Source organism: Mycoplana dimorpha, assembly GCF_003046475.1.
Taxonomy (GTDB): Bacteria; Pseudomonadota; Alphaproteobacteria; order Rhizobiales; family Rhizobiaceae; genus Mycoplana; species Mycoplana dimorpha.
This window is the reverse complement of sequence record NZ_PZZZ01000010.1, coordinates 1-114834: the sequence shown is the minus strand read 5'-3', so window position 1 is coordinate 114834 and position 114834 is coordinate 1. Positions and strand designations below refer to the sequence as shown.

Sequence of the window (114834 nt, the reverse complement as noted above, 5' to 3'; positions counted from 1 at the left end):
CCGGGCGTCCCCTCAGCGCTTGAGCGAACTGGCGCGGAGCGACGCCTCCAGCGCCAGGCGGACCCAGTCCGCCATGAGGTCCGGATCGTCGAAGGCGTCGTCCGGAATGCTCCAGTACGGCATTTTCAATGGCGTGCCCTTGCGTCCCTCGTAGGTCCACTGCCGGCAGCCGGACAGCTCGAATTCCGGTATCGTCACCTCGTCGGCCTTGAGCAGGATTTCGCCGTCCACCTCGAGCGCGACGATCAGATCGCCGACATAGATGCCCTTGCCGCCGAACATGCGCTTGATGGTCACCGGCCCGAGCGCCTGGAACATCTCCTCGATCGCGGCATTGTCCATCACGCTATTCCTTCAGCATCCCGCCAGCGTTCGCGACGGCTTCGGGCGTGTCGACGTCAAGGTGCGCCGCCGGGCCGATCTCGACGTCGATGATGTCGAGGCCCGCCGTCTCGATGATCTGGCGTGCACCCACGTCGCCCTCGAGCCTCCCGACCGCCGCGAAGGTCGAGCGCGGCAGGATCACCGGGTTGCCGCGCTTGCCGTTCGAGACCGCACGCACCACGGCGTTGCCGCCTGCGGCCGTAAAGGCAGCCATCAGCCGGCGCAGGTCCTCCGGCTCGACGCGGGGCATGTCCGCGAGATGGACCAGCACGCCGCTGCAGTCCGCGCCGGCGGCATCGAGCCCTGCGATGAGCGAGGTCGACATGCCTTCCCGGTAAAGCGGGTTGCGGACGATCGCCACCGGAAGGCCGGCGACCGCCGCCTCGATTTCCGACGCGCGGTGGCCGGTCACCACGACTACCTTGGCCGGCGCCGCCGCCAGCGCCGCCATCACCGACTTGCGCACCAGCGGAACGCCGTCGAACTCGGCCAGCAGCTTGTGCCGTCCATCCGCGCCCATCCGCCTTGCCTGTCCGGCAGCCAATACGATCGCGACGACGGCACCGGCCGAATCGGCGGCGGCCTTGTGCTCGCCCTTCATCTCGCGCGGCTGCGGCCGCGTCGGTATCTCCATAAGCAGGCCGCCGACCCCCATGCCGGTCACATCGTAGGCTCCCGGCGCCTCGCCGGCGAGTATGCGGGCGAGCACCCAGTCAAAGCCGTTTTCCTTTGGGCTGCGGGCGCAGCCTGGCGCACCGATAACCGGCGTTTCTCCGATGCGGCCGAGCACCAAGAGATTCCCGGGGTCGACGGGCATTCCGACCTGTTCGACGTGCCCGCCGGCCTTGCGGATCGCGGCGGGGATCACGTCCCCCGCGTCGGAGACGGCGGAGGCACCAAAGACGACGACTAGTTCGTTTTCACGAGCCGCCGGCGCCAGCACCGCAGCGAGCGATTCCGTCTTGTGTGCCACCCGCGTTTCGCCAATGAGCGTGCTTCCCGACGGCGCCAGCCGGTGCTCCAGGAGAAGACGGGTCTTGTCCATGACCGACGGCTTCAGCGACGGCAGGACGGTGGCGACCAGCGCCACGCGACGGGCGCGGAAAGGTTTCACCAACAGGGCGTCGGCGCCGGCGAGAACGGCTGCCGCCCGCTCAACTGCCTCCCCCGGCACCGCCAGCGGGATGATCTTGATCGTCGCCACCATGTCGCCCGGCTGCACGCTCGCATGGTCCGGCAGGGTCGCGAGCGTGATCGCCGGATCGATCCGATTGAAGCGGTCGATCGTGGCGCGGTCGGCGCGGAACAGGCCGGCGACGGCAGCATGCAGGTTGACGCGACCCGTGGCCGGCGTGGAGAAGGTCAGGTGATCCGGCCCGATTGCCTCGGCAAGGCGCGCCGCCGCGGCGTTCTCGTCGATGTCCCCCGGCTCCATCCGCGCGGCGATGACGCTCTCGATGCCGGAAGCCACGAGCTGGCGGCAGTCGTCCTCGGAAAGCCGCCGTCCCTTTGAAAAGGACACGCCCTCGCCGCGGACGCCGTGTGCGAGGATCGCGCCTGCCGCATCGTGCGATGCCAGTTCGCCGAAGATCATGCTGCCGCCTCCATGCGCAGGTCCCGTCGACGGAAAGCCTGGATGATCTCGGCCAGGATGGCGACAGCGATCTCCGCCGGGCTCGCCGCGCCGATGTCGAGGCCGATAGGCGCCGAAATGCGGGCGAGCGCGTCCGCGCCGACCCCCTGCGCCTCGAGCCGCTCCAGCCGCCTTGCATGCGTCTTCCGGCTGCCGAGGGCGCCGACGTAGAAGCAGCCGGCCTCCAGCGCGGCACGGATCGGAAAATCGTCGATCTTCGGATCGTGCGTGACCGCAACGAGCGCGCAATAGGCGTCGAGGGGGCGCTGCTTCAGGACGTCCTCCGGCCAATCGGCAACGAGATCGACGCCGGCAAAGCGCTCATCGGTGGCAAAAGCGGTGCGCGGATCGACGATCGTCAGGTCGAAGCCCGCCACCCTGGCAAGCGCTGCGAGCGCCTGGCTGATGTGTACCGCCCCGATGACGACGATACGCGCCGGCGGCAGATGGACATTGAGGAAGAAGCTGCGGCCGTCGACCTCGGCCACGCCGGACCTGCCGGACCGGAACGCGGCGGCGATCGCCTCGCCGAGCGCGCCGGCAACTGCGTCCCCCTCGCGCACGACCCGGTCGCGCCCGTCCGCCAGGTCCGTCAGGTGCACCACGGCGCGGCGGGCGTGCCGGTCGGCGTTCAGCTTGCGCAGATTATGAGGGTCCATCAGCCAAGCCGCTCCACATAGACGCGGATCCGCCCGCCACAGGACAGGCCGACCCGCCAGGCCGTTTCGTCGGCGACGCCGAATTCGAGCATCTTCGGCTCGCCGCTTTCGATAACATCCAGCGCCTCGGTGATGACCGCCCCTTCGACGCAGCCGCCCGACACCGAGCCGTGGAAATTGCCGTCCTTGTCGATCACCAGATGGCTGCCGGTCGGACGTGGCGCCGAGCCCCAGGTCTCGACAACCGTGGCGATCGCCACATCCCGTCCATCGTCCATCCAACGTTCCGCCACCGTCAGCGGATCGAGCATATCCACCGGGCTTTCCATCGCGACCTCCTTCATCCCGACGCGGCGAGAAACCGCCGCGGATCGGCTCCGGCGGCGCTCTTGCCGGACAACGCCGCGACGAGATCCGATATAGCTTCAAGATTGTGCACGGCCCGCAATTCGTCAACGTGGCCCAGCATCGCCCGCACGCCGCGTGCCCGCGCCTCGAAGCCGTCGAAGCGCAAGAGCGGATTGAGCCAGACAAGACGGCGGCAGGACCGATGCAGGCGGTCGATCTCCACCTGCAACGTGTCGATCCCCTCGCGCTCCAGACCGTCGGTGATGAGCAGGACGATCGCGCCCTGCCCCAGTACCCGCCGCGACCAGAGCCGGTTGAACTCCTTCAGCGTCTCGCCGATGCGGGTGCCGCCCGACCAGTCCTCGACCGCGCGCGAACAATCCTCGATCGCCTCGTCGGGGTCGCGGTGACGCATCTGGCGCGTCACATTGGTCAGCCGCGTCCCGAACAGGAACGTGTGGACGCGCCGGCGCCGCTCGGTCAGCGCGTGCAGGAAGTGGAGAAAGATGCGGGTGTACTGGCTCATCGACCCGGAAATATCGGCCAGCACAACGAGCGGCGGGTGCACCAGCTTCGGCTCGCGGTGGCGCGGCAGGATGAGCGCGCCGCCTGTGCGCATTGCCTGGCGCATCGTCGCCCGCGCGTCGATCATCGCCTTGCCGGTGCTACGACGGAAGCGGCGCGTCCTGACTTCGTCCATCGGCAGAACCAGACCTGCGATCGCGCGCTTCGCCGCGCGCAGCTCGATCGCCGTCATCTGGGCGAAGTCGGTCTTGCGCAACACCTCGCTGACGGAGGCAGTGAATCGGGCGTCGATCTCGATCTCCGGCTCGTCCCGCGGTGGCGCGGTGTCCCGCCGGCTGGCGAACAAGGCATCCGAGACACGTGTTTCACCGGCCCTCTTTCTGTCCTTCTCCGCGTCGCGGCGCACGACCGGCGACATCATGGCGATCATCTTCTGCACGAGATCGCGTGAGCGCCAGAACAGCCTAAACGCCTCGTCGAAGATGGGCTGATCCTCGTGCCGGGTGACGAGCGTGCAGTGAAGGGCGGTGTAGAACTCGTCACGGTCGCCGATCCCCACCGCCTGCACCGCCTCGATCGCATCCGCCACCGCGGCGGGCCCGATGCGCAGGCCTGCCTTGCGCAGCGCGCGGGCGAAATGGACGATGTTGTCGGCGAAGCGGCCGTCGCCCGGCGACACGGAAGGCCCAAGCGGCTCGTCCGATGCCGCCGTCGCCATGTCAGACCGCCGTGCGCAGCTCGGACTTGACCTCGTCCAGAAGCTTGCGTCCTTCGCCGCCCTCGATGCGGGCGATGTCGTCCTGGTATTTCAGGAGCGTTCCCAAAGTGTCGGATACCGTTTCCGGATCGAGCCCCGTGCGATCCAGTTCGGTCAGCGCGGTCGCCCAGTCGATCGTTTCTGCGACGCCCGGATTCTTGAACAGGTCGAGGGTCCTGAGCCGTTGCACATAGGCGACGATCTGCTGCGATAGTGTTTCGTTGCAGCCGGGTACCTTGCGCCTGATGATCTCCAGTTCCTGCTCGGCCTTCGGGTAATCGACCCAATGGTAGAGACAGCGGCGCTTCAGGGCGTCGTGCACCTCGCGGGTGCGGTTGGTCGTGATGATGACGATCGGCGGCTCGGCGGCCCGTATCGTCCCAAGCTCCGGCACCGTCACCTGGAAATCGGACAGCACCTCGAGCAGGAACGCCTCGAAGGCCTCGTCGGTGCGGTCCAGTTCATCGATCAGGAAGACCGGTGCGCGGCCGTCCGGTGACGACAGGGCCTGCAGAACGGGGCGGCGGATAAGATAACGGTCGGAGAAGATGTCGGATTCGATGCGGTCGCGATCCGTCGTCCCGGCCGCCTCCGCCAGCCGTATTTCCAGCATCTGCGCCGGATAGTTCCATTCGTAGACGGCGGATGCAATGTCGAGCCCCTCGTAGCATTGGAGCCGGATCAACGGCCGGTCGAGCGCGTGGGCGAGCACCTTGGCGATCTCGGTCTTGCCGACACCGGCCTCGCCCTCGAGAAACAGCGGGCGCTTCATCTTCAGGGAGAGAAACAGCACCGTCGCCAGCGACCGCCCGGCCAAGTAGTTGCCGGCCGCGAGCATCTCGAGGGTCTGGTCGATCGACTGGGGGATCGCCCCCTTCCGGTAGGCTGCCATGCTTCCTCCACTTCGGAGGAGAACTTATAGCGTCCGGTAGTCGCGGTCCATATAGATGAGCGCCGGTTTTTCCGGACCGTAGGCCAGCCCCAGCACCTCGCCGAAGAGGATCATGTGGGTCGCCATCACCTTCATCTCGATCAGGCGGCAGTCGAAGGACGCCAGCGCACCGACAAGTATCGGCGCCCCCGTCACGAGCTCGGTCCAGTCGCCCTCGGAGAAGCGATCGCCGGGAATGGACGGATCACGGCCGGAAAAGACGTTGGCAAGTTCGACCTGGTCGGCGGCGAGTGCGTTCAGCGCGAAATGGCCGCTCTTGCGGAAAATGTCGTTGCGCGGATTGGAGACGTTCAGGCAGGCGAGCACTATGGCCGGGCTGTCCGACACCGAGCATGCCGCCGTGATGGTCACCCCGCGCCGCTCCCCCTCGTAGGCCGTCGTCACGATCTGGACGTGCCCGGCGTAGCGGCTCATGGCGTCGCGATAGAGCGGCGGCTCCGGCATCAGGCGATCCAACAAAGGCTATCTCCCTTCTTCGAAAGGGGGATACATGGGAAATATGAAGAAAAATGTAAGTCTGAAAACGGCATTTTCCAAGGTTTTCCGCCACCTACTACCAAGGGCTACGGCAGCGGCGGCCGCAGATGACGCATCTTTTGCTTTGACCGCAGGCATCGCTGCCGTGCAAGATCGCGGAAAAATGCAGGGTTCCCGAATGCCTCGCCGTCTGACGATCTGCCTCCTCACCCTCATTGCGCTTGCGGCCCACGCAGCGGCGGCCGGCCCGAAGATCGCGGTGGTAGCGCCGCAGACCGGATCGCTCGCCATTCTCGGCGACCAGGTGCGCGCCGGCGCGAAGGCGGCTGCCGGGAACAACGGGGCCACCCTCGTCGAGATCGACGAGAGCTGCGACGAGCACGGCGACGAGGCGATCGCACGCAGCATACTTGCGGCGGAGGCCTCTGCCGCGATCGGCTTCCTCTGCAGCGAGGACCTCGAAGCGGCCCTGCCGGCGCTCGGCGAGGCGGGGATTGCCGCCATTACCCTGTCCGCCCGCTCCGGCGTGTTGATGGAAGATGCCTTGAAGCGGAACTGGCCGCTCTTCCGGCTCGCACCGGCGCCCGGCATGGAAGCGCAGAAGGCGGTCGAGGTGATCGCAGCCGATTGGGCGGCGGAGCCTTTCGCCCTGATCGACGACGGCCTGATCCACGCGCGCGAACTGGTCGAAGCGGTCCGGCTGAAGCTGGAGGAGAAAGGCATGAAGCCGGTCTTCGTCGACACCTACCGGCCCGCCCAGGAGCAGCAGATCGCGCTTGTGCGCCGGCTCGCAAAGGTCGGCGCCACCCGTGTCTTCGTCGGCGGCGAGCGGAGCGACGTCGCGGTGATCGTCCGAGACGCGCAGGCGGAGCGACTGCCGCTGACGTTTCTCGGCGGGGAGGCGCTGATGGCGGCAGATACCACGGTGGCGCTGCCCGACGGCACGCAGGCGATCGTCCTGCCCACCGATGGCATCACTGCCGCAAGCGTGGCGCTCGCCGCGGAATTAAAGAAGGACGGCATTGCCACCGAAGGTTACGTCTTGCCGGCGCACGCCGCCGTGACGCTGCTCGGCAAGGCGACGGCAGAGGCAGAATCGGCGCGGCTGCCGCTCGCCGACGTGATCGTCCGTGACACGTTCGACACCGTGCTCGGTCCGATCGGCTTCTCGGCCGCCCACGAACTGCGCGAAAATCCCTATGTGCTGATGCAGTGGAAGGGCGATCGGTTCGTTCCATCCACCTTCGGGAGCGACTGATGAAGCCCGGCTCGCGCAACCTGATCACCGACGTTGCCGGGATCGCCGTCGGCAACGCCGCCGACGAGCGGCTGAAGTCCGGCGTCACCGTCGTTGTCTGCGAAAAGCCGGCGGTCGCCGCCGTCCAGGTGCTCGGAGGGGCGCCGGGCACGCGGGAGACCGACCTGCTGGAGGCGCACAACATCGTCCAGACAATCGACGCACTGTGCCTCTCCGGAGGCTCCGCCTTCGGTCTAGATGCGGCATCCGGCGTCCAGGCGGCGCTGCGCGAACAGGGCCGCGGATTTGCCGTCGGTCCCTTCCGGATCCCGATCGTCCCGGCGGCTATCCTCTTCGACCTCGCCAATGGCGGCGACAAGGACTGGGGCCGCTATCCGCCCTATCGCGAACTCGGCTACGCCGCCACGCAGGCGGCCGGCCACGACTTCGCCACCGGAACGGCCGGTGCCGGCACCGGAGCGACCACCGCGACCTTCAAGGGCGGGCTCGGCTCGGCTTCCACCGTTCTTGACAACGGGATCACCGTCGGCGCGCTGGTCGCCGTCAACGCGCTCGGCTCCGCCACGATCGGTTCCACCCGGCACTTCTGGGCCGCTCCGCTGGAGGAACAAGATGAATTCGGCGGCCTCGGCCTGCCGCCGGCCATTCCGGCCGATGCGCGACATATCCGCACCAAGCTCGGTGCACCCGCCGATGGACCGACAAACACCACGATCGCCGTGATCGCGACGGACGCCATCCTGACCAAGGCCGAAGCCAAGCGGCTTGCCGTCTCCGCCCATGACGGTTTCGCCCGCGCGTTGTGGCCGGCCCATACCCCGCTCGACGGAGACCTCGTGTTTGCCGTTGCGACAGGCGCAACCGGCAGGGCCGTGATGCTCGAGGAATTCGTCCCGCTCTGCGCCGCCGCCGCCGCGACCATGGCCCGCGCGATCGCCCGCGGCGTCCATGATGCCGAACCGAAGGCCGGCGACCCCTTGCCGACCTGGCGGGAGAACTGATCCGCCGCGACCGAACCGTCGACATCCATGAATGGAGCTTCGCCGCGACGATCCGCCGTTGTGGCGCTGTGCCGCCGGTGGTATGGGCAGGCAAAGACACCTTCCCTCGGAGAACGCCATGCCCCGCCCCGTCCGGATCGCCCCGTCCATCCTTGCCGCCGACTATGCCAAGCTTGGCCAGGAGGTGCGCGACGTCGTTGCCGCCGGCGCCGACTGGATCCACCTCGACATCATGGATGGCCATTTCGTGCCGAACATCTCGTTCGGTCCGGACGTCATCAAGGCGCTGCGGCCGCACACCGACGCCTTCTTCGACTGCCACCTGATGATCGCCCCGGCCGATCCGTACTTGGAGGCGTTCGCCAAGGCGGGCTGCGACGGCATCACGGTCCACGCCGAGGCGGGCCCGCACCTCGACCGTTCCATCCAGGCGATCAAGGCGCTGGGCAAGAAGGCGGGCGTGTCGATCAATCCGGCAACGCCCGAAACCGTGGTGGAATACCTCCTCGACAAGCTCGATCTGATCCTGGTCATGAGCGTCAATCCAGGCTTCGGCGGCCAGGCATACATCGCGGCGATGGACGACAAGATCGCCCGCGTCCGCAAGCTGATCGGCAATCGTCCGATCGAACTGCAGGTCGACGGCGGCATCACGGCCGACACGATCGCCGCTCCGGCGGCAGCGGGCGCAAACGTCTTCGTTGCCGGCTCGGCGATCTTCCGTGGCGGCCACGTTGACGCCTATCGCAAAACCGTCGACACTCTGCGCGCGAACGCGGAAGGGGCGCGCGGTTGAGTCGAACCGGGACGATCGCCGTCATGCTGGCCGGGGCCCTGCTGGTGCCGGGTCCCGCTGCTGCCGGCGACTTTGCCCAGTTCCGGCCGATCGGTTTTTCGTCCGACGGCGCCGTCTTCGCCTATGAGGAGTTCGGCATCCAGGATGGATCCGGCTCGGCCTACTCGAACATCTATTTCGTCGACACGGTGAAGGATACCTTCCTTCCCGGCACGCCCATTCGCGTTCAGGCGCAGGAAAACGACTCCAGCTTGCGTCGCGTGCGGGCCGAAAGCGCGGCCAAGGCAAACCCGCTCGTTGCTCGCTACAGCCTGAACGATCACCCGGGCTACCTCGTTGCGTTCAATCCCGTCAGCGAAATCGGTCCGGAGCCTCACCTGCTCCGCTACGACGCCTTTCCCGCCGATCCGCCGGTCGGGCAGCCCTACGCCCTGCGACTGGCCGAGATCCCGGCCCCGGTGCCGGAGTCCTGCAAGTCATTCCTCGAGAAAGGCGTCGGTTTCCGGCTGGAGTTCAGCGAAAAAGCCGGCAAGCCGGCAAACGAAACAGCTTACGCGGACCAGAGAATACCAGAGAGCCGCGGTTGCCCGACCGGCTACCGCATCGCCGGAGTCGTGACCTATCAAGGAGCGCCACGGCCCCTTCACATGGCGCTCGTGATGGTGCTGCGCCTCGGTTTCGAAGGGCCTGACGGGCGTTGGCTCGCCGTGCCGCTGACACCCTGACGATGATTGCGGCACGGCAACACCTTCTGCGCAAACCCGCCAGCAGCCCCGCGGACCGCCCCGCTCGGATCGTCCCGCCCCTGTTGCCCCTCTCAGCCGGAGCGCTTGGCTGGGGCATTCTGATGGCGCTCTCGATGCTGCCGTCGCTGTACCTGCGCAACCGGTTTGCGACCGTTCACGTCGAAGCGCTGACGGTGCTCTATTTCGCAGGCGGCCTGCTTGCCTGGCCATTCATCATTCCGGCCATCCGGCTCGTGGCCCGCAACGCCAGCGCGGAGGCGCGCTTTGCCGCCTGTTTCGTACTGCTCGCGTCGGGCACGATCGCGATGACGGCGTTCTTGTTCGCCATGGAGTACTGGCTGTTCTACGCGCAATGGCACCAGCCGCTTCTGTCGCGCATGGGTCTCAAGCAGTTAATCGGCACCGTGGCATCCGGCGTCTACCAGTTTGCCGTCATGGGACTGGGGCTCTATCTTCCGATCGGCCTGCCGGTTCTCGCGGGCGTGAGCCTCTGGCTTGCAAAAGCGATGCGTTGAGCTTTTTGGCCATTCTTGATAGAGGGGCGCCACCACTCCTCCCAGAGAAAGCTGAAAGCCGATGATCCCCCGCTATTCCCGCCCGGAAATGGTCGCCATCTGGTCGCCCGAGACGAAATTCCGCATCTGGTTCGAGATCGAGGCCCACGCCTGCGACGCCCTGGCCGAGCTCGGCGTCATCCCCAAGGAGGCGGCGAAGACGATCTGGGACAAGGGCGGCAAGGCCACCTTCGACGTCGCCCGTATCGACGAGATCGAGGCCGTGACCAAGCATGACGTCATCGCCTTCCTGACCCATCTCGCCGAGATCGTCGGACCCGATGCCCGTTTTGTCCACCAGGGCATGACCTCCTCCGACGTGCTCGACACGACCCTTAATATCCAGCTCGTCCGCGCCGCAGACATCATGCTCGCCGGCGTCGATCGCGTTCTCGCTGCATTGAAGACGCGCGCGTTCGAGCACAAGGACACAGTCCGGATCGGCCGCAGCCACGGCATCCACGCCGAGCCCACGACGATGGGGCTGACGTTTGCCCGCTTCTACGCCGAGATGGACCGCAATCGCGCGCGCCTCGTCGCGGCCCGCAAGGAAATCGCCACCGGCGCGATCTCCGGCGCCGTCGGCACCTTCGCCAACATCGACCCGCGGGTCGAGGAACACGTCTGCACAGCACTCGGCCTCGTTCCGGAGCCCGTCTCCACCCAGGTCATCCCGCGCGACCGTCACGCGATGTTCTTTGCCACGCTCGGTGTCATCGCCTCCTCGATCGAGAACGTCGCCATCGAGATCCGCCACATGCAGCGCACCGAGGTGCTGGAAGCCGAGGAGTTCTTCTCGCCCGGCCAGAAGGGTTCGTCGGCCATGCCGCACAAGCGCAACCCGGTGCTGACGGAAAACCTGACCGGACTGGCCCGCCTCGTGCGCATGTCGGTCGTCCCGGCCCTGGAGAACGTCGCCCTCTGGCACGAACGCGACATCAGCCATTCGAGCGTCGAACGCGCCATCGGTCCGGACACCACGGTGACCCTCGACTTCGCATTGCATCGGCTCGCCGGCGTCATCGAGAAGCTCGTCGTCTATCCGGAGAACATGGAGAAGAATCTCAACAAGTTCCGGGGCCTCGTTCACTCGCAGCGCGTGCTGCTCGCCCTCACCCAGGCAGGCGTGTCGCGTGAGGACAGCTACCGCCTCGTCCAGCGCAATGCGATGAAGGTCTGGGAGGAAGGCAAGGATTTCCTCGAGGAGCTGCTCGCCGACCAGGAGGTGCGCGCGGCCTTGTCGGAGGAGGACATCCGCGAGAAGTTCGACCTCGGCTACCACACCAAGCACGTCGACACGATCTTCAAGCGCGTATTCGGCAACGCCTGACGACCGCGAGACTGCCGAACGACAAAGGGCGCGGCCAAGGCCGCGCCCTTTTCAATTTGGGTTGCGCTCCATCCTGCTGAGGAATGGCTCCGTTGCTTCAGGCCCGAAGCTGCTCGATCGCGACGGCCAGAAGTTCCATCATCTGCGCCCGGATGTCGTCTTCGCTCTTGGCGACGCCGGCGGCGTCGAAATCGGCCTTGATCTTGCGGACCACGTCCTCATGCCCGACTTCCTCGAAATCGGCGGCGATGACTTCCTTGGCATAGGCATCACGGTCGTCCCTGCCGAGCAGGTCGGCGGCCCAGTAACCGACGAGCTTGTTGCGGCGGGCCTCTGCCTTGAAGCGAAGCTCCTGATCCATCGCGAACTTTGCTTCGAAGGCTTTTTCGCGATCCTGCATGGTGGTCATGTGCCGACTCCCCTATATATTCAAAAGTGGCCCCGATGGGCTCTCCGGTCCATAAAACAAAAGCGTGTCGAAAGTGCAATGGAACTTTTGCCGGGGCGCGCACGGAGCGGACCAGCGCTCCAAATACGGGGACCGGACCGAGAGGCCGATTGTGAAACGGCTGCAATTCGTTTATGGACCCCGGAAAGATTTGATACCTGCGCCACTCGAAGGGCGCCAACTACAGAGATAATTTCCATGAACCGTCGCCGCCGTATTTACGAGGGCAAGGCCAAGATTCTCTACGAGGGTCCGGAGCCGGGCACTCTGATCCAGTTCTTCAAAGACGACGCCACCGCCTTCAACAAGAAGAAGCATGACGTCATCGACGGCAAGGGCGTGCTCAACAACCGCATCTCGGAATATCTCTTCACGCATCTGAACAAGATGGGGATTCCGACCCATTTCATCCGCCGGCTCAACATGCGCGAGCAACTGATCAAGGAGGTCGAGATCATCCCGCTCGAGGTGGTGGTGCGCAACGTCGCCGCCGGCTCGCTCGCCAAGCGCCTCGGCATCGAGGAGGGCACCCTTCTGCCGCGCTCGATCATCGAGTTCTACTTCAAGGCCGACAACCTGGACGATCCGCTCGTCTCCGAAGAGCACATCACCGCCTTCGGCTGGGCGAGCCCGCAGGAGCTCGACGACATCATGGCGCTCGCCATCCGCGTCAACGATTTTCTCTCCGGCCTTTTCCTCGGCGTCGGCATCCAGCTGGTCGACTTCAAGATCGAATGTGGCCGCCTGTATGAGGGCGACATGATGCGCATTATCATCGCCGACGAGATCTCGCCCGACAGCTGCCGCCTCTGGGACGTCAGCACCCAGGAGAAGATGGACAAGGATCGCTTCCGCCGCGACATGGGCGGACTGCTCGAAGCCTACCAGGAAGTCGCCCGTCGTCTCGGCATCATCAACGAGAACGAGCCGATCCGCGGCACCGGACCGGTCCTGGTCAAGTAATCAATGGCGGGTCTGTCCCGCCGGGCCGCATGGCCACGTGAATAGCGCGTTTTAAGAGGAACACATGATCAAGGCACGCGTAACGGTGACGCTGAAGAATGGCGTACTCGACCCGCAGGGCAAGGCGATCGAAGGCGCGCTCGGCGCACTCGGTTTCGAAGGACTCGGCCATGTCCGCCAGGGCAAGGTTTTCGATCTCGAGCTGCAGACCGCCGACAAGGCCAAGGCCGAGGCGGACCTGAAGGACATGTGCGAGAAACTTCTGGCGAACACGGTGATTGAGAACTACACTATCGCACTCGCCTAATGGTTGAAGGAGGCGGCGGTGGCGGAAATCACGAACGAGTTGATGTTCGAACTGCTGAAGAAAATTCAGGCTGACACCAACACCCTGAAGCAGGGACAGTCCGAGATCCGGGCGGAGCTAAACGCCCTTCGAGGTACGATGATCTCTGTTCAGCAGGATATTCATAACATCTATGGCATCCTGAGCCGTCACGAAACTCGCCTCGACCGTATTGAAAACCGCCTCGAATTGCGTGAACTCGCCGAGGCCCAGGCAAAGTTTGAGCCACACCCATGAAAGCAGCCGTTGTTCAACTCCCAGGCCTCAACCGCGACCGCGACATGATCGCGGCGCTGACCAAGATCGGCGGCAAGGCGCCTGTCACGGTCTGGCAGACGGAAACCGAGATCCCCGACAGCGTCGATCTGATCGTCATCCCCGGCGGCTTCTCCTACGGCGACTACCTGCGCTGCGGGGCGATCGCCGCGCGCATGCCGGTGATGCAGGCGATCAAGGCCAAGGCCGAGGCCGGCGTGAAGGTTCTCGGCGTCTGCAACGGCTTCCAGATCCTGCTCGAGGCCGGCCTGCTGCCGGGCGCCCTGATGCGCAACGCCTCGCTGAAGTTCGTCTGCAAGGAGATCAAGCTTGAGGTGGCGAACGCGGAAACGGACTTTACCCGCGCCTATAGCCAGGGACAGATCCTCCGCTGCCCGGTCGCCCATCACGACGGCAATTTCTTCGCCGATGCCGAGACGCTGGCCAGGATCGAGGGCAACGGCCAGGTTGTGTTCCGTTATGCGGAAGGCACCAACCCGAACGGCTCGCTGAATGACATCGCCGGTGTCATCAACGAAAAGGGCAACGTGCTCGGCATGATGCCGCACCCGGAAAATCTGATCGAGGCGGCCCACGGCGGCTCAGATGGTCGCGGGCTATTCGCCTCGGCCCTCGAAGTAATCGCCGCTTAACCTTCGCTTCGTATCAGGGGCGCCTGTCCCGTCCAAAAGGCTTGTCATGCGCCCCTTCGCCCTTTCCAAGGCCATCCGCCCGCTTGCGCTCGCGGCAACCGCCAGTCTGGTCGCCGCCTGCCAATCCAGCGCCCCGGCGCCGCAGGCCAGCACCGCAGCGCTGCCGACCATGGAGCGCATCGCGCTCGGCGCGAACGCCTGCTGGTTCAAGTCCGGCGACGCGGCGTTCCAGGCATATCGCCTCGCTCCGGAACTGAACTCGTTCTCGGGCAAACCGCGCATCCTTGTCGTGCCGCGGCGATCGCCGGAGGCACGCCCGCTGCTGGTAGTCCAGGCCGAGGGCCATCCCGCCAGACTGAGTGCCTTCGGGCCGCTGATGGACGAGCCCGTCTCCGGCCGCATCGCCGCCGACGTCAAGCGCTGGGCCGCCGGCGGTGCAGGCTGCCGCTAAGCCCGTCCGTTTCAAGAGCGGCCGCGGTTTCAGACCGGACAAGCGTAATATCGCTTGAACCTGGATTACTCTTACACGTCCCAGCCGCGCCGGGGCGATCGACGGCAACCGCGCGGGTGGGTTTGTCCGACGCCGGCGACCGTCACGCGCGTCTATCCCGACCAAGCCGCCCACTGTCCGATCCTTCACACGAGACCGCCCCGTGACGATCCAGATACTGCACAATCCCCGCTGCTCCACCTCACGCAACGCGCTGGCCAAGATCCGCGAGTCCGGCCACGAACCGGAGATCATCGAATACCTGAAGAACCCGCCGACGCGGGAGGAGCTTGTCGCCATCCTGATGGCCATGGGCACATCGCCGCGGCATGTCCTGCGGGCCAAGGAACCGCTCGCCCAAGAACTTGGCCTGCTCGACCCGGCAAAGACCGACCGCGAGTTGCTCGACGCGATGCTGGAACATCCGATCCTCATCGAACGGCCGATCGTGATCACCGGAAAGGGCGCCCGTCTTTGCCGCCCGCTGGACAAACTGGCGGAGATCCTCTGAGCCAGGCGCCACCTGCCTGTTGAGGTGGGCATTTTCCTGTCGCACCCTGCTGCCGCTTGCGCTAAAGAGACCGCAAAGCCCTCACCACACGGACAAGACGAGAGACGATGACCATCTCCAACAGCCGCCCGATCACCCCGGAGCTCATTGCCGCGCATGGCCTGAAGCCGGATGAATACGAGCGCATCCTGTCGCTGATCGGACGCGAACCGACCTTCACCGAGCTCGGCATCTTCTCGGCGATGTGGAATGAGCACTGCTCGTACAAGTCGTCCAAGCGCTGGCTGCGCACGCTCCCGACCACGGGGCCGCGCGTCATCCAGGGCCCGGGCGAGAACGCCGGCGTGGTCGACATCGATGACGGCGATTGCGTGGTGTTCAAGATGGAGAGCCACAACCATCCGTCCTACATCGAACCCTACCAGGGCGCGGCAACCGGCGTCGGCGGCATCCTGCGCGACGTCTTCACCATGGGGGCCCGGCCGATCGCCGCGATGAACGCGCTGCGCTTCGGCGCGCCGGATCACCCGAAGACCCGCCATCTCGTCTCGGGCGTCGTCGCCGGCGTTGGCGGCTACGGCAACTCCTTTGGCGTGCCGACCGTCGGCGGCGAGGTCGAGTTCGACCCGCGCTACAACGGCAACATCCTCGTCAACGCCTTCGCCGCCGGCCTCGCCAGGACCGATGGCATCTTCTATTCCAAGGCCGAGGGCGTCGGCCTTCCGGTCGTCTATCTTGGCGCCAAGACCGGCCGCGACGGCGTCGGCGGCGCGACCATGGCGTCGGCCGAATTCGACGAGTCGATCGAGGAGAAGCGTCCGACCGTGCAGGTCGGCGACCCCTTCACCGAGAAGTGCCTGTTGGAGGCCTGCCTCGAGTTGATGCAGACCGGCGCGGTCATCGCCATCCAGGACATGGGTGCAGCCGGCCTCACCTGCTCGGCCGTCGAAATGGGCGCCAAGGGCGACCTCGGCATCGAGCTGAACCTCGACCTCGTGCCGGTTCGCGAAGAACGGATGACCGCCTACGAGATGATGCTTTCGGAAAGCCAGGAGCGCATGCTCATGGTGCTTCGTCCCGAAAAGGAGAAGGAAGCGGAAGCCATCTTCCACAAGTGGGGCCTCGATTTCGCGATCGTCGGCCACACCACGGACGACCTTCGGTTCCGCGTACTTCACCAGGGCGAGGAAGTCGCAAACCTGCCGATCAAGGAACTGGGCGACGAGGCGCCGGAATACGACCGGCCCTGGCGCGAGCCGGGCAAGCCCGCTCCCCTGCCCGCCTCGCTGGTCGCCGAGCCGAACGATTATGGCCTGGCGCTCCTCAAGCTGGTCGGCTCGCCGAACCAGTCGAGCCGGCGCTGGGTCTACGAGCAGTATGACACCCTGATCCAGGGCAACTCGCTGCAGATCCCCGGCGGCGATGCCGGCGTCGTCCGCGTCGAGGGTCATCCCACCAAGGCGCTCGCCTTCTCCTCCGACGTCACACCGCGCTATGTCGAGGCAGATCCGTTCGAGGGCGGCAAGCAGGCAGTGGCCGAATGCTGGCGCAACATCACGGCCACTGGCGCCGAGCCGCTGGCTGCAACCGACAACCTGAATTTCGGCAATCCCGAGAAGCCGGACATCATGGGCCAGTTCGTCAAGGCCATCGAAGGCATCGGCGCAGCCTGCCGAGCGCTCGACTTCCCGATCGTTTCCGGCAACGTGTCGCTCTACAACGAGACCAACGGCCTGGCGATCCTGCCGACCCCGACCATTGCCGGCGTCGGGCTGCTGCCGGACTGGGCGGCGATGGCTCGGATCGGTACTGCCAACGAAGGCGATCAGGTCGTTCTGATCGGCGGCGACGGCAGCCATCTCGGCCAGTCTGTCTACCTGCGCGACGTTCTCGGGATCGTCGACGGCCCGGCACCGGTGGTCGATCTTGCGGATGAGCGCCGCAACGGCGATTTCGTCCGCTCGGCAATCCGCAACGGCCAGATCAGCGCGTGCCACGACATCTCCTCGGGCGGTCTCGCCGTGGCGCTTGCCGAAATGGTCATGGCGTCCGGCAAGGGCATGTCGATCAGCCTTGCGGATTGCACCGGCCCGGCCCATGCTCTCCTGTTCGGCGAGGATCAGGCCCGCTATGTCGTCATCGTGCCGGCCGACCTCGCCAATTTCGTCTGCGCCAGCGCCGAAGGTGCGGCTGTGCCCTTCCGTCGCCTCGGCACGGTCGGCGGAACCGGCCTCGTGGTCGACGACCTGTTGGCCTTGTCGATTGAGCAATTGCGCGGCGCCCATGAATCGTGGTTCCCTGCCTTCATGGACGGGAGCTCGAATGCAGCGGCTGCCGCCGAATAAATGATAAGGGAGTGCATCACATGCCCATGGCACCAGGTGATATCGAAGACTTGATCAAGGCCGGCATTCCAGGGGCCAAGGTCACGATCCGCGATCTGGCGGGCGATGGGGATCACTACGCCGCCGAAGTCGTCGCGGAAGCCTTTCGCGGCAAGACCCGGGTGCAGCAGCACCAGATGGTCTACAACGCCTTGAAGGGCAATATGGGCGAGGCTCTCCACGCCCTCGCCTTGCAGACTTCTGCGCCCGAGTAAGGGCCGCAGTAACCTCAAGTAGACCAGCCGGCTCAGGTACGGCAGGGTCGCACGGGGCGCCGCCACCAGCTCCGGATCGGCCCTCTCTCCGGTCCATCATCAGATTTGATGAAACATATCGACGCGGGGTGATGGAAATGTGCCCCGCACATTGCTATCTAAGAGCAGCATTGCGGTCCGGGCCTTGAACCCGGATGGAAGAGGATTCGACATGGGTATTCAGGATTTCATCGCCAACGAGGTCAAGACCAACGACGTCGTGCTCTTCATGAAGGGCACTCCGCAGTTTCCGCAGTGCGGGTTCTCCGGACAGGTCGTGCAGATCCTCGATTATGTCGGCGTGGACTACAAGGGCATCAACGTGCTCGATGACGCCGACCTGCGCCAGGGCATCAAGGATTATTCCAACTGGCCGACCATTCCGCAGCTCTACATCAAGGGCGAGTTCGTCGGCGGCTGCGACATCGTCCGCGAAATGTTCCAGTCCGGTGAGTTGAAGTCCCACCTTGAAGGACAGGGCATCGCGGTGAAGGGCGCCGCATAAGGCTTTCGAGCCTTACAAATTTTCAGATCGATCAAGGCGCCGCACAAACGGCGCCTTCTCTCTTTTATGGATTTTTTTGTCATGACCGCGCTTTCAATCGAGTCGGCCCGACGCCTCAAGGGCATGGGCAAAACAGAATTCATCGCCCTCATGGCGATGCTGATGGCCCTGAATGCGCTAGCCATCGACATCATGCTGCCGGGCCTGCAGGAGATCGGCGCCAGCCTCGGCGTCGACAACGAGAACCACCGCCAGTACGTGATCTCCGCCTATCTGATCGGGTTTGCCTTCGCGCAACTGCTCTACGGCCCCATTTCCGATCGTTTTGGCCGCCGCCTGCCGATGTTCGCGGGACTCGGCATCTATATCGTTTCGGCATTCGCCGCCATTTTCGCTCCGAGCTTCGCGATGCTGCTGGCGCTGCGCTTCGTTCAGGGCATCGGCTCATCGGCCATGCGCGTCATCACCGTTTCGATCGTCCGCGATGTGTTCGGCGGCCGGGCGATGGCGGAGGTCATGTCGCTGATCATGATGGTATTCATGGTGATTCCGGTCCTCGCACCGGGTATCGGCCAGACCGTCATGGTATTCGGCGACTGGCACCTGATCTTCATCTTCATGGCCGTCATCGCCGCCATGGTCGCCGTATGGATGTACCTGCGGCTGCCCGAAACGCTGTCACCCGAGGATGTCCGGCCCTTCACCGTCTCGTCCGTGCTGGCGGGCTTTCGCATCGTTCTGACCAACCGCGTCGCGCTCTGCTACACGCTGGCCAGCACCTTCATCTTCGGCGCGCTGTTCGGCTTCATCAACTCGGCGCAACAGATCTATGTCGGCATCTATGGACTGGGCGTCTGGTTCCCCGTCGCCTTTGCCGCCGTCGCCGCCTTCATGGGCTTCTCCTCCTTCGTCAATGCGAAGCTGGTGGGCCAGTTCGGCATGCGGCGGCTGTCCCATGGCGCGCTGGTCGGGTTCCTGACGGTAAATACGCTGTGGCTGGCGCTGACGCTGTCCTGGCCCGGGCATCTGCCCTTCCCGATCTTCATCGTTCTGTTCGCGCTCGCCATGTTCCAGTTCGGCTGGATCGGCTCGAACTTCAACTCGCTCGCAATGGAACCGCTGGGCCACGTGGCCGGCACCGCATCGTCGGTTCTCGGCTTCATGGGCACCGCCGGCGGCGCGCTTATCGGCGGCGTGATCGGCCAGGCCTTCAACGACACTGCCTTGCCGCTCGTGCTCGGCTTTTTCGTCGTGTCGGTCATCGGCCTGGCCTTCGTCCTCGTCGCGGAACGCGGCCGGCTTTTCCAGTCTCACGCCCAGCCGTCCTGATCGGCTGGACGGAGCGAAAAAGGCCCGGTATTTCCTCCGGGCCTTTCACACTTCGATCGATGCCTCTTCAGCCGCCGAGAATCTCGCGGCGGAACATTTCCCAGCTGTCGCGGTCGGGGGCAACAAGCAGCCCCCCTTCGACATGGCGCGGTTCGTAGGGCGTGCCGTCGTGGCGGGCAACAAAGGCGCCGGCTTCCTGGCTGATCAGCGTGCCGGCGAGATGGTCCCACGGCATCAGTTTATTGTACATCAGGTAGTGCAGGTGGCCGGCAGCGAAGGTGCGATACTCGTGGGCCGCGCAGCGGTAGTTCGAGCAGAAGGCAACCTTGGCGAGATTGGACATCACGCGTGTCCGCATCTCCGCCGGCAGGAAGCCCGTCGAGGCCATGCCGGTCATATCCGCAAGCGGAACCGGGGCGGCTGCCTTGAGACGGACGGCCGGTCGGTTGCCGCCGGTCTGCCAGGCTCCCGCCCCCTTCTCGGCCAGCACGAAGTCGTCGCCCATCGGATCGCAGATCACGCCCGCGATCGTTTCGCCGCCTGCCACCACCGCAGCCATGACGCCGAACAGCGGCACGCCGGCGGCGAAATTGAACGTTCCGTCGATGGGATCGACAACGACGGCCAGATCGGCCTCCGCCAGTTTCGACAGCAGCGCCGGCTCTGCGGCGACGCTCTCCTCGCCGACAAACAGGGCACCCGGCAGCACCGCCTCCATGCCCGCCTTGATGAACCGCTCGGCCGCCTCGTCGGCCTCGGTCACCAGGTCGATGGCGCTGGTCTTGGTCCTGACCTCGCCGTCGGCGAGCGCGCGGAAGCGCGGTCGGATCTCGGCCTCCGCTGCCGTGCTGAGAAGGAGCGCGAGCGCGTTGATGTCAAATTGTACCGTCATCCGGGGTTGCCACTGCAAGAGAGGAGAAATCGAAGAGCTTCGTATCGAGAAGGTGGGACGGGTTGACGTGCGCCAGCGCCCGCAGCATCGCGTCCTTCCGGCCGGGCATGCGGGCCTCGATGTCGGCCAGCATCGCCTTCATTGCGTTGCGCTGCAGGCCGTCCTGCGAGCCGCACAGGTCACAGGGAATGATCGGGAACTGCATGGCGGCTGCGAACTTCGCCAGGTCGTCCTCGGCCGCATAGGCGAGCGGACGCAGCACCGTCAGGTCGCCGTCGTCGTTGAGCAGCTTCGGCGGCATGGTCGCAAGCCGTCCGCCGTGGAAGAAATTCATGAAGAAGGTCTCCAGGATGTCCTCGCGGTGATGGCCGAGGACGAGCGCGTCGCAGCCCTCTTCCCGCGCAATGCGGTAGAGGTTGCCACGCCGCAGCCGTGAGCAGAGGGAGCAGTAGGTCGCCCCCTGCGGCACCTTCTCCTTCACGATCGAATAGGTGTCGCGATATTCGATGCGGTGCCTGACGCCGATCGACGCCAGGTAGTCGGGAAGGACGTGCTTGGGGAAGTTCGGCTGGCCTTGGTCGAGGTTGCAGGCGATCAGTTCGACCGGCAGCAGGCCGCGCCATTGCAGATCCATCAGCAGCGCCAGCAGGCCGTAGCTATCCTTGCCGCCGGAAATGCCAACCAACCAGCGCTTCTGCCCCTTCAGCATGGCGAAGTCGTCCATGGCCTGCCGCACCTGCCGGAGCAGGCGCTTGCGCAGCTTGTTGAAGGAAACGCTGGAGGGCGCGTCGGCGAACAGCGGGTGCCGGCCGTCATCCGGCCCGTTGTCTTCCGTTTCGGCACATGCGAGGGTCATGCGATCTGTCCAATTGCGATCCGGGCATGCAATGCCCCGATCAAGCCCGACAATCAAGCCCCGAACACCGACCACCCGGTGCGCGCGGCCAGCATTTCGAGCGCAAGAGAGCCAAGCAGCGAATTGCCGTTTTCGTTGAGGCCGGGCGACCAGACCGCGACCGAGGCTTTACCCGGCGCCACGGCGAGAATGCCGCCGCCGACGCCGCTCTTGCCCGGCAGGCCGACGCGGTAGGCGAATTCGCCGGAACCGTCGTAGTGGCCGCAAGTCAGCATCAGGGCGTTGATACGCCGCGCCCGCATATGCGAGACGACACGGTGGCCGATCAGCGGATTGGTGCCGCTGTTGGCGAGGAACAGCCCCGCCCTGGCGAGCTGCCGGCAACTCATCGCCAGCGCGCACTGGTGAAAATAGACGCCGAGCACCAGTTCCGCCGGATGATCGAGCCTGCCGAACGAGCGCATGAAATTGGCCAACGCGACGTTGCGGAAGCCGGTCGCCTGTTCGGAGCGTGCCACCGCCTGGTCGACGACGATATCGTCCTCGTCGGCCAGATAGCGCACGAACCGCACGATCTCGCCGATCGCCTCCTTCGGCGTATGGCCGGCGAGCACCAGGTCGGTGATGGCGATGGCGCCGGCATTGATGAATGGATTACGGGGTATGCCGCCCTCATGCTCGAGCTGGACAATGGAGTTGAACGCCGAACCCGACGGTTCGCGACCAACGCGCTTCCAGATCGCCTCGCCGTACTTGCCGAGCGCCAGTGTCAGCGTGAAGACCTTGGAAATGCTCTGGATGGAGAAGGGCTCTTCCGCGTCGCCGGCAAGATGCATCCCACCGTCGACGGTTGCGACCGCCATGCCGAATTTCTTCGGATCGACGTGTGCAAGCTGCGAAATGTAGTCCGCGACCCTGCCCTCGCCGCGCCGCGTCGAAAGCGTCGCATGGATGTCGTCGACGATGGCTTGCAGGTCCGTCATGCCGCCCCTTGTTCTAAGGAAAAGATTCCGCCTGTCACTTGCCACTAAGGCAGATCGCCCGAAAGCGCATGCACCCTTACATTAGTTCTTGTTTCGGTGCGTGTCTCACCAGGGAACTCGCACACTTCCAGGTAGCGTGCTTTTTTATTTCTCCCAAAGAAAAAGCCGCCAATTTCTCGGCGGCTTTTCCAATCTGGACGATGGCGTCGCGAATTAACGCGAGTAGAATTCGACGACCAGGTTCGGCTCCATGACGACCGGGTACGGTACGTCGGAGAGGCCCGGAACGCGGGCGAAGGTCGCAACCATCTTGTTGTGGTCGACTTCGATGTAGTCCGGGACGTCGCGCTCGGCGAGCTGGACCGATTCCAGAACCGAAACGAGCTGCTTGGACTTCTCGCGAACCTCGATGACGTCACCGGCCTTGCAGCGGTAGGAACCGATGTTGACGCGGACGCCGTTGACCTTGACGTGGCCGTGGTTGACGAACTGGCGAGCGGCAAAGACGGTCGGCACGAACTTGGCGCGGTAGACGATCGCGTCGAGGCGCGATTCGAGCAGGCCGATCAGGTTTTCGCCGGTGTCGCCCTTGCGGCGGTTGGCTTCCTCGTAGGTCGCGCGGAACTGCTTCTCGCGCAGGTCGCCGTAGTAGCCCTTCAGCTTCTGCTTGGCGCGCAGCTGCACGCCGAAGTCCGAGAGCTTCGACTTGCGGCGCTGGCCGTGCTGGCCGGGGCCGTATTCGCGGCGGTTGACCGGGGACTTCGGGCGACCCCAGATGTTTTCGCCCATGCGGCGATCGATCTTGTACTTGGATGAAGCGCGCTTGCTCATCGCATTTCCTTTCAAACAGTTCCACCGGCCTGTTAGCAGACCGGATCAAGGAAACACGCCCTCCTCTGAATGCCGTTTTGGGCCTTCTGACAGGTTCCTTGCGATACGCGACCGCAAGAAGCCACGGGACATGTCAAATGAAACACCGGACATCTCTGCCCGGCGTTGGGGCGGTAGCTAGACCACCTCAACAAAATTGTCAACGTGGTCGTAGATCTCCGAGAGACTATTCCGCCGCCGGCCGCAGCGTTTCGGTCAGGTCCGGGCCGTTGGCGTCACCCGGCTGGGTTTCGCAGCCGAGATCGGGGAAGGCCACGATGCGCAAGCCGGCAAGGTCGCTGTGCACGACGATCAGGCCCTGCTCCTCGAAATAGCCGAGAAGCCGGCGGGCGCGGCGGGCCGAGTGGGTCCCATAGGCACGGGCGATCATCACGTCGGACGGGCAAGGCAGGCCCCGCACCGCAGCCTGCGCGACGAGCAGGAACACACCCTGCAAGTCCTCGGTGACGGCGCGGGAGAGCTCGAGCGCCGTCGCCCACAGCTCCGTGCCGGCGGTCTCCGCGTCGACGCCGGAGCGCGCCACCGCCATCTTGCGGCGGAAGGCCGGCAGCGACAGCGGCGCACCGGGTACTCGACGGATACGGCAGCGCACGAGGAAATCCTGAAACAGTTCCGCATCGGCGCGGAAGGCGGCGCCGGGATTGTCGAGGATTTCGGCGAGCACCTGGTCCTGCAGCGCCTCGCGCTCCTCGGCGGGGATCTCGGGAGCAGCGGGTCGGGCCGGCTCCAGGCTCGCAGGTTCGGGACGGGCGCGGGACAATTCGGCGAGGATGTCGGTGGTGGGCCGCGGCTGAGGTGCAACGCGGCGGACGATCGGCCGGGTAAACTCCTCCGGGTCGGGCGTGAAGATCAGGTCCTCGACGTCCTGCGGCGCCTCCGGCAGCGGCATCAGCTTCGGGCTGGTCGAGCGGGCGGATGTTTCCACCGGGCCGATCGTCACCGGCAGCGGGCGGCGCGAGAGGGCGGGACCGAGCGCCACAAACGAGCCGCGCTTCAGATCGCGGAACATCTCCGCCTGCCGCCGGTCCATGCCGAGCAGGTCGGCCGCACGCGCCATGTCGATGTCGAGGAAGGTGCGGCCCATCAGGAAGTTCGACGCTTCGGCGGCGACGTTCTTGGCGAGCTTCGCCAGCCGCTGCGTGGCGATGACCCCGGCGAGGCCCCGCTTGCGGCCGCGGCACATCAGGTTCGTCATCGCCCCGAGCGAGACCTTGCGTGCCTCCTCCGACACGTCGCCCGCCACCGAGGGCGCAAACATCTGCGCCTCGTCGACGACGACTAGCACCGGATACCAGTAGTCGCGGTCGGCATCGAACATGGCGTTCAGGAAAATGCCGGCCGCACGCATTTGCTGCTCGACCTCGAGGCCCTCGAGCGACAGCACGCAGGAGACGCGGTGCTGGCGGATGCGAGTGGCGATGCCGATCAGTTCGGCATCGGTTCGCTCGCCCTCGACCACGACGTGGCCGAACTTGTCGGACAGCGTGACGAAGTCACCTTCCGGATCGATGATGCATTGCTGAACCCAGGGGGCGGATTGCTCGAGCAGGCGACGGAGGAGGTGCGACTTGCCGGAGCCGGAATTGCCCTGCACCAGAAGGCGCGTCGCCAGCAGTTCCTCGATATCGAGCGTGGCCGGCGCGCCGCCCTGCGCCGTTCCCATGTCGATGCCGACCTTCATCCAATCCTCGTTTTCAAATCCAACCGATCCGTCGCCCCGCCGCGACCGGAACGACGGTCTGGCCTAGCATGAATTCACCGCAGGCGGCACATCGTTTGCCGAAACCCACAGCTTTGCGCATCGCCGAGCCCGGCTGCCCCCTCTGGCATGCGACTTGGTCCCAAAGACCTAGGCTGGTGCGGCCCCCTTCGCCCCGGCCCTGGCCCACCGATAGCGCATGTCGGGTTCCCGCTCCTCGTTGCGGGAGCCGTCGGTCTCTTTAACAGCCACAAAGCCATGCTTTTCATAAAAGCGCCGCGCAACGGCATTGCATTGAAAGGTCCAGAGCGACAATTCCGAAAAGCGGGCCATCGCGATTTCCAGCAGGCGCGTGCCGATCCCCCTGCCCTGCATCGAGGGGGCAACATAGAGTTGCTCGACCAGTCCCTGATTGAAGGCAACCACGCCCACGAGATTGTCGCCGTCGAAGGCGCCGTGGATCTCGCATTCGTTGAACAAATGCTCGCGCCAGTATCGCAGATCCTCCTCCGGGCTGTGCAGCCCGGTGAGGTGCGGCAAGCGCTGGTCGAACGACGCGCGATGCACCTGCGCCGCGGCGGCCATGTCGACTGCTGCCAGACGGCGCAGACGGATCGGATCAACACTCCGGTTCACCTGCAAGCCAAAGCCTTGCATCAGCCGCCGTGTCGCGAAGTCCGGATTTCCCGAGGTGAAGATCGCGATGTCCTCGCCGGGCGCCAGCACCTGCAGCGGCGGCACCAGCCGGCGGGTCTGCCGGGCGATCGCTTCGGCGGGGTCGAGCCAGTCGACCGGCCATGGCGCCAGCCGGCGGAACAGGTTCGCCATGAAGGGGTAATGCGTGCAGGCAAGCACGACGATGTCCGTCTTGCGGCCATCCTTCTCGATGAAGCATCGGCCGATTTCCGCCTGCACCGCATCGTCCGACAGCGTCTCGCCGCGAATATAGGCCTCCGCCATTCGGGCCAGATTCTCCGAGCCGACGAGATGGACGTCGCACCGGGTGGCGAAGGACTGGATGAGATCCCGGGTATAGGCACGCTTCACGGTGCCCGGCGTTGCCAGCACGGAAACCAGGCCTGAGCGGGTTCGTTCTGCCGCCGGCTTGATCGCCGGCACCGTCCCGACGAAGCGCATGCCCGGAAACGCCGCCCTCAGGTCGGCGCCGACGAGCGTGAAGGCGGTGTTGCAGCCGATGACGCAGACCTCGGGGTCGTGATGGGCGAGCAGTCGGTCGAAGAGGGTGATCACCCGTTCCTTCAGGGCCGCTTCCTCCCAACCGCCGTAGGGAAAGCCGGCGTCGTCGGCGACATAGATGAAGTGGCGCTCCGGCATCAGCACGCGTGCCTCGCGCAACACCGTCAGGCCGCCGATGCCACTGTCGAATATCAGGACCGGCCTGGAATCACTCGTCGCCACGTGGGACCTTCGGTCTTCTGTTCCGGGTGCGGTTCGGCGCAGGCGCGCCGGCACCGCGCGGCGTCTCGCGGGTGAAACGGTCGAGACAGGAGACGATGCCGCGCAAGACCTGGATTTCCGAGCCGGTGAAGGATGGACGGGTTAGGGCTGCGCGCAGGTTTTCGATCAGTTTCGGCTTTTTGGCTGCGGGGCGGAAGTAGCCGCGCGCATCGAGCGCTTCTTCCACATGGTCGAACAAGCCCTGCAACTCGTGCTTCTCCGCCGGACGTTGAGGCAGGGCGGAGAAGGCCGTCTCCTCTACCGAAGTCATGCCGGTCTTCAGCCATTCGTAGCTCATCAGCAGCACGGCCTGGGCGAGGTTCAGCGAGGCAAAGGCGGGGTTGACGGGAAAGGTGACGAGTTCGTCGGCGAGCGCGATCTCCTCGTTGGTCAGCCCGGTCCGCTCGCGGCCGAAAAGGATACCGGTTGCCTGGCCTGCCCGGAACCGCGTGCGAAGATCGTTGGCAGCCACAGCCGGCGAGCGGACCTCCTTGTAACCGTAGCGATCGCGCGCGGTCGTCGCATAGACGAAATTGAGGTCGGCGATGGCCTCCTCCAGCGACGGGAAGACCCGCGCTGCCGCGATCACATGGTCTGCCCTGCTTGCCGCCGAGATTGCCTTTTCGCTCGGCCAACCGTCGCGGGGATTGACGAGGCGCAGTTCGGCGAGGCCGAAATTGGCCATGGCGCGCGCCACCATGCCGATGTTCTCGCCGAGCTGCGGATGGACCAGAATGATCGCCGGGCCTTCCGCTATCAGTTGTCGTTCGCTGTTCGTACCCGCCATTCGCTCAACCGCCGTGCTGCCAAACCGACCCAGGCACGATCGTCGCCTGCGCGCCTCCGGTCGGTGCATCGGTCCCTGCCATATCCGGCGTCAAAAGAAAAGAAAGCCGGTTCGGATTTCCGGCCGGATCATTCGGAACCGGAGTCGGCCGCAGCCGGGGGATTCGCGCCCATTTTGGCGATTTCCTCCATTTCCGCCTTCAGCGAGCCGGGATCGCCATCCTGCGGGCGGAGTATATCGTCGATGACCGCCTTGCCATTTTCCTCGATCACCGCGAAATCGACTTCCGCCGGCTTCCAGTCCGGTGCCCGCTCTCCGAAACAATGGGTGTTGTCGAACGTCGTCCTGACGGTGGTCACGCCGTCCACTGGTGGCGCCGGTTCGATCTTGAGATCGTTGATCGGACAGCCATCCTGCCCCATGGCGATGACATCGTAATCGAACGGCGATCCGCCGTCGTCATAGGCAGGATACCGGGCCGCCTCCCGATATTTGGCAACGAAGTCCCTGCTGTAGAGCCGCTCCAGGAACCGGGCATCGAAGTAGTCGACATAGTCGGGCGGGTTGTCGTCGCCGTCTTCCACGTCGGCCCAGTTCTGCGTCACCACCGCCATGATCTCGCGCACCGGCGCCGTCGCATCTGATGCGGATGCGAGCGTGGGCAGGATGACGAATGCGGCGGCAAGGCTGGAACGTATCATGAAGCTCTCCCGAGGATCGCATGTGGACCGGCGCCTCCCGCCACCCGGACCAGACGCACTTTGCGCCCGACTAGCGCGCCTAAAACAGCGCGCGCGAATGCAGGCGATTCGATGCCTCCAGCATAGGCGACGGCTGCCGAAAATAAAGCGTCTACGCCGATGGTCGGCTTTGCCTTGCCGCGCCGCGGTGGTATAGCCGCAGCAATCCCTCCTTTACGAAACGGGGCATTCCACCCCTCTAGGCTACGAGGTTACTCCATGAAAAAGATCAAGGTCGCCAATCCGGTCGTCGAACTCGACGGCGACGAGATGACCCGCATCATCTGGCAGTTCATCAAGGACAAGCTGATCCATCCGTACCTGGACATCGACCTGAAATATTTCGATCTCGGGATGGAGAACCGCGACGCCACCGACGACCAGGTGACGATCGATGCGGCCAACGCGATCAAGCAGTACGGCGTCGGCGTCAAGTGCGCGACGATCACGCCGGACGAAGCCCGTGTCGAGGAATTCAAGCTGAAGAAGATGTGGAAGTCGCCCAACGGCACGATCCGCAACATTCTCGGCGGCGTCATCTTCCGCGAGCCGATCATTTGCAAGAACGTGCCGCGCCTCGTTCCGGGCTGGACCAAGCCGATCATCGTCGGCCGCCACGCCTTTGGCGACCAGTACCGCGCCACCGACTTCAAGTTCCCCGGCAAGGGCAAGCTGACGATGAAGTTCGTCGGCGAGGACGGCAAGGAGATCGAGTACGACGTCTTCGACGCACCGTCCGCAGGCGTCGCCATGGGCATGTACAACCTCGACGACTCGATCACCGAGTTCGCCCGCGCCTCCTTCAACTACGGCCTGCAGCGCAATGTTCCGGTCTACCTTTCGACCAAGAATACCATCCTCAAGGTCTATGACGGCCGCTTCAAGGACATCTTCCAGGAGGTCTTCGACGCAGAATTCGCCGACAAGTTCAAGGAAGCGAAGCTCTGGTACGAACACCGCCTGATCGACGACATGGTCGCCTCGGCGCTGAAGTGGTCCGGTGGCTATGTCTGGGCCTGCAAGAACTATGATGGCGACGTGCAGTCCGATATCGTCGCACAAGGCTTCGGCTCACTCGGCCTCATGACCTCCGTACTGATGACGCCGGACGGCAAGACGGTCGAGGCCGAGGCCGCGCACGGTACCGTCACCCGCCACTATCGCCAGCATCAGAAGGGCGAGGAGACCTCGACCAACTCGATCGCCTCGATCTTCGCCTGGACCCGCGGTCTCGCCCATCGCGCCAAGCTCGACGACAATGCCGAACTGGCGAAGTTCGCCTCGACGCTGGAGAAGGTCTGCGTCGACACCGTCGAAGCGGGCTTCATGACGAAGGACCTCGCGCTGCTGATCGGTCCCGACCAGCCGTGGCTCTCCACCACCGGCTTCCTCGACAAGATCGACGAGAACCTGCAGAAGGCGATGGCGGCCTGAGCGGCCGGCACAGCTTTATGATCACCTGGGACCCGGCCTCGCGCCGGGTCTTTTTTTGCCGGCTTGCGGCGAAAAGCGGCCCATCGAAAAAAGGCCGGGCTTGGCGCCGGGCGCCGGAACGCTTTACAGGACGGCCCCTGCCTCGGCGTGGCCGGGCTCCGGGCCGCGCATCCGGCCGGCGACCTGCATCAGGCTTTCGGCCGGTCCGGCCAGGTTCACCCGGTCGCGCCCCTCGGCCTTGGCGCGATAGAGCGCATGATCGGCGGCTGCGACCATCCGGTCGAGATCGCCGCCGGACAGGACGACGGAGGCGATCCCGGCGCTTATCGTGATCGAGATGGTCTCGCCAAAGTGACCGATTGACAGCCGGGCAACATCCCGCCTGATTCGATCTGCGACGGCAAGCCCATGCTCCAGATCGAGCGCCGGCGCAAACACGGCGAACTCCTCGCCGCCGAACCGGCCGAAAATCATGTCGTCATCGATCAGCGCGCTCACTGCCGAGGTGAAGCGCCGCAGCACCTGGTCCCCGGCCATGTGCCCGTAGGTGTCGTTTATCGACTTGAAATGGTCCAGGTCGAACAGCATCAGCACGCCGCTGTCGGGGCGACGCAAGAGGCGCGCGCTGACGTCGTCCATAAAGGCCCCGCGGTTGAGTATCCCGGTCAGGGCGTCCGAGCGCGCGGCGTAACGGAAGACGAACTCGCTGCGCTCCTTGATGAGCACCAGCATGGCGACCGCAACGATCAGCGTGTGCAGGAAGATCTCGAGGGCGAATATGGCAAACCAGGGCGATACCGAGGGCGCGGCCCCGTCGGTGACGGGCGCAACCAGTGCAAACGGGATGCGCAGCAGATAGATCACTCCATGGCTCGCAAGCAGCACCGCGATGATGCGCCGTGACGGCAGCGCCTCGCGCCTGCGGCCGCTGAGCAACTCTGTCGCAATGCCGAGCGAATAACCCGAGACCACCAAAGACATCAGGATGACCCGCAGGCTCATGTCGGCCGCGAACGTATCCGAGAACAGATAGGCGAGGCTCCAGGCCGCCGGACCTGCTGCGAGGGCAATCCGGGAGACGTGCCGATCCTCGAAGGCGCGAAAACCGGCCCAGGTCAACGAATATGCAAGAGCGGCAAGGAAATTTCCGAGCCCTATCGAAAGCTCCGGGGCGATCGTCTCACGCGTCGCCAGCAGCGCACTCGACGCAGTTCCGATCCACATGGCAATGCACCAGAAGCGTGCCGCGGCGGGGCCCCGCTCTGTCAACCAGTACTGCGTCAGGAACACAGCCACGACCAGTGTCGACAGCAGCGTGCAGATCAGCAGGGTCGGAACGCTGATGAGAACTTCAAGCAAAGAATCAACTCCCTCGGCGCGCTAGACCTAGCACCGAAGGTTGAATACTTCGCAAAAGAAAAAGCCAGATAATTACGCAGCCGGGTGGCAACAGCGCGACGTTCGGAATCACCCCGGCCTTAATCGGGACCCCGCCCCACGTGAGTCGATCTGGAACGTACGTGATGCCCCGAGGCAAGTCGCCCGGAGACGCTGCTGCGCACCTCGGGAGCCAGGAGAACGACGTGTCGGACACACGGCGGGATAGCCCGCCGCGCGTCCCACCGATCGTGGAGGCTTTTCCGAACTCAGCCGGCGATCGCCGCGGCGACCTGCTCGATTGCCTCGCCGGCGCGCTGCCCGTCCGGACCGCCGGCCTGGGCCATATCCGGGCGTCCGCCGCCGCCCTTGCCGCCGAGCGCGGCCGAGGCGACACGCACGAGATCGACGGCGCTGAAACGGCCGGTGAGGTCATCGGTGACCGCCACGACAGCGCTTGCCTTGTCGTCGGCCGACACTCCGACAAAGGCGACGACGCCGGAACCGAGGCCCTTCTTGCCCTCGTCAGCCAGTCCCTTGAGGTCCTTCGGCTCGACGCCGGTCACGATCTTGCCGAGGAATTTCACGCCGGCGATCTCGCGGACCGCATCCGCTCCGTTTCCGCCACCGCCGCCAAGGGCGAGCTTCTTCTTGGCTTCCGTCAGCTCGCGCTCCAGCTTGCGGCGCTCGTCAAGGAGCGCCTCGACGCGCGACTGGACCTCGGCCGGCTGCACCTTGAGGCTGGCGGCGATCGACTTGACCCGTTCGTCCTGCTCGGCGAGATAGGCGCGCGCCGCCTCGCCGGTGAGCGCCTCGAGGCGTCGGACCCCGGCGGCAACGGCACTCTCGCCAACGATGCGCACCAGGCCGATCTCGCCGGTCGCCCTCACATGGGTGCCGCCGCACAGTTCGACCGAATAGGGCTTTCCGGCCTTGCCGCCGCGAATGCCCGTGCCCATCGACACGACGCGTACCTCGTCGCCATACTTTTCGCCGAAGAGCGCCATGGCGCCCTCGGCAATCGCGTCGTCCACGCTCATCAGGCGCGTCGTCACCGGCGTATTCTGCACGATGATCTCGTTCGCCATCTCCTCGACGACCTTCAACTCATCCGCCGTCATCGGCTTCGGGTGAGAGACGTCGAAGCGCAGCCGCTCGGGGGCAACCAGCGAGCCCTTCTGGGTGACGTGGGTGCCGAGCACCTCGCGCAGCGCCTCGTGCAGAAGATGCGTGGCGGAATGGTTCGAGCGCAGCCGTGCCCGGCGCGCGTGATCGACGTCCAGCGCCACGGCGTCGCCGACCTTGATCGTTCCCGCCTCGACGACGGCGCTGTGCACGAACAGGCCGTCGGCCTTCTTCTGGGTGTCGGAGACCGACAGGCGGGCATGATCGGTGCTGATGACGCCGGTGTCGCCCATCTGGCCGCCGGACTCGCCGTAGAACGGCGTCTGGTTCAGCACGATCTGGACCCTTTCGCCGGCAGATGCCGCCTCGACGGCAGCACCGTCGCGCACGATCGCCTGCACGACGCCTTCCGCGCTTTCGGTGTCGTAGCCGAGGAAATCGGTGGCGCCGTGCTTTTCACGCAGCTCGAACCAGATGGTTTCAGCCGCCGTGTCGCCGGAACCGGCCCAGCTCTTGCGGGCCTCGGCCTTCTGGCGCTCCATCGCATCGCTGAAGCCGGACAGATCGACGCCGATGCCGCGGTTGCGCAGCGCATCCTGGGTCAGGTCAAGCGGGAAGCCGTAGGTGTCGTAAAGCTTGAACGCCGTCTCGCCGTCGAGAATGTCGCCCTTGTCGAGGTCGGCGGAGGCGTCCGAAAGGAGCGACAGGCCGCGCTCGAGGGTCTTGCGGAACCTGGTTTCCTCAAGCTTCAGCGTCTCGGAGATCAGCGCCTCGGCGCGCACCAGTTCCGGATAGGCACGCCCCATCTGCTGCACCAGCGACGGCAGCAGCTTCCACATCAACGGCTCACGCGCGCCAAGCAACTGCGCATGGCGCATGGCGCGGCGCATGATGCGGCGCAGCACGTAGCCGCGCCCCTCGTTCGACGGCAGCACGCCGTCGGCAATCAGGAAGGCGGACGAGCGCAGATGGTCGGCGATGACGCGATGGCTGGCGCGGTGCTCAGGGTTGTCGGCGGCGACACCCGTCGCCTCGACCGACGCCTCGATCAGCGCCCGGAAGAGGTCGATGTCATAGTTGTCGTGCTTGCCCTGCAGCAGCGCTGCGATGCGCTCCAGCCCCATGCCGGTGTCGATCGACGGGCGCGGAAGGTCGATGCGCTGCTCCTTCGTCACCTGCTCGAACTGCATGAAGACGAGGTTCCAGATCTCGATGAAGCGGTCGCCGTCCTCTTCCGGCGAGCCGGGCGGGCCGCCCCAGATATGATCGCCGTGATCGTAGAAGATCTCCGAGCACGGCCCGCAGGGGCCGGTATCGCCCATGGCCCAGAAGTTGTCGCTGGTCGGAATGCGGATGATGCGGCTGTCAGGCAGGCCGGCGATCTTCTTCCACAGGTCGAAGGCCTGGTCGTCGGTATGATAGACGGTGACGAGCAGGCGGTCCTTGTCGATCCCGAACTCCTTGGTGATCAGCCCCCAGGCGAGCTCGATGGCGCGATCCTTGAAGTAATCGCCGAACGAGAAGTTGCCGAGCATCTCGAAGAAGGTGTGATGGCGCGCGGTGTAGCCGACATTGTCGAGGTCGTTATGCTTGCCGCCGGCGCGGACGCACTTCTGCGCCGTCGTCGCCGTCGAATAGGGACGCTGCTCCAGGCCGGTGAAGACGTTCTTGAACTGCACCATGCCGGCATTTGTGAACATCAGGGTCGGATCGTTGCGCGGCACCAGCGGGCTGGACGGCACGACTTCGTGTCCGTTCCTGCGGAAATAGTCGAGAAAGGCCGACCGGATCTCATTCACGCCGCTCATATTGGGTCCTTCATTCCTTAGGGCTCCGGGGCCACGCCCCTGCCTCATCAATTCTCAACCGCACCGGCGCGGAGGAGGGCGCACGGAGCAAGCCTGTTCCGAACGGCCGTCCGGCGAACGGACGTTGCGTGCCCGGTGCGGATGCGGGCCAGGTCCACTTCGTCCTCGCGCGGCCTTGGGCAGCCTGCAGCACCATCCGCCGACCGCCCCGGGATTATCCGAAAACTGAAGGCTTTTATCGTCCGCCCCTTCCCCTGTCCAGACAGGAAAACCGGCCCCGCAAGGCGAGGGCCGGTTCGTCGTCCCGGTCATCGTAGCGCAGCAGCGCTTACATCTCGGCGAGGTTGTCGCCGTCGTCAGGCTCGGGCTTGCCGTCGAGCAACTTGTCGGCGATCAGGCCGGCATTCTGGCGGAGCGCCATCTCGATCTCGCGAGCGGCATCGGGATTGTCGCGCAGGAACTGCTTTGCATTCTCGCGTCCCTGTCCGAGACGCTGGCTGTTGTAGGAGAACCAGGAGCCCGACTTCTCGACGATGCCGGCCTTGACGCCGAGATCGATCAGTTCGCCGGTCTTGGAGACACCCTCGCCATACATGATGTCGAACTCGACCTCCTTGAAGGGCGGCGCCATCTTGTTCTTGACGACCTTGATCTTGGTCTGGTTGCCGATGACCTCGTCGCGCTCCTTGACCGCGCCGATGCGGCGGATGTCGAGGCGGACCGAGGCATAGAACTTCAGCGCATTGCCGCCGGTCGTCGTTTCCGGCGAGCCGAACATGACGCCGATCTTCATGCGGATCTGGTTGATGAAGATGACCATGGTGTTCGAGCGCGAGATCGAAGCCGTCAGCTTGCGCAGCGCCTGGCTCATCAGGCGGGCCTGCAGGCCCGGCAGGCTGTCGCCCATCTCGCCCTCGATTTCGGCGCGCGGCGTGAGCGCTGCGACCGAGTCGATCACCAGCACGTCGATCGCACCGGAGCGCACCAGCGCATCGGTGATCTCCAGCGCCTGCTCACCGTTGTCCGGCTGCGATATCAAAAGGTTCTCAAGGTCGACGCCGAGCTTGCGGGCATAGACGGGATCGAGCGCGTGCTCGGCATCGACGAAGCCGCAGATGCCGCCCTTCTTCTGCGCCTCGGCGATCGTCTGCAGCGCCAGCGTCGTCTTGCCCGAGCTTTCCGGCCCGTAGATCTCGATGATTCGTCCCTTCGGCAAACCGCCGATCCCGAGCGCAATGTCGAGACCGAGCGAGCCGGTCGGAATGGTTTCGATCTCGACGACACTGTCCTTCGCGCCGAGCTTCATGATCGAGCCCTTGCCGAAGGACCTCTCGATCTGAGAAAGTGCCGCTTCGAGTGCCTTGCTTTTGTCCACCGATTTGTCCTCTACGAGCCGCAATGTGTTTTGTGCCATTTGCTCCACCTTTAGGTTATTGGTGCCAGACAGGCAATGAAGCCGCCGATGGAAGTTTTGTACCCTTTTTGTTCTCATTTGGCAACAGCACACCATGCAATTGATCGATTTCGATTTTCGCGGCCGCGTTCTGCTTTCGTTTCTCTCGTTTGCCCAAGCATTGTAACATCCCGGCGCCGAGCGGCGCGAGCGGAAAGACGGCACGAATCGGATGATCGGGAAGGATAGTAGATGACCGCCAGCAGCATCCTCGTGCTCGGGGGCGCCCATGTCGACCGCCGCGGCCGCATCCATGGCGAGACCGCGCCCGGCGCCAGCAATCCCGGCACCTGGTTCGTCGAGGCCGGCGGCGGCGCCTTCAACGCGGCCCGCAATCTCGCCCGGCTCGGCTATTCGGTGCGTCTCATCGCCCCACGCGGTGGCGACAGCGACGGCGAGATCGTCGCGGCTGCGGCCGAAGCCGCCGGGATCGAGGACACGCCCTTCATCTTCCTCGACCGGACGACGCCGAGCTACACGGCGATCATCGAAGGCGACGGAAACCTGGTGATCGCGCTTGCCGACATGGAGCTGTACCGGCTGTTTTCGCCCCGCCGCCTGCAGCAGCGGGCCGTCCGCGACGCCATTGCTCGCGCCGATGCGCTCCTGACCGACGCGAACCTGCCGGCCGAAACGGTTACCGCGATCGCCGATGCCGCCCGCGCGGCCGGGAAGCCGCTTTCGGGGATCGCGATTTCGCCCGCCAAGGTGACACGCTTCGAAGATGCCCTGCCCTCGCTCGCCTGCCTGTTCATGAACGAGGCGGAGGCGAGGGTGCTGACGCAGGCGCGGCCCGACGACCCGCGGCAATGGCCGGACCTGTTGCGTCGCGCCGGCCTTGCCTCGGCGGTCGTGACGCGCGGGGGTGAGGCGGCGATAGCCTTCGACGCGACCGGCGCTGCCATGCTGGCGCCGCCGCGGCTCGAGGTGCTTGGCGACGTGACCGGGGCCGGCGACGCGCTGGCGTCCGGCTTCATCTCGGCCCGCCTGGACGGCCAGACGCTCGCGACGGCACTTCGTCAGGGCGTAGCTGCCGCCCTCATCGCGGTGCGATCGCCGTTGGCGGTGGCAGAAGAGTTGGAGCCGGCGCTTCTGGCGCGCGTCATGGCTCTTGTGCCTAAAGCAGAAATGCTGGCATGAGGCCGATTTGACGGACGTCGAAGCACGGCCCATCCTAAAAGCAAACAAATCCGAGGACCCGACGATGACGAGATCCGCCTCCCCGCTCCTGCCCATCGCCTATTCCGACGAGGTTACGGCAGCAAAGGCGCGCGGCGCCCCGCTCGTCGCACTCGAATCCACCATCATCACCCACGGAATGCCTTATCCCGGCAATCTGGAGATGGCGCGCAGCGTCGAGCGGATCATCCGCGAGGAAGGCGCGGTGCCGGCAACGATCGCGGTGATCGACGGCGTGCTGCATATCGGTCTTGACGATGCCGAACTGGAAGCGCTCGCCCAGACGGAAGGGGCGATGAAAGTATCGCGCGCCGATCTGGCCTTCGCAATCGCCGAGCGCCGGACGGGCGCGACCACGGTTGCGGCAACGATGATCGGCGCCGCCCTGGCCGGCATTCGCGTGTTCGCTACAGGCGGCATCGGCGGTGTCCACCGCAAGGCCGAGGAAACATTCGACATTTCCGCCGACCTCGAGGAACTGGCGCGTACCGCCGTCATCGTGGTCTGTGCCGGCGCCAAGGCGATCCTCGACATTCCGAAGACGCTTGAAGTGCTGGAGACGCGCGGCGTTCCCGTCGTCACCTATGACAGCCCGAACTTCCCAGCCTTCTGGTCGCGCGATTCGGGCCTGCCGAGCCCGCTGATGCTGAACAGCCCGGCGGCCATCGCCAACTTCCAGGCCGTGCGCGAACGGCTCGGGATCGACGGCGGCATGCTCGTCGCCAATCCGGTTCCGGCAGAAAACGAAATTCCCCGCCGCGAGATGGAAATCTACATCGAACGCGCGCTGGACAATGCCGAGCGCGACGAGATCACCGGCAAGGAGGTGACCCCTTATCTGCTGAATACGATATTCCGGCTGACCGACGGACGCAGCCTTGCGACAAACATCGCCCTCGTCGAGAACAATGCCCGGCTGGCAGCGGAGATCGCAGTGGCGATGGCCGTGTGAGAGGCCCCGCCTCCGGCCGCAGGCAGTCCTGCATGTCTCCCGAGACCGAATAGCGGCTTCGAGAGACATCGCTAGACATTCTAGCAAATGGCGCGCGGCTCCCGGTTTAGGCCACCCTTTCCTACCCCTTCATCCGCCCCTCCCAAGCGCACGAAGCCCCCCCCCCGGATCATACTGTACTCTTGGCGCTCCCCGTGCCTTTTCTCCGCCCAAGGAGAAGAGGAAAGGAGAGGGTTAAGATAAGCGGCGAAAGTCGCGTTGAAGCGCTATGCGCGTACTGCGCCATCCGCATTTACCAGATCCGCCTTGGTCGGGCTGCAGTTGCGCGCCTCGCGGAACCGTCCGGCCGCGAGGCGTCCGCGCCACGTTCATCAGACCACTTCCACGTCGATCACGCCCGGAGCCGAGCGCAAGGCGGCAGCGATTTCCGGCGAGATCCGGTAGCGTTCGCTCAGTTCCACCTCGATCTCGCGCTGGCCGTTGTCCTTGATGACGATGAACGAGACCAGCCCGTCGCCCTTGGCGTTGAGGTGGGCGGCAATCGAGCGCAGCGGGCCGGAATCACGGACGAAGACGCGCAGCGCCTTCTGCTGCTGCAGCGCTTCCTCCTCGAGCGAGCGCAACGTCTGGATCCGCAGCCCGATCCCCTCCGGCCGCTCCTCGGCCTGCACCGTCATCACCAGCGACTTGCCGGGTTCCAGCAGGTCGCGGTACTGCTGCAGCATTTCTGAAAACAGCACCGCCTCGAACTGGCCGGACGCATCCGAGAACGCGACGATCCCCATCTTGTTGCCGGTACGGGTCTTGCGCTCCTGCTTCGACGTCACGGTTCCCGCGAGCCGCCCGGCGGTCGCGCCCTGCTTCACCGCAACGGCGAAATCGGCAAAGTTCTGCACGCGCATCTTGGCGAGCATCGCATTGTAGGTGTCGAGCGGGTGGGCGGAGAGATAGAAGCCGAGCACCTGGAACTCGCGGTGCAGCTTCTCCGAGGCCAACCACGGCGCATAGGAGGGGAAGGAAATCACCTCCGGCCCGGTGGCTGCCCCTGCCCCGAACATGTCGCTCTGGCCGCTGGTCTTGTTTTCCTGGGCGCGCTGGGCATAGCCGAGCAGCCGGTCGAGGCCGGCGATCAGGGCGGCGCGGTCGTGGCCGAAGCAGTCGAAGGCGCCGGCGCAGATCAGGCTTTCGAAAACCCGGCGATTGACCTGCTTCGGGTCGATACGCAGGCAGAAATCCTCAAGGCTCTCGAACGGCCGGTCGCCGCGGACCTCGACGATGTGCTGCACCGCTCCCTCACCGACGCCCTTGATGGCGGCAAGCGCATAGTAGATGTGGTTCTCGCCCGTCTCGAAATGGGCATAGGACGTCTGAATGGACGGGGGCACGACGGTGATGCCGAGGCGGGCGGCATCCTGGCGGAAGTCGTTCAGCTTGTCGGAGTTCGCCATGTCGTAGGTCATCGACGCGGCGAGGAACTCGACCGGGAAATGCGCCTTCAGGTAGGCGGTCTGGTAGGAGACGATCGCGTAGGCCGCCGCGTGCGACTTGTTGAAGCCGTAGTTGGCAAACTTGGCGAGCAGGTCGAAGATCAGGTCCGACTGCGGCTTGGAGACGCCGTTCTTCACCGCGCCGTCGACGAAGCGGGCGCGCTGCTTGTCCATCTCCTCCTTGATCTTCTTGCCCATGGCGCGGCGCAAAAGGTCCGCTTCGCCGAGCGAATAGCCCGACAGCACCTGGGCGATCTGCATCACCTGTTCCTGATAGACGATGACGCCCTGCGTTTCCTTCAGGAGGTGGTCGATCATCGGATGGATCGACTCGATCTCCTCCTCGCCGTGCTTGCGGGCGTTATAGACCGGGATGTTCTCCATCGGGCCCGGCCGATAGAGGGCGACCAGCGCGATGATGTCCTCGATGCAGTCGGGGCGCATGCCGATCAGCGCCTTGCGCATGCCGGCACTTTCCACCTGGAACACGCCGACCGTCTCGCCGCGCGAGAGCATCGCATAGGTCAATTCGTCGTCGAGCGGCAGGCTTTCGAGCTGGACCTCGATCCCGCGCTTGCGGATGAAATCCACCGCCGTCTTCAGGACCGTCAGTGTCTTCAGGCCGAGGAAGTCGAATTTCACCAGCCCGGCCTGCTCCACCCACTTCATGTTGAATTGGGTGACCGGCATGTCGGAGCGCGGATCGCGGTACATCGGCACCAGCTTCGACAGCGGCCGATCACCGATGACGATGCCGGCGGCGTGCGTCGAGGCATGGCGATAAAGCCCCTCGATCTTCTGGGCGATATCGAGGAGGCGGGCAACGACGGGCTCGTTTTCCGCCTCCTCGCGCAGCTTCGGCTCCTCCTCGATCGCCTTCGACAGCGGCGTCGGGTTGGCGGGGTTGTTCGGCACGAGCTTGCAGATCTTGTCGACCTGGCCATAGGGCATTTCCAGGACGCGGCCGACGTCGCGGAGCGCCGCGCGGGCCTGCAACGATCCAAAGGTGATGATCTGCGCTACCTGCTCGCGCCCGTACTTGCGCTGCACGTAACGGATCACCTCCTCGCGGCGGTCCTGGCAGAAGTCGATGTCGAAGTCCGGCATCGAGACGCGTTCCGGATTGAGAAAGCGCTCGAACAGCAGCGAAAAGCGCAAGGGATCCACGTCGGTGATCGTCAGTGCATAGGCAACAAGCGAACCCGCCCCGGAGCCGCGGCCCGGGCCGACCGGAATGTCCTGCTGCTTGGCCCACTTGATGAAGTCGGCAACGATCAGGAAGTAGCCCGGGAACTTCATCCGCTCGATGACGCCGAGCTCGAAGTCCAGCCGCTCGCGATAATCCTGCTCGCTGTAGCCCGGCGATAGTCCGAGCAAGGCCATCCGCCGCTCCAGCCCCTCCACGGCCTGGCGACGGAGCTCGCCGGCCTCAGCCCTTTCTGCTTCCTCAGGATCAGCGGTCGCGCCGGTGAAGCGCGGCAGGATCGGCGCGCGCGTCTTCAACACGAAGGAGCAGCGCCGGGCAATCTCCACCGTATTGTCGAGCGCTTCAGGCAAGTCGGCAAACAGCGCCAGCATGGCCGCACGGCTCTTCAGATAATGGTCCGGCGTCAGGCGGAAGCGGCTGTCGTCCGACACCATGGCGTTGTGCGCCACCGCCATCAGCGCATCATGGGCCTCGTAGTCGTCCGGCGCCGGGAAAAAGGGCTCGTTCGTTGCAACGAGCGGCACATCGTGGGCATAGGCGAGGTCCACCATCCGCCGCTCGTGCCGGCGGTCGTATTTGGCGTGGCGCTGCAGTTCGAGATAGAGGCGGTCACCGAACAGCCGCTTCAGGTCCAGAAGTCGGGCCTCGGCCACCGCCTGCTGCCCGGCGGCGACGGCCATGTCGACGGGACCGGTCGAAGCTCCCGTCAGCGCAATCAGGCCGTCGGTGCCCTCCTCGAGCCACGAGCGCAGCACATGGACGGAGTGCCCGCTTCCCTCGCCCTCCAGATAGGCACGGCTGACCAGGTCCACGAGGCGCACATAGCCAGCATCCGTCGCGGCGAGCAGCACGATCGAGGGCCGCTTGGCCGGCACCTGGGAAGCCGTGCGACGCTCCCCCTCGCCCTCGTCCTCCATGTCGATCGAAAGCTGGCAGCCGATCAGCGGCTGAATGCCCTCTCCGACCGCCTTCTGGGAGAATTCGAGCGCCGCGAAGAGGTTGTTCGTATCCGTGATGGCGATCGCCGGCTGGCTGTCGGAAACGGCCTTGCCGAGAATCTTCTTGATCGGCAGCGCACCTTCGAGCAGCGAATAGGCCGAATGGACGCGCAGGTGCACGAACCCGACGTCCTTCTCCGATCCCCCGTTCGCCGTCGCCACTGCCGTGTCCGCCATGTCTCGCCACCTCGCTTCAGGAGCGGAAAGGATAAGCGGATTCTTCGGCCGAAAGTCCAGCCGGACGTGCGCCGCGTCACCGTTATCCCCGCCGGCTGACACTACTCGGGGCGGCCGTGTGGCACCTGCCAGCTACATGCCGAGAGCGAGCACCGAAAGGCTGGCAACGAACATCGTGATGGAGGCAAAAGCAGCAAGATCACGCATGAATTCAGTCATTGTGGGCTCCTTTCCGGTTATGTTTTTATTTTGTTCTATTTTTGTTCTCTCGTCAAGCATGGTTCTACCCTTGGCGCCCAGGGGGCCGCGACGGTGCTCTGGACCACCTTGGGCGAATTGCCTATCCTCACGCAACCTTACAGCAGGAACCCGTCCCATGAAGGCTGCGCTGCTCTTTTCGATCGCCACGATGCTGCCCTCGGGCGCGATGGCGATGGATTTCCCTGCCGATCGGATCGTCGCCGCTGCGACCGGAGACTGGAACAGGGACGGCAGAACGGATCTTGTGGTGATCGCCGCGCCGGGCGAAGGCGAGGATGAAGATAACGGCGTCTATATCTATCTCGCCGACCCGAACGAATCGCGCCTGAAGCCGAAGGTTGCGGCCCCGAACAAATTGTGGGGGAGCCTCGCCATGTTCGGCCAGGAACCGGCTGTCGCGGCCTTGCCGAACGGATCCATCCAGTTGACCTCGCAGAACAGTGCCGTGGGACGGGATCGCTGGAGCCAGAACCTCACCCTCGCCTGGCGCAATGCGCAGTTCGTCGTCGCCGGCTACCGCTATGCGTCCCGCGACACGCTCGCCCCCGGCAACAGCACCGATTGCGACCTCAACGTTCTCACCGGCAAGGGCATGGCGAATGGCAAGCCGATCGCGGTGCCGGCGGTGCAGATTGCATTCGAGGGGTGGGACGATGAAATCGGCCGAAAGGCGTGCGGCCTTGCATCACGGTGACGTTGTCATAGGCGCCGACCCAGGCGCACGATCGGCCGCCCAGTGCAAAGTATCTGATCACGCTCAGCCGAGTTCGCGCACCTTTCCGTCCTCGATCGTCACACGGCGATCCATCAGCGCGGCGAGATCGTGATTGTGGGTGGCGATCAGGGCTGCGAGTCCGGACTGGCGCACCAGCGCCTGCAGCGCCTCGAACACATAGCCCGCCGTCTCCGGGTCGAGGTTGCCGGTCGGCTCGTCGGCAAGAAGAACCAGGGGCGCGTTGGCGACGGCGCGGGCAATGGCGACGCGCTGCTGCTCGCCGCCGGAAAGCTCCGACGGCCGATGCTCGGCCCGCGGGCCGATGCGCATGTAATCCAGCAGTTGCGCCGCCCGGACGCGGGCCTCCGCCTTCGGCAGGCCGGCGATCAACTGCGGCATCATGATGTTCTCGAGCGCCGAGAACTCCGGCAGGAGATGGTGGAACTGATAGACGAAGCCGATCTCGTTGCGGCGAATGGCGGTTCGCTGCTCGTCGTTCAGGTGCGCGCAGGACTGCCCGTTGATGACCACTTCGCCGGCGTCCGGCCGCTCCAGCAGGCCGGCGACATGCAGCAGCGTCGACTTGCCGGTCCCGGACGGCGCGACAAGGGCCACGATCTCACCGCTTCGAAGGGTGAAGTCGGCGCCCTTGAGGATCGCCAGCAGCGTTTCGCCCTGGCCGTAATGGCGCTCGACGCCGGAAAGCTGCAAAGCCACGCGCGCAGTCATCGGTCGTTTCCTATTCGTACCGCAGGGCCTGGACGGGGTCGAGCCTGGAAGCCCGCCACGCCGGAAAGATCGTTGCCAGGAACGACAGCGTCAGCGCCATGAGGACGATCGACACCGTCTCGCCGAGGTTCATGTCGGCCGGCAGCTGGCTGAGGAAATAGAGCTCGGGGTCGAACAGCGTCTGGCCCGAGAGCCAGGAGAAGAACTGTCGGATCGATTCCACATTGATACACACGACCACACCGAGAATGACGCCGGCAATCGTGCCGACCGTACCGATGGCCGCTCCCGTCATGAAGAAGATCCGCATGATCGATCCCGAGGTTGCCCCCATCGTCCGCAGGATCGCGATGTCGCTGCCCTTGTCCTTCACCAGCATGATCAGGCCGGAGATGATATTGAGCGCAGCGACCAGCACGATCAGCGTAAGGATCATGAACATCACGTTGCGCTCGACCTCGAGGGCGGAGAAGAACGTGCGGTTTCGCTGCCGCCAGTCGGTAACATAGATCTGCCGCTCTGCCGCCGCCTCGATCGGTTGCCGCAACGCGTCCACCGCGTCGGGATTGTCGACGAACAGCTCGATCGACTGCACCAGCCCCTCCGCATTGAAGTAGAGCTGTGCCTCCTCGAGCGGCATATAGATGATCGAGGCGTCGTATTCCGACATGCCGATCTCGAAGATCGCCGAAACGGTATAGGTCTTGACGCGCGGATTGACGCCGAGCGGCGTCACGTCGCCTTCCGGGGCGACCAGCGTGATCGTGTCACCGGCGTTTATGCCGAGTTGCTCGGCCATGCGCGCACCGATCGCCAGCCCCTCGCCGGAGGCAAACCCGACCAGGTCGCCGGCCTTGATGTGATCGGACACCGTCTTCAGCTTCGCGAGGTCCTCGGCGCGGATGCCGCGGACCAGCGCGCCGGTTCCGGCCCCACCCTTGCCGGATGCCAGCGTCTGCCCCTCGACCAGCGGGATCGCCAGCTTGACGCCCTGCACCTTGGAGAAACGGTCGGCCAGTTGGGCGTAGTCGTCCAGCGGGCGGTCGATCGGCTGCACGATCATGTGACCGTTGATGCCGAGGATGCGCGAAATCAGTTCGGTGCGGAAGCCGTTCATCACCGCCATGACGATGATCAGCGTCGCCACACCCAGCATGATGCCGATAAAGGAGAAGCCGGCAATGACGGAGATGAACGCCTCCCGGCGGCGGGAGCGAAGATAGCGCCACGCCACCATCCGCTCGAAGCCCGAGAAGGGCCGGCTTGCGGGCGCCGCTTTCGCCTTGATAACAGTGCTCTCGCCCGTCCCGTCCGCCATGATACCTCCGGATCCGTCTCCAGCCGCGTGTCCGCCCGGCTTAGTCCCTCGCCGTGAGCCGGGCGATCGCCGCCTCGACGGTGAGCGTTTCGCGCTCGCCGGTCTTGCGGTCCTTCACCTCGACCTCGCCGGCGGCGACCGAACGCGGCCCGACGATGACCTGGAACGGCGCACCGATCAGGTCGGCGGTGGCGAACTTCGTGCCGGCCCGTTCGTCCTTGTCATCGAGGAGCACGTCGACACCGGCCCTCGAAAGCGCAGTGTAGAGCGATTCGCATGCAGCGTCGCAGGCCGCGTCGCCAACCTTCATGTTGATGACGACGACCTCGAACGGCGCAACGGACCTCGGCCAGATGATCCCGTTCTCGTCGTGCGACGCTTCGATGATCGCCGGCACGAGCCGCGTCGGCCCGATGCCGTAGGAGCCCATGTGGACGGTGTGCTCCTTGCCATCCGGCCCCTGAACCTTGGCGCCCATCGCCTCGGAGTACTTGGTCCCGAAATAGAAGATGTGGCCGACCTCGATGCCGCGGGCCGAAACGCGCTCGGCTTCGGGGATAGCGTTGAACGCAGCCTCGTCGTGCATTTCGGAGGTCGCGGCATAGCGCGAGGTCCACTTGTCGAAGATCGCCTTCAGGCCGGCGACGTCGTCGAAGTTCGTATCCTCGCCCGGAATGTCGAAGTCGAGGAACTCCTTGTGGCAGAACACTTCGGATTCACCGGTGTCGGCGAGGATGATGAACTCATGGCTGAGATTGCCGCCGATCGGACCGGTGTCGGCGCGCATCGGGATGGCGCGCAGGCCCAGGCGCGTGAAGGTGCGCAGGTAAGCGGCGAACATCCGGTTATAGGCGTGCTCGGCGCCTTCGCGGGTCAGGTCGAACGAGTAGGCGTCCTTCATCAGGAATTCGCGCGAGCGCATGGTGCCAAAGCGCGGACGGATCTCGTCGCGGAACTTCAGCTGGATATGGTAGAGGTTGAGCGGCAGATCCTTGTAGGACTTGACGTAGGAGCGGAACACGTCGGTGATCATCTCCTCGTTGGTCGGGCCGTAGAGCATCGGCCGGTCCTGGCGGTCCTTGATGCGCAGCATCTCCTTGCCATAGGCATCGTAGCGGCCGCTTTCCTGCCAGAGCTCGGCCGACTGCAGCGTCGGCATCAAGAGCTCGATCGCGCCGGAACGGTTCTGCTCCTCGCGGATGATAGCGTTGACCTTGTCGAGTACGCGCTTGCCCAGCGGCAGCCATGTATAGATACCCGCGGACTGCTGCTTGATCATCCCGGTGCGCAGCATGAGGCGATGCGAGACGATTTCCGCTTCCTTGGGATTTTCCTTCAGAATCGGCATGAAGTAGCGGGAGAGGCGCATTGGCGGTTTCCAAAAGACAGGTTTCGCCTAACTGGGAATCGGGGCGAAATGGCGTTGATTGTGGTGCGTTCATAAACGCTTCGCAGATGGAAGGAAACCCGCACCACACCGCTTTCACCGAACAGTGGCCTGCCGGCAGCCGGCTTCAACCGCAAAAATGAGAGGTAAAAACATGGTACGGGGTGAATTGAGAAAATTCGCTTGAGTGTCATGATCATGCAAAAAATCAGATGACAATGCTCAACCTTTGGGCTAGCTTCGGCCCACAAAACAGGCAGGGAGCACAATTCCTGCCATTTTCGCGGTCAAGTCTTGGGAGGATCAGATCTTTGGCGCGCGCAGACGCTGCCACCGGCAACGGACAAAGATCACGCGAAACCTAGAACAAGGCTTTTTGCCTTGTTTTTTTTTGCTCTCTACAACCGTAGCCTCGTCTACGGTGCTTTCGTAACAGTTCCGTGACAGCAACCTGCGGCAAAGATGCGCATGCCGGCTTTCCACTGTTACGACGGCTTGCGCCGGCACCGCCCTCCGCTCAGTCGAACTTGGGGTACATCCGCGGCAGGGCATCGATGCCGTAGCCGTATTTGACCGACAGCACATACCAGCCGGCGTGAATGATCGCCGCCAGGATCGTGGTCGCCAGCATCACCCTGCCCGCCCGGAACCGGGCCGGGGCACTTTCCACCGATCCCGGCACGATCTCATTTTCCTCCGCCTGGGTACGCAGGCCGAACGGAAGTACGACAAACAGCGACAGCCACCAGATGATGAAGTAGACGGCGGCTAAGGAGAAAAGCTGCATAGGTCCGATCCTGAAAACGCTGCGCCGAATGAGCGACCGATGGTGCCGGCCCTCGCCCTCCGGCGGAACGCGCATCGGCCCTGTGTTTTCTCTTACCGCTGCAACGAGCGCGTTTCAAACCTGTTCGGAGCGGCGTGCTGTCACACCTGCTCGAGTTCGATCAGCGTTCCATAAAAATCCTTCGGATGGAGGAACAGGACCGGTTTTCCATGCGCTCCGATCTTCGGATTGCCGTCGCCGAGGACGCGGGCGCCACCAGCGACCAGTCGGTCGCGGGCGGCAGTGATGTCGGCCACCTCGTAGCAGATATGGTGCATGCCGCCGCCCGGGTTCTTCCCCAGGAATGCGGCGATCGGCGATGCATCGCCCAGCGGCTCCAGCAACTCGACCTTGGTGTTCGGAAGGTCGACGAACACCACGGTCACACCATGTTCGGGCAGAGCCTGCGGCGCTGTCACTTTCGCGCCGAGGACGTCACGGTAGGTGGCGGTTGCGGCGGAAAGATCGGGGACCGCGATGGCGATGTGATTGACGCGTCCAAGCACCTGACGTTCCTTTCAATCCAAGCCGGCCGGACCGCGGGCGCCCTGTCGCGTGACGCCCGCCGATCGATCAGGCCTTGGTCACGAAGACCGTAACGACCGGCTTCTTGCCCCAGACCTCGTTGGCCATCGCGCGGACGGCGCGCCGCACCGCCTCTCGGACGGTCTCCAGATCCTTGCGCCGCGCCCGCGGGATGCTTTCGACTGCGGACAGCACGGCATCGTAGAGCGTATCGTCCATGGCCTCGCCCTCATCGTCGAACTTCGGCAGTCCATACGGCACGATGTCGGGATCGCCGCGGAAATCGTAACGGGCGTCCAGGAGGATATTGACGGCGACGTGACCGACGAAGGACAGCTTGCGGCGGTCGCCGATGCCCATCTCGTCGTAGTCACCGATCAGGTTGCCATCCTTGTAGATGCGGCCGAACGGCGCCTCGTCGATCACCTCCGCCGGCCCCGGCGCCAGGCGCAGCATCAGCCCGTCGCGGACGCGCGGCACCGTAGCGATGCCGGATTGTTCGGCAAGTTCGGCATGGGCGACCAGGTGCGCCGCCTCGCCATGCACCGGCACCACCATTTGCGGGCGCGTCCAGGCGTACATCTGCTGCAACTCGCTGCGGCGCGGATGGCCGGACACATGCACCAGCGCCTCGGCGTCGGTCACGACATGAATGCCCTGGTCGATCAATCCGTTCTTGATGTCGTTGATCCCCTTCTCGTTGCCCGGTATGGCGCGCGAGGAGAAGATGATCGTGTCACCGGCGGTGAAGGTGACGTTGCGCATCTCGTCACGGGAGATCTTGGCGAGCGCCGCGCGCGGCTCGCCCTGGCTGCCGGTCAAGATCACCACGACCTTGTCGCGCGGCACGTAGCTGAACTCGTCCTCGTCGATGAACGGCTTGACGCCCTCCATCAAGCCGATGTCCCGCGCCACCGCGACGACGCGTTTCATCGAACTGCCGAGCAGGAGCACCTCACGACCCGCGGCCTCGGCAGCCTTCGCCACGGACCGGATGCGGCCGACATTCGAGGAGAACGTGGTGATGCCCACCCGGCCCTCGGAGCTCTGGATGATCTTCGTCAGGCTCTCGGAGACTTGCTCCTCGGACGGCGAAACGCCGTCGCGCAGCGCGTTCGTGCTGTCGCAGACCAGCGCCAGCACGCCCTCGTCGCCAAGCTGGCGCAGGCGATGCTCGTCGGTCAGGGGGCCGAGCGAGGGATCAAGGTCGATCTTCCAGTCGCCGGTGTGGACCACCGTTCCGAGCGGCGTCTTGATCGCCAGCGCCATCGGCTCTGGAATGGAGTGGTTCATGCCGATCGCCTCGATCTCGAACGGACCGAGATTGATGCGATCACCCTGCTTGAAGATCGTCACCGGAATTTCGGTGCGGCTGCGCTCGTAGTCGCGCTTGGCCTCGAGCATGCCGGCGGTGAACGGCGAAGCGTAGACCGGCACGTTCAGCCCGGGCCAGAGATCGTTCAGGGCGCCGTAGTGATCCTCATGCGCATGGGTGATCACGATGCCCTTGAGGTTCCTGCGCTCCTCGGCAAGGAAGCGGATGTCCGGCAGGACGAGATCGACGCCGGGCAGGTCCGGGCCGGGAAAGGTGACGCCGCAGTCGACCATGATCCATTTGCGGTTCCCCGGTGTGCCATAGCCGTAGAGCGCGAGATTCATGCCGATCTCGCCGACGCCGCCGAGCGGCAGGAACACCAGGTCTTCTTGATTTGCCATCTTGTGAAAAGTCCGATTACTCAAAAAATACATCGCCGGCTGCGATGAGACGCACGCCGCCATCGTCATTGACGAGTTTCAGCAGACCAGTATCATCAATTCCGGCAAAGCGCCCGGAAATTGATTGGGTCGGCAGATTGACCGTTATGGTTTCACCGATCCCGCCGGCAACCTTCCGCCAGCGGGCCATGATCTCGCCGATGCCGTTGGCGCTGTCCCAGAGCCGCAGCGTGTCCGCCATCTCCCGGTATAGGTGGGCGAACAGTTCGGCCGGGGCCACCGTGCAACCGTAGTCGGAAAGCTTGCCGATCGGGTACAGGCCACCCTCGGGCGCAACGGCGACGTTGATGCCGCAGCCGATGACGATCGCCTGTCGCCCGTCGGCCAGCATCTCGCTTTCCACCAGGATGCCGCAGATCTTCTTGCGTTCGATCAGGATGTCGTTCGGCCACTTGATCAGGACCGGTGGCGAAGCGAGCGGCATGACCGAGGCGATCGCGGCCTGCACGGCGACTGCGGCCGCCAGCGGAAGCGAACCGAGCCGCTCGACCGGCGCCGGATCGATCAGCAGCAGCGACGCATAGAGATTTCCCGGCTCCGACGTCCACGGGCGCCCGCGTCGTCCCCTGCCCCCGGTCTGGCGCGCGGCCGTGACCCACAGACCGGAAAGCGCGCCCTTGCGGGCGCGCTCGAAACACTCCGTGTTCGTGGAGACGGTTTCGACCAGCGCCTCGTGCCGGAAATCATCCAGCGTCAGCCGGCCTGTTCCCGCCCCGCCCGTCAAAAGAAGGTCCGCGCGGCCGCTTCGGCGGCTTCGCCGATCGGTCCTCCGATAAGCACATAGGCGGTGATGAACAGGCCGGACAGGCCGAACACCAACTTCAGTTCGCCCGGGGTCCTTGCGAACTCGTCAGTCGCCGCGTCGAACCACATGACCTTGACGATGCGCAGGTAATAGTAGGCGCCCACGACGGAGGACAGCATGCCGATGATGGCAAGCGCATAGAGATGCGCCTCGATCGCCGCCATGAACACGAAGTACTTGGCGAAGAACCCGGCCAGCGGCGGAATGCCGGCGAGCGAGAACATCATCACCGTCAGCACGCTCGCCATGAACGGGTTCGTGGTCGACAGGCCGGCGAGGTCGTCAACCCCTTCGACATTGCCACCCTCGCGGCGCCGCATCGCCAGGATGCAGGCGAAGGTGCCGAGCGTCATGACCATGTAGATCAGCATGTAGAGCACCACGCCGCGCACGCCGGCCATCGACCCGGCCGCAAGCCCGACGAGCGCGTAGCCCATGTGGCCGATTGAAGAGTAGGCCATCAGGCGCTTGATGTTGCGCTGCCCGATGGCCGCAAACGAGCCGAGCAGCATCGAGGCGATCGAAATGAAGACGATGACCTGCTGCCAGTCGGCGACGACTGGTTCGAAAGCATCGATGACGATGCGCACCAGCATGGTGATCGCCGCCACCTTGGGGGCGGCCGCAAAGAAGGCGGTCACCGGCGTCGGTGCGCCTTCATAGACGTCCGGGGTCCACATGTGGAACGGCACGGCGGAGATCTTGAATGCCAGGCCGGCCAGCACGAACACCAGGCCGAACACAAGTCCGAGCGAGCGGCCCTCGGCCGAAAGGGCGGCAGCGATTTCCTGATAGCCGATCTGTCCCGTGAAGCCGTAGACCAGCGACATGCCGTAGAGCATCATGCCCGACGATAGCGAGCCGAGCACGAAGTACTTCAGACCTGCCTCCGTGGAACGGACGCTATCACGATTGAATGCAGCAACCACGTAGAGCGCGAGCGACTGCAGTTCCAATGCAAGGTAAAGGGCGATCAGGCTGTTGGCCGACGCCATCAGCATCATGCCGACCGTCGACAGCACGATCAGGACCGGGAACTCGAAACGGTCGATCCGGTCCGAACGGGCGTGCCCGACGGTGAGCACCATCGCCGTGATCGAACCGATCAGGATCAGCACCTTCATGAAGCGGGCGAACGGGTCGGAGACGAAGGCGCCGCCATAGGCCATGCCGTCGCCGCCACGCATCACCAGCCACAGGCCGGCGATGATCAGCAGCGCAACCGCCAGACCGGTGACCGTCGTGGTCGACCGCTCGCCGGAGAACACGCCGATCATCAAGAGCGCAAGCGCGCCGACGGCCAGGATGATCTCGGGAGTCGAGAGCTGAAGGCTGGCAAGAATAAGTTCAGCAGTCATGTCAGAGACCCCGTCGTCAGTTCGCCGAGAGCGCAATGGATTGCGCTGCTTCGAGGGCTGCAGTGTAATTGTTCAGGAGGGCATCCACGGAGGCAGACGTCACTTCGAAGACCGGCATCGGATAGACGCCGAAGAAGATCGTCGCCGCGATCAGCGGGTAGAGGATCGCCTTCTCGCGTCCCGACAGGTCGAGCAGCGCCTTCAGCTTCTCCTTCTCGAGCGGGCCGAAGATCACGCGGCGATACAGCCACAGCGCATAGGCTGCCGAGAGGATCACGCCGGTCGCGGCAAACAGCGCAACCCAGGTGTTGACGCGGAAGACGCCGAGCACGGTCAGCACTTCACCCACGAAGCCGGAGGTTCCCGGCAGGCCGACGTTCGCCATGGTGAAGATCATGAAGGCCACGGCGTATTTGGGCATGTTGCTGACCAGGCCGCCATAGGCGGCGATGTCACGGGTGTGTAGGCGGTCGTAGACGACACCGACGCAGAGGAAGAGCGCACCGGAGACGATGCCGTGCGACAGCATCTGGAACAGCGCGCCCTGCACGCCCTGCGCGTTCGCCGCGAAGATGCCCATGGTGACATAGCCCATATGCGCGACCGACGAATAGGCGATCAGCTTCTTGATGTCCTCCTGCACCAGCGCCACCAGCGAGGTGTAGATGATCGCCACGACAGACAGCGTGAAGACGAAAGGCGCGAAGAAGTCGGACGCCAAGGGGAACATCGGCAGCGAGAAGCGGATGAAGCCGTAGCCGCCGAGCTTCAGCAGGATGCCGGCCAGGATGACCGAACCGGCGGTCGGCGCCTGGACGTGCGCGTCCGGCAACCAGGTGTGGACTGGCCACATCGGCATCTTCACAGCAAACGAGGCAAAGAAGGCAAGCCACAGCCATGTCTGCATCTGGGCCGGGAAGCTGTAGGCAAGCAGTTCCGGAATGCTGGTCGTACCGGCTTGCCAGTACATCGCCATGATCGCGAGCAGCATGAGCAGCGAGCCGAGCAGCGTGTACAGGAAGAACTTGTAGGCCGCGTAGACACGATCCCTGCCACCCCAAACGCCGATGATGATGAACATCGGGATCAGGCCGGCTTCAAAGAACACGTAGAACAGGACGATGTCGAGCGAGACGAACACGCCGACCATGAAGACTTCCAGGATCAGGAAGGCGATCATGTATTCCTTCAGGCGCTTCTCGACCGAAGTCCAGCTCGCGAGGATGCAGAACGGCATCAGGAACGTCGTCAGGATGACGAACAGCATGGAAATGCCGTCGACGCCGAGATGATAGCTGATGCCGGTGCCGAGCCAGTCGTGCCGTTCCTGCATCTGGAAGCCGGGATTCGAATAGTCGAAGCCCGCCCAGATGAACAGCGACAGGATGAAGGTGAATACCGTCGTCAGCAGCGAGACGTTCAGGATGTTCCGCCGTCCATACGGGCTGTCCTCGCGCGTCAGCAGCAGCAACGCCACGCCGACCAGCGGCAGGAAGGTGACCGCGGAAAGAATCGGCCAATCGGTCATCAGATGGAACTCCCGAGCATCATCCAGGTAACGAGTGCCGCAATTCCGAGCAGCATCGCAAAGGCATAGTGGTAGAGGTATCCGGTCTGCAGGCGGACGACGCGATCGGTCACGTCGAGCACCCGCGCAGCCAGGCCGTTCGGGCCGAGACGGTCGATGACCGCGCCATCACCGCCCTTCCAGAACAGGCGTCCGAGCCAGAGTGCCGGACGGACGAACAGGAAATCGTACAGCTCGTCGAAGTACCACTTGTTCAGAAGGAACTGGTAGAGTCCGCGGTGCTGCTCTGCGAGGTACTTCGGCAGGTCCGGCCGGCGGATATACATGTACCAGGCCGTGAACAGGCCGAGCGCCATCGCCACGAACGGGCTCCATTTCACCCACAGCGGCACATGGTGGAACTCCTCGATCAGCTTGTTCTCCACGCCGGTGAAGATGGCGCCCTGCCAGAACTCCTCATAGTGGTGACCGTAGAAGTATTCGACGGCAATGAACCCGGAGAAGATCGCGCCGACCGCCAGAATATAGAGCGGCACCAGCATTACCGCCGGCGATTCATGCACATGGTGCATGACGTCCGAGGAAGCGCGCGGCCGACCGAAGAAAGTCATGAATGCCAGGCGCCAGGAATAGAAGCTGGTGAACAGCGCAGCGACGACCAGCAGGATGAAGGCGAAGTTGCTGACCGCACTGTGCGAGGCGAACGCCGATTCGATGATCGCGTCCTTCGAGAAGAACCCTGCAAAGCCGATCATCGTGCCCGGGATGCCGACGCCGGTCAGCGCCAGCGTGCCGATCGTCATCATCCAGAAGGTCACCGGAATGTGGGTGCGAAGGCCGCCCATGTAGCGCATGTCCTGTTCGCCGTCGACGGCATGGATCACCGAGCCGGCGCCGAGGAACAGCAGCGCCTTGAAGAAGGCGTGGGTGAACAGGTGGAAGATCGCCGCGCCGTAGGCGCCGATGCCGAGCGCCACGAACATGTAGCCGAGCTGCGAGCAGGTCGAATAGGCGATGACGCGCTTGATGTCGTTCTGCACGAGACCGACGGTGGCGGCAAAGAAGGCTGTGATCGCGCCGACGATGGTGACGACGGTCAGCGCGTCAGGCGACAGTTCGTACAGCGGCGACATGCGGGCGACCAGGAAGACGCCGGCGGTGACCATGGTTGCGGCATGGATGAGGGCCGAAACCGGCGTCGGGCCTTCCATGGCGTCGGGAAGCCAGGTGTGCAGCAGGAACTGCGCCGACTTGCCCATCGCGCCCATGAAGAGCAGCAGGCAGGCGCCCGTCAGGGCATCGGCCTTGTCGAGCGGCATGCCGAACAGGGTGATGATCGGAGCGGCCGCATCCGCAGTCCCCTCGGCCGGCAGGTAGGTGGCTGCCGTGGCGAAGATCGTCTCGAAGTTGATCGAGCCGAACAGCACGAAGACGGCGGCGATACCGAGCAGGAAGCCGAAGTCGCCGACGCGGTTGACGATGAACGCCTTCATCGCGGCAGCATTTGCCGAGGCCTTCTTGTACCAGAAGCCGATCAGCAGGTACGAGGCAAGGCCCACGCCCTCCCAGCCGAAGAACAGCTGCAGGAGGTTGTCCGCCGTGATCAGCATCAGCATCGCAAAGGTGAAGAGCGACAGGTAGGCGAAGAAGCGCGGCCGATGCGGGTCATGGTGCATGTAGCCGATCGAATAGATATGCACGAGCATCGACACGGTGTTGACGACCACGAACATGACAGCCGTCAGGGTGTCGACGCGGAACGCCCACTCGACGTCGAAGCTGCCGGACTGGATCCAGTGCAGCACCGGCACCTTGATCAATTCCTCTTCGCCCAGCGCGACCTGGAAGAACACCAGCCACGACAGCGCGCAGGCGATCACCAGGAAGCCGCTGGTGACATATTCGGACGCCTTGGCGCCGATGGTGTTGCCGCCGAGACCCGCGATCAAAAAGCCGATCAGCGGAAGGAAGACGATTGCCTTGATGATGGTATCCATGACCCGATCAGCCCTTCATCACGTTGACGTCTTCCACGGCGATGGAGCCGCGGTTGCGATAGAAGACGACGAGAATTGCAAGCCCGATTGCCGCTTCCGCAGCTGCGACCGTGAGGATGAACAGCGCAAAGACCTGCCCGACGATATCGTTCAGGAAGGCCGAGAAAGCGACCATGTTGATGTTGACCGAGAGCAGGATCAGTTCGATCGACATCAGAATGATGATGACGTTCTTCCGGTTCAGGAAGATGCCGAAGACGCCAAGCGTGAAGAGAATGGCGCTGACCGTCAGATAGTGGGAGATACCGATTTCCATGATGCGAATTCCTTAAAGTCCCGCCCGCCTCAGATACCCTGGCCCGGCTTCACCGTGACCACCTCGACGGCGGTTTCCGGCGTGCGTGCGACCTGTGTCGGGATGTCCTGGCGCTTGATATTGGGGCGATGGCGCAGCGTCAGCACGATCGCGCCGATCATCGCCACCAGCAGGATCAGGCCGGCGATCTGGAAGAAATAGACGTAGTTCGTGTAGAGCACGTCGCCCAGCGCCGCCGTGTTGGTGCGCTCGGTCAGCGGCGGGATCGGCATGGCCGAATTGCTGGCGACTTCCGGCGACAGGGTGGCGCCGCCGACCACGACGATCAGTTCGATTGCGAGCACAACGCCAACCAGCACGCCAACCGGAGCGTGCTCGATCACTCCGGAACGCAGCGCGGCGAAATCGACATCCAGCATCATCACCACGAACAGGAACAGCACCGCCACCGCGCCGACGTAGACCACCAGCAGGATCATCGCCAGGAACTCGGCGCCGGTCAGCAGGAACAGCCCCGCCGAGTTGAAGAAGGTGAGGATCAGGAACAGCACGGAGTAGACCGGGTTCCTGGCGGCGATCACCATGAACGCGGACGCCACCGCCACGAAGGCGAAGAGATAGAAAAAGAGAGCCTGCAGACCCATGTCGGTGCCTTTTCGTCTTCCCCGGAGAGGACCGCCTGGTGCCGCCCTTCCGTCGACGCCTGGCGGCCCAACGCCACCAGGCACATGCTTAACCTATCGGCCGGCCGACGCATCAGCGCGGCCGGTCACCATCCCCCGCATCAGCGGTAGGGCGAATCCATCGCGATGTTGCGAGCGATCTCCCGCTCCCAGCGGTCGCCGTTGTCGAGCAGCTTCTGCTTGTCGTAGTAGAGCTCTTCGCGGGTTTCCGTGGCGAATTCGAAGTTCGGCCCCTCGACGATGGCGTCTACCGGGCAGGCTTCCTGGCAGAAGCCGCAATAGATGCACTTCACCATGTCGATGTCGTAGCGCACCGTGCGGCGGGTGCCGTCGTTGCGGCGCGGGCCTGCCTCGATGGTGATCGCCTGGGCCGGACAGATCGCCTCACACAGCTTGCAGGCGATGCAGCGTTCCTCGCCGTTCGGATAGCGGCGCAGCGCATGCTCGCCCCGGAAGCGCGGCGAAACCGGCCCCTTCTCGAAGGGATAGTTCAAGGTCGCCTTCGGCCGGAAGAAATACCGCATCGACAGGAAGAACGCGCCGACGAACTCCTTCAGGAACAGCGAGTTCACGGCTTGCGAAAGACTAGCCATTATTGAGCTCCAATGCTGCTGAAACCAACGGGGGACGCCGTCATGCGGACCAGCCGGTGAGCTTCAGCACGAATGCAACGATGACGACCATGGCCAGCGAGATGGGCAGGAACACCTTCCAGCCGAGACGCATGAGCTGGTCGTAGCGATAGCGCGGCACGAACGCCTTGACCATCGCGAACATGAAGAAGACGAAGCAGGCCTTCAGCAGGAACCAGACGATGCCCGGTACCCAGTTGATGAGCCAGAAGTCGACCGGAGGCAGCCAGCCGCCGAGGAACAGGATCGTCGTCAGCGCACACATCAGCACGATCGCCGCATACTCGCCGAGCATCAGCATCATGTACGGGGCGGAGCTGTATTCCACCATGTAGCCGGCGACGAGTTCGGATTCTGCTTCCGGCAGGTCGAAGGGCGGCCGGTTCGTCTCGGCGAGCGCCGAGATGAAGAAGATCACGAACATCGGGAACAGCGCCAGCCAGTGCCAGTCCAGGAAGGAGGCCGGCAGGCCGAGCATGGTGCCGATGCCGTCGCGTTGCGAGTTCACGATGTCGGTCAGGTTCAGCGAACCGACGGCGAGAAGGACGGTGACGATGACGAAGCCGATCGACACCTCGTAGGAGACCATCTGCGCGGCGGAGCGCAGGGCGCCGAGGAACGGATACTTCGAGTTCGACGCCCAGCCGCTCATGATCACGCCATAGACCTCGAGCGACGAGATCGCGAACACGTAGAGGATGCCGACGTTGATGTTGGCGATCACCCAGCTGTCGGCCACCGGCACGACGGCCCAGGTGGCGAGTGCCAGCGTCACCGAGACGAGCGGCGCGATCAGGAAGATCGCCTTGTTCGCCCCCGACGGGATGATCGGCTCCTTGAAGACGAATTTCAAAAGGTCGGCGAAGGACTGGAACAGACCGAAGGGACCGACGACGTTGGGGCCGCGGCGCAGCTGCACCGCCGCCCAGATCTTGCGGTCGGCGAGCAGCAGGAAGGCGATCAGGATCAGCAGACCGACCAGCAGCAGCAGCGACTGTCCGATCATGATGATCGCGGGCCACACATAGCTCGAAATGAAAGCGTCCATAATGCCTATTCCCTTACGCCTATTCCGCCGCGGCTTTGAAGTTATTTCGGGCGAGTGCCGAGCACTCGGCCATGACCGCGGAGGCGCGCGCTACCGGGTTCGTCAAATAGAAGTCTTTGACCGGAGACGCAAACCCGGAAGTGGCCATCTTCCCGCCTTTTTTAGCCAGCGCGCCCAGATCGCCGCCCTCGCTCGCGGCAATCTCGTTGATGTCCGCGAAATGCGGATGTTGCGCGTAGAGCCTGGCGCGCAGCTGCGCCAGCGAATCGAAGGGCAGCTTCTTGCCGAGCACGTCGGAGAGGGCCCGCAGGATCGCCCAGTCCTCGCGGGCCTCGCCCGGCGCGAAGCCGGCACGGTTGCCCATCTGGACGCGGCCTTCGGTGTTGACCCAGGTGCCCGACTTTTCGGTGTATGCCGCGCCCGGCAGGATGACGTCGGCGACATGGGCGGCGTTGTCGCCGTGCGAACCGATATAGACGGTGAACGCGGTCTTCTTCGAAAAATCCATCTCGTCGGCGCCGAGCAGGAAGAGGACCTCGGTTTCCGTCAGCATCTCGGCGGCAGCCTTGCCCCCCTCGGCCGGCACGAAGCCGAGGTCGAGACCGCCGACGCGCGCGGCTGCGGTGTGCAGGACGGCAAGACCGTTCCACTCGGCGGTGACCGCGCCGACGGCTCCGGCCAGCTTGGCAACGTTGCCCAGCACTGCCAGCCCATCGGCACGCGTCAGCGCACCTTGGCCGATGATGATCAGCGGGTTCTTGGCCTGCTTCAACGTGGCGAAGAAGCTGCCCTTGCCGTCGACGAGCTCGGCAAGCGTCTCAGGGCCGGCGCCCAGATATTCGTAGTCGTAGCGCAGGTCCGACCGTTCGCCGATCAGGGCGATCGGGAAGCCGCCCATGCGCCAGCGCTTGCGGATGCGGGCGTTCAGAACGGCCGCCTCGATGCGCGGGTTGGCGCCGATGATCAGCAGCGCATCGGCCTGTTCGATCCCGGCGATCGTCGGGTTGAAGACATAGCTGGCGCGGCCAAAGGACGGATGCAGAGCCGTACCGTCCTGACGGCAGTCGATGTTCGGCGAACCGAGCGAAGTCATCAGTTCGCGCAGCGCATAGATTTCCTCGACGGAGGCGAGATCGCCGGCGATCGCGCCGATACGGTCGCCGGTCTTGCCGGCGACAGCGGCCTTGATCGCGCCGAAGGCCTCAGCCCAGGTCGCAGCCTGCAGGCGGCCGTCCTTGCGGACATAGGGGCGATCGAGGCGCTGCGTCTTCAGGCCATCCCAGATGTAGCGGGTCTTGTCGGAGATCCACTCCTCGTTGATGTCCTCGTTGACACGCGGCAGGACGCGCATCACCTCGCGGCCGCGGGTGTCAACGCGGATCGCCGAGCCGAGCGCGTCCATCACGTCGATCGATTCCGTCTTGTTCAGCTCCCACGGGCGGGCGGTGAAGGCGAAGGGCTTGGAGGTCAGGGCGCCGACCGGGCAGAGATCGACGACGTTGCCCTGCAGCTCCGAGGTCATCGCCTGCTCGAGATAGGTCGTGATCTCCGCATCCTCGCCGCGGCCGATCAGGCCAAGCTCGCTGATGCCGGCGACTTCCGTGGTGAAACGGACGCAGCGCGTGCAGTGGATGCAGCGGTTCATGATCGTCTTGACGAGCGGACCGATGTACTTGTCCTCGACGGCGCGCTTGTTTTCCTGGTAGCGCGAACTGTCGATGCCGAAGGCCATCGCCTGGTCCTGCAGGTCGCACTCGCCGCCCTGATCGCAGATCGGGCAGTCGAGCGGATGGTTGATCAGCAGGAATTCCATCACGCCTTCGCGGGCCTTCTTGACCATCGGCGTGGTGGTGAAGACTTCGGGCGCTTCGCCGTTCGGCCCCGGACGCAGATCGCGCACACTCATGGCGCAGGAGGCCGCCGGCTTCGGCGGACCGCCCTTCACCTCGACCAGGCACATGCGGCAGTTGCCGGCGACCGAAAGCCGCTCGTGGAAACAGAAGCGCGGGACCTCGGCGCCGGCTGCCTCGCACGCCTGCAGCAGCGTGAAATGATCCGGAACCTCGATCTCTTGTCCGTCGACTTTCAGTATTGCCATATCCGTCATCCCGCTTTCCACGCAGACCCTGCGCGTCGTCAGCTTCACGCCCTGCAGTACCGCGCGCCTCAAGACGCGCCGATCTCTGCAGCATTCCGGTTGCCGCACGGGCCCGAACCGTCAACGGTCCGGGCAGTCGTGCAACAGCAGGCGTTCGGGCTGTATGCCGCTCCCGCCTGTCAAAAGTCCATCCCCGCCGGCTTCGACGGAGCTTCAACTCCCGTCCTTCGCCAGCCTTTCCGCCAGTTCCACCCGGCCGTTGCGAGCGATGCGCCCGTCGTGGCCAGATCCGGCTTCGATGCCCTACCCATTCGAAGCGGAGCACCCTGCACCGGCAAGGCGGAATACCCGCCGTTGCGCCGCAGGGGATTCTGCTTCAGCAACCCCGAAGACCCGAACGGATCGACACCGGCCGCCATCGCCGGCCGGACGAGGATGCTCCCGCCTCCTGTCCTGCCGCCGTCATCACCTACTCCGCGGCCTCCAGGACAGCGCCATGCGCCATCGCCCGATGGGTATACTGGTCGATCCGCTTTTCGATTTCCGGCCGGAAATTGCGGATCAGGCCCTGCACAGGCCACGCCGCCGCGTCGCCAAGCGCGCAAATCGTGTGGCCCTCGATCTGCTTGGAAACGTCGAACAGCATGTCGATCTCGCGCTTCTGGGCGTGGCCCTTGGCCATGCGCTCCAGCACGCGCCACATCCAGCCGGTACCCTCGCGGCACGGCGTGCACTGGCCGCAGCTCTCGTGCTTGAAGAAGGCCGAGATGCGGGCGATCGCCTTGATGATGTCGGTCGACTTGTCCATGACGATCGCGGCAGCGGTGCCGAACGAGGACTTCACCTCGCGCAGCCCGTCGAAATCCATCGGGCAGTCGATGATGTCCTCGGCCTTGACGACCGGGCAGGACGCGCCGCCGGGAATGACGGCGAGGAGGTTGTCCCAGCCGCCGCGGATGCCGCCGGCGTGCTTGTCGACCAGTTCGCGGAAGGTGATGCCCATCGCCTCTTCGACCGTGCACGGCCGGTTGACGTGGCCGGAGAGCATGAACAGCTTCGTGCCGACGTTGTTCGGGCGACCGATCGACGAGAACCAGGACGCGCCGCGACGCAGGATGGTCGGGGCGACGGCGATTGATTCGACGTTGTTGACGGTCGTCGGGCAGCCGTAAAGGCCCATGTTCGCCGGGAATGGCGGCTTCAGGCGCGGCTGGCCCTTCTTGCCCTCGAGGCTTTCCAGCAGTGCCGTCTCCTCGCCGCAGATGTAGGCGCCGGCGCCGTGATGGACATAGATGTCCATGTCCCAGCCGTGCTTGTTGTTCTTGCCGAGCAGGCCGGCGTCATAGCACTCGTCGATCGCGGCCTGCAGCGCCTCACGTTCGCGCATGTATTCGCCGCGAATGTAGATGTAGGCGGTGTGGGCCCCCATGGCGAAGCTCGCGATCACGCAGCCTTCGATCAGCGTATGCGGATCGTTGCGCATGATGTCGCGGTCCTTGCAGGTACCAGGCTCTGACTCGTCGGCGTTGACGACGAGATAGTGCGGACGGCCGTCGCTCTCCTTCGGCATGAAGGACCACTTCAGGCCGGTCGGGAAGCCGGCGCCGCCGCGTCCGCGAAGGCCAGAGGCCTTCATCTCATTGATGATCCAGTCCCGGCCCTTTTCGAGAATCTGCTTGGTGCCGTCCCAATGGCCGCGCGCCATCGCGCCCTTCAGCGACTTGTCCTTCAGGCCATAGAGATTGGTGAAGATGCGATCTTGATCCTTAAGCATGTTTCACCTTTCAACGCGGCTTCTTGCCGCCGGTCGGGCGGCTCTTGTCGTCGGGCGACTTCGCGCCGGCCTCGTCGCGTGCATTGCCCTTAACCTTTGTATTTGCCGCAGCCTCCGCCTTGGCCGTCGCCGGAGTCTTCAGCGAAGGATCGGTTTCCGCAGCAGCGGTCTTCGCCCGGGCTGCCTTCGACGGGGGAATGCTGGCTGCTTCGTCCGGCGTCTTCTTCGAACGCGGCGCGGAAGGCTTTGCCGGCTCCGCGTCGGCGCCGTTCAGCGTCGTCGGACCACCTTCCGGGGCCGACAGGATACGATCGATCTGCGGGCCTCTCTTGACCTTGGCGCCACGGCCGGCCTGGAACTGATCGATGATTTCCTCGAGCCGCGCCGGCGTCAGGTCCTCGTAGGCGTCCTTGAAAATCATCACCATCGGCGCGTTGACGCAGGCGCCCTGGCATTCGACCTCTTCCCAGGACAGCGTGCCGTCTTCATTGGTCTGCAGGGGCTCGGCATGGATCCTGCGCTTGCAGACATCCATCAGCTCCTCGGCACCGCGCAGCATGCACGGCGTGGTGCCGCAGACCTGCACGTGGGCGCGCGTCCCGACCGGCTTCAGCTGGAACTGGGTGTAGAAGGTCGCCACTTCGAGGGCCCGGATGTAGGCCATGCCGAGCATGTCGGCGATCGCCTCGATCGCGGCTTTGGTGACCCAGCCGTCTTGCTCCTGCGCACGCATCAGCAGCGGAATCACCGCAGACTGCTCGCGGCCCTTCGGATACTTGTTGATCGTTGCCTCCGCCCATGCCGCATTCTCCGGGGAGAAGGCGAAGCTTGCGGGCTGGACGGCCTCATCGGCCAATCGACGAACAGACATTCTTTGGCGCCCTATTCAGTTGATCAGCCCGCAGCGCGTCGTCGTCACGGTGACGAACTGACAGGCGTAGGCCGACTTCTCTTTCTGCATGAACACGATGTAGCGGCTGCTGGCTTGCGCGGTGCCCTTGATCTCGTAGCCTTCGGCCAGGAGTTGCGCCATCGTCCTGGCCTGCGCCGGGGCGATATCGCTGCCGCTACCGGCTTCCTGCGCCTGGGCGATGGAGATGGTCGCGATCAACGCGGCAAGGACAAGACTCAGACGACGCATCAGCGATCCACCTCACCAAAGACGATATCAAGCGAGCCCAGCACGGCGGAGACGTCGGCGAGCTGGTGTCCGCGACACATGAAATCCATGGCCTGCAGGTGGGCATAGCCGGGGGCGCGAATCTTGCAGCGATACGGCTTGTTGGTGCCGTCGGCGACGAGATAGACGCCGAACTCGCCCTTCGGCGCCTCGACCGCCGCGTAGACCTCGCCGGCCGGCACGTGATAGCCCTCGGTGTAGAGCTTGAAGTGATGGATCAAGGCCTCCATCGAGCGCTTCATCTGGCCCCGCTTCGGCGGCACGATCTTGCCGTCGATCGAGGACACCGGCCCGACCCTGGCGTCGCCGAGCAGACGATCGACGCACTGGCGCATGATCCGCGCCGACTGGCGCATCTCGATCATGCGGATCAGGTACCGGTCGTAACAGTCGCCGTTCTTGCCGATCGGGATGTCGAACTCCAAGTCCGAATAGCATTCGTATGGCTGCGCGCGGCGCAGGTCCCAGGCGGCACCCGAGCCGCGTACCATCACGCCGGAGAACCCCCAGGCCCAGGCATCCTCGAGCGAGATGACGCCGATGTCGACGTTGCGCTGCTTGAAGATGCGGTTGCCGGTCAGGAGTTCGTCGATGTCGTCGACGGTCTTGAGGAATGGATCGATCCACCTGCCGATGTCCTCGACCAACTGGTCCGGCAGGTCCTGGTGCACGCCGCCGGGACGGAAGTAGGCAGCGTGCATGCGCGCACCGCTGGCACGCTCATAGAACACCATCAGCTTCTCGCGCTCCTCGAAGCCCCAGAGCGGCGGCGTCAGCGCACCGACGTCCATCGCCTGCGTGGTGACGTTGAGAAGATGCGACAGGATTCGACCAATCTCCGAGTAGAGCACGCGGATCAACTGGCCGCGGATCGGCACCTCGACGCCGAGCAGACGCTCGACGGCAAGCGCGAAGGCGTGCTCCTGGTTCATCGGCGCCACATAGTCGAGCCGATCGAAATAGGGAACGGCCTGCAGATAGGTCTTCGTCTCGATCAGCTTCTCGGTGCCGCGGTGCAGAAGACCGATATGCGGATCGACGCGCTCGACGATCTCGCCGTCCAGCTCCAGAACAAGGCGCAAAACCCCGTGCGCCGCAGGATGTTGCGGGCCGAAGTTGATGTTAAAGTTGCGGACGTTGTGTTCGGTCATGCCGCTTGCTCCAATGGGCGCCGCATCCTGCCGGATGCGCAGCCAAAATCAGTTCGTCTTCGCCTTCTCATCGCCCGGCAGCACGTAGTCGGTGCCTTCCCAGGGCGAGAGGAAGTCGAAGTTGCGGAATTCCTGCCGAAGCTGCACCGGTTCGTAAACGACGCGCTTGACCTCGTCGTCGTAGCGAACCTCGACGAAGCCGGTGGTCGGAAAATCCTTGCGCAGCGGATAGCCCTCGAAACCATAGTCCGTCAGGATGCGGCGCAGGTCCGGGTGTCCGGTGAACAGGATGCCGTACATGTCGTAGGCCTCGCGCTCGAACCAGTCGGCGCCCGGATAGACGCCGCAGGCCGACGGCACCGGCTGCTGCTCGCTCGTCGCCACCTTGATGCGGATGCGCATGTTCTGACGCGGCGACAGCAGGTGATAGACCACGTCGAAGCGCGCCTCGCGCGCCGGCCAGTCGACACCGCAGATGTCCACCAGGTTGACAAAGCCGCACTGGACGTCGTCGCGCAGGAAGGTCAGAAGCGCGATGACGTTGTCGTGCGTCGTCGTGACGGTCAGCTCGCCATAGGCAAGCTTCGTTTCGGAAATCAGGTTTCCGCGCACTTCGCCAAGATAGGAAGCAAGCTCCTGAAGGGCTTCGCTCATTTTGTCTGTCCCCTGCCCTTAGCGCTCGATCGTACCGGTGCGGCGGATCTTCTTCTGCAGCAGAAGCACGCCGTAAAGCAGCGCTTCGGCCGTCGGAGGACAGCCCGGCACGTAGATGTCGACCGGCACGACGCGGTCGCAGCCGCGCACCACCGAATAGGAGTAGTGATAATAGCCGCCGCCATTGGCGCACGAGCCCATCGAGATCACGTAGCGCGGCTCGGGCATCTGGTCGTAGACCTTGCGCAGCGCCGGCGCCATCTTGTTGGTCAGCGTGCCGGCAACGATCATCACGTCCGACTGGCGCGGCGATGCGCGCGGCGCGAAGCCGAAGCGCTCGACGTCGTAGCGCGGCATCGACATCTGCATCATCTCGACCGCGCAGCAGGCGAGGCCGAAGGTCATCCACATCAGCGAGCCGGTCCGGGCCCAGTTGATCAACTCGTCTGTGGACGTGACCAGGAAGCCCTTGTCGGCCAACTCATTGTTGATCTCACCGAAGAACGCATCGTCGCTGCCGACCGGCTTGCCGGTGGCGGGGTCGATGATTCCCTTGGCGCGCGGGGCGACGAGCGTGGTGCCCGAGGTCAATTCCATTCCAGCGCTCCCTTCTTCCATTCATAAATGAAGCCGACGGTGAGCACGAACAGAAAGACCATCATCGACCAGAACCCGAACCAGCCGAGATCGTGGAAGGAGACTGCCCAGGGAAACAGAAACGCCACTTCGAGGTCGAAGATGATGAAGAGGATCGCCACTAGGTAATAGCGGATGTCGAATTTCATGCGCGCGTCGTCGAAGGCGTTGAAACCGCATTCATATGCCGAAAGCTTCTCCGAATCGGGCGCCTTGTAGGCGACGGCAAACGGCGCGATCAGCAGCGCGAGGCCGATCACGAGCGCAATGCCGATGAAGATGGCGATCGGGATATAGGAGCCGAGAAGTTCAGTCATTACCGTCCGTCCTGCCTGCGTGGGCGCCGGAACGACGCCGCAAGGTCGATGACCTGCAAGCCGAGAGTATGTTGCAACGGCACGTCGTTAGCGCAGTGAGCGCCCCCGCGCAAGGCTTAGGTCGGGCATTCGCCGATCCGTGAGCACATTTCGCCCGTCATTGCGTTTACGACAAAATGGCGACTTCGGACGCCCGCCAGACGCGCCCTCCCAGCAAGCCGCCGCCAGCCAATGCCGCCGCGTTCAGGCAACCGTCAGCATCCGCACTGATAATCGATTCGCTTAGAGGACAGATGGATAGCGACGGTGCGGATTCGACGCGCGAGCCTCGGCACCACCCTGCTGATCGCCGGCCTCGTCGCCGTGCTGTTCACCATTCTGCTCATCCCCCATCGCACCGGCATCTGGACCGATCCCGCGGTCTCGACGCAAGTCGCACCAGAAGAAGTTGATCGTGGATTGATCAAGTGAATGGCGCGAGTGACGGGGCTCGAACCCGCGACCTCCGGCGTGACAGGCCGGCACTCTAACCGACTGAGCTACACCCGCGCATTTCGGCCATGCGGCCACGATCCCTGCAAAACATTCCGGACAAGTGGATGGCGCGAGTGACGGGGCTCGAACCCGCGACCTCCGGCGTGACAGGCCGGCACTCTAACCGACTGAGCTACACCCGCATTTCCCTTAAACCGTCCGAATGCCGAGGCATCCTGTCGAAGCGGCCTGAGCCGTTCGATGAGCGGCTAACTAAGGGGTTCCCTTTTGGGTGTCAAGCAGGTTTGAAGACAAAACAATGACGCGCCGCGAATTGTTGGAAATCGCTGTGCGGGCAAGCCCCCTCGCCCCTCGCTCCCCAGCGCGGTTACTCGCCCGATAAGCGGCAACAGATGCACGGCAAGGCGAACGGGGCTGCCCGAAGACGGTTATCCAGAACCACCTGGCAGTTACCTGAAGCCGCAAGATGTGAGGCCATAGAAGGAGCCGACCGGGACTGCCACCTTGGCGGTCCATGCGACTTTCGCGGATGGCTGTGAAAAAATTCAGAAAAACATCACGAGGGGCCTTGCGGTTTTGTCTGTATCCGCATAGATCACGGCCACCAACGCGGCGGGCGATTAGCTCAGTTGGTAGAGCGCCTCGTTTACACCGAGGATGTCGGGAGTTCGAGTCTCTCATCGCCCACCATTTTTCTCCCCTTTAGTTCGGCAATGCCGCCCTGCAGATGCAGGGATTTGATGCGGTCGTCCCAGCCACCAATCGCTTGCCATCCGCTCTCGCGGCGGCAACGAGAAGCCAAGCGGCTTGGCCTCAAGGCAAGGGCGAACGACGCATCCTCTCGTGCGAGTGGCTTGAAGCTGTTTCAACGCAGCCGGCGCTTTCGGCAGGGCTCCCGAGACGCTAACGACAAGTCAGATCGTTTTCGCGACCGAGGTTTCGGACGATTTCGCCAATCCCGCATTCAGGATCTATAGTGCCGTGTCCCCGCAGGAGCCGGCACGCTCAGGAGCGTTCAGATGACAACCGACTCAATCTTTACAAACGCCAGGCTTGCCGATGGTCGGCTGGTGGACATCGTCGTCGCGAACGGTGTGATCCGCACGATCGATGCCGCGGGCTCCGCAGCCGGTTCGGCCGGGTCGCAGGATCTGGGCGGGCGCCTGGTGGTGCCGGGCTTCGTCGAGGGCCATATCCATCTCGATACCAGCTTCTACGGCGACGAGTGGAAGCCGCACCGCCCCTGCACGAATGGCTTCGACGTGCGGGAAAGGGTCGCCTTCCAGGCCGAAAACATGGCGAACGCGGCACCGATGGCCGTCCGGGCTCGCAACCAGCTGGAACTCTGTCTTGCGAACGGCGCGACGCACATGCGCAGCCATGTGATGGTGGACGGATCGGTCGGGCTCAAGTCGCTCGAGACCATCCTTGCGGTGCGGGAGGAATATCGCGACTGCATCGACATCCAACTCGTTGCCTTTCCGCAAAGCGGCATCCTGTCCAGTCCGGGCACGCCTGAACTGCTGGACGAGGCCATCGCGCTTGGTGCCGACCTTGTCGGCGGCCTCGATCCGGCGAGCTTCGACCGGGACGTCGAGCGGCATCTGGACGTGGTGTTCGGCGTGGCCGAAAAGCGCGGCGTCGGCGTCGACATCCACCTGCACGACATGGGCACGCTCGGCATCTTCGAGATCGAGCAGATCTGCGCGCGGACGCAGGCGCTCGGCATGGGGGGCCAGGTAGCGATCAGCCACGCCTACGGTCTCGGCGACGTGCCGGAGGCCCTTGCCGGGCGCACCGGCGCCCTCCTCGCCCGCTCGGGCGTCGCGATCATGACCAACGCGCCGGGCGACCACGCTTTCCCGCCGGTCGCCCTCCTCCGGGCCGAGGGCGTGACGGTCTTTTCCGGCAGCGACAACATTCGCGATTCGTGGTGGCCGTTCGGCGACGGCGACATGCTGAGCCGTGCCTCGATGATCGCCTACCGCTCCGGCTTCTACACCGATGACATGCTGGCCGCCGCCTTCGACGTCGTCACCGAAGCCGGCGCCAGGGCGCTCGGGATCGCGGATTACGGATTGCGCCCGGGGGCGCGGGCGGATTTCGTCGTCCTCGATGCGCCGCATGTGCCGCAGGCGGTGGTCGATGTGCCGAAGCCCCGCGATGTCTACAAGAACGGCCGCCTGGTGGCATCCGGCGGAAAGGTGCTTCCGCGCTGAACGCCCCGAAGCCGCCGAATCGTCCTGCGCCCGCACACCGAATGAACGATGGGCAAATCGGCCGCCGGACTCGGTGCTGAGACGGAAAAGCCAGAACAGGTACCAGCGACTCAAAATGCAGAAGGGGCGCGCCCGATCGGCCGCGCCCCTTCCTTCACCATTTATATGATGCGCTTCAGCCGACCAGCTTGGCGGCGAGCTTCGCCACATGTGCACCCTGGAAGCGGGCAGCATCCAGTTCCACGGCCGAAGGCTGGCGCGAGCCGTCGCCATCGGTGATCGTGGATGCGCCGTAGGGCGAGCCGCCCTTGACCTCGTCGACGCCCATCTGCCCCTGGAAGGCATAGGGAAGGCCTGCGACCACCATGCCATGATGCAGGAAGGTCGGGATGAAGCTGAGGAGGGTCGATTCCTGGCCGCCGTGCTGGGTCGCCGACGACGTGAAGACCGATCCGACCTTGCCGACCAGCTTGCCGTTGAACCACAACCCGCCGGTCTGATCCCAGAAATTGCGCATCTGCGATGCGACGGTGCCGAATCGGGTGCCGGCGCCGACGATGATGGCGTCGTACTCCTCCAGTTCGTCGATCGTCGCGATCGGCGCCTGCTGGTCGAGCTTGAAATGCGAGGCCTTGGCGACCTCTTCCGGGACCAGTTCCGGAACGCGCTTCACCACCACTCCGGCACCGGCGGATTTCGCGCCCTCGGCGACTGCATTCGCCATGGTTTCGATGTGCCCGTAGGCGGAATAGTAAAGCACCAGAACTCTTGCCATGCGTATTCTCCTGTCGCGTCATGTCCGACGGTCTTTCCGCTTGATTGCGGCCAGCGCGAAGATGTAGCACTTGGCGCCGGCATGCCAGAACCGGGCGCCGCGACAGACTGTTCACCAGGGGTTGACGGCGGTGTAGAACCGTCAACGTAGCGAGGATCCTCCGATGAGTTCCGCAAAGGTCATCACCGCCGCCATGCTCGCGATTGGGGACGAGCTCCTGTCCGGGCGCACGAAGGACCGCAACATCGGCCACCTGGCCGATATGCTGTTCATCGCCGGCATCGACCTGAGGGAGGTCCGCATCGTCGGCGACGAGGAGGACATGATCGTCGAGGCGCTGAACGCGCTGCGACAGCGATACGATTACGTCTTTACCTCCGGCGGCATCGGTCCGACGCATGACGACATCACCGCCGATGCGGTTGCCAAAGCGTTCGGCGTCGCCTGCACCCACGATCCGGCCGCCATGGAACTGATGGGGGCGATGTACGCCCGGCGCGGCATGGAGTTCAACGAGGCCCGCCAGCGGATGGCCCGGATGCCGGTCGGTTCACGGCACATTCCCAACAGCGTCTCCACCGCACCGGGTTTTTCCATCGGCAACGTGCATGTGATGGCCGGCGTGCCGCAGGTGTTCGTGGCCATGCTCGACGTGCTGCTGCCTACGCTCGAGACCGGCTCACCGGTGCTGTCGCGCGCCGTCGTTTCGCCGTTCGGCGAAGGCGACATTGGTACGCCGCTCACCGCGATCCAGAAGGCCCATCCGGAGACCTCGATCGGCTCCTACCCGCGCTTCGACGGCACCCGCTTTTCCACCGAGATCGTCATCCGCAGCCGCGAGCCCGCCCCTGCCGAAGCCGCCGAGAAGGCCATCCTCGCCATGATCGCCGAAATTGCCTCGGCCAAGGCGGCGGGTTGATCCGAATCAAGGCCGGCTTGCCGCAGAGCGCCCAAATTGAAGCGATCCGCCGCCGACATCGCATAGTTGCAACACGCGGGCGGACTCTGCATGGCTCTTGAATCCGACGCGGTTTGAGGAAAGGATCATGCAGCTCAATGCGTTACCGGTTTGCGGCGGGCGTCGCATCCCGGCCGCTACCTGGCAACGGAGACTGTCATGACATACAGGACCATCACCGCCGTGCTCAGCACCGAAGAGGATGCCGCCAAGGTCTCCCAGCATGCGCTCGCGCTGGCCGAGCGGCACGGCGCCCATCTCATCGGCGTGCATGCGGAAACGCCGATCGTCGTGACGATTGCCGCACCGATGGAATTTCCGGATCCCAACGCAATCATGGAGCAGCAGGCGCAGGCCCACTCCGTGTCGCGTGCCATCGAGCGCACCTTCCGCACGATGGCACAACGTGCCGGCGTCTCCCACGAGTGGCGGCTGTTCACCGGCAGCGCCGGCTATAGCGCGAGCGGCGTGATCGACAGCGCCCGCGGCAGCGACCTGGTGGTTGCGGTCCAGCTCGATCCCGCCGGTGAAGGCCCTTCCCGCGCCGACATCGAGGACCTGCTGTACGAAAGCGGCCGGCCGCTCTATCTGATCTCCGATGCCGTCGCCGGCCCCGAGGCGCCCGAGCGCGTGCTTATCGCCTGGAACGGCACACGCGAATCGGCCCGCGCCGTGTTCGATGCCCTGCCGCTGCTGCAGGAGGCCAAGGAGATCGAGATCTTCACCGTCGACAGTCGCGACAGCGCCTCCCAGCATGCCGCCTTCTCCGGCACCGAGATCGCAGCCACGCTTTCGCGCCACGGCCTCAGGACCACCGTGAACTCCGCTACATCGGGCGGCGACACGGTCGCCCACGTCATCAATCGCCGCGTCAGCGCCACCGGTGCCAACCTCCTGGTCATGGGGGCGTTCAGCCATTCCTGGCTGCGGCACCGCCTGTTCGGTGGCGTCACCAGCGCCATGATGAAGGATCTGCGGGTTCCGGCAATCATGTCGCGGTGATCGCGCTCCTCCCGCAGGAGGCCGCCCGGCCCGCTTCAACGCGTCGGGCGCTTCGTTGTGGATCGTCGCCGGGCGGCGCGCCAGGCGCGTTTTCAATCGCCGGACAACTTGCTTTAAGGCTGATTGCGTGAAAATGGATACGCGCAATCTGCATCAGGTTTTTGTTCCTAATGCACGTCTCGGCCCCAAAAGCGCTGCACGTTTTCGGGCACATGCATTAGAAGGACGGATCATCTCGCGTTTTCCGCCGGCCACCGGCGATTAGGAGCCCGCCATGTCGCTTCCCGACAAAGCCTTTCCCGTTTCCTGGGACCAGTTCCACCGCGACGCCCGGGCGCTCGCCTGGCGTCTTGCCGACAATGATCGCGAGTGGAAGGCGATCGTCTGCATCACGCGCGGCGGACTGGTGCCGGCGGCCATCGTGTCGCGCGAGCTGAACATCCGGCTGATCGAGACCGTCTGCGTCGCCTCCTATCACGATTACCTGTCGCAGGGCGAAATGCAGGTCCTCAAGGGCATCACGCCGGAACTGCTCCAGAACGAGGGTGAAGGCATCCTGATCGTCGACGACCTGACGGATACCGGCAAGACCGCCGCCCAGGTCCGCGCGATGCTGCCCAAGGCGCATTTCGCCGCCGTTTATGCCAAGCCCAAGGGCCGGCCGCTGGTCGACACCTTCATTACCGAAGTGAGCCAGGACACTTGGATCTACTTCCCCTGGGACCTGGGCTTCACCTACCAGGAGCCGATCGCCAAGGGCAGCCGCGGCTAAAGGCCGTCCTAACCACCGCAAGGTTTGGAAGCGCTGGCGCCGCAAGCGCCTGCGCATCCGCACGACACTACGCTGGGAACTCGGCGGTGCCTGAATGGGGCCGATCCGCGGCAATCACATCCCGGACCACTTGGCAACTCCCGATTTTAGCAGCGCCGCAATCCACCCTTATTTCTGCCCCATTATTTGTTGGGCTTTTCACAACTCTCTCGTGCGCGCCAGCGCCTTGCGACTGCAACTGCCTGATTTTCCAGTACTTGGCCGATGTCCCCATTTTCCACAGCGGCCACACACAACATGTAGCGTCCACAAATCCGTCACAAACCACCCCTTGACGGAATCGGCTGCCATGGCGTTAATGGTCGCTAAGTTGCAACGGCGACTGGGCCGGAGTGTTTTAAGTCCGGTTCTCAAATCTGGAAATCGTGATTTGTGACCATGCGTCAGGGTGGATGAGCCGCCAAGCCGCAGGGGCCTTTTTGCGCACGTTTTCTTGATTGCCGAAGCGGCCCATGGGGCTGGCATAAAGCAGCTGTTGATACTATATTTAGTGTTTGCAGCCGCGCCCGGCACAAGATACAGGGTCCTCGATAGATCGGGTTTCCCGCACATTGAAGAGAATCGGGGCTGGCTGCGACAGATCGTGGCCGGACGGGACAATTGCGCCCTGCGTTTGCGCAGGCACGCGGCGAGAGAAGGACAACGGACCATGCGCATAGAACGTCGCTTCACCAAGCAGGGCCAGTCGGCTTATGCCGACATCGAATTCCGCAAGGCCACCAGCGAGATCAAGAATCCCGACGGCTCGATCGTGTTCCGTCTCGCCGACATCGACGTTCCTGCCCAGTTCAGCCAGGTCGCCGCCGACATCCTGGCCCAGAAGTATTTCCGCAAGGCGGGCGTGCCGGCGCGGCTGAAGAAGGTCGAGGAGAACGACGTTCCCTCCTTCCTGTGGCGATCGGTCCCAGACACCGAAGCGATGAAGGACCTGCCGAAGGACGAGCAGTTCGGTTCGGAAACGGACGCCCGTCAGGTATTCGACCGGCTCGCCGGCACCTGGACCTACTGGGGCTGGAAGGGCGGCTATTTCGACAGCGAGGAAGACGCGGCGGCGTTCAGGGACGAGCTCGCCTACATGCTTGCCACCCAGCGCGTCGCGCCGAACAGCCCTCAGTGGTTCAACACCGGCCTGCACTGGGCCTATGGCATCGACGGCCCCGGCCAGGGCCACTTCTATGTCGATCCCTTCACCGGCAAGCTGACCAAGTCCAAGTCGGCCTACGAGCATCCGCAGCCGCACGCCTGCTTCATCCAGTCGGTCGAGGACGATCTCGTCAACGAGAACGGCATCATGGACCTGTGGGTGCGCGAGGCGCGCCTGTTCAAGTACGGCTCCGGCACCGGTTCCAACTTCTCGCACCTGCGCGGCGAAGGCGAAAAGCTTTCCGGCGGCGGCCGCTCCTCCGGCCTGATGAGCTTCCTCAAGATCGGCGACCGGGCCGCTGGCGCCATCAAGTCCGGCGGCACGACGCGACGCGCCGCCAAGATGGTCGTCGTCGACATCGACCATCCCGACATCGAGGAATACATCAACTGGAAGGTCAAGGAAGAGCAGAAGGTCGCAGCCCTCGTCACCGGCTCGAAGATCGTCGCTTCGCACCTCAAGGCGATCATGAAGGCCTGCATCAATTGCTCGGCGGACGGCGACCAGTGCTTCGACCCGAACGAGAATCCGGCCCTGAAGCGCGAGATCCGTGCCGCCAAGAAGAGCCAGGTTCCGGAAAACTACATCAAGCGCGTCATCCAGTTCGCCAAGCAGGGCTACAAGGACATCGAGTTCAAGACCTATGACACGGACTGGGATTCGGAAGCCTACCTGACGGTCTCCGGCCAGAACTCCAACAACTCCGTCTCGATCAAGGACGACTTCCTGCGCGCCGTGGAGAATGACGGCGACTGGCACCTGACCGCCCGCAAGGACGGCCGCGTGATGAAGACGCTGAAGGCACGCGACCTCTGGGAATCGATCTCCTATGCCGCCTGGGCCTCGGCCGATCCGGGCCTGCATTTCAACACGACGATGAATGACTGGCACACCTGCCCGGCCGCCGGCCCGATCCGCGCGTCCAACCCGTGCTCGGAATACATGTTCCTCGATGACACGGCCTGCAATCTCGCCTCGCTGAACCTGCTGCAGTTCAAGGATGCGGCAACGAAGCGAATCAACATCGCCGACTACGAGCACACCGTCCGTCTCTGGACGATCGTGCTTGAAATCTCGGTAATGATGGCGCAGTTCCCGTCCCGGCAGATCGCCGAACTCTCCTACGAGTACCGCACGCTCGGACTCGGCTATGCCAATATCGGCGGCCTGCTGATGTCCTCCGGCATTCCCTATGATTCGGACGAGGGTCGCGCCATCTGCGGCGCGCTGACGGCGATCATGACCGGCGTCTCCTACGCCACGTCTGCCGAGATGGCCGGCGAGCTCGGCCCCTTCCCGGGCTTTGCGCCGAACCGCGACAACATGCTGCGGGTCATGCGCAACCACCGCCGCGCCGCCTATGGCGAGACGTCCGGCTACGAGGCGCTGTCGGTCAACCCGGTCGCGCTGATCCACGATGATTGCACGGACCAGGACCTCGTCGTCCACGCGATGAGCGCCTGGGACAAGGCGGTCGAGCTCGGCGAAAAGAACGGCTACCGCAACGCGCAGGTCTCGGTGATCGCCCCGACGGGCACGATCGGCCTCGTCATGGATTGCGACACCACCGGCATCGAGCCCGACTTCGCGCTGGTGAAGTTCAAGAAGCTCGCCGGTGGCGGCTACTTCAAGATCATCAACCGCGCCGTTCCCGAAGCGCTCCGCACCCTCGGCTATTCCGAGGCCCAGATCGCCGAGATCGAGGCCTATGCGGTCGGCCACGGCAACCTCAACCAGGCGCCCGGCGTCAATCCCGGCTCGCTGAAGGCCAAGGGTTTTTCGGACGAGAAGATCGCCGCCGTCAACGCCGCCCTGAAGAGCGCCTTCGACATCAAGTTCGTGTTCAACCAGTGGACGCTCGGCGCCGACTTCCTCAAGGACACCCTGAAGGTGTCCGACGAGCAGCTCGCCGACATGAGCTTCAACCTGCTCGAGCACCTCGGCTTTGCGAAGAAGGACATCGAGGCGGCCAACATCCACGTCTGCGGCGCGATGACGCTGGAAGGCGCACCGTTCCTCAAAAACGAGCACCTGCCGGTGTTCGACTGCGCCAACCCGTGCGGCAAGATCGGCAAGCGCTATCTCTCGGTCGAGAGCCACATCCGCATGATGGCGGCCGCCCAGCCGTTCATCTCGGGCGCCATCTCCAAGACGATCAACATGCCGAACGAGGCGACCGTCGAGGACTGCAAGAACGCCTACATGCTGTCCTGGAAGCTGGCGCTGAAGGCCAACGCGCTCTACCGCGACGGCTCGAAGCTGTCGCAGCCGCTCAACGCTTCGCTGATCGAGGACGAGGCGGACGAGGATGCGGTCGAGGAACTGCTGCAGGCGCCGGCGGCCGCCGCAGCGGTGACGGTCACCGAAAAGATCATCGAGCGCGTGATCGAGAAGGTCACCCGCGAGCGCGAAAAGCTGCCGAACCGCCGCCAGGGCTACACCCAGAAGGCGATCATCGGCGGACACAAGGTGTATCTGCGCACCGGCGAGTTCGGCGACGGCCGCCTCGGCGAGATCTTCATCGACATGCACAAGGAAGGTGCCGCCTTCCGCGCCATGATGAACAATTTCGCCATCGCCATCTCGCTCGGCCTGCAATATGGCGTGCCGCTCGAGGAATATGTCGAGGCGTTCACCTTCACCAAGTTCGAGCCGGCCGGCATCGTCATCGGCAACGACGCGATCAAGAACGCCACCTCGATCCTCGACTACGTGTTCCGCGAACTGGCCGTCTCCTATCTCGGCCGCAACGACCTCGCCCATGTCGATACGTCGGACTTCTCCAACACCGCGCTCGGCAAGGGCATCCAGGAAGGCAAGACCAACCTGATCTCCACCGGCTGGACCCGCGGCTACAAGCCGACCATCGTCCCGGGCAGCGGCGGCGAACGCCAGCTTTCCGAGCCGAAGGGCGCTTCGACCGCGGCACCGGCCAAGGCCGCCGCTTCCGGCAACGTCACCGCCTTTGCCGGCAGTGCTGCCCGCAAGCTGGAGCCGACGGTTGCGATCTCCACCTCCGAAATCGTCGCCTTCAAGCGCGACTACGAGGAACGTGCGGCCGAACTGGCCGAGGAGGTCGCCGAAGAGGCCGCCAGCGAAGCGCAGCCGGCCGTGACCGCCCTCTTCTCCGACAAGGCTGCCGCCGACGCCGCCAGCGCCAAGGCCGACGCCAAGAAGGTGGAGAACGAGCGCCGCATCCGCTCGATCGCGCAGGGCTATACCGGCAGCATGTGCTCGGAGTGCCAGAACTTCACGATGGTGCGCAATGGCACCTGCGAGAAGTGCGACACGTGCGGCGCAACCAGCGGCTGCAGCTGAGGGTTGGTGGAGTTTGCGGTGTCATCGGAAGCATAGTTTGGTCAGAAAGTACCAAAGTCTGCCTCCAACACCACTAATCCAGCGAGGATTGCCCCAATAGTCCTCGCTGTCTGGGCGAACGGCACTCCTTCAGGCGAGCCACTGCGCCGCCGATAGGAATCCGGGCATCGAGAGGTGCCCGGAAAATGCTCCTCAGAACAAATCGTGAAACAAACGGAATAGTTGGAATCAATTTCAAACCACCACTTATTTAAACGGGCCAAGCTCTATGAAGGATGAAATCGAAAAGTCGCGTGTTAAGCCATACCGCGTCCTCTGCATCGATGGCGGCGGCATGCGCGGCATTTACACCGCCGCTCTACTGGACAAGCTTACGGGCTACTACGCCCGTCTCCGGAACGTAGAAGCTCTGGACTTCGGCAAAGGCTTCGACCTCATTGCAGGGACCAGCACAGGGGCGATCCTCGGATGCGCCGCTGCCATCGGCCGACCGATGTCCTCGATTGTTGCATTGTACGAACAACATGGCGCTGCAATCTTCCCCCATCGCATTAAGGACGGTTTCTTAAGCCCGCTCTGGCGGGCCGTGACAAAGGGCGGGCGAATTGTCCGTGCGGGCGACGCAGCATTGCAGTCGGCTTTGCGAAACGAGCTGCAAGACATCACGATGAAGCAGGTTCTGGACAAGCGCGGGATCGGCCTTTCTATTCCTGCTGTATCCATGGAAAAGCATCGAGCGTGGGTGTTCAAAAAGACGCCCAGGAGTGGCATCCGCGACGACAATTATCGTTTGGCCGACGTCTGCCTCGCCTCAAGCGCGGCACCCATCTACCGATCACTCGCGGCGGTGCTGGAACCAGATGGCGGTTTAGACAACTTCCGAGTATTTGCGGATGGCGGCCTTTGGGCGAACAACCCGGTCCTCGTCGCCATGATCGACGCCCTATCCTGCGCTGAGCCGACACAGCCAATTGAGATCTTTTCGATCGGAAACGTTTCACGTCCGGCTGGATCGCAGATCCAACCCAAGAACGTTCATCGGTCGATGCTATCCTGGAAGCTCGGAGCTGAGATCGGCCCGCTATCCATCGATGTGCAGGAGTTCGCCTACGACCACATGGCGCGCTTTTTCGCCGATCACTTCACCAAGTTGGGTCGTCCTGTGACACACGTCCGAGTACCACAGCAGGAAGCCGCCGCGACCATGCTCCAGTACCTCAGCCTGGACGAAGCCCGCCCAAAGGCTCTGAAAGCCCTGATCACACACGGCCATGACGATGCGGACATGGTGAAATGCCTGTGCGACAGTCCCGGCCATCTGGAGGGCCGGATGATCCACACTCTTCTTAAAGACGTCCCCCCGATGCCGAAGACAGGCGTCCCGACGGAGGTGTTTCAATGAAAAACTGCCATGCTCAGGTGCTGAAGTACCAGCGAACTGAGGTCAAACTTTCCGACGATGACCGCCAGGACATCAAGGACAAGGCCGACACGAACCGCAAGCGCCTCAAGGACGGACTTGCGGCGAACGGCGATCCCAAGCCCATCGGCATGCACACCCAAGGATCGTATTCTATGAAGACAATGATCCAAGAGGAAGACGGCGACTACGACATCGATGACGGCGTCTACTTCCAAAAGGACGATCTGGTCGGGCCACAGGGCGGCGAAATGTCAGCCCTCGCTGTCCGCAAAATGGTCTGCAACGCCTTGCAGGACAAGCGCTTCAAAACGCCTCCGGCGGTCCGAAAGAACTGCGTCCGCGTCTATTACGACGATGGCTACCATGTCGACGTTCCCTCGTATCGGAAGATTAAGGTGAAGGATCCGATCTCGGGTGATATGAAGGCAGCCTGGGAGCTTGCGAGTTCAGACTGGAAGCGTTCCGACGCCCGGGCGGTCACCAACTGGTTCCGAACTGCCAACGAGACGAAATGCTCGGACGCCAGCAAGGACGGCAACAGCGGTCAATTCGTGCGCATGACACGACTGATGAAAAAGTTCGCCAGGAGCCGGGCTTCATGGAAATCGCAGACGACCTCGGGCTTCGCAATCTCACGCCTCGTGGAGTACTGCTACTTGGAAGACGAGCAGCGCGATGACCAGGCGTTCCATCGCCTGATGAAGGAGATCCATTACCGCCTCGGGTACGACGACACCATCGAGCATCCGACGCTAAACGGCGAAAATATCGTGGATTCAGGCGATGCGAAGGTTGCCTTCTTCCGGGACTGCCTCGAAACCAATCTCAAGCATCTTGAGGTTCTCGGCGATCCGGACTGCACCCATGATCAGGCGATGAAGGCCTGGGACAAGGTTTTCAACACCGATTGGTTCAAGGATCAGCCCGATCCGCACGCGGAGAGAAAGCTCGATGGTCGCATGAGCAGCGGCCCCTTCATCAAACAAGGGGAAGCGAGGTATGCGGCTTCCAAGGAGCGGTTCGCATAAGCATGGTGTACCCCGCCGTGGACATAGATGCATGGTTCGAGACACTCGAAGGCGCGTTCGAGGGCAAGCTTCCCGACGATCATTCACTGATACGCACATTTGGCGGACAGGGGTGGCGTATGCGAACAATGGGCGTCGGGCTTGTGGTTCTCGCTGATAGAGACTTCCCCTACTCTAAGCCGCAGGCGTTCGTTGAAGCCTACGACAGGAAGCGTCCTCAGCCACACATAGAACCGATCGCCAAAATCGGCGAGCTTGGACGTGTCTGCCTAACCACGCCGACGACGCCGAATGACCCGCTCTTCTCCGTTCAGGCCGCAGTTCGCGATGCGCGCCTCCTTCTGCGCGCGAACGAGAAAGGCGAAGAGGATGAGGATTTCCGCAACGATTTCGGATCGTATTGGAGCCACTATCTGCCTGAGGGCGCTAAAGCCGCCCGCCTTTGGGGACTGTCACGCCAGGTGAGCGGAATTGGAGCATTCGCCCACGCCAGTGACGGAACCTACTATTGCTTTCCGGACAAAGTCAGCCTCAGGCGGTATTCGAGCCACTTGTGGAACGCCGTCGTCCGCGACCCTCACCAATTTCCAATCGTCGAGTTGCGGAAGTTTCCCCGCCCGGAAAGGTTTCCAACCGATACCGAGACACTGCTTGCATTCCTGAAGCGCTACACCGTCGACGGACTGCACGCTGTCGGACAATTGCTTCGGGCGCGTCCCCGACGCCTCCCGATCGTCTTCTCGGGCACCGCTCCCAATGGTCGTGTTTTCAAGATAGCTGTTGCACTCGTCATCCGGCAGGACGCTAAGAGGCGACCGCTTGTGAAAGCGCATATACATGCAAAGCTGGACGACGAGGAAGTTGTCCGCCTCTACGATGCTTTTCCGCTGGATACTCGACATCTCGACGCGGCCCTGACAAGGCTCAGCAATCGCGATCTGACAACCATGCACTGCAAGGTCGTCTTCGTCGGCTGCGGTGCACTAGGCTCTGGCATCGCAATGATGCTGGCAAAGGCGGGCGTCACCCGCTTCGTTCTCGTCGATCCGGAAATTCTCGGATGGGAAAACATTCGCAGGCACGAACTCGGTGCCGAATTTGTCGGCGAGCCAAAGGCGGTGGCGCTCAAGCGCCGCATTGAGCGGGCCATACCGGATGTAGAGGATGTGCAGGCAGTTACGGGTTCCTTCCAGCAGGCGATAGAAGCCAATCCGGGTCTGCTTGAAGATGCAAACCTCGTCATCGCCGCTACGGGCGACTGGGGATGCGACGCCTATCTCGATAGGGCTGTGTCTGTACGCGAGGTGCCGCTTCCCACCATCTACACCTGGACGGAAGGCTTCGCGCTCGCAACGCATGCCGTTCTTATTTCCGGGAAAGGCGGGCACTTCGTGGAAGGTTTTGATGTGTCTGGTTCCTTCAAGGGAAAGGCTTCCGATGCCCAGCGCGATACCCCGCCAGAGTGCGGCAACACGACTTCCCCCTTCGGAGCAGTTGAAGCCGCCCAATCGCAAGCGCTTGCCGCAAAGCTGGCTCTCGAGCTTCTTGGCGGACGGCACGATGGCGAGGATGTCTGGCGCACGCGAACCTGCGAGCAATCGACGCTTGAGGATGCGAATGGCACGTGGACGGAATACTGGCTCGAAAGTCGTGGCGAGCCGTCGGAATTCGGTCAGATATCCGAGGCGGCTTGGGAGTTCTGATGTCGCCACTCATCGTCCAGTTCGATGACCTCGCAGTCGAGATATTGCCGGAAGCCATGTCGTTGATCCTCCATCATCGCCAGCGACGTTTCTATTACCGGGAGTCCGGCGGGCAGATGTTTGCGCGACTGTCGCCAAACCGCTGGTGCATCGAAGTGGTGACGGGTCCTCGTTGCGGTGATCGGCGCGGTCGCTTCCAATTCTGGCCGGATCGACGGGCAGAGCAAGACGAGATCAACAGGTTCTACGATCAAGGCCTGGAGTTCGTCGGGGATTGGCATACACATCCGGAGGATTTTCCCCGACCATCGCGGAATGACATCGACAGCGTGGACAACATAGTCCGAAAGTCCGTTCACAGTCTTCCAGGCATCCTCATGTGCATCGTCGGGCGCAAGGATCCACCTGACGGTTTGTGGCTTTCCTTTCACAGTCATGGCGGAGACATGCTTGCGCCTAAATCAGTGAGATGCGTCTGGTAGGCCGCCATAGTAAAGCCCTCAACGAGCTTGGCATCCCTCGCGATCTACTACTCGCAGCAGACCTGGCGGACATAAGTGTTTCCAAACGTCACCAACGAGTCGGAGGGTATGGCTCCTTTGTCCTTGAGGGCCGACGAAATCGCCCGCGCCTCGCCCTCCGAAAACGTTTCTTTGAGAGTGACCGCAAACCAGCCGTTGGCGGCTAAATGGGCGGCAAGAGCGATCGGTGACGAGCGAACATACTTGGACGCCTCATCAAGGTCGTCGAAGCTCTTCACCTGGATGAAACGTTGGCCAAACTTGCGCTGTTCGAACTCCTCCACCCACACCCAGGAGTAGTGCATAAATCCTCGACTTCCACCCGCCGAGACTTCATACCAATCACCAACTTTCCGAGCGATATCAACGGGCGTGCCGTTCTTGAGCTGAACACGTGACTTCGCATCGGCGTCGCTACCCGCCTTCACCGGAGCGCGCCCCTTAGGATGCTGTACGATTCCACTTCGGGCTTGCGGAATACTGAGTGAAACCACGTTCACTGGACGCGAAAAAGCCTTCGGAGCGGCAGCAACCTGCTCGCTGGCTCGTGCCGCGCCATCGACCGTTGTGACGCGATAGCGTGCCATCTCGCTTCCAGAAAGATATCTGATGTCGTTACTGTCGTAGCTTAGGGACAGCTGCAAAAGCCCCGGATCGACACCCATTTCGTTCATGTACCCGATTACTTCCGCAGTGATTTGCTGAACCATTGACACCGCATCGTGAACCTGGAGGCCTGTGGTGTCGTTAAACGACGATTTGTGCACCCCAATGGATCCAGGCTCCGCGGCGCGCGAAACACCACCTAGAAAACTCAAAGAGCAGGCGGAGGCACACTCAGCGTTCCGAATCTGCATAGTCGACAGATTGAAGGACCGAATAAGACGGCCCAGTTCCATGGCTTTCGCGACATTTCCACCTGGGCTGTTGAACGTTACTGCGGCTGGGCGGCGAGCCGTGACAGCGCGTGTGAATTCTACAAGGCTGTCGGTAGCTTCAAAGCGGCCGTGCACCACTAAGTAGGAGACGCCGTCAGGTGTTGATTGCGATTGGTATTCGAGGTCGGCATGGGATGCGCGGCTCGATAACGCGAGCAGAGCCATCGCGAACAATACGCCTCTAATGCACAAAGACTGGTTCATGCGCCCCCCAATGTGGAGGTGAGCCATAATTCCCCACGCCTTGCAAGGGGGTATTAAGGGACACTCAATCAATCAAAGTATTCTCTGTCGCCCTCGCTGGCTTTGTGTCGTGTTTAGCCGAAACGCGCCTGCCAGCCTAAAGCTACCCGCCGATATCGACCAACTCCTTGAACTTGCCGCCTGCGTCACGACGAACGTAACGCTCGTCCGGTTCATGTAGCAAAATGCCAACCAGGTTCCACACCTCGGGATAGGCGCGATCCCGGAGAATCGGCTGCTGGTGTCCGTGGACGGGGTCACGCGCGCTCACACCTCGGCATTCGAATGATTACCATCATGCGCTGCAACCCTGAAAGATCCTTGCGGATCGGACGTGATCCAAACCCTGGCGAACCATTTATTGGTTCGATTAGTCCCCAAATAGGTTCAGTGTCCGTCATCGATTTCATCCTTTCAGGTAGGCAGCAACGCGTGCTTGGAGCCCCTTCTCCTGAACCCGGACGCAGCCAAAAAACTGTCATTCACCTAGCGGGAATCCGACCCGAGTTAGGAAGGCGGCCTGATACCGGATGTGGAGGAGCCTGCATGCTGGCAAACGTATGCGCGTTCATCACTATGATGATGGGATTGTGGCCCAATATCCGCGTCTCACCCAGTCGAAATCCGTCCCGTCCCCGAACAGAGCGATCCGCCCGGATGGAGTTGCCACATTCAGCGCTTTCGCGGCCTCTCGGAGATCGTACCAAATCAGTTCTGCATCCGCCCGGCGCTAGGTATCTTCTGCATGATTAAAGGAACGCCGAACCCACCGCTCGCGTCTAGGGGTGTCGAGCCAAATCTGAACGATGAGGTCGAGCCGAGGACCGCTGCGCAGACCGCTGCTAGCCACGCGAAAAAGGTCTGTCCGCATCTGAATGGCAGGAAAGGCTCGGGGTAATCAACAATAGGCGGAGCCATTATACGCACATCATCTAGGACGCTGGCCGTTAGCTCTGCCCACCCCTCTGCTATGTCCCCGACCGAGCCTTCGCGGTCGCGCTCCACGATCCACTCGAAACTTGTCTGAAGGGCATCCCTCAATCGGTCGGGCAACTCTGTTTCGGGTTTCAGCATGAAGCATTCTTTCATTGTTTTATTTCGTCCGCCTAAGCCTGCCGGTGGAGCACAACGTCCCGCTCAAGTGCAGTTCATGTGTCGCGAGCGGCAGAATTGAGCGACTGGTCGGCAAAGACCCGCTTCGGGTTGGCGTTCTTCTCTTAAGCAGGTCAGTTTCTATCGCCGCTGCACATTTCAATGTGGAAAAGCTTCGGCAATTGTGCCCATCCGGCTACACAAAAAGGTTGAATCAAACAACATTCTGCACGGTCAAATAGGATACAGACACCCAAGCAACGGTGCGTTCAAATAATAGCAATCGCCTCCGGAGAGTCGCCGCAAACTGCATGCGCGTAGGGTCGCCCCGATAGGTAAGCGCCCGATGCCACCGCCGCCAAATGAGTGAAGACCCACCGAAAAGCCAACCCGCAGAATCCATCACGAAAATGAAGGTTCAAACAATGAAGCACCTGATCATTGCCTCCATCGCCCTCATGGCCTCACCAGCATTTGCCGGAATTTCGCTCGTTGACGGCGACACCATCAAAATCGATGGGCAAACTATTCGCATTGTCGAGATTGATACGCCGGAGACCTTCCAGCCCCGGTGCGAACAAGAGCTGATTAAGGGACTCGCGGCCAAAGAGCGGTTGCGTGCATTGCTGCAAAGCGGCCCGGTTACATTCAAGCCGACCGGCACTGACCGCTATAAGCGGACGCTGGCAAAGGTTTATGCGGGCAAGGTCAATGTCGGCAAGGCGCTGATCGCCGAGGGCCATGCCCTGCCATATCAGCCGGGCATCGAGGCCAAACTTGCGCGATTGAAAGTCTGGTGCGGCGATGCGGCAAGCTTGGATGACAGTTTCGGTGGAGTTGCCAACCCTATGCCGCTTGTACAGCAGGCGCAGGCGCAGGCGCAATCGGAAGAACGCACACCCAAAAACAGCAAAGTCTATTACCGCAATTGCGCTGCAGCGCGGGCAGCAGGCGCGGCCCCTATCCGTGCGGGCGAGCCCGGCTATTCGCGCAAACTCGACCGCGATGGCGACGGGGTTGCCTGCGAATAATTCTAGCGCAAACGCGAATGCTAGCCCGAGAGCGCCGTCTACGGCGCTGCCCTCGACTCTTCATCAAGTTGTGCCATGATCTCCTTTGGGCAACTGGGGGATACCAATTGAAATTCGTGGTTTTTGAGCGGCTCGGTACAGCCGCGGTGGTAGCTTTTGCCTTATCAAGCTGCACCACGACGCAGGCGGAACTCCGAAAAAATCCCAATGGCATCAGTAAGGCCGCTCTCTGCAGGACACTTGTTGAAAACCGAGATCCGTACTTCCGGCAGGAAATTGCCGGTGAACTTGGCCGACGAAGTATCAATCCCTACGACTGCTATGGGATGGTACAGCAGCAAAACCAAGCCGCTGCTGCGCTCGTGGCTGTTGCTCTCGTCGGTACAGCCGTCGCGGTGTGCGCAAACAACAACTGCGGTGGAGGATCCTACTATTCTCCGCCAACCTACCGAGGAAATTGCCGATACGACTGGCAGTACGACGCGGCTGGAAACCGTTGCGGTAGACGAAGCGCCTACTCGCGGCCGGGAGGTTGGTGATGTGCATCATACAGTTACTACTGCCATCTGACTGGAAGACACGGCAAACGATGGTTCTGCTCCGAAGAGGAGGCGATCCCCGCAGGATGCCGCGCTCCATTGTGGGGGTGCAGGTGACGCAGCCGCGCTCTCTTGGGCATCTGCCTGTTCGCCTGAAATTAGTATCAACACATTCGGCTTGTGAATCGACATGGCAAAACGCTTCGAAGCATTGAACCGCCTCATCGACAGTGTTCGTGAATCAAATCACGATTTCCGGATAACGACGGATCCGTTTCCTCCGCTTGACTCAGAGAAGCTGGCGAAGACCATGGAGCTCGCCAAAAAGGGAGCTAACAACGGCGCGGAGGACAAGCCAGTCCAGTCAGCGAAGGCGCTCGACGATGTCGAGAAAGAGATCTTAAACAAGGTCGAGACTGAGCGTGACGACTCCTATCAGATCCTCGAGGATCAGCTCCATACATATGCCACGAGAATGCAGAACCTCGATTTCGACGGACATTTCGGCCGGATCAGGCAGGCCAATATTTCGAGCCTGACAGACTTCAAGGCGGATGTCGCAGGGGGACGGGACGAGCTTTTCGGGCTCCGGCGAAACCTCAAGGAGGCGGACGAGGAACTGGCCAACTTCAAAAAGGATAACGGCCTGAAGCGCGTTGCGCAGACGAAGTCGGAGCTGGCAACCTTCATAAAATGGCTGATTATCGTTGCCCTCCTGATTGCTGAGACCATCGTCAACGGGATTTATCTGGCGCAGGGAAGCGACCAGGGCCTCGTCGGCGGGGTCGGCCTAGCGTTCGGCTTCGCCTTTGCGAACGTCGGCGGCACCGTCCTGCTGGCATTGGCATTTGTGCCAAACATCGTCCACCGATCCTGGTTCCGGAAGCTGTGGGGGTTGATCGGGATCGTTCTGTGGCTCTGCCTGGCGATCGGCCTCAACATTGCGATGGCTCATTATCGAGAGGCTGCGGCGGCTACGGCGACTGACATCGGCGCGACGGTGATGACCCGCCTGAAGACCGACCCGTTGGCCCTGCGGGACATCGACTCATGGATCCTGTTTGGAACCGGTTTCATCTTCTCCGCCGTCGCGCTTTTCGACGTCTTAAGCATCCGCGACATCTATCCCGGCTACGGAGGCGTGCATACTCGCTACGTGAAGGCGCGCGACAACTACGTTTATCATAAGCTGGATCTGATCGATCAGTTGAAAGACATCCGGGACGATCACAACACCAAGGTGGACACGATCATCCGGGACTTGACGATCCGCCGTCGGGAATGTGCGTCGATCATCGAGAACCGCGCGCGGATCGTAAGGCTGTTCAATGACCAGCAGGACCGGCTCGAGGAATGCGCTAGAAAGCTTCTCACTATCTATCGCGAGGCAAACAGGCAGGCGAGGACGAAGCCAGAGCCGAAGCACTTCTCCACGCAATACAAGCTGGAGAGAAGAAAGCCGGTCATCGATACCGGGGACGATTGGAACGACAAGGAACTGGCTGCGCGGATCAAAGCGGCCGAAGACGAACTGGCGGAGCAGATGCGGCAAATCGGACAGGAATTCGAGAGTGCCGTGACCGCCTACCATCAGCTCGACAATCTGTTCCCGGAGAACATCAATGTCCAGACGACGGCGTAAGAGAAACAGTGACGTATCCGTCGGGGCGGTGATTGGGGCTATCCTGCTAGTCCTGATCATCATTGGCTCTGTGGGAGCATTCTTCTACCTGCGCGAGAGAGCCAAGCAGGTCGCAACGCTGGACTCCGAACTCTGCCCTGCGGATGGCCCGACGTCCATCACGGCCGTTCTGCTCGACATCACGGATCCGATCTCGGACATCACCAAGGTCGATCTCAAGCGCCAGTTCCAGAAGACCGTGGCACATATTGAAAAGGGTGGTCTAATCGAAGTCTATACCCTGACAGATAGAGAAGGCTCCCTCACTCGCACCTACAGAGGCTGCAATCCCGGCGATGGAGAAAGCGCCGACGAACTGATCTCGAACCGCAAGCGTATCCAGGCGCGTTGGGAAGAGGCTTTCGACAAACCTCTGAAGGAAATCGAAAAGCAGATCGGTGAGGGATCCGAAGGCAAGCAGTCGCCCATCATGGCGGGCGTCCAGCGCATCGTGATCGAGAGCTTTTCGGACAGCAAGCTCGACGACAGTATGAAGACGCTGATCGTCGCCTCAGACATGGTCGAGCACACGCGGGCATTTTCCATCTACAAGTCAGGTACGGACTACGCCACATTCGAAAAGAGCGGGGCGAGAGACAAGTTTCGAACCCCTCTCGACGGCATTGGCGTCAAGGTGCTCGCTTTTCAGAGGGAAAATACGAAAACCCTGCAGGAGTTGCCCGAGTTCTGGCTGCAATGGGTGAGCGCCAACGGTGGCGAATGGATAGGCTTTGAACGACTGGCGGGGTTGGAGTGATGCAGTCTGGCATGGATATCAGGCGTTTCGTCAGGAACAATGGCCCCATCGTAGTGTTCGCATCGATGACTTTCATCGGCTCCTTGATCATTTGGTTCGGCAAGCTTTACGGGGTCGACACCGTGACCATTACGCTGATTCCGTTGGCGATGATGGCGATCTATTTCACCATATCGTTCATCGCCGCGGGTCTCAGCCTCCATAATGAGCAGGCTGGTGATAACCTCTACTACATGGGGTTTCTGTTCACCCTCACTAGCCTTGGCGTGTCCCTCTACCAGTTCACCGGCCAGGCCTCGATAGAGGACGTGGTCAGAAACTTCGGCGTCGCTATTTCCTCGACGATCGCCGGCATCTCGCTTCGCATTCTCTTCAATCAGATGCGTCGAGATCCGACCGACATCGAAAGGACGGTCCGGTACGACCTCGCGGAGATGACCCGACGCGTACGTACCGAACTCGACACCTCCGCAATGGAGTTTTCGAGCTATCGCCGTACCAGTCATCAGATGCTTGTCGAGGGCTTCGAAGAGATCGCCCGCCAGGCGGAGAAAAGCGGTGAAGCTGTCCGCACATCCATCGAAGCCATGGCCCTGCAGGCGACGAGATCCATTCAGGACGCCTCCGACAAGCTGACGTCGACCTTGGACAGCACGCATCAGCAGATCATCGACTACGCTGCCCGCAACGCCGAGACGGTGGCGCAGATGAGCGAGAAGCTTCAAAGCTCGGTAGTCAAGATCGAAGAACGAACGAACAAACTGGCAGATGCGGTCGACGGCGTGATCGAGAGGTTCAAGGCTTCCAGATCGCCGGACGAGATCCTCAAGATCGAAGTCACCCCGGTCGTAGAATCGCTGCAGGCCATCGTGGTGGAACATACGAAGGCCATCGACGAGAACGCTATCGCGACAAGAGAAACCGTCAAGAAAGTCCTTGCGGCCATCAGCCCGTTCAAACAGACGAACACCACGCTCGGCGCACTGGCGGCAAAGTTGGAAGCGGCCAACGCCGCCTCCGAGCAGTCGACGCAGACCATCGCGGCCATGCTCCAACGATGGGAGGCCATCGCGTCTGCGACCGAAACCGGTAACGTCGCGGTTTCCGAACTCATCGGACGCGTCGAAGGGGTTATCACAGAAACGAAGTCCGCGACCAACGCGCATCTCAAGAATGCGGAAAAGCTCGACGAGGTGATCTCGTCGGTAAAGGCGAATACGGCCAGCATGAAGACCGTCGCAGAGAACCTGTCGACAGTCTCCACTACGTCAAACGCGCATACGAAGCGTCTCAATGAAATGATGGCGGTCGTCGAACGAGCAGCGGAATCCGCGGATAAGGCCGCCGCAGCCGTTGACTCGATGTCCATCCGTTTGTTGGAAGAGCGGTCTCAAATCATCTTAGGTGCCTTGTCCGGCGTGCCGGCGGGTGAATTCTCGTCGCTTTCGACAACTTCTAACTCCGAGGCCGACCCTGCAAGCACGAACGGTGCCAAGGCGGAAGCCGTCGAGCGGTCCTCTGAAGACGACAAGCCGAAGAAGAGCGGCTGGTTCAGCCGATGAGCACGGCCGAGACTGCGACAAAGGTCGAGACTAAAGGCTACAACAGAGGCCTCATACTCGGTTTCACCATGGCGGAATCCATGCTGCTTTTGGTGTTTTGCCTCTTGCTCATGACCGGAGCCATCATCGCCAACGAACGGTTGAAGGCGAACAACGCAGTCAAAGAGGTGGCGCGACTGGAGGATACTCTCAAGAAGAAGGAAAAAGACCTTAAGGTTCTGGAGACCAAGTTGACCGCCCTTTCAGGACAGATATCTCTCGTAGATAAGCGCAAGCTGGAGGAAGACTGGCGAGAACTGGTGGAGGCCCGTGAGGCGGTCAAGGCACTGAAGGAACAGGGAGTCGAAAGGGACAAAATCGATGAGCTCGCCAAAGGCGTTGCCGTATTGATGCAGAAGTCGATCGACGTGTCGGATCCTGAGAGGCTCAAGGAGAGGATTGACGCTCTGTTGGCGGCCGAGAACGCCCTTAACGATCAGCGTCGGCTAGAGGAGGAACTGAAGGCCGCTCTCGCCCGCGGGAAAGACCTCGAAGTCCTCCTGGCAAATGCCGAAAGCGAACTCGAGAAGACACAGCAGACCTCGAAGCCGCATGAATGGCCGCCTATCATCAGCCTGAGCGAGGCCAGCGGCTATTTCTTCCGGTCGGGAAGCGCAGAACTGACCGAGAAATTTACCTCCGACTTGAACGGCTCGATATCGGCGCAGATCGCGGACAATCTCAAACGTTATGGCGTCGACATCGTCGAGGTGATCGGCCATACCGACGAACAGCCGCTGTCGCGGCTCAACTCGAACATGGACAAGCTCGCCATCGAGGTTCTTGCCCTGAAGAAACCTGTCACCGCGATGGGGCCGGCCGACAACGCTGGTCTGGGACTTGCTAGGGCGATTTCCGTAGCGAACGTCCTTCGCGGCAACGGTGCGCTTGAGGGCGTAACGATCCTCCCGCTATCCGCGGCCCAGCTCGTAATGCCTGGGGATAAGTTAACCACCGGGCAAGCGGGTAATGTCGAAACCCGACGGCGGATTGAGATTAGGATCAGAAGAAGAGACAATTCCGTACTCGCTAGCGAATAGCCCATCTCCACTCTAAGGATGCAGTTCGTGCAAGTGACCAAAGGAACAGCTGTCCGCATTATCGATGCGCTTGCTCTCGCCATAGACAAGAAACGGGCGTCAGCGAAAACTTTTGACGGGAGACCTGCTGATCCCGGCAGGTTCGGCAACTGGCAGGATGCCAAATACTCCACAACGCAAGACACGCCTCGCACGAGAGCGTTGCTCTTAGCTTATGCGATGTTCTCAGGCGGAAAGCTGCCCAAGGAAGGCATTCGGATCGACGATCATTGGTTCCATCCGGACATATGGGTGATGAAAGCAATGCTCAACAAAGGCTACATGATCGAAAACGCCCAGGGTTCACATTTCGAGCTAACGGAGACCGGGTGGTCATTCATTGCGGAGACAGTCGAGGGATTGGCGTCACACGCCAATTTTCGTTGAATCTTTTTTTACAGCGGCGCATGCAAGGCGAGCATGCCCAGGCTGGCGGAGAAAACCCGCGCTGGCCATGCCTAGATCATCGACAACGTCGGCTCTTACGGCCATAATGTGGTGAAGATCGTACTACCAAGAACCGGCGCTGTGAGCCTTGATCGCAGATGGACGCCATTTCCCGACCCGCCAATCTCGTCCTAGACAACCAAGTAGTTGCGGAGGGCCTCACGAAGCCACGACTCGCCGATTATGCGCTCACGTCCATTGGCGTGCTGGTCCTTCGCGCCCCTTCTTTCGCTAGGTGTAGACAGCGGGAGGGAAGCAATTCGGCGACCTTACCCGTTCAGACTGGCGAGTTGAACCTGGCCGCGCATCTCGCCGCGGCCACATGAAGGAGTGCCGCTGATGACCTCAGCGACACCACATCGTGCGGTTTAGTCTTCCATTTCAAGCACGCGATATTCACCGTTACTGTGGTCGTAGATCTCGACCTCAACCGCGCCCCCGAACTCGCGGATCGACTGAACTTCTACCTCTCGATACTCACCAGCCTCAACATCGTAGATCTCGATGTCCCGACCGGATCGCACCAAGTTCCCCTTGCCAATTTCGACGGAGCCACCTGTCGCTGTGTCAATCCCGTCCCACGCAAAGGCCGGTGCGAAGCAAGTGAGCATAAGAGAGGCGGTCAAAAGAGACCGCATAGATGCTCTTAATGGCAATGATAGGTCCCATTTGAGTGGTTCGTGTGACAGCCGTTGCTGTCGGTGCCCCCGCTATGCGCCCAAGCAGATGACGCAATCGATGAAGCAACTGCAAGCGCCAGAATAACTTTTCTCAAGATGTCCTCCTTCAAGAATGCAACCGCAATGTGCATCATGCGCAATCGTTGTCAATGTCCTTAGGCCGATTGTCCGCTTGGGCGGCGGCTCACCTGTCGACTTTGAGGATGGGATTACTATCTAAACGGTGCATGAGAGATTCTGTCCTATCCAAGAACTGCGTGCATAGAGGCTCAATCCAAAATCGCGAGCGGCCAGCCAGTCAGCTGGGGCCGCCGCCCCGCTATCCCACGTCAGCAGCAATGCTCTTCTGCAGGCTTGCGGTTGTCGCCTTGAGGACGGTTCGCATGGGGACCTGATGCCGAGTCCGTTGAAGAACACCTGAGTGCGCGTTCGACGGTCACCAGGGCCGCGATCAGCGCGGTTACTGCCCTCGCCCAATGCCTGTAGACTGCGGCTCGACCACCGCCTGGACAGCGGCAGTGCAAAAAGCGGCTCCATCGCCGTTGCCACCCACACGAAGCATCTCGATTGCCGCGAGGAACGAAGGCGGGCGAGATAGCCGCCGTTGCTTCCATAGATCAAACAGGAGAACGGCCAGGACTATACTTGCGCATCGTTTTTGATAACTCGCCGAAAGGAGCGTGCGCCTGCCGACGATGCGCAGCACCGCCGGAGCGAGCCGTTGTGGATCGGCTATCTGTTCGGCTCGGAACGCGGCGGCCGTTCAGAATCGTCGGCTGGTCGCGACGGAATAACCCAGCCCGGCTTGTCTATCATTTCCTCGCGTTCCTAGATGGCGACCTCAGGTGCAAAGGTACCAAAGGGGCGCACGGCTTACAACAACCCCCTGTCCATTGCTTTACTTGTTTGCGTTCGCTTTCCTCTTGGTCTTCTGTGCTCGTCGTTGGCCAAGGCCTATCTGCTTCGCCAAGGAAGAGCGAGCTTCCGCGTAGTTTGGCGCGACCATGGGGTGGTCCGGAGGGAGTTTCCACTTCGTCCGATAATCTTCAGGCGCAAGCCCGTGTTGAGATTGCAGGTGCCGCATTAGCGACTTGAAGGGCTTGCCAAGGCAGATAACGGCGTCAGGCGAAACCGACTTTCTGAGCGATACCGCAGGCTTTTGAACTTCCTCCACCACCGTAGTCGTTTGGGCCACGGTTGACGCTCACGTGCTCCCCTGATTGTCCGCGTTTATAAGTTAGCTCTGTCCGGGTTTTGGTCCTGTCGGGACCTGGTTTCAAACTCATAAGGGGTCAAGCCGTCGGCGTCCCGCTCTCCCAGCCCTTTGAAGGAAGCATGCCGGAGATTTACATTGTGCGTCCATGCGCGCTGCACTCGATTCTGGGGAGGCCCGGTTTCACGACGTACACTCCCATCCGCCTCTCACACCGCCCCTTGACGGCCATCTCGCCGAGCCCGAGGCTTGATGAGGCGAATTCGGAGCACTCCAGCAACCTACGAGCTCCACGTCGAGCATTTCGGATGCTGACGGAGTTCGTTTGCCACTTTTCAACGACCGCGTCAGCTTTGCCTTGTAAGCGGCTCGCCGTCTGTTGTCGGCAGCGGTTGCAACATCATCCTCCCGCCATTCATCGCCCCAGGTCGAGGAGTTCCTCGACCTGCCGCGGATCGAAAACGTGGAAGGTAATTTCCTTGCGCGCCCACGCAGTCTCACAACGTCAACGATCCGGTTGACCTGCACCATGGCTCGAAAACAACGTAACGCGTCGGAAACATCCAAACGCCCCCCCGGTTAAGGCTGTCAATTGGATTGCGGCGCACCACAGGTGGAGTTCGCAGATTGGGACCTTCATGATCCTTTCCCTTTCAGACATCAAAAAATCCTACCAGACGGCCGAAGGCCGAACCCCTGTACTCGGGGGAGTGAGCTTCGTGTTGGCCAGGGGCGAGAGCCTTGCGCTCACAGGGGAGTCCGGGAGCGGGAAAAGCACTGTCCTCCACTTGGCCGGCGGATTGGACAAGCCGGATAGCGGCACCATTCTGGTGAACGGGCGAGACATCACCAAACTCGACGACGTTGGCCGCGCGGACTTCCGACGGACCGACGTCGGAGTGATCTTCCAGCAATTCAATCTCATTCCCAGTCTCGACGTAAGAGCGAACGTCTCGTTCCATGCGAAACTGGCCCGGCGTTTCGATCCGCTTTGGGAAGGTGAACTTGTCGAAGCGCTCGGCATCGACCAATTGCTTCGGCGCTATCCTGAGCAGCTCTCGGGCGGACAACAGCAACGGGTGGCGATCGGACGGACATTGGCGGCGAGGCCGCCCCTCGTGCTCGCAGACGAGCCGACGGGTAATCTCGATGAGCGCACGGCTGACACCGTCCTCGACATCATGTTGCGGCTGACGAAATCGGCAGGCATCGCTCTTCTTCTGGTCACCCATTCCCGTCGACTAGCCGACAGGCTGGACCGCCGGATTACGTTGACGAGCGGGAAGATCGCCGCATGAGCTGGGTCGCTTTCGGGGCGCTGCTTTCCCACTGGCGTTACAAACCGCTTCAGTTGGCAACGCTGATTGTCGGGGTGGCACTTGCAACGGCCTTGTGGTCCGGGGTCCAGGCGATCAATGCCGAAGCGAGAGCGAGCTACGGACGCGCGGCGGCCGTGCTGGAGCAAAACCAACTCGAACAACTGGTTGCCAAGGATGGCGGGCGAATATCGTCGCAGACATATACCAAGCTGCGCCGGGCGGGCTGGAACGTGTCGCCTGTCATCGAAGGCGACCACAGGTTTGGGCAGACCCGCGTCAGGCTAATCGGCATCGATCCGTTGAGCATGCCATCCGAGGCGCAGGCGGTGTCGGTTTCGAGCGCGTCCGACCTTGTCGATTTCGTTGGTGGTCCAGGGCAGTTGATAGTGTCTGCGGCAACCGCAGCCCGTCTCAAGGACACCACGAGCATTCCGGTCAGGATAGCCGCCGATCTTCCGGAGGGCGCGGCGTTCATAGACATTGGGGTCGCGGACCGCCTGCTGAACCGCAACGGCGAACTGAGCAGGATCGTCGTCGCGCGGTCGCAGAGGCCAGGTCTTGAACCCATCGAGGCGATTGCGCCCGAACTTGCGCTTAAAGATGCCGGGGAACAACCCAATGTCGCTCGGCTCACCGACAGTTTCCACCTCAACCTTACCGCCTTCGGCTTCCTTGCCTTTGTTGTCGGCCTCTTCATCGTCTACTCGGCCACCGGCCTTTCCTTCGAGCAGCGTCGCGGCACTTTCCGTACCTTCAGGTCGCTCGGGGTTTCTCTTCATGCGCTGACGGCAATGCTGCTTGTCGAGACGATATTTTTTGCTCTTCTCTCGGGGGCAATCGGCGTGGTTCTCGGCTACTTCGTGGCGTCAGCTCTTCTGCCTGGTGTCGCCGCAACACTGCGTGGTCTCTACGGCGCAAGTGTACCAGGGGCGCTCTCTCTTAGGCCGGAGTGGTGGCTGGCAGGTCTGGCGATCGCGTTGATTGGCACGGTGTTGTCTTCCGCTCAACATCTCTGGAGAGTCTGGAAGATGCCCATACTAGCGGCGGCGCAGCATAGGGCGTGGGCAATGGCCTCGCTGAAAGGCCTAATCGGTCAGGCAAGCATTGGTGCCATACTGCTGCTGACATCCGGTCTGCTGATCGTAGTTGGTAAAGGTCTCTATGCTGGTTTCGCTGTTTTGGCCACTCTGCTGATGGGCACGGCGCTGATCCTCCCACCGATGCTGGCGGCCGTAATGATCATGGGGCAGAAAGCGTCAAAACATGTTCTTATCCACTGGTTCTGGGCCGACACCCGTCAGCAATTGCCAGGCCTTTCCCTTGCGCTCATGGCACTGTTGCTTGCCCTGTCGGCCAACATCGGCGTCGGCACGATGGTGTCCAGTTTCCGTCAAACATTCCTCGGCTGGCTCGATCAGCGCCTGGCCGCAGAGGTCTATGTGACGGCGCGAGATGAGTTTGAAGCCGGAACGGCTACGGCAATGGTTTCCGGGCCACGTGACGGCTACCCTGCCGATCTGGAGTACCGAAGGCGAGGTGTTCGGCCAGCAGATGCAGATTTATGGCGTTGCCGACGATGCAACCTATCGCGATCACTGGCCGCTGATCCTTGGGTCGCCAACGACATGGGATGCGGTTGCCAGCGGTCGCGGCGCGTTGATCAACGAGCAGCTTTGGCGGGCGGGCAAAGTGGCGCTCGGGGGGCAAATTGAACTACCCGGCGGCTGGGAAGCCCAGGTCGTCGGTGTCTTCTCCGATTATGGCAATCCGTCAGGTCAAGTCATCATCGGTCTCGATGCTCTGGTTCGACACTACCCCGATGTTTCAAAGTTGCGCTACGGTTTGCGTATGGAACCAGAACAGGTGCCCGCCTTCAAAAGGCGTCTCGTCGAAGAGTTCGGCCTCCCTGAAGACAACATCATCGACCAGGCTTCGCTCAAGCAACAGTCCACCGCGATCTTTGAACAGACCTTTGCTGTAACGGGAACGCTCAACGTGCTCACCCTAGCCGTCGCGGGGTTTGCGATGTTCTCAAGCCTGCTGACGTTGTCGTCACTGCGTCTGCCGCAGCTTGCTCCCGTGTGGGCGATGGGGCTCCGCCGCCGCGACCTTGCGCTCGTCGAGGTCGTGCGGACGCTTGCTCTCTGGCTCGCCACCTTCATTGCATCGGTCCCGGTTGGATTGGCGCTTGCCTGGGTCCTGCTGGCGATCATCAATGTCGAGGCATTCGGATGGCGGCTGCCGCTAATCCTATTCCCAGTGGATTGGCTCAGGCTCGGCGTCGTCGCATTTGTGGCGGCCGTGATTTCGGTTGCGATCCCGATACGCCGACTGGCAAGGACCGATTCCGGCGATCTCCTGAAGGTGTTCGCAAATGAACGCTAGAACGATCCTTTTCACGATCCTGGCCGTGGCCCTGCTCTCGCCAATCGCAGTCGTTGCACAGGGCTTTGCGGGCCTTGGATCGAATGCCGAAGGTTTCGCGGTGCCCCAAAGGGGAACGAAGCTCGAGTTTCCTCGCGATCATGGACCGCACCCCGACTTTCGTATCGAGTGGTGGTATATCACCGCCAACCTGCAGACGGCTGATGGTCGACAGATGGGCGCGCAGTGGACGCTATTCCGCTCGGCGCTTGCTCCTGGGGAGCGCCAAGGCTGGTCTAGCCCGCAGGTCTGGATTGGGCATGCCGCCCTCACAACCGAAAGCCGCCACTATGTTGCCGAGCGGTTGGCCAGAGGCGGGATTGGGCAGGCAGGAGCCAACGTTGAGCCATTTAATGCATGGATCGACGATTGGCAGATGAAAGGCGGCGGCACTGCGGCGCACGATGAATTGGACAACCTCGACCTCAGCGCCAATGGTCCGGACTTCACGTATCGACTGACGCTCCGAGCCAAAGGACCGTTGGTGCTTCAGGGGGATCATGGATACTCCGTGAAATCCTCAGCAGGCCAGGCGAGCTACTATTACTCTCAGCCGTTCTACGAGGCCGCCGGCACAGTGACACTCGATGGAGTATCACATGAGGTTACCGGGAAGGCGTGGCTCGACCGGGAGTGGTCGTCGCAGCCCCTCGCATCAGACCAGACCGGCTGGGATTGGTTCTCGCTGCACCTGGCTTCCGGAGAAAAGGTCATGGCATTCCGCCTCCGCGACAAAGGACTGGGCTACACATCCGCGAACTGGATCGGGGCCGACGGGAGGACCTCGCCACTCAGGTCGGATGCGGTTTTGTTTGAACCGGTAAGGACAGCCGATGTCGGAGGTAAAGCGATCCCCGTTGAGTGGAGGCTAAAGATACCAAGCCGAGGCCTTGATATCCGGACGAAGGCGCTCAACGACCAAGCATGGATGAAGACTTCAACGCCATATTGGGAAGGGCCGATAAAGTTCGAAGGCAGCACGTCCGGGTTTGGCTACCTTGAGATGACGGGCTACTAACCAGAGGCCGGACAGGAGCTTAATGCCGCGCGCCCCCCGAGGCTTTGATTCGCGCCCAAGAGGACCCTGCCATTAAGTCGCCTGCTCGTTCAGCAGTTCACGGAGTGCGTCAAACACACGGGCGTCGATAGTCTGGGAGACGTTGAAGCGCATGAAGTTGGTGGCTGATTGCGACAGGCTGAACGCATTGCCGGGTGCCATCACAATCTTTCTCTCCAATGCGGCGCGGGCGAGGTTAGCGGCGTCGATGCCTTCCGGTAATTGACACCACAGAAACATCCCGGCCTGAGGCTCGATCCAGGGTGTCACGCCCAGATTCCTCAGTTTGGCGGAAACTTGGCTCATCGCCTGGGATAGCCGGTTCCGCGTGGACTCCAGGTGCTTTCGATAGGTTCCGTCGCTTAGGACATGAAGGACCAGTTCAGCCGTCATCCGCCCCCCGCCGAACGATGTCGCGATCTTGAGGTCGGTCAGGCCATCAAGCCATTGCGGTCTCGCGGCAACGAAGCCGCAACGTGCGGAGGCCGACAGGGTCTTTGAGAAGCTGCCGATGTGAAGCACACGGTCCAGTCCGTCGAACGCCGCAAGACGCGGGGCCGGAGCGTGTTCGAAATCGGCGAAGATGTCATCCTCGATGATCGTCAGGTCGAACTGATCCGCCACCTTGAGCAACCTGTGGGCAATGACCGGAGACAGTATCGCTCCGGTCGGGTTGTGAACACCGGAATTCGTGATGTAGAGCCGGGGTCGGTGTTCCGCGACAGTCTGAGCGAAAGCCTGCACATCCGGACCGGACGGAGTGTAAGGAACCCCAACGATCTTAGCTCTATGGGCACGCAAGATTGCGTGGAAGTTGAAATAGCAGGGATCGTCGACCAGCACCGTGTCGCCAGGCTCGAGTAGAAAGCGGCAGAGCAGATCGATGGCCTGCGTGCCCGATTCGGTGAGCATGATCTGATCGGGCGACGCCTCGATCCCCCGCTCGGCCATACGTCGGGCGATGAGCTGGCGGAGTGCAGGCAATCCAAGTGGCGAGCCATAGTCAGCCAGGGACGCACCATCGGCGCGCGACTGCGTTCGGAGCGCACGCCGAATGGCATCTTCAGGCAGCCATGACGGCGGGAGCCAGCCGCAGCCCGGCTTGAGATTGTCGTCGTTTGACTCCAGGGACTGCCTCGATACCCAGAAAGGGTCTACCGCGCGGTCGAGTTTTGGAACGACTTCGGCCAGCGTGAAAGGGGCCGCCTGATTGGCGACGTAGAACCCGGAGCCCGGTCGGGACAGAATAGCGCCTTCCGCGACGAGGCGGTCGTAGGCTTCAACCACCGTGGAGACAGACACCTTCAGCGTAGAGGCCAGGCTCCTCACGGACGGCACCTTTGCCCCGGGTGTCAGACTCCGACCTGCGACGCGTTGCCGAATGGTGTCCATCACCATCGCTACTCGGGTGCGTCCGACCACTTCGTCGTTCATCCGTATTGCCATTTCCACCAGAACAGTTTCACCAAACTGTATCAGACTGTAACTGGCGATGCCAATGGCACTCCTCGATAACACGGCACAGAGATGATGGGGTGTGTGATGGATCGTGCAACTGCCGGCTGGATCAACGGTTTTATTGGGGTCGTGATTTTCAGCGGATCGCTTCCCGCCACCCGGGTGGCTGTGATGCAGTTCGATCCGGTTTTCCTAACGGTTGCACGCGCGGCGATCGCTGGAGTTCTCGCACTCGGCCTCATGTTGTTGCTGAAGCAGAAACGGCCATCACGGAGCGAATTCGGTTCGTTGCTGATAGTGGCGGCGGGTGTCGTGATCGGATTTCCGCTTCTGACGGCCCTGGCGCTGCAGCATGTCACCGCCGCGCACTCTATCGTGTTCATCGGTCTGCTTCCGCTTGCGACGGCTATCTTCGCGGTCATCAGAGGCGGCGAACGACCAGAGCCCGCCTTCTGGCTTTTCGCCATCATCGGAAGTTCACTCGTCGCCGGGTTCGCGCTGGTGCAGGGCATCACCGCGTCGCCTGTCGGCGATCTCCTGATGCTGGCGGCCACTATCTTATGCGGCCTTGGTTATGCCGAAGGTGGCAAGCTGTCGCGGACACTCGGCGGATGGCAGGTCATCTGCTGGGCGCTGGTGCTGTCGTTGCCGCTGATGATCGTCGTCACGATCACTACAATGCCAGCGACGTTCACCGGCATCGAAACGCCTGCGCTGATAAGCCTGGCCTATGTCTCGCTGTTCAGCATGCTGATAGGCTTCGTGTTCTGGTATCGCGGCCTCTCGCAAGGCGGCATTGCCGCAGTAGGTCAGTTGCAGCTTCTCCAGCCGTTTTTCGGACTCGCTCTGGCCGCGACCCTTTTAAACGAGTCTGTCACCTGGGGCATGCTCGCCGTGACGACCGCCATCATCATGTGTGTGGCTGGGGCAAGGCGTTTTGCCCGGTAAAATGAGGAAGGGCGGTGCGTCCGCCTATCACGCGGCAATCAGCAACGGTACCAAAGTCACCGCTACAAAGGCAAGCCGGACAACACCAACTGCAACGACTGCGGTACGAGTGCTCAGGCAACAGATTTGCGTAATTCAGACTCCATGGCCGCTGCGGTACAAAAGGACCGCAACGGCAGCCGATGGCTGGCTTAACAACGGCGTTGACTTGCGCTTGGACTAGCCTATCCCCGCCCACATGACGGCAGAACGCGATCGGAAGCGATGACCGCCACCTGGATCAAGCCGACCACCTATGTCTTCGCCGCCCGCGCACTGCGCGATTTCGCGGACGCTTTCATTGCGATCCTGCTGCCCGTCTACCTTCTCGGCCTCGGGTTCTCGCCGCTGCAGGTCGGGGTCGTCGCCACGGCGTCGCTGTTCGGCTCCGCGCTCCTGACGATCGGCGTCGGCCTGATCGGCGTTCGCCTCGACCTTCGCAGCCTGCTGCTCGTCGCCGCCGGCTGGATGGCCGCGTCGGGCGTCGCCATGTCAGTCGCGAACGACTATCTGCCGCTGCTGGCAATCGCCTTCGTGGGCACTATGAACCCCTCGGCAGGGAGCGTGAGCGTTTTCGTGCCGCTCGAGCACGCGGTTCTTGCGCGTGACACGCCGGATCGCGAGCGCACGAGCACGTTCGCCCGCTACAGCCTCGCCGGAGCGCTTGCGGGGGCACTCGGCGGGCTGGCCGCGGCGACACCGGACGTCATCACGAGCCTTGGCCTGGAGCAGTTGTCGGCCATCAAGCTGATGTTCGCTCTCTATGCCGCCTTGGGGCTTCTCGGCGGCCTTCTCTACGCCCGCATTCCGCCGCGTCCGGCGACTCATGAGCTTGAAAGGCCCGCGCCTCTGGGTCCATCGCGCTCGATCGTCATCAGGCTGGCCGCCTTGTTCAGCCTCGACGCGTTCGCAGGAGGATTCGCAGTCCAGTCCCTGCTGGCATTGTGGCTCTTCGAACGTTTCGACCTTTCGCTCTCACAAGCGGGGGTGTTCTTCTTCGGGACGGGCGTGCTGTCGGCCATTTCGTTCCCCGTCGCGGCGCGGCTGTCGAGGCGGATCGGTCTCATCAACACGATGGTCTTCACCCACATCCCGTCCAGCGTCGCGCTCGCTCTCGCAGCACTCGCGCCGAGCCTGCCCCTGGTGCTCGCCCTTCTGCTCGTCCGGGCGGCGCTTTCGCAAATGGACGTACCGACGCGCTCATCCTACGTGATGGCGGTGGTGACGGAGGCCGAGCGCGCCGCAGCCGCCAGTTTCACTTCCGTACCGCGCAGTCTTGCCGCGGCAGCCAGCCCGGCATTGGCGGGCGCGCTTTTCGCAGCGTCATACCGGGCTTGGCCGTTTCTCATCTGCGCCGCGTTGAAAATCACCTACGACCTGCTGTTGCTGGTGCAGTTTCGGCACCTGAAGCCGCCCGAGGAGACTTGAACCCCGCCCATGCAGGTTGAACGTTCCGTCGGCGGGCCGCTCTTGATAACATCGCTGTCAAGAAGAGCCGGGTCGCCAGCGATGCACGACATCACACTAGCTTTTTGGTTGCTTTTGGCGTCGCTCCAGTCGGTTGCGAGCGTCATCATCAGCGGACCGGCCGCGGCCAGCGATCAGCCCTTGATCCTTGCGCGGTCAATTCCACTCGAAAACGTCGCGGGGCGTATCGATCACATCGCGATCGATATCGAGGGGAAGCGGCTGTTCGTCGCGGAACTCGGCAACGACAGCGTCGATGTCGTCGATTTGAAGGCGGGCAAGGTTGTTGCACGGATCGGGGGGTTGAATGAGCCGCAGGGGATCGCTTATCTCGCCGATCGAAATCTGGTGCTCGTCGCGAATGGCGGCGACGGCTCCGTGCGGTTCTTCAGAGCCGGGGACCTGTCGCCTTTAGGTGCCATACGCCTCGGCGACGACGCTGACAACATCCGGGTGGATCGTCAAAGCGGCCATGTTCTGGTCGGATACGGCAGCGGACTGGCCATCGTCGATCCCATGACCCGCCACAGAGTCGGTGAAATACGGCTGGCGGGCCATCCTGAGAGCTTTCAGCTCGATCCGAAAACAGATCGCGTGTTCGTCAATGTACCGGACGCGCGCCAGGTAGTCGTCGCCGATCTGAAATCACGCAAGCGGGTGACGGCCTGGAAAACACCAGGACTGACAGCCAACTTTCCCATGGCCCTCGACGGTACGACCGGAGAGCTTGCAATCGTCTTCCGAAATCCTGCCAAGCTCACCCTCTGGGACGTGGCAACAGGGGCGATGAGCGAAAATCTGGACACCTGCGGCGATGCCGACGACGTCTTCTTCGACGGCAAGCGCGGTCGAATTTACGTCAGCTGTGGAAGTGGTGCGATTGATGTCGTGCAGCGCGGTCGCGACGGACTCCGACCAGCGGGACGTGTGATGACCTCCAGCGGCGCACGGACGTCGCTCTTTGTGCCGGAGTTCGACCGCCTCTTTGTTGCCGCGCGCGCCGGAGGGCCGAGAAGCGTTGCTGCGATCCTCGAGTTCCGCCCCCTGCCGTGATGGCCGCCGCCTCGTGTGGAAGCGTTCGGCCGAACTAAGGTCGGTGGCCGCGGCCCTGTTCCATAGGCATCGACCGCACACTGAAGTCGCTGAGTTGTTATTCCGACCAGGTGTACTTTTGCTTCAACGAGTTGGGCAGCGGGCCGAAGGTAGCGAGAACCACTTTCTTGAAAGCTCTGCTTTATTTTTTCGTTTTCGCTGCGCTCTTGGCCTTCTGCGCTCGTCGTTGGCCCAGGCCCATCTGCTTTGCCAAAGACGAGCGAGCTTCCGCGTAGTTTGGCGCAACCATGGGATAGTTAGAGGGAAGCTTCCACTTCGTCTGATAATCTTCAGGCGCAAGCCCGTGACGAGACTGCAGGTGCCGCTTCAACGACTTGAAGGCCTTGCCGCACTCAAGACAGATAACGGCGTCAGGTGAAACCGACTTTCTGATCGATACCGCAGGCTTTTGAACTTCCTCCACAACCGTGGGGGTTTGGGCCACGGTTGACGCCTTGCCCAAATCATTCAGCGCCGCGTAAACGTCAGATATCAGGGCGGTGATCTCTGTTTGCGGGGTCACGTTATTGGCGACGTAGGCGGAAACAACTTCTGCGGTCAGTTGCGCCAGTTCGTTCTTGGGTTCGTTGTTAGACAAATCTGCCTCCGTAAATTGAGCGGGTGCGATTAGCGCGTCTTGCCCAATTTAAACAAGCCGTCCTCTGCCATCAGACAGGAAAAACATCAGGAAATCGGGGGATGAGCGGTTTGACCAGAAGGTCAATTTAGGGCTGATTTGTCATTAAACAAGAGTCACCACGCCCGTTCGGCTATGCCTCAGTGAAAATTTCTCGACTTCACCTTCAGGGTGTCGATATGGAGATCGGGGATGTAGATGTCGCGAACAGGTGTTGTGGCCATCTTTCGATCTCGCGAATCCGGCGCGCCGTTTCCATGTGCAAATTCGTCCCCGCGTCCATGGACCATGGAGAATGCACCGTCCTTCTCGCCCAGCTTGCCCATGTCCGCGGTCAGGTCGAACAGACGCTGCGCGACGAGGTGGACCACCTCGCCTTCCCGCTGGATCTTTCCGTTGATCGCGAGCACAGACGACGACAGAACCAGACGCCGCTGGCGCTCAAACAGGCTCGGCCAGATGACGGCGTTCACGATGCCCGTCTCGTCTTCCAGTGTCATGAACATTACGCCCTTGGCCGAGCCCGGCCGCTGTCGCACGAGCACCAGCCCTGCGGCCATCAGCCAACGGCCATCCCGCTCGCCGGCCGCTTGGGCGCAAGTGACGATACCGCGTCGTTTCAGGTCCTGTCGCAGGAACGAAAGCGGATGCTGGCGAAGAGACAGGCCCATGTGGGCGTAGTCTTCAACGACCTCCCGGCCTTCGGTCATCGAGACCAGGGAGACCGCGGGCTCCTGCATCTCCGCAACCGATCTCGCCTGCCGTTCTGCGGCGGCGGCCCAGAGCCCGAGCGGCTCGTCACGTAAGGCCTTGATCGCCCAAAGCGCGCCTCGGCGATCGAGCTTCAGCGAGGGAAGAAAGGCGTCGGCTTCCACCAGCTTGACGAGCGAAGCGGTCGGCACACCCGAACGTCGCCAGAGATCGTCGACCGATGCGAATGGATCGTCAGCGCGCGCCGCCACGATCCTGGCAGCATCCGCCGTCGACAGCCCCTTCACCATCCGCATGCCAAGCCTGACCGCGAACCGCTCCGATCCCGCCACCGGTTCAAGTGTGCAGTCCCAGCGGGAGCGGTTGACGCAAACGGGGCGAACCTGCACCCCATGGGCCTTGGCGTCGGCAACGATCTGCGCAGGCGCGTAGAAACCCATCGGCTGCGAGTTCAAAAGCGCCGCGCAGAAGACATCGGGGTGATGGCATTTGACCCAGTTCGAGGCGTAGGCGATCAGGGCGAAGGAGGCCGCATGGCTCTCCGGGAAGCCATAGCTGCCGAACCCTTCAAGCTGGCTGAAGGTCTTCTCGGCGAACTCTGCCGAGTACCCGTTGCCCACCATCCCGGCGATCAGCTTGTCCTTGAACTTCGAGACCCCGCCCGTGAACTTGAAGGTCGCCATGGCCCGTCGCAATTGGTCCGCCTCTCCCGCGGAAAACCCGGCACAGACCATCGCCACCTTCATCGCCGATTCCTGGAAAAGCGGGACACCGAGCGTCTTCGACAGCACGGCTTCAAGCTCAGGCGTGGGATACTCGACCTTCTCCTTCCCTTCCCGACGTCTGAGATAGGGATGCACCATGTCGCCCTGGATCGGACCGGGACGGACGATCGCCACCTGGATGACGAGATCGTAGAAGGTCCGCGGCTTGAGGCGCGGCAGCATCGACATCTGCGCCCTGCTTTCGATCTGGAACGTGCCGAGCGTGTCGGCCTTCCTGATCATCGCGTAGGTGGCGGGGTCTTCCTGCGGGATCGACGCCAGGTCCCGCTCGTCGCCCTTGTGCTCGGCCATCAGTGCAAATGCCTTCGCCATGCAGGTCAGCATGCCGAGAGCCAGGACATCGACCTTCATGAACTTCAGCGCGTCGATGTCGTCCTTGTCCCATTCGATGACCTGACGATCATCCATGCGCGCGGGTTCGATCGGCACGAGGTCGTCCAACCTGTCATGCGTCAACACGAAGCCGCCCGGATGCTGACCAAGGTGGCGCGGCGCGCCCATGAGCTGCTGGGCAAGTTCAAGCGTCAGACGAAGGCGATAGTCTGACGTGTTGAGATTGTTCTCCTTAAGCTGCTTTTCCGACACCCCTTCCTTCGACCAGCCCCAGACGCCCGACGAGAGCTGTGAGATCAGGTCCTCTGGCAGACCGAGCGCCTTGCCGACATCCCGCAGGGCACCCTTCGCCCGATATCGGGTGACGGTGGAGCAGAGTGCTGCCTTCGAGCGTCCATAGGTATCATAGATCCACTGAATGACCTCCTCGCGCCGCTCGTGCTCGAAGTCGACGTCGATGTCGGGTGGCTCGTTGCGCTCCTGGCTGACAAACCGCTCGAACAGCAGGTCATTGGTATCGGGGTCGATCGAGGTGATGCCGAGGCAGTAGCAGACAGCGGAATTTGCGGCCGATCCCCTGCCCTGACAGAGGATGCCCTGTGATCGCGCGAACCGGACGATGCTGTAGACGGTCAGAAAATACGGCGCGTACTTCATGGTCCGGATCAGCTCGAGTTCGTGGACGATCGACTTACGGACCTTGTCGGGAATTCCCTCGGGATAGCGATCCTCTGCACCTTCCCAGGTGAACTTCGTCAGAGATTGCTGCGCGTCCAGACCGGGCACGATCGCTTCTTCCGGATACTGGTATTGAAGCTCGGCGAGCTCGAACGTACAGCGGCTGACGATCTCCCGGGTTCGAGCCAACGCCTCCGGATAGTCGCCAAACACACGGTGCATCTCTTCGGCAGTCTTCAGATAGCGATCGGCGTGGCGCTCGCGATCGAAGCCGACATCATAGATGGTCGTCCTGTTGCGAATGCAGGTGACGACGTCCTGCAATTGCCGCCGCGACGGCTCATGAAAAAGCACGTCATTCGTCACCACCGTCTTCACTTTGAACCTGGCCGCCAGATTGGAGATCGCGTGCAGACGCAGCCTGTCGTTCGGACGGCGGCGCAGACAGAGGCTGACATAGGCGCGATCCGCGAACAGGTCCGCCATTCGTCGCAACTGCATGCCGCAGGTTTCATCGGCCTCGTCTGGCAGCAGGACTGCCAGCAGGCCGTCGGCATGATCCGACAGGTCGGCGAAATCGAGGATGCAGTTGCCCTTGCCGCCGCGCGCCTTGCCCAAGGACAGCAGACGGCACAGCCGCGAATAGCCCGAACGATCCATCGGATAGACGAGAACCGACATGCCGTCGGATAAGTCCAAGCGGCACCCGACGACGAGCCGCACGCCGGTTGTCTTGGCTGCCTCCCACGCCCGCACGATGCCGGCGAGACTGTTTCGATCGACGATCCCAAGCGCCGAGATGCCATGGGCGGCGGCTGTTGCGAACAGCTCCTCGGCGGAGCTCGCTCCGCGCAGGAAGGAGAAGTGCGTCGTGACCTGTAGCTCGGCGTAGTTCATCCGAATATTCCATGCAGAAACCAGCGCTGCGATCCTGTTCCCAGGTCGACGCCGTCTCCCGCCCGATAGACCCAGAAGCGCTCGCCGAACTCATCCTCGACAACGAAGTAGTCGCGGACGGCCTGAGGCTCTCTTGGCCGAAGCCACCACTCTCCGAAGATGCGCTCAGGTCCATCGGCGCGTTTGACCTTGCGTCTCTTCCCTCGCCAGGTGAACGCCGCCGGCGGATGATCGGGAAGGAGTGCGACGACCTCGATTGGTTCGGGACTGGCGAGCAACCGTGATGGTCGCGGCCACTTGGCCACCCAGGTTTCCGCTCGCTCCGGAGCTGTTGGCGCGATGCGTTTTACCGAGCGCTCGGGCACGTCGGAAGCGACGGGCGCGACCCGATAAAGCCGGTGCCCCCGGTTGCCAAGGATGTCCACGAGCGGCGCGAGGTCGACCACGCTCTCCTCGATCAGTTCCGTGGCGACCTGATGTTCCTCAAGCGGTTCGACCATAAGCGCGACCAAGGTCATTTTCTCGATGCCGAAGCCCGGATCGATCTTCTCGATGCGGTCGCAAAGGAGCTTGGATATGCGAGCGGGATCGCGAACAGGTTTGGCGAGCCCCGCGCGCAGATGCTGACGGGTGTTGTCGACCCGCTGGAAGACCAGATCACAGCGACGGACCCCAAGTCCCTGTCGCTCCAGCCGCGTGGACAGCATTCCAACGAGACGGCGGGTGTATTTGGCAATGGTTTCGGCAGCACCGATCGGCTCGGGGAAATTTTTGGACACCTCAACGAGTTCGGGTGTCCGGATCGGCTCGATGGGCTCCGCGAGCCGCCCAAACATCTGGTCGAGCCGACGCGCAGGCTCTGGGCCAAGCCGCAGCGTCAACGGGGCGCGCGGCATCGCAGACAACTGACCAATGGTCTCGACACCGAAGCTACGCAGCGCTTGAACAGTCTCTGCGGAAAGCCTGAGCGCCTGCACGGGAAGCCCGGCCACCGCCTTGGCGAGGCTGCCCCTCGGCACGACGGTCACTTCAACACTCGCAAGCCGGGCGATGGCATGGGCCGCACCCCAGGTGTCGGCCACCGCCGCCCGTGCAGCCAGCCCACGACTACGCAGTCGATTGACCAGACCCGAGGCAAGCAGTTCCTCGCCACCCTGGAGATGGTCGGCTCCTTCGGTGTCCATGACGATACCATCCGTGCCGTCGACCGCCACAACGGGGCTGTACTGTCGCAGCATCCAAAGCGCCAGGCGCTTCAGGGTGGCGGCATCCTCCGCAGGCTCGGCGTCGACCATGGCAAGATTGGCCACCATCGCCTGCGCCTTGCTTGTAGGCATTCCCGGACGCAAGCCGAGGCCCAGGGCAACGCGATCGACCGCGGAAAGCCAGCGCTTGGAGCCGCTTTTCGAGACCACGACGAGCGGCTGGTCAACCGGTATGGCTTCTGCGCCAGATCGCCTGATCCGGTCCGTGGTCAGGTACGGGAAGTAGACTGATACGACCCTTGGCATCGGGGGCTCCAATTTCAAACTCAGCGCACGCGCCCGCTTTCACGCGCATCAGTTCCACCAGCCACCTCGCCCTGCCAATGCCCGCGACTGGCAGGGGCTCCGACGGCAACACGCTGATCCTCCATCGCGTGGTCGATGCCGTCGGCTGGCCATAGTCGGAGGCCTCGTTCTGTCGACGCCAACGGCGCAGAACGATGCCCATCGAACCCGTCTTCTCGGCAGCAAGCTGCAAACGGCGCGAAGCTGTCATCGGCAACCGCACCAGCTCGGCGACGACCAATGCCAATCCCCCAAAGGAGAGCCCCTCCTCCATCGCCGAGAGCACGTCCTCTTCCCGATCGCTCTCGCAGAAGATGACCCGGTCAGAGTGCAGGCCCGCTTGCGAAAGCGCGGGAAAGAACAGATCCGGTCGCGTCAGGCACCAGAGACATTTGCCTTCCGTACGCGCCGCGATCCCAGCGACGAACAGCGCGGCGGCCGCCCCGTCGACCGTCCCGCTCCCTCCGCCCGCAACTTCGTGCAGTGCGCCATATGCAAGACCGCCGCCTGGCAACCGCTCATCGATCTCCGCAGCGCCGAACGGCAGCACCTTGCGAGGACGCGCATTGGCGTTCCCGAGCACGGCAATGCGTTCTCGCAGTTCGGCAATGATCGGATTGATCGCTATTGAAGACACGGTTTTATGTAGGCTCCCTGGGGTTTTCAGCGTCGATCGGAACCGATATGTTCCTTATTTGTTCCGATCGGCCGCACGAGTCAATCGGGCCTGTGCTCGCCAAACGCGCCATCCGACGTCATGGCCGCCGATCTCTCGGTATTTCGCCAACCACGTCAGATGGATACGTCGGAGGTCGATCACAGGAATTTTTTCTTATCTACGTGGGGACAAATGAGCGCGACGTATCTGGAGAAACTGAACGACCGTCAGCGCGAGGCGGTCGAGCACGGCGTTGGGCTGCCGGATGGGAGGGTCGGCGGTCCGCTGCTGATCATCGCGGGTGCGGGGTCTGGAAAGACCAACACCCTGGCGCATCGGGTGGCGCATCTCATCGTCAACGGGGCCGATCCCCGCCGCATCCTGCTGATGACCTTCTCGCGACGGGCCGCCTCGGAGATGGCCCGGCGGGTCGAGCGCATTTGTCGGCAGGTGCTCGGCGACAACGCGGCGATCATGACTGATGCGCTGGCCTGGTCGGGCACGTTCCACGGCATCGGAGCGCGACTGCTGCGGATGTATGCCGAACAGATCGGTCTCAACGTCGACTTCACGATCCATGACCGCGAAGACAGCGCCGACCTGATGAACCTCGTTCGCCACGAACTCGGCCTCTCGAAGACGGAAAGCCGCTTTCCGACGAAAGGCACGTGCCTTGCGATCTATTCCCGTGTCGTCAACTCCGAAAGCTCGATCACTGAGGTGCTCAAGACCGCCTATCCATGGGTGCTGGGATGGGAAGAGCAACTCAAGCAGCTCTTTTCAGGCTATGTCGAAGCCAAGCAGGCGCAGAACGTTCTCGACTACGACGACCTGCTTCTCTACTGGGCACAGATGGTCTCCGATCCGGAGCTTGCCGACGACATCGGCAACCGCTTCGACCACGTCCTCGTCGACGAATACCAGGACACCAATCGGCTGCAGGCCTCGATCCTGATGGCACTGAAACCTGGTGGACGCGGTCTCACCGTCGTCGGCGACGACGCACAGTCGATCTATTCGTTCCGCGCCGCGACCGTCCGCAACATCCTCGACTTCCCGAACCAGTTCTCACCGAAGCCAGCGGACGTCATCACGCTGGACCGCAATTATCGCTCGACGCAGCCGATCCTCGCGGCGGCAAACGGCGTCATCGACCTGGCGCGCGAGCGCTTCACGAAAAACCTTTGGACGGATCGGCAGTCAGAGCAGCGCCCCTTGCTCGTTACCGTCAGAGATGAAGCCGACCAGGCCAACTATATCGTCGAGCAGGTGCTGGCCGACCGCGAGGTCGGCATCACGCTCAAGCAGCAGGCCGTGCTGTTCCGCTCGTCGAACCACAGCGGCGCGCTCGAGATCGAACTCACCCGACGCAACATTCCCTTCGTCAAGTTCGGCGGCCTCAAGTTCCTCGACAGCGCGCATGTGAAGGATCTGCTCGCCGTCCTGCGCTTTGCGCAGAACCCGCGTGATCGGGTTGCCGGGTTTCGGCTTCTCCAGATGTTGCCGGGCATCGGTCCGCAGACGGCCGGGAAGATCCTCGATGCCATCGCCGCCGACCCCGAGCCCCTGCTCTCGCTCGCCGAAGTCCCGCCGCCGCCGAAGACGGGCGAGGACTGGACCAACTTCGTTACCCTGCTCTCCAGCCTGCGGAAGGCGGCCGGCGGATGGCCTGCCGAGATCGCCACCGCCCGTGCCTGGTATGAACCGCACCTCGAAAGGATCCACGAGGACGCCGACACCCGCAAGGCGGACCTGTTGCAACTCGAGCAGATCGCGGCTGGCTATCCCAGCAGGGAACGGTTTCTGACCGAGCTCACCCTCGATCCGCCCGACGCCACGAGCGACCAGGCCGGGGTGCCGCTGCTTGACGAGGACTATCTCATTCTCTCGACCATTCATTCGGCCAAGGGACAGGAATGGCGCTCGGTGTTCATGCTGAACGTTGTCGACGGCTGTATCCCGTCCGATCTCGGCGCAGGCACGACAGCCGAGCTCGAGGAAGAGCTGCGGCTGCTCTATGTCGGGATGACCAGAGCGCGCGACAGCCTGACGCTACTCACACCACAGCGCTTCTTCACCCACGGCCAGAACAGCCAGGGCGATCGCCACGTCTACGCGTCACGGACGCGGTTCATCCCGGCAACGCTCTTGCAGTTCTTCGAGGTGACGAGCTGGCCGAAGGTTGCGGCCAACGGTGGCGAGCGCAGTGCACGGCAGGTCCGGATCGACGTTGGCGCACGCATGCGCTCGATGTGGAAGTGAGCGGAAAGGACTCGCTTTGCTCGACGTTCCCGCCGCGCCGATTCGCAAGATCATCCACGTCGACATGGATGCCTTCTATGCATCCGTCGAACAGCGGGACAACCCGGACCTGCGCGGCAAGCCCGTGGCCGTCGGCAGCCCCGCTGCCCGCGGGGTCGTGGCGGCGGCAAGCTATGAAGCGCGAAAGTTCGGCGTTCGCTCGGCCATGCCGTCGGTGACGGCCGCCCGCAAATGCCCCGAGCTGATCTTCGTGAAGCCGCGCTTCGAGGTCTACAGAGCCGTCTCGCAACAGATCAGGGCCATTTTTGCGGAGTACACGCCGTCGATCGAGCCGCTGTCGCTCGACGAGGCCTACCTCGACGTCACCGATAACCTAAAGGGTATGACGATCGCGACCGACATCGCGCTGGAGATCCGTGCCCGCATCAAGGCGGTCACGGGCCTGAACGCGTCGGCTGGGATCTCCTACAACAAGTTCTTGGCCAAGATGGCGAGCGACCTGAACAAGCCAAACGGTCAGGCGGTGATCACCCCGAAAAATGGCCCCGCCTTCGTCGCGACTTTGCCAGTCGAGAAGTTTCATGGGGTTGGACCGGCGACGGCAGAGAAGATGCACCGACTGGGGATCGAGACGGGGGCGGACCTGAGGGCGAAGTCGCTCGACTTCCTGAGCGAGCATTTCGGCAAATCGGGACCCTACTTCTACGGAATCGCGCGCGGGATCGACGACCGCCAGGTCAAATCCGATCGCGAGCGGAAATCCGTTGGTGCCGAGGACACCTTTGCACAAGACATTTCGGAATTGCAGCGGGCGCTGGACGAACTCGCACCGCTGGTCAGCAAGGTCTGGCAATATTGCGAGACCCATCAACTATCGGCAAAGACCGTTACCCTCAAGGTGAAGTACACGGATTTTCAGCAGATCACCCGCAGCCGAACGCTTGCGAGATCGTTCTCCGACGAGGCCGAAATCCTGGTCCTGGCAAGCGCGCTGCTCGAGGCGATCTATCCGTTTCCAAAGGCCATTCGGCTGCTGGGGGTGACGCTCTCCTCCCTTGAAACCAACCATCTGCAAAATCAGCAACTCAAACTGTCACTGCATGATTGACCGCCAGTGTTGGTGATAGCTCGCGCGTCGGTCGGCCCCTCTTACCTGCTTCGACCCCGCTCGACGCGTCAACGTGTCGGCAAATGCCACCACGTGGAACGCGGCCCGGGCAACGGCCGCCGAGGTCGTCGTTCGGGGCTTGCTCCTGGAGGGTAACCGGATTGTGGAGGTCGCTGAAACGACGCTTACCTAGTCCCGAGGCAGTCCAAAGCAACGGGGGGCCTCATTTTTCGAAACGATCCCCCCGACTTTCACTTCGCATTGCTCCCGTCGGGTACAGTGATCCTAGATGCGGTCGGAAACAATCGACCTGCTCAGTTTCGGAAATCAAAGAGGTCTGACGTTTTCAGCTTTAGACTTTCCGGTTTTGCGGTCCTGCCCGAGATCGTAGCTCACCTTTTGTCCGTCTTGGAGCGAGCCTAAGCCTTGCAGAGCGGATACATGCACAAAAACATCGGCTCCACCTTCGTCGGGCGTTATGAAGCCAAAGCCCTTGTCCTGATTAAAAAACTTCACAGTCCCTGCGGCCATGTTCGATCCCCTTTGTTCTTGTGGCCTTGGAACTTATCGAGCGATCGGCCGCCTTGCAAGGCATTGTGGGAAGGTCTTCAGCGACAGCACCGTGGCCCGGGGTAATACGGATGTTGGCTCGTCGATGGGCGACATAGATCAAGCTGTGGATCCAGCAACATCCCTGTCGCAGCAGCTCGCCGCCGCATATTTCGTATTTCCAGCCAGACCTTCCGGCGTTCTTTTGTGCAGCGCAGCAACAAATTGCTTGCAAGTGCGTTGTTAGGTGTCGGCAGCGTGTCGGCCACTTGCAAACGGGATTTCGAAAATGAGAAAACTGTCCGACACCATTGCCCGGCTCGCCGCGCTCAGAGCTGTGCATGGCGGCGTCAACCACCGCCCCACCCGTAACCGTCTCAAGGACATGGAGCCGACCGGGTCCAATCCTGGAGCCCTGAAGGCGAGGACATTCATTCCCGAAAGCCTTGGACAGGGCGCGCCGCTGGTGGTCGCCTTGCATGGCTGCACCCAAAGCGCGGCCGCATACGACGAGGGCGCAGGATGGTCGGACCTCGCCGACCGGTGCGGGTTCGCCCTGCTGTTTCCGGAGCAGCAGCGGTCAAACAACGCCAATCTCTGCTTCAACTGGTTCATACGGGAGGATGCGAAACGAGACGCAGGCGAAGCGCTCTCGATCCGGGAGATGATCGAAACCATGGTGACGGCCTACGGTCTGGACCGTGACCGCATTTTCATCGTCGGCCTATCTGCGGGTGGGGCGATGGCATCGGGGATGCTGGCCAGTTACCCCGATGTCTTTGCCGGCGGGGCCATTATCGCCGGATTGCCCTTTGGCAGCGCCTCGAACATGCCCGAAGCGTTCGATCGCATGCGTGGCCATGGCGGCCCAAGCGAATTGCAGTTGCAGCAGCTCGTTCGCGACGCATCGCCCTGGCAGGGCAAGTGGCCCACGATTTCGGTATGGCACGGAGCGGCTGACGATGTCGTGGACATATCGAACATGGCAGCGATCGTCCGGCAGTGGTCAGGACTTCATGGCGTCAAGACATCGGACTACGTCAGCGAGAATGAGCAGGGATTTCTGCGCAAGGTCTGGCATGGCGCAGACGGACGAGAACGCATCGAATCCTACACGATCCATGGCATGGGCCACGGCACGCCGTTGGCGACGGGTGGTCCGGACGGGTACGGAAAGGCCGGTCCATACATGCTGGAATCTGGCATATCTTCCACTTTGCGGATCGCAACGTTCTGGGGCCTTGTCGACGCCCCGCGTCATCATCGCGGCACAGAGACGCCGTCACAAGAGTATGTCCACACCGGCGAGATACTCGTGCCCGGTGCGCTCACCGACAAGTTCCAGGAGGATCGGACAGGCAATCGTCCATATGGGACGAAGAACGCGCACGCTCCTGGCATCCAAAAAACCATCGAAGACGCGCTGCGCGCAGCAGGGCTGATAAAGTAGCCCTAAGACCTAGTCCGCGACACGGGCTGGTCAACACGCTGGTGCGAAACCACGAATTAGATAGCAAAGGCCACCGGACAACCCACGTGTTAGGTTACCGCGAGTATCGTCCCGGTGTCGTACTGGCGCACGTAATCTACGCGCACTCCGTTCCAGTGATAGCAGTAGTGCCGTCCTTGGACAGGAATGGTTATGGCATCTGGCCAGAAGATGCCGATACAACGTTGACCAGGCATTCGAACGCTGTTCCAGAGTAGTCCGTCGCTTCCCGTAGCCCGAAGACCACGTCCCTCCTCCTGAGAAGCGGTGTAGTCGTCGGGGTGTAGCACGTCGGGCACCGCGTTCACGTCGTCAAGGACCCGATCCACGCTACCTACCAAGACTTGGAAGTCCGACGTCCATCCCGGAGGCTGGGGCGTTGAATTCATGAACTTTTGATGATGATGTATGGTCTCAGCGACTGCAGTTTCCTCGCTTTCGCCTGCATAGTAGACGCCATAGCATCCATCAGAGAATCGTCCTGGCCGCCCTGTCGAGCAATGGACAAACGGGGCCATCACATAACTGGCCCCGGTGCCGGAAACGCGGCGGTTCTGGGGCACCTTTCCAAGGTCACCTACCTCAAGCCGAATTCGAGGATTGGTTTTCGCCTCAACGGCGACAAGGGCCTCCCAGTCCCGGGGATCGGCAATATCCTCGAACAGGTCGATAGGCGGATAGATCGAGCGAATAATGCGGTAGGTTTTAGGCCACTGTACGTGGGAACGGACGGCAAGGCCACTTACCATGCGCTTCGTTCCGCATCCAGCCATTCACGCATAGCAGCGAGATCGGAAAGCTCGCCTCCAAGCATCATGTCTAGCGCCGATTTGCCGCCAAAAGCCTTGTTAGGCGCTTTGATCCACTCGTAGCCTCTTGAAGCATCTTTGAACAGATGGCGCAGTCCCTTATGGATACCCATCAGATGAGCCATCCGCATTTTGAGGTCTCGGTTGACACGGCCCGCGTTGCCTTCTTTCCAGCGTGCCCATGTGCGCGCGGACAACCCACCTAGCAATGTGCAAGCCTGTGCGTCAGTAAGCTTCCAAACGTTGAAAAGGTTCACAGTCGTGCGGGCCAGCGCGGCTGCCTCCACATCCGAGATTTCGGCGGATGCCTGAAATGGTGTTGCAGAAATGGGGTGGAGTTGCATGACTTCCTCACTTTCTGGCACATAAATAGCACATTTATGCCAATTGGCAAACGAACTCGGTCAATGCGACGGTTCGAGAACGCTCGCGTTTAGCGCCCCCAGGTGTGGGCGACGGCTGGTAGTCAGGCTCATAGCTCAGGATGACACGGTCGAACGCACCCAATGTCGACCCGCTCTCTTTCAAGCTGCTGCAACCTTTCAGCCAGCGCGACCCGCTTCTGCTTCAACTCATACGCGACGCTCATCCGAGGCTCCGTTCACCGAAACCATGGTAGTCGGGATGCAATTTCAGGTCTGGTGGTTTTTGCTACCTAATGCCGCGAAACCATGAGCGCCCCTCGCCACGCCAATGCATCCGCTGGACCACTTTGCGGACTGGGCGAGCGTCGCGAGTCACGGTGCCGCTAGCGGCTGACGATTGAGGGACATTGTCGTCTGCAAACAGCCTGGGACTAGCCGCGAAGACAGGAGTGGAACCGCCACTCGCATCAGGCGCGTGTTCAACATGCTGTGAACACCGTTGCTCGCTATCCCGTTTTTGACTGACATTCAGTTGGGTTGGCGCGCGGATCGGCGGGGTGCCACCAGCTCTTTGCACGACCGCGGCATGTAGTACTATCGTAAGCGCTGGTTTTCCCCCACCTTCCGGATCAGCGTGTGATTGTTGATGTTGTTGCCGAACGAGGCTTCGACATATGACGATTACAGGGTTTACGCATGGCACCA

103 protein-coding genes, 3 tRNA genes and 3 pseudogenes (1 of these 109 only partly in view) are annotated in these 114834 nt (G+C 62.7%); 48 read left to right on the top strand and 61 right to left on the bottom strand.

The features are described from left to right. On the top strand, positions 1–23 hold the end of the coding sequence (locus C7449_RS20155) for an NUDIX domain-containing protein (RefSeq protein WP_108004698.1). The gene continues 412 nt to the left of window position 1, outside the view; the window shows 23 of its 435 coding nt (coding positions 413–435); the start codon falls outside the window, past its left edge; the stop codon is at positions 21–23. On the opposite strand, the gene C7449_RS20150 is transcribed toward C7449_RS20155, so the two are convergent. Genes C7449_RS20150 through C7449_RS20120 form a run of 7 tightly spaced genes read right to left on the bottom strand, consistent with a single transcriptional unit; the run spans position 13 to position 5717 of the window. Next, positions 13–342 carry a TfoX/Sxy family protein gene (locus C7449_RS20150; RefSeq protein WP_108004697.1) on the bottom strand — a complete coding sequence of 110 codons (330 nt, stop codon included), beginning with the start codon at positions 340–342 and terminating at the stop codon, positions 13–15. The two genes, C7449_RS20155 and C7449_RS20150, sit on opposite strands and share 11 nt — an antisense overlap. 4 nt (positions 343–346) lie before the next feature. Beyond that, on the bottom strand, positions 347–1978 hold the full coding sequence (locus C7449_RS20145) for an NTP transferase domain-containing protein (protein ID WP_108004696.1): 1632 nt from the start codon (positions 1976–1978) through the stop codon (positions 347–349). After that, positions 1975–2676 (bottom strand): XdhC family protein, encoded by a 702-nt coding sequence (locus C7449_RS20140; protein WP_108004695.1) that lies wholly within the window; start codon positions 2674–2676, stop codon positions 1975–1977. The genes C7449_RS20145 and C7449_RS20140 overlap by 4 nt, the downstream gene beginning before the upstream one ends. Beyond that, entirely contained in the window at positions 2676–3005 is a 330-nt protein-coding gene (locus C7449_RS20135) for an XdhC family protein (protein WP_108004736.1), read from the bottom strand. Before C7449_RS20135 ends, C7449_RS20140 begins: the two co-directional genes overlap by 1 nt. A gap of 11 nt (positions 3006–3016) precedes the next feature. Next, a complete protein-coding gene (locus C7449_RS20130; RefSeq protein WP_108004694.1) occupies positions 3017–4267 on the bottom strand; it encodes a vWA domain-containing protein in 1251 nt (416 codons plus the stop codon). 1 nt (position 4268) lies between these two features. After that, on the bottom strand, positions 4269–5198 hold the full coding sequence (locus C7449_RS20125) for an AAA family ATPase (protein WP_108004693.1): 930 nt from the start codon (positions 5196–5198) through the stop codon (positions 4269–4271). Positions 5199–5222: 24 nt separating this feature from the next. Beyond that, complete coding sequence (locus C7449_RS20120) at positions 5223–5717, bottom strand: flavin reductase family protein (protein ID WP_108004692.1); 495 nt, start codon at positions 5715–5717, stop codon at positions 5223–5225. 196 nt (positions 5718–5913) lie between these two features. On the opposite strand from C7449_RS20120, the gene C7449_RS20115 reads away from it, so the two are divergent. The 6 genes from C7449_RS20115 to purB all read left to right on the top strand — a co-directional run bounded on the left by C7449_RS20115 (position 5914) and on the right by purB (position 11420). Next, complete coding sequence (locus C7449_RS20115; RefSeq protein ID WP_108004691.1) at positions 5914–6993, top strand: ABC transporter substrate-binding protein; 1080 nt, start codon at positions 5914–5916, stop codon at positions 6991–6993. After that, a complete protein-coding gene (locus C7449_RS20110) occupies positions 6990–7994 on the top strand; it encodes a P1 family peptidase (RefSeq protein ID WP_170115963.1) in 1005 nt (334 codons plus the stop codon). Before C7449_RS20115 ends, C7449_RS20110 begins: the two co-directional genes overlap by 4 nt. 118 nt (positions 7995–8112) lie before the next feature. Further along, positions 8113–8790 carry a ribulose-phosphate 3-epimerase gene (gene rpe, locus C7449_RS20105; RefSeq protein WP_108004689.1) on the top strand — a complete coding sequence of 226 codons (678 nt, stop codon included), beginning with the start codon at positions 8113–8115 and terminating at the stop codon, positions 8788–8790. Further along, complete coding sequence (locus C7449_RS20100) at positions 8787–9515, top strand: DUF2259 domain-containing protein (RefSeq protein WP_374828306.1); 729 nt, start codon at positions 8787–8789, stop codon at positions 9513–9515. Before rpe ends, C7449_RS20100 begins: the two co-directional genes overlap by 4 nt. Positions 9516–9637: 122 nt before the next feature. Then, the gene (locus tag C7449_RS20095; RefSeq protein WP_245414465.1) at positions 9638–10051 is read left to right on the top strand and encodes a hypothetical protein; all 414 of its coding nucleotides are present in this window, start codon (positions 9638–9640) and stop codon (positions 10049–10051) included. A 61-nt stretch (positions 10052–10112) separates the two neighbouring features. Next, a complete protein-coding gene (gene purB / locus C7449_RS20090) occupies positions 10113–11420 on the top strand; it encodes an adenylosuccinate lyase (protein WP_108004687.1) in 1308 nt (435 codons plus the stop codon). Between the two features lie 97 nt (positions 11421–11517). Here the strand turns inward: purB and C7449_RS20085 are convergent, their stop codons facing one another. Further along, positions 11518–11829, bottom strand: coding sequence for a DUF1476 domain-containing protein (locus C7449_RS20085; protein WP_108004686.1), 312 nt, complete (start codon positions 11827–11829; stop codon positions 11518–11520). A gap of 237 nt (positions 11830–12066) precedes the next feature. Between C7449_RS20085 and purC the strand changes: the two genes are divergently transcribed. The 10 genes from purC to C7449_RS20035 all read left to right on the top strand — a co-directional run bounded on the left by purC (position 12067) and on the right by C7449_RS20035 (position 19558). After that, positions 12067–12831, top strand: coding sequence for a phosphoribosylaminoimidazolesuccinocarboxamide synthase (purC, locus tag C7449_RS20080; protein ID WP_108004685.1), 765 nt, complete (start codon positions 12067–12069; stop codon positions 12829–12831). A 64-nt stretch (positions 12832–12895) separates the two neighbouring features. Beyond that, entirely contained in the window at positions 12896–13138 is a 243-nt protein-coding gene (gene purS / locus C7449_RS20075; RefSeq protein ID WP_108004684.1) for a phosphoribosylformylglycinamidine synthase subunit PurS, read from the top strand. Between the two features lie 18 nt (positions 13139–13156). Next, on the top strand, positions 13157–13414 hold the full coding sequence (locus tag C7449_RS20070; RefSeq protein WP_108004734.1) for a hypothetical protein: 258 nt from the start codon (positions 13157–13159) through the stop codon (positions 13412–13414). After that, on the top strand, positions 13411–14085 hold the full coding sequence (purQ, locus tag C7449_RS20065) for a phosphoribosylformylglycinamidine synthase subunit PurQ (RefSeq protein ID WP_108004683.1): 675 nt from the start codon (positions 13411–13413) through the stop codon (positions 14083–14085). The genes C7449_RS20070 and purQ overlap by 4 nt, the downstream gene beginning before the upstream one ends. Before the next feature lie 46 nt (positions 14086–14131). Then, complete coding sequence (locus tag C7449_RS20060) at positions 14132–14536, top strand: hypothetical protein (protein ID WP_108004682.1); 405 nt, start codon at positions 14132–14134, stop codon at positions 14534–14536. A gap of 202 nt (positions 14537–14738) precedes the next feature. After that, complete coding sequence (gene arsC / locus C7449_RS20055) at positions 14739–15086, top strand: arsenate reductase (glutaredoxin) (RefSeq protein WP_108004681.1); 348 nt, start codon at positions 14739–14741, stop codon at positions 15084–15086. Between the two features lie 107 nt (positions 15087–15193). Then, positions 15194–17431, top strand: coding sequence for a phosphoribosylformylglycinamidine synthase subunit PurL (gene purL / locus C7449_RS20050; RefSeq protein ID WP_108004680.1), 2238 nt, complete (start codon positions 15194–15196; stop codon positions 17429–17431). A 20-nt stretch (positions 17432–17451) separates the two neighbouring features. Continuing rightward, the gene (locus C7449_RS20045; protein WP_108004679.1) at positions 17452–17685 is read left to right on the top strand and encodes a BolA/IbaG family iron-sulfur metabolism protein; all 234 of its coding nucleotides are present in this window, start codon (positions 17452–17454) and stop codon (positions 17683–17685) included. 211 nt (positions 17686–17896) lie between these two features. Next, positions 17897–18229: a Grx4 family monothiol glutaredoxin gene (gene grxD / locus C7449_RS20040; protein ID WP_108004678.1), complete on the top strand. Its 333-nt coding sequence runs from the start codon at positions 17897–17899 to the stop codon at positions 18227–18229. Positions 18230–18352: 123 nt separating this feature from the next. Further along, positions 18353–19558 (top strand): multidrug effflux MFS transporter, encoded by a 1206-nt coding sequence (locus C7449_RS20035; RefSeq protein WP_108004733.1) that lies wholly within the window; start codon positions 18353–18355, stop codon positions 19556–19558. Positions 19559–19625: 67 nt separating this feature from the next. Here C7449_RS20035 and C7449_RS20030 read toward each other — a convergent pair whose 3' ends face one another. The 9 genes and pseudogenes from C7449_RS20030 to C7449_RS19995 all read right to left on the bottom strand — a co-directional run bounded on the left by C7449_RS20030 (position 19626) and on the right by C7449_RS19995 (position 27825). Continuing rightward, positions 19626–20450 carry an inositol monophosphatase family protein gene (locus tag C7449_RS20030; protein ID WP_108004677.1) on the bottom strand — a complete coding sequence of 275 codons (825 nt, stop codon included), beginning with the start codon at positions 20448–20450 and terminating at the stop codon, positions 19626–19628. Next, the gene (ttcA, locus tag C7449_RS20025) at positions 20434–21306 is read right to left on the bottom strand and encodes a tRNA 2-thiocytidine(32) synthetase TtcA (protein WP_108004676.1); all 873 of its coding nucleotides are present in this window, start codon (positions 21304–21306) and stop codon (positions 20434–20436) included. Before ttcA ends, C7449_RS20030 begins: the two co-directional genes overlap by 17 nt. A 53-nt stretch (positions 21307–21359) precedes the next feature. Beyond that, positions 21360–22289 carry a glutaminase gene (locus C7449_RS20020; RefSeq protein ID WP_108004675.1) on the bottom strand — a complete coding sequence of 310 codons (930 nt, stop codon included), beginning with the start codon at positions 22287–22289 and terminating at the stop codon, positions 21360–21362. A 213-nt stretch (positions 22290–22502) separates the two neighbouring features. Further along, positions 22503–23120 carry a 30S ribosomal protein S4 gene (rpsD, locus tag C7449_RS20015; protein ID WP_097140954.1) on the bottom strand — a complete coding sequence of 206 codons (618 nt, stop codon included), beginning with the start codon at positions 23118–23120 and terminating at the stop codon, positions 22503–22505. A 226-nt stretch (positions 23121–23346) separates the two neighbouring features. Next, positions 23347–24861 (bottom strand): ATP-binding protein, encoded by a 1515-nt coding sequence (locus C7449_RS20010; protein ID WP_108004674.1) that lies wholly within the window; start codon positions 24859–24861, stop codon positions 23347–23349. Between the two features lie 168 nt (positions 24862–25029). Beyond that, the gene (locus C7449_RS22225; protein WP_245414464.1) at positions 25030–25464 is read right to left on the bottom strand and encodes a GNAT family N-acetyltransferase; all 435 of its coding nucleotides are present in this window, start codon (positions 25462–25464) and stop codon (positions 25030–25032) included. 48 nt (positions 25465–25512) lie between these two features. After that, positions 25513–26298, bottom strand: a pseudogene (gene murI, locus C7449_RS22220) (glutamate racemase); the annotation flags it as partial. Next, on the bottom strand, positions 26285–27124 hold the full coding sequence (locus tag C7449_RS20000) for an RNA methyltransferase (RefSeq protein ID WP_108004673.1): 840 nt from the start codon (positions 27122–27124) through the stop codon (positions 26285–26287). The pseudogene murI and the gene C7449_RS20000, both read right to left, overlap by 14 nt. A 128-nt stretch (positions 27125–27252) precedes the next feature. Beyond that, positions 27253–27825, bottom strand: coding sequence for a hypothetical protein (locus C7449_RS19995; protein WP_108004672.1), 573 nt, complete (start codon positions 27823–27825; stop codon positions 27253–27255). 258 nt (positions 27826–28083) lie between these two features. Here C7449_RS19995 and C7449_RS19990 point away from each other — a divergent pair, with 258 nt between their 5' ends. After that, a complete protein-coding gene (locus C7449_RS19990; RefSeq protein WP_108004671.1) occupies positions 28084–29298 on the top strand; it encodes an NADP-dependent isocitrate dehydrogenase in 1215 nt (404 codons plus the stop codon). A 123-nt stretch (positions 29299–29421) separates the two neighbouring features. Here the strand turns inward: C7449_RS19990 and C7449_RS19985 are convergent, their stop codons facing one another. The 3 genes from C7449_RS19985 to recA all read right to left on the bottom strand — a co-directional run bounded on the left by C7449_RS19985 (position 29422) and on the right by recA (position 35022). Further along, positions 29422–30657, bottom strand: a complete 1236-nt coding sequence (locus tag C7449_RS19985) for a GGDEF domain-containing protein (RefSeq protein ID WP_108004670.1) — start codon at positions 30655–30657, stop codon at positions 29422–29424. A gap of 287 nt (positions 30658–30944) precedes the next feature. Further along, positions 30945–33608, bottom strand: coding sequence for an alanine--tRNA ligase (alaS, locus tag C7449_RS19980; protein WP_108004669.1), 2664 nt, complete (start codon positions 33606–33608; stop codon positions 30945–30947). Between the two features lie 328 nt (positions 33609–33936). Continuing rightward, positions 33937–35022, bottom strand: a complete 1086-nt coding sequence (gene recA, locus C7449_RS19975; protein WP_108004668.1) for a recombinase RecA — start codon at positions 35020–35022, stop codon at positions 33937–33939. A 231-nt stretch (positions 35023–35253) separates the two neighbouring features. Between recA and C7449_RS19970 the strand changes: the two genes are divergently transcribed. Both C7449_RS19970 and C7449_RS19965 read left to right on the top strand, forming a co-directional pair. Further along, positions 35254–36201, top strand: a complete 948-nt coding sequence (locus C7449_RS19970; protein ID WP_108004667.1) for a carbohydrate kinase family protein — start codon at positions 35254–35256, stop codon at positions 36199–36201. Positions 36202–36265: 64 nt separating this feature from the next. Continuing rightward, a complete protein-coding gene (locus C7449_RS19965) occupies positions 36266–37192 on the top strand; it encodes a pseudouridine-5'-phosphate glycosidase (RefSeq protein ID WP_108004666.1) in 927 nt (308 codons plus the stop codon). A gap of 371 nt (positions 37193–37563) precedes the next feature. Here C7449_RS19965 and dnaE read toward each other — a convergent pair whose 3' ends face one another. Both dnaE and C7449_RS21865 read right to left on the bottom strand, forming a co-directional pair. Next, positions 37564–41061: a DNA polymerase III subunit alpha gene (dnaE, locus tag C7449_RS19960; protein WP_108004665.1), complete on the bottom strand. Its 3498-nt coding sequence runs from the start codon at positions 41059–41061 to the stop codon at positions 37564–37566. 132 nt (positions 41062–41193) lie between these two features. After that, complete coding sequence (locus C7449_RS21865; protein WP_170115961.1) at positions 41194–41340, bottom strand: hypothetical protein; 147 nt, start codon at positions 41338–41340, stop codon at positions 41194–41196. Positions 41341–41437: 97 nt separating this feature from the next. Between C7449_RS21865 and C7449_RS19955 the strand changes: the two genes are divergently transcribed. Next, positions 41438–42016, top strand: coding sequence for an FG-GAP repeat protein (locus tag C7449_RS19955; protein WP_108004664.1), 579 nt, complete (start codon positions 41438–41440; stop codon positions 42014–42016). A 63-nt stretch (positions 42017–42079) separates the two neighbouring features. Here C7449_RS19955 and C7449_RS19950 read toward each other — a convergent pair whose 3' ends face one another. From C7449_RS19950 to C7449_RS19845, 22 genes are all read right to left on the bottom strand, one after another. Continuing rightward, entirely contained in the window at positions 42080–42766 is a 687-nt protein-coding gene (locus tag C7449_RS19950) for an ABC transporter ATP-binding protein (protein WP_108004663.1), read from the bottom strand. A 10-nt stretch (positions 42767–42776) separates the two neighbouring features. Then, positions 42777–44084, bottom strand: coding sequence for a lipoprotein-releasing ABC transporter permease subunit (locus tag C7449_RS19945; protein ID WP_108004662.1), 1308 nt, complete (start codon positions 44082–44084; stop codon positions 42777–42779). A 40-nt stretch (positions 44085–44124) separates the two neighbouring features. After that, entirely contained in the window at positions 44125–45453 is a 1329-nt protein-coding gene (gene proS / locus C7449_RS19940) for a proline--tRNA ligase (RefSeq protein WP_108004661.1), read from the bottom strand. 535 nt (positions 45454–45988) lie between these two features. Beyond that, the gene (locus C7449_RS19935) at positions 45989–46258 is read right to left on the bottom strand and encodes a DUF1467 family protein (protein ID WP_108004732.1); all 270 of its coding nucleotides are present in this window, start codon (positions 46256–46258) and stop codon (positions 45989–45991) included. A 140-nt stretch (positions 46259–46398) separates the two neighbouring features. Further along, positions 46399–46803 carry a methylmalonyl-CoA epimerase gene (mce, locus tag C7449_RS19930; RefSeq protein WP_108004660.1) on the bottom strand — a complete coding sequence of 135 codons (405 nt, stop codon included), beginning with the start codon at positions 46801–46803 and terminating at the stop codon, positions 46399–46401. A 67-nt stretch (positions 46804–46870) separates the two neighbouring features. Then, a complete protein-coding gene (locus C7449_RS19925; protein WP_108004659.1) occupies positions 46871–48538 on the bottom strand; it encodes a ribonuclease J in 1668 nt (555 codons plus the stop codon). 16 nt (positions 48539–48554) lie between these two features. Further along, a complete protein-coding gene (locus C7449_RS19920) occupies positions 48555–49322 on the bottom strand; it encodes a biotin--[acetyl-CoA-carboxylase] ligase (RefSeq protein ID WP_108004658.1) in 768 nt (255 codons plus the stop codon). Then, a complete protein-coding gene (gene nuoN, locus C7449_RS19915) occupies positions 49319–50761 on the bottom strand; it encodes an NADH-quinone oxidoreductase subunit NuoN (protein WP_108004657.1) in 1443 nt (480 codons plus the stop codon). Before nuoN ends, C7449_RS19920 begins: the two co-directional genes overlap by 4 nt. A 16-nt stretch (positions 50762–50777) precedes the next feature. Beyond that, positions 50778–52289 (bottom strand): NADH-quinone oxidoreductase subunit M, encoded by a 1512-nt coding sequence (locus C7449_RS19910; protein ID WP_108004656.1) that lies wholly within the window; start codon positions 52287–52289, stop codon positions 50778–50780. Next, positions 52289–54286: an NADH-quinone oxidoreductase subunit L gene (nuoL, locus tag C7449_RS19905; protein ID WP_108004655.1), complete on the bottom strand. Its 1998-nt coding sequence runs from the start codon at positions 54284–54286 to the stop codon at positions 52289–52291. Before nuoL ends, C7449_RS19910 begins: the two co-directional genes overlap by 1 nt. Before the next feature lie 7 nt (positions 54287–54293). Beyond that, positions 54294–54602 carry an NADH-quinone oxidoreductase subunit NuoK gene (nuoK, locus tag C7449_RS19900; RefSeq protein ID WP_108004654.1) on the bottom strand — a complete coding sequence of 103 codons (309 nt, stop codon included), beginning with the start codon at positions 54600–54602 and terminating at the stop codon, positions 54294–54296. A 29-nt stretch (positions 54603–54631) separates the two neighbouring features. Beyond that, positions 54632–55246 carry an NADH-quinone oxidoreductase subunit J gene (locus C7449_RS19895; RefSeq protein WP_108004653.1) on the bottom strand — a complete coding sequence of 205 codons (615 nt, stop codon included), beginning with the start codon at positions 55244–55246 and terminating at the stop codon, positions 54632–54634. 140 nt (positions 55247–55386) lie between these two features. Continuing rightward, positions 55387–55878: an NADH-quinone oxidoreductase subunit NuoI gene (nuoI, locus tag C7449_RS19890; protein ID WP_108004652.1), complete on the bottom strand. Its 492-nt coding sequence runs from the start codon at positions 55876–55878 to the stop codon at positions 55387–55389. Between the two features lie 40 nt (positions 55879–55918). Then, a complete protein-coding gene (gene nuoH, locus C7449_RS19885) occupies positions 55919–56965 on the bottom strand; it encodes an NADH-quinone oxidoreductase subunit NuoH (RefSeq protein ID WP_108004651.1) in 1047 nt (348 codons plus the stop codon). A 19-nt stretch (positions 56966–56984) separates the two neighbouring features. Beyond that, positions 56985–59063, bottom strand: coding sequence for an NADH-quinone oxidoreductase subunit NuoG (gene nuoG / locus C7449_RS19880; RefSeq protein WP_108004731.1), 2079 nt, complete (start codon positions 59061–59063; stop codon positions 56985–56987). Between the two features lie 469 nt (positions 59064–59532). Next, entirely contained in the window at positions 59533–60837 is a 1305-nt protein-coding gene (gene nuoF / locus C7449_RS19875) for an NADH-quinone oxidoreductase subunit NuoF (protein ID WP_108004650.1), read from the bottom strand. A gap of 10 nt (positions 60838–60847) precedes the next feature. Continuing rightward, the gene (gene nuoE, locus C7449_RS19870; RefSeq protein WP_108004649.1) at positions 60848–61708 is read right to left on the bottom strand and encodes an NADH-quinone oxidoreductase subunit NuoE; all 861 of its coding nucleotides are present in this window, start codon (positions 61706–61708) and stop codon (positions 60848–60850) included. Positions 61709–61723: 15 nt separating this feature from the next. Then, complete coding sequence (locus C7449_RS19865) at positions 61724–61978, bottom strand: hypothetical protein (RefSeq protein WP_108004648.1); 255 nt, start codon at positions 61976–61978, stop codon at positions 61724–61726. Next, positions 61978–63168, bottom strand: coding sequence for an NADH-quinone oxidoreductase subunit D (locus tag C7449_RS19860; RefSeq protein ID WP_108004647.1), 1191 nt, complete (start codon positions 63166–63168; stop codon positions 61978–61980). The genes C7449_RS19865 and C7449_RS19860 overlap by 1 nt, the downstream gene beginning before the upstream one ends. Positions 63169–63216: 48 nt before the next feature. Next, on the bottom strand, positions 63217–63822 hold the full coding sequence (locus C7449_RS19855) for an NADH-quinone oxidoreductase subunit C (protein WP_108004646.1): 606 nt from the start codon (positions 63820–63822) through the stop codon (positions 63217–63219). A gap of 18 nt (positions 63823–63840) precedes the next feature. Beyond that, a complete protein-coding gene (locus C7449_RS19850) occupies positions 63841–64419 on the bottom strand; it encodes a NuoB/complex I 20 kDa subunit family protein (protein ID WP_108004645.1) in 579 nt (192 codons plus the stop codon). Then, entirely contained in the window at positions 64410–64775 is a 366-nt protein-coding gene (locus C7449_RS19845; RefSeq protein WP_108004644.1) for an NADH-quinone oxidoreductase subunit A, read from the bottom strand. The genes C7449_RS19850 and C7449_RS19845 overlap by 10 nt, the downstream gene beginning before the upstream one ends. A 306-nt stretch (positions 64776–65081) precedes the next feature. Between C7449_RS19845 and C7449_RS21860 the strand changes: the two genes are divergently transcribed. Continuing rightward, entirely contained in the window at positions 65082–65246 is a 165-nt protein-coding gene (locus tag C7449_RS21860; protein WP_170115960.1) for a hypothetical protein, read from the top strand. 1 nt (position 65247) lies between these two features. Here the strand turns inward: C7449_RS21860 and C7449_RS19840 are convergent. Both C7449_RS19840 and C7449_RS19835 read right to left on the bottom strand, forming a co-directional pair. Continuing rightward, a tRNA-Asp gene (locus tag C7449_RS19840) sits at positions 65248–65324 on the bottom strand. Between the two features lie 51 nt (positions 65325–65375). After that, positions 65376–65452 (bottom strand) — tRNA-Asp (locus C7449_RS19835). 432 nt (positions 65453–65884) lie between these two features. On the opposite strand from C7449_RS19835, the gene C7449_RS19830 reads away from it, so the two are divergent. Then, positions 65885–65960, top strand: a tRNA-Val gene (locus C7449_RS19830). 329 nt (positions 65961–66289) lie between these two features. After that, positions 66290–67489, top strand: coding sequence for an amidohydrolase family protein (locus C7449_RS19825; RefSeq protein ID WP_108004643.1), 1200 nt, complete (start codon positions 66290–66292; stop codon positions 67487–67489). Between the two features lie 175 nt (positions 67490–67664). Here C7449_RS19825 and wrbA read toward each other — a convergent pair whose 3' ends face one another. After that, entirely contained in the window at positions 67665–68264 is a 600-nt protein-coding gene (gene wrbA / locus C7449_RS19820; protein ID WP_108004642.1) for an NAD(P)H:quinone oxidoreductase type IV, read from the bottom strand. 163 nt (positions 68265–68427) lie between these two features. Here wrbA and C7449_RS19815 point away from each other — a divergent pair, with 163 nt between their 5' ends. From C7449_RS19815 to C7449_RS19780, 8 genes are all read left to right on the top strand, one after another. Continuing rightward, positions 68428–69183, top strand: coding sequence for a competence/damage-inducible protein A (locus C7449_RS19815; RefSeq protein ID WP_108004641.1), 756 nt, complete (start codon positions 68428–68430; stop codon positions 69181–69183). 198 nt (positions 69184–69381) lie between these two features. Further along, entirely contained in the window at positions 69382–70224 is an 843-nt protein-coding gene (locus C7449_RS19810; RefSeq protein ID WP_108004640.1) for a universal stress protein, read from the top strand. 274 nt (positions 70225–70498) lie between these two features. Then, on the top strand, positions 70499–70996 hold the full coding sequence (gene gpt / locus C7449_RS19805) for a xanthine phosphoribosyltransferase (protein ID WP_108004639.1): 498 nt from the start codon (positions 70499–70501) through the stop codon (positions 70994–70996). 709 nt (positions 70997–71705) lie between these two features. Then, positions 71706–75518 (top strand): vitamin B12-dependent ribonucleotide reductase, encoded by a 3813-nt coding sequence (locus tag C7449_RS19800; protein WP_108004638.1) that lies wholly within the window; start codon positions 71706–71708, stop codon positions 75516–75518. A gap of 268 nt (positions 75519–75786) precedes the next feature. Continuing rightward, complete coding sequence (locus C7449_RS19795) at positions 75787–76920, top strand: patatin-like phospholipase family protein (protein WP_108004637.1); 1134 nt, start codon at positions 75787–75789, stop codon at positions 76918–76920. Continuing rightward, complete coding sequence (locus C7449_RS19790) at positions 76917–77969, top strand: cyclic GMP-AMP synthase DncV-like nucleotidyltransferase (RefSeq protein ID WP_108004636.1); 1053 nt, start codon at positions 76917–76919, stop codon at positions 77967–77969. Before C7449_RS19795 ends, C7449_RS19790 begins: the two co-directional genes overlap by 4 nt. A gap of 17 nt (positions 77970–77986) precedes the next feature. Beyond that, positions 77987–79672 carry a ThiF family adenylyltransferase gene (locus tag C7449_RS19785; RefSeq protein ID WP_210204767.1) on the top strand — a complete coding sequence of 562 codons (1686 nt, stop codon included), beginning with the start codon at positions 77987–77989 and terminating at the stop codon, positions 79670–79672. Beyond that, positions 79672–80154, top strand: coding sequence for a Mov34/MPN/PAD-1 family protein (locus C7449_RS19780; RefSeq protein ID WP_108004634.1), 483 nt, complete (start codon positions 79672–79674; stop codon positions 80152–80154). Before C7449_RS19785 ends, C7449_RS19780 begins: the two co-directional genes overlap by 1 nt. A gap of 47 nt (positions 80155–80201) precedes the next feature. Here the strand turns inward: C7449_RS19780 and C7449_RS19775 are convergent, their stop codons facing one another. Then, the gene (locus C7449_RS19775; protein ID WP_245414460.1) at positions 80202–81335 is read right to left on the bottom strand and encodes an SH3 domain-containing protein; all 1134 of its coding nucleotides are present in this window, start codon (positions 81333–81335) and stop codon (positions 80202–80204) included. Positions 81336–82082: 747 nt separating this feature from the next. Next, entirely contained in the window at positions 82083–82448 is a 366-nt protein-coding gene (locus C7449_RS19770; RefSeq protein WP_146165110.1) for a hypothetical protein, read from the bottom strand. A 443-nt stretch (positions 82449–82891) separates the two neighbouring features. Between C7449_RS19770 and C7449_RS19765 the strand changes: the two genes are divergently transcribed. The 7 genes from C7449_RS19765 (at position 82892) to C7449_RS19735 (ending at position 89541) form a co-directional block, all read left to right on the top strand. Next, positions 82892–83497 (top strand): excalibur calcium-binding domain-containing protein, encoded by a 606-nt coding sequence (locus C7449_RS19765; RefSeq protein ID WP_170115959.1) that lies wholly within the window; start codon positions 82892–82894, stop codon positions 83495–83497. 243 nt (positions 83498–83740) lie between these two features. Next, positions 83741–84067 carry a hypothetical protein gene (locus C7449_RS19760; RefSeq protein WP_170115958.1) on the top strand — a complete coding sequence of 109 codons (327 nt, stop codon included), beginning with the start codon at positions 83741–83743 and terminating at the stop codon, positions 84065–84067. A 159-nt stretch (positions 84068–84226) separates the two neighbouring features. Then, on the top strand, positions 84227–85678 hold the full coding sequence (locus tag C7449_RS19755) for a DMT family transporter (protein WP_108004631.1): 1452 nt from the start codon (positions 84227–84229) through the stop codon (positions 85676–85678). Continuing rightward, positions 85659–86474, top strand: coding sequence for a hypothetical protein (locus tag C7449_RS19750; RefSeq protein ID WP_210204766.1), 816 nt, complete (start codon positions 85659–85661; stop codon positions 86472–86474). The genes C7449_RS19755 and C7449_RS19750 overlap by 20 nt, the downstream gene beginning before the upstream one ends. 11 nt (positions 86475–86485) lie before the next feature. After that, on the top strand, positions 86486–88036 hold the full coding sequence (locus C7449_RS19745; RefSeq protein WP_245414459.1) for a methyl-accepting chemotaxis protein: 1551 nt from the start codon (positions 86486–86488) through the stop codon (positions 88034–88036). Beyond that, positions 88033–89115: an OmpA family protein gene (locus C7449_RS19740; RefSeq protein WP_108004629.1), complete on the top strand. Its 1083-nt coding sequence runs from the start codon at positions 88033–88035 to the stop codon at positions 89113–89115. Before C7449_RS19745 ends, C7449_RS19740 begins: the two co-directional genes overlap by 4 nt. Positions 89116–89142: 27 nt before the next feature. Beyond that, entirely contained in the window at positions 89143–89541 is a 399-nt protein-coding gene (locus tag C7449_RS19735) for a hypothetical protein (RefSeq protein ID WP_146165109.1), read from the top strand. Positions 89542–89969: 428 nt separating this feature from the next. Here C7449_RS19735 and C7449_RS19730 read toward each other — a convergent pair whose 3' ends face one another. From C7449_RS19730 to C7449_RS22215, 4 genes and pseudogenes are all read right to left on the bottom strand, one after another. Then, positions 89970–90212, bottom strand: coding sequence for a DUF5334 family protein (locus C7449_RS19730; RefSeq protein WP_245414463.1), 243 nt, complete (start codon positions 90210–90212; stop codon positions 89970–89972). Positions 90213–90247: 35 nt separating this feature from the next. Then, positions 90248–90412, bottom strand: a complete 165-nt coding sequence (locus tag C7449_RS22425) for a YHYH domain-containing protein (protein ID WP_108004727.1) — start codon at positions 90410–90412, stop codon at positions 90248–90250. A gap of 767 nt (positions 90413–91179) precedes the next feature. Beyond that, positions 91180–91476 carry a MucR family transcriptional regulator gene (locus tag C7449_RS19715; RefSeq protein ID WP_108004625.1) on the bottom strand — a complete coding sequence of 99 codons (297 nt, stop codon included), beginning with the start codon at positions 91474–91476 and terminating at the stop codon, positions 91180–91182. A 201-nt stretch (positions 91477–91677) separates the two neighbouring features. Beyond that, positions 91678–91995: pseudogene (locus C7449_RS22215) on the bottom strand (hypothetical protein); the annotation flags it as partial. Between the two features lie 137 nt (positions 91996–92132). Here C7449_RS22215 and C7449_RS19710 point away from each other — a divergent pair. From C7449_RS19710 to C7449_RS19700, 3 genes and pseudogenes are all read left to right on the top strand, one after another. Further along, entirely contained in the window at positions 92133–92792 is a 660-nt protein-coding gene (locus C7449_RS19710) for an ABC transporter ATP-binding protein (protein WP_108004624.1), read from the top strand. Continuing rightward, a pseudogene (locus C7449_RS19705) lies at positions 92789–95198 on the top strand (ABC transporter permease). Before C7449_RS19710 ends, C7449_RS19705 begins: the two are co-directional and overlap by 4 nt. Next, complete coding sequence (locus C7449_RS19700) at positions 95188–96255, top strand: lipocalin-like domain-containing protein (RefSeq protein ID WP_108004623.1); 1068 nt, start codon at positions 95188–95190, stop codon at positions 96253–96255. Before C7449_RS19705 ends, C7449_RS19700 begins: the two are co-directional and overlap by 11 nt. Before the next feature lie 72 nt (positions 96256–96327). On the opposite strand, the gene C7449_RS19695 is transcribed toward C7449_RS19700, so the two are convergent. Beyond that, positions 96328–97728, bottom strand: coding sequence for an aminotransferase-like domain-containing protein (locus tag C7449_RS19695; RefSeq protein ID WP_374828324.1), 1401 nt, complete (start codon positions 97726–97728; stop codon positions 96328–96330). Between the two features lie 108 nt (positions 97729–97836). Between C7449_RS19695 and C7449_RS19690 the strand changes: the two genes are divergently transcribed. From C7449_RS19690 to C7449_RS19680, 3 genes are all read left to right on the top strand, one after another. After that, positions 97837–98700, top strand: a complete 864-nt coding sequence (locus tag C7449_RS19690; protein WP_108004622.1) for a DMT family transporter — start codon at positions 97837–97839, stop codon at positions 98698–98700. 264 nt (positions 98701–98964) lie between these two features. Then, positions 98965–100167: an MFS transporter gene (locus C7449_RS19685; protein WP_108004621.1), complete on the top strand. Its 1203-nt coding sequence runs from the start codon at positions 98965–98967 to the stop codon at positions 100165–100167. Between the two features lie 81 nt (positions 100168–100248). Continuing rightward, positions 100249–101259, top strand: coding sequence for a YncE family protein (locus C7449_RS19680; protein ID WP_210204764.1), 1011 nt, complete (start codon positions 100249–100251; stop codon positions 101257–101259). A 181-nt stretch (positions 101260–101440) separates the two neighbouring features. Here the strand turns inward: C7449_RS19680 and C7449_RS19675 are convergent, their stop codons facing one another. The 4 genes from C7449_RS19675 to C7449_RS19660 all read right to left on the bottom strand — a co-directional run bounded on the left by C7449_RS19675 (position 101441) and on the right by C7449_RS19660 (position 107526). Then, positions 101441–101896 carry a MucR family transcriptional regulator gene (locus C7449_RS19675; RefSeq protein WP_108004620.1) on the bottom strand — a complete coding sequence of 152 codons (456 nt, stop codon included), beginning with the start codon at positions 101894–101896 and terminating at the stop codon, positions 101441–101443. Between the two features lie 179 nt (positions 101897–102075). Beyond that, on the bottom strand, positions 102076–105339 hold the full coding sequence (locus C7449_RS19670) for an error-prone DNA polymerase (protein WP_108004619.1): 3264 nt from the start codon (positions 105337–105339) through the stop codon (positions 102076–102078). Further along, a complete protein-coding gene (locus tag C7449_RS19665; protein ID WP_210204763.1) occupies positions 105336–106850 on the bottom strand; it encodes a DinB/UmuC family translesion DNA polymerase in 1515 nt (504 codons plus the stop codon). Before C7449_RS19665 ends, C7449_RS19670 begins: the two co-directional genes overlap by 4 nt. Next, positions 106768–107526 (bottom strand): ImuA family protein, encoded by a 759-nt coding sequence (locus C7449_RS19660; RefSeq protein ID WP_108004618.1) that lies wholly within the window; start codon positions 107524–107526, stop codon positions 106768–106770. The genes C7449_RS19665 and C7449_RS19660 overlap by 83 nt, the downstream gene beginning before the upstream one ends. A 213-nt stretch (positions 107527–107739) precedes the next feature. Here C7449_RS19660 and C7449_RS19655 point away from each other — a divergent pair, with 213 nt between their 5' ends. Together C7449_RS19655 and dinB are read left to right on the top strand one after the other, a co-directional pair. Further along, entirely contained in the window at positions 107740–109809 is a 2070-nt protein-coding gene (locus tag C7449_RS19655; RefSeq protein ID WP_108004617.1) for an ATP-dependent helicase, read from the top strand. Positions 109810–109873: 64 nt separating this feature from the next. Beyond that, positions 109874–110917: a DNA polymerase IV gene (gene dinB / locus C7449_RS19650; RefSeq protein ID WP_245414462.1), complete on the top strand. Its 1044-nt coding sequence runs from the start codon at positions 109874–109876 to the stop codon at positions 110915–110917. Positions 110918–111244: 327 nt separating this feature from the next. Here dinB and C7449_RS19645 read toward each other — a convergent pair whose 3' ends face one another. Continuing rightward, a complete protein-coding gene (locus tag C7449_RS19645) occupies positions 111245–111448 on the bottom strand; it encodes a cold-shock protein (RefSeq protein ID WP_108004616.1) in 204 nt (67 codons plus the stop codon). Positions 111449–111755: 307 nt separating this feature from the next. Here C7449_RS19645 and C7449_RS19640 point away from each other — a divergent pair, with 307 nt between their 5' ends. Beyond that, a complete protein-coding gene (locus tag C7449_RS19640) occupies positions 111756–112916 on the top strand; it encodes an extracellular catalytic domain type 1 short-chain-length polyhydroxyalkanoate depolymerase (RefSeq protein ID WP_108004615.1) in 1161 nt (386 codons plus the stop codon). 89 nt (positions 112917–113005) lie between these two features. On the opposite strand, the gene C7449_RS19635 is transcribed toward C7449_RS19640, so the two are convergent. Together C7449_RS19635 and C7449_RS19630 are read right to left on the bottom strand one after the other, a co-directional pair. Then, positions 113006–113704 carry an RES family NAD+ phosphorylase gene (locus tag C7449_RS19635; RefSeq protein ID WP_108004614.1) on the bottom strand — a complete coding sequence of 233 codons (699 nt, stop codon included), beginning with the start codon at positions 113702–113704 and terminating at the stop codon, positions 113006–113008. After that, positions 113698–114108 carry an antitoxin Xre-like helix-turn-helix domain-containing protein gene (locus tag C7449_RS19630; RefSeq protein ID WP_108004613.1) on the bottom strand — a complete coding sequence of 137 codons (411 nt, stop codon included), beginning with the start codon at positions 114106–114108 and terminating at the stop codon, positions 113698–113700. Before C7449_RS19630 ends, C7449_RS19635 begins: the two co-directional genes overlap by 7 nt. Positions 114109–114834 lie beyond the last annotated feature (726 nt).

Excerpts from the sequence above, each read along its gene's own strand:
- C7449_RS19765 (WP_170115959.1), top strand. The coding sequence starts at position 82,892 with ATGAAGCACCTGATCATTGCCTCCATCGCCCTCATGGCCTCACCAGCA.
- C7449_RS19855 (WP_108004646.1), bottom strand. The coding sequence starts at position 63,822 with ATGAGCGAAGCCCTTCAGGAGCTTGCTTCCTATCTTGGCGAAGTGCGC.
- alaS (WP_108004669.1), bottom strand. The coding sequence starts at position 33,608 with ATGAGCGGCGTGAATGAGATCCGGTCGGCCTTTCTCGACTATTTCCGC.
- C7449_RS20020 (WP_108004675.1), bottom strand. The coding sequence starts at position 22,289 with ATGACGGACCTGCAAGCCATCGTCGACGACATCCATGCGACGCTTTCG.
- C7449_RS20150 (WP_108004697.1), bottom strand. The coding sequence starts at position 342 with ATGGACAATGCCGCGATCGAGGAGATGTTCCAGGCGCTCGGGCCGGTG.
- C7449_RS19680 (WP_210204764.1), top strand. The coding sequence starts at position 100,249 with ATGCACGACATCACACTAGCTTTTTGGTTGCTTTTGGCGTCGCTCCAG.
- C7449_RS19845 (WP_108004644.1), bottom strand. The coding sequence starts at position 64,775 with ATGACTGAACTTCTCGGCTCCTATATCCCGATCGCCATCTTCATCGGC.
- C7449_RS19630 (WP_108004613.1), bottom strand. The coding sequence starts at position 114,108 with ATGCAACTCCACCCCATTTCTGCAACACCATTTCAGGCATCCGCCGAA.
- C7449_RS20130 (WP_108004694.1), bottom strand. The coding sequence starts at position 4,267 with ATGGCGACGGCGGCATCGGACGAGCCGCTTGGGCCTTCCGTGTCGCCG.
- nuoL (WP_108004655.1), bottom strand. The coding sequence starts at position 54,286 with ATGGATACCATCATCAAGGCAATCGTCTTCCTTCCGCTGATCGGCTTT.
- C7449_RS20035 (WP_108004733.1), top strand. The coding sequence starts at position 18,353 with ATGGGCAAAACAGAATTCATCGCCCTCATGGCGATGCTGATGGCCCTG.
- C7449_RS19770 (WP_146165110.1), bottom strand. The coding sequence starts at position 82,448 with ATGCTGAAACCCGAAACAGAGTTGCCCGACCGATTGAGGGATGCCCTT.
- C7449_RS19815 (WP_108004641.1), top strand. The coding sequence starts at position 68,428 with ATGAGTTCCGCAAAGGTCATCACCGCCGCCATGCTCGCGATTGGGGAC.
- C7449_RS19645 (WP_108004616.1), bottom strand. The coding sequence starts at position 111,448 with ATGGCCGCAGGGACTGTGAAGTTTTTTAATCAGGACAAGGGCTTTGGC.
- purL (WP_108004680.1), top strand. The coding sequence starts at position 15,194 with ATGACCATCTCCAACAGCCGCCCGATCACCCCGGAGCTCATTGCCGCG.
- C7449_RS22425 (WP_108004727.1), bottom strand. The coding sequence starts at position 90,412 with ATGCACATTGCGGTTGCATTCTTGAAGGAGGACATCTTGAGAAAAGTT.
- recA (WP_108004668.1), bottom strand. The coding sequence starts at position 35,022 with ATGGCACAAAACACATTGCGGCTCGTAGAGGACAAATCGGTGGACAAA.
- dnaE (WP_108004665.1), bottom strand. The coding sequence starts at position 41,061 with ATGGCGGACACGGCAGTGGCGACGGCGAACGGGGGATCGGAGAAGGAC.
- C7449_RS20115 (WP_108004691.1), top strand. The coding sequence starts at position 5,914 with ATGCCTCGCCGTCTGACGATCTGCCTCCTCACCCTCATTGCGCTTGCG.
- C7449_RS22225 (WP_245414464.1), bottom strand. The coding sequence starts at position 25,464 with ATGGCCGCCGCGGCGCAGGTGCATCGCGCGTCGTTCGACCAGCGCTTG.
- C7449_RS19910 (WP_108004656.1), bottom strand. The coding sequence starts at position 52,289 with ATGACCGATTGGCCGATTCTTTCCGCGGTCACCTTCCTGCCGCTGGTC.
- C7449_RS19690 (WP_108004622.1), top strand. The coding sequence starts at position 97,837 with ATGGATCGTGCAACTGCCGGCTGGATCAACGGTTTTATTGGGGTCGTG.
- C7449_RS19950 (WP_108004663.1), bottom strand. The coding sequence starts at position 42,766 with ATGACTGCGCGCGTGGCTTTGCAGCTTTCCGGCGTCGAGCGCCATTAC.
- C7449_RS19790 (WP_108004636.1), top strand. The coding sequence starts at position 76,917 with ATGAAAAACTGCCATGCTCAGGTGCTGAAGTACCAGCGAACTGAGGTC.
- C7449_RS19635 (WP_108004614.1), bottom strand. The coding sequence starts at position 113,704 with ATGGTAAGTGGCCTTGCCGTCCGTTCCCACGTACAGTGGCCTAAAACC.
- C7449_RS20135 (WP_108004736.1), bottom strand. The coding sequence starts at position 3,005 with ATGGAAAGCCCGGTGGATATGCTCGATCCGCTGACGGTGGCGGAACGT.
- C7449_RS19775 (WP_245414460.1), bottom strand. The coding sequence starts at position 81,335 with ATGAACCAGTCTTTGTGCATTAGAGGCGTATTGTTCGCGATGGCTCTG.
- nuoG (WP_108004731.1), bottom strand. The coding sequence starts at position 59,063 with ATGGCAATACTGAAAGTCGACGGACAAGAGATCGAGGTTCCGGATCAT.
- rpsD (WP_097140954.1), bottom strand. The coding sequence starts at position 23,120 with ATGAGCAAGCGCGCTTCATCCAAGTACAAGATCGATCGCCGCATGGGC.
- C7449_RS19860 (WP_108004647.1), bottom strand. The coding sequence starts at position 63,168 with ATGACCGAACACAACGTCCGCAACTTTAACATCAACTTCGGCCCGCAA.
- C7449_RS19990 (WP_108004671.1), top strand. The coding sequence starts at position 28,084 with ATGAAAAAGATCAAGGTCGCCAATCCGGTCGTCGAACTCGACGGCGAC.
- nuoK (WP_108004654.1), bottom strand. The coding sequence starts at position 54,602 with ATGGAAATCGGTATCTCCCACTATCTGACGGTCAGCGCCATTCTCTTC.
- grxD (WP_108004678.1), top strand. The coding sequence starts at position 17,897 with ATGGGTATTCAGGATTTCATCGCCAACGAGGTCAAGACCAACGACGTC.
- C7449_RS19925 (WP_108004659.1), bottom strand. The coding sequence starts at position 48,538 with ATGGCAAATCAAGAAGACCTGGTGTTCCTGCCGCTCGGCGGCGTCGGC.
- C7449_RS20140 (WP_108004695.1), bottom strand. The coding sequence starts at position 2,676 with ATGGACCCTCATAATCTGCGCAAGCTGAACGCCGACCGGCACGCCCGC.
- C7449_RS20060 (WP_108004682.1), top strand. The coding sequence starts at position 14,132 with ATGCGCCCCTTCGCCCTTTCCAAGGCCATCCGCCCGCTTGCGCTCGCG.
- C7449_RS20045 (WP_108004679.1), top strand. The coding sequence starts at position 17,452 with ATGCCCATGGCACCAGGTGATATCGAAGACTTGATCAAGGCCGGCATT.
- C7449_RS20085 (WP_108004686.1), bottom strand. The coding sequence starts at position 11,829 with ATGACCACCATGCAGGATCGCGAAAAAGCCTTCGAAGCAAAGTTCGCG.
- C7449_RS19850 (WP_108004645.1), bottom strand. The coding sequence starts at position 64,419 with ATGGAATTGACCTCGGGCACCACGCTCGTCGCCCCGCGCGCCAAGGGA.
- dinB (WP_245414462.1), top strand. The coding sequence starts at position 109,874 with ATGGATGCCTTCTATGCATCCGTCGAACAGCGGGACAACCCGGACCTG.
- C7449_RS19995 (WP_108004672.1), bottom strand. The coding sequence starts at position 27,825 with ATGATACGTTCCAGCCTTGCCGCCGCATTCGTCATCCTGCCCACGCTC.
- C7449_RS19825 (WP_108004643.1), top strand. The coding sequence starts at position 66,290 with ATGACAACCGACTCAATCTTTACAAACGCCAGGCTTGCCGATGGTCGG.
- rpe (WP_108004689.1), top strand. The coding sequence starts at position 8,113 with ATGCCCCGCCCCGTCCGGATCGCCCCGTCCATCCTTGCCGCCGACTAT.
- nuoI (WP_108004652.1), bottom strand. The coding sequence starts at position 55,878 with ATGGCTAGTCTTTCGCAAGCCGTGAACTCGCTGTTCCTGAAGGAGTTC.
- C7449_RS19640 (WP_108004615.1), top strand. The coding sequence starts at position 111,756 with ATGAGAAAACTGTCCGACACCATTGCCCGGCTCGCCGCGCTCAGAGCT.
- C7449_RS20030 (WP_108004677.1), bottom strand. The coding sequence starts at position 20,450 with ATGACGGTACAATTTGACATCAACGCGCTCGCGCTCCTTCTCAGCACG.
- C7449_RS19955 (WP_108004664.1), top strand. The coding sequence starts at position 41,438 with ATGAAGGCTGCGCTGCTCTTTTCGATCGCCACGATGCTGCCCTCGGGC.
- nuoH (WP_108004651.1), bottom strand. The coding sequence starts at position 56,965 with ATGGACGCTTTCATTTCGAGCTATGTGTGGCCCGCGATCATCATGATC.
- C7449_RS19780 (WP_108004634.1), top strand. The coding sequence starts at position 79,672 with ATGTCGCCACTCATCGTCCAGTTCGATGACCTCGCAGTCGAGATATTG.
- C7449_RS19685 (WP_108004621.1), top strand. The coding sequence starts at position 98,965 with ATGACCGCCACCTGGATCAAGCCGACCACCTATGTCTTCGCCGCCCGC.
- purS (WP_108004684.1), top strand. The coding sequence starts at position 12,896 with ATGATCAAGGCACGCGTAACGGTGACGCTGAAGAATGGCGTACTCGAC.
- nuoN (WP_108004657.1), bottom strand. The coding sequence starts at position 50,761 with ATGACTGCTGAACTTATTCTTGCCAGCCTTCAGCTCTCGACTCCCGAG.
- C7449_RS20010 (WP_108004674.1), bottom strand. The coding sequence starts at position 24,861 with ATGAAGGTCGGCATCGACATGGGAACGGCGCAGGGCGGCGCGCCGGCC.
- C7449_RS19745 (WP_245414459.1), top strand. The coding sequence starts at position 86,486 with ATGGATATCAGGCGTTTCGTCAGGAACAATGGCCCCATCGTAGTGTTC.
- C7449_RS19755 (WP_108004631.1), top strand. The coding sequence starts at position 84,227 with ATGGCAAAACGCTTCGAAGCATTGAACCGCCTCATCGACAGTGTTCGT.
- C7449_RS19865 (WP_108004648.1), bottom strand. The coding sequence starts at position 61,978 with ATGCGTCGTCTGAGTCTTGTCCTTGCCGCGTTGATCGCGACCATCTCC.
- nuoE (WP_108004649.1), bottom strand. The coding sequence starts at position 61,708 with ATGTCTGTTCGTCGATTGGCCGATGAGGCCGTCCAGCCCGCAAGCTTC.
- C7449_RS19945 (WP_108004662.1), bottom strand. The coding sequence starts at position 44,084 with ATGGCGGACGGGACGGGCGAGAGCACTGTTATCAAGGCGAAAGCGGCG.
- C7449_RS21865 (WP_170115961.1), bottom strand. The coding sequence starts at position 41,340 with ATGCTTGACGAGAGAACAAAAATAGAACAAAATAAAAACATAACCGGA.
- C7449_RS19810 (WP_108004640.1), top strand. The coding sequence starts at position 69,382 with ATGACATACAGGACCATCACCGCCGTGCTCAGCACCGAAGAGGATGCC.
- ttcA (WP_108004676.1), bottom strand. The coding sequence starts at position 21,306 with ATGACCCTCGCATGTGCCGAAACGGAAGACAACGGGCCGGATGACGGC.
- C7449_RS19655 (WP_108004617.1), top strand. The coding sequence starts at position 107,740 with ATGAGCGCGACGTATCTGGAGAAACTGAACGACCGTCAGCGCGAGGCG.
- C7449_RS19695 (WP_374828324.1), bottom strand. The coding sequence starts at position 97,728 with ATGAACGACGAAGTGGTCGGACGCACCCGAGTAGCGATGGTGATGGAC.
- C7449_RS19730 (WP_245414463.1), bottom strand. The coding sequence starts at position 90,212 with ATGCTCACTTGCTTCGCACCGGCCTTTGCGTGGGACGGGATTGACACA.
- C7449_RS20145 (WP_108004696.1), bottom strand. The coding sequence starts at position 1,978 with ATGATCTTCGGCGAACTGGCATCGCACGATGCGGCAGGCGCGATCCTC.
- C7449_RS19935 (WP_108004732.1), bottom strand. The coding sequence starts at position 46,258 with ATGCAGCTTTTCTCCTTAGCCGCCGTCTACTTCATCATCTGGTGGCTG.
- purQ (WP_108004683.1), top strand. The coding sequence starts at position 13,411 with ATGAAAGCAGCCGTTGTTCAACTCCCAGGCCTCAACCGCGACCGCGAC.
- C7449_RS19970 (WP_108004667.1), top strand. The coding sequence starts at position 35,254 with ATGACCGCCAGCAGCATCCTCGTGCTCGGGGGCGCCCATGTCGACCGC.
- C7449_RS19740 (WP_108004629.1), top strand. The coding sequence starts at position 88,033 with ATGAGCACGGCCGAGACTGCGACAAAGGTCGAGACTAAAGGCTACAAC.
- C7449_RS19795 (WP_108004637.1), top strand. The coding sequence starts at position 75,787 with ATGAAGGATGAAATCGAAAAGTCGCGTGTTAAGCCATACCGCGTCCTC.
- proS (WP_108004661.1), bottom strand. The coding sequence starts at position 45,453 with ATGCGCCTCTCCCGCTACTTCATGCCGATTCTGAAGGAAAATCCCAAG.
- C7449_RS19895 (WP_108004653.1), bottom strand. The coding sequence starts at position 55,246 with ATGGGTCTGCAGGCTCTCTTTTTCTATCTCTTCGCCTTCGTGGCGGTG.
- C7449_RS19700 (WP_108004623.1), top strand. The coding sequence starts at position 95,188 with ATGAACGCTAGAACGATCCTTTTCACGATCCTGGCCGTGGCCCTGCTC.
- C7449_RS20095 (WP_245414465.1), top strand. The coding sequence starts at position 9,638 with ATGGCGCTCTCGATGCTGCCGTCGCTGTACCTGCGCAACCGGTTTGCG.
- purC (WP_108004685.1), top strand. The coding sequence starts at position 12,067 with ATGAACCGTCGCCGCCGTATTTACGAGGGCAAGGCCAAGATTCTCTAC.
- C7449_RS20000 (WP_108004673.1), bottom strand. The coding sequence starts at position 27,124 with ATGGCGGGTACGAACAGCGAACGACAACTGATAGCGGAAGGCCCGGCG.
- purB (WP_108004687.1), top strand. The coding sequence starts at position 10,113 with ATGATCCCCCGCTATTCCCGCCCGGAAATGGTCGCCATCTGGTCGCCC.
- C7449_RS19665 (WP_210204763.1), bottom strand. The coding sequence starts at position 106,850 with ATGCCAAGGGTCGTATCAGTCTACTTCCCGTACCTGACCACGGACCGG.
- C7449_RS20125 (WP_108004693.1), bottom strand. The coding sequence starts at position 5,198 with ATGGCAGCCTACCGGAAGGGGGCGATCCCCCAGTCGATCGACCAGACC.
- C7449_RS19800 (WP_108004638.1), top strand. The coding sequence starts at position 71,706 with ATGCGCATAGAACGTCGCTTCACCAAGCAGGGCCAGTCGGCTTATGCC.
- wrbA (WP_108004642.1), bottom strand. The coding sequence starts at position 68,264 with ATGGCAAGAGTTCTGGTGCTTTACTATTCCGCCTACGGGCACATCGAA.
- C7449_RS19710 (WP_108004624.1), top strand. The coding sequence starts at position 92,133 with ATGATCCTTTCCCTTTCAGACATCAAAAAATCCTACCAGACGGCCGAA.
- C7449_RS19750 (WP_210204766.1), top strand. The coding sequence starts at position 85,659 with ATGTCCAGACGACGGCGTAAGAGAAACAGTGACGTATCCGTCGGGGCG.
- gpt (WP_108004639.1), top strand. The coding sequence starts at position 70,499 with ATGTCGCTTCCCGACAAAGCCTTTCCCGTTTCCTGGGACCAGTTCCAC.
- nuoF (WP_108004650.1), bottom strand. The coding sequence starts at position 60,837 with ATGCTTAAGGATCAAGATCGCATCTTCACCAATCTCTATGGCCTGAAG.
- C7449_RS19965 (WP_108004666.1), top strand. The coding sequence starts at position 36,266 with ATGACGAGATCCGCCTCCCCGCTCCTGCCCATCGCCTATTCCGACGAG.
- C7449_RS19670 (WP_108004619.1), bottom strand. The coding sequence starts at position 105,339 with ATGAACTACGCCGAGCTACAGGTCACGACGCACTTCTCCTTCCTGCGC.